This window comes from Aquisalimonas sp. 2447 (genome assembly GCF_012044895.1).
In the GTDB taxonomy this organism is placed as follows: domain Bacteria; phylum Pseudomonadota; class Gammaproteobacteria; order Nitrococcales; family Aquisalimonadaceae; genus Aquisalimonas.
Genome location: NZ_CP050695.1, coordinates 3,804,716 through 3,919,104 on the forward strand (window position 1 = coordinate 3,804,716; position 114,389 = coordinate 3,919,104).

Sequence of the window (114,389 nt, forward strand, 5' to 3'; positions counted from 1 at the left end):
ATCACCTCACCGCCGAGGAGCTCTACCGGCGTCTGTCTGATGAGGGCTCGGATTTCAGCCTCGCCACTGTCTATCGCGTGCTCTCTCACTTCGAGACCGCCGGGCTGGTCAAACGCCACCACTTCGAGGGCGGACAGGCCCGCTTTGAACTGGCGGACGGTGAACACCACGACCACATTGTCTGCATGCAGTGCGGCAAGGTGGAAGAGTTCGTCGACGACCTCATCGAAGAACGCCAGAAGCGCATTGCCCAGCAGCGCGAATTCGATCTGCGCGAGTATAGCCTGGTGCTTTACGCCAATTGCCTGCGGCGCTGCGACAACGAGGAAAAGGAGTCGGGGAGCGCGACAACCGGTCGCTGAGCGCTCTGCACGCGCTGCATTCGGCGTCACGCCACGCCCAGTCCTTGCCTGCTTCACCCCCAAAACCGCAGTAGCCGCCAAACACCTCGGGTACGGGAACGACACACCGTCGTTCCCGTACCCGGTCGGTTTCACGAATCGCTTCCGTTCTCCGGCTTCGCCGATCCCTGATGCCCCAACGGGCTGGCCTGGTCCAGGCGCGGATGGTTGTCCAGGAACTCCCGATGGGGATCAGCCAGGGCATCCAGGGACTGGATGGTGTGGGTCAGCGCGTGGATGGCGGCAAGCACGTCACCGGTGTTCGCCGTCTCCGAAATGGTGTGCATGTTGCGGATGGGGAAACCCACCGAGGTGGCGGCGCAGTCCACCGAGGCCAGCACTCCGGCCATGCCGTCGGTGCCGGTATCCGCACCCACCATGTCACGCTGCATGGGGATGTCGTACTCCTTCGCCGTACTCTCGATGACGCGGTTGAGCTGCTCGCTGGCGATGGACCCCACGGACATGGTGAAGCCCTTACCCATCTCCAGCGGCGCCAGGCGCTTGTCGCCCATGCCCGGGGCTGCCACATAGTCGTGGTTGACGTCCACGCCGATGAGGGCATCGGGCTTGAGTTCGCCGGCCATCACCCGGCTGCCCAGGCGCCCGATCTCTTCGTAGGTGGCCATGGTGAACAACACCCGCACCTTCTCCGTACCACCGGCCTCGGCGATCAGCCGGGCAATCTCGGCGGTGACGAAGCAGCCCAGGCCATTGTCCAGGTAGGCGCCGTAGAAGGTGTCCGGGCTGAAGCCGCGGCGGATGGGGCGGTCGAAGATGATGGAGTCGCCGGGCCGCACGCCCAGGTTCTCCACCTGCTGCTTCTTGTTCTCGCCGTGGATCTGCAGGTCCAGGTAGATCTGCTCCTTGGTCACGCCCTTCTTGCCGGTGCGTACCGCCTCGTCTGCAAAGTGGATGGCACCCAGCGCCTCCACGGTGCCACCCTCGATGACGCGGTAGCTGCCGGGGTTTTCCGGGTCCTCGCTGAACAGCTTCACCTCGTGACCGATGAGCACCGTGGGCAGGAAGGAGTCGGTGTTGATCCAGATCTTGCCGTCGTCGCCGATGGAGCGCACCTGCATGCGGATCTTGTCGGCGTGGCCGATGATCATCACCTTGAACATGTCGTCGCGGCCCGGGTGTGTGTCCAGCACCACGCCGGCGTGGCCCTTGAACTGGTGCAGATGCCAGTCCTTGGGCGTGACGCGATCGAAATAGGGCTTCAGCACGCCATAGGTCATGGCGCCTTCCAGGCCAATGGGGCTGGGTGCGGCGAGAATCTCGCGCATCAGGGTGAACTGCTGCTCCGGCATGGGAGCCGCCCAGGGCTGCTTGTTGTCGCTCATTTGCCTCACTCTTTCACTGGTTGCGGGTCACTTCGTGATGCCAGTCTGACAGATTCCGCACCCACCTGTGGACAGGCTTTACCGAAGCAGGCAGGCTCGTCGCTCGGCAGGCGCGGAGAGGGTCACGCCCATGAGCATACAACGCTTCGCCTCGGTGCTGGCACTGGGCCTGGCCCTGAGTGCGTGTGCACAACACGGCGACCCGGAGGGCCGAGTGGTCAGCAACGACGCCAGCGCCTGGAGCCATCAGTCCGCGCCCCAGTGGCAGCCAGCCGGGCTTGCCGCCCAGCCGCGCCTGCAGGCACTGCGGGATGCGCTGCCGGACGATCCAGTCCACACGCCGGAGGTCACCGACTGGGCGCCGGTAGGCGACGGGCATCCCGCCCGTGCGTTCGTGGCCGACGGGGCAACCGCCGACACACCCGCAGCATTACTGGCGCGGGTGGCCGACGTCCTGCCGGAGAACCGCTTCCTGGGCAAGGATATCTGGGAGCAGACACGGCGACTGCTTCGCGACGACGAGGGCCATGCCGTGGGCGTGGTCCTACACTGGGGCATGAAGGACGATGCCCTGGCGGGACGGGACTACCGGCTGCGCATGGAGCCCGACGGCGAGCAATGGCGGCTCATCGCGGTGGACACGCGGCTGCAGTGCCGGAGAGGAATCAGTGACGAGGGCATCTGCCAGTGACCCCGGATCGGCGGCAGGAATTGCTGGCCGCCGGGGCGCTGAGCGCCGCGGTGCTGTTCTGGGCCGGTAACGCCGTGGTGGGCCGCGGCGTGGTGGGCGAAATTCCACCCGTCGCATTATCCTTCTGGCGCTGGGTGTTCGCCCTGCTCCTGTTGCTGCCCCTGGCCTGGCCGCACTTGGGACGCTCCCTGCCCGCGATCCGCCAGCACGTGGTGGTGCTCACCATACTGGGCGTTCTCAGCGCAGGCCTGTACAACACACTGCTCTATGGCGCCGCAGTCACCACCACGGCGGTAAACATCTCGCTGATCAGCGCCACCATGCCGGTGGTCATCGCCTTTGTCGCCTGGATCAGCGCCACCGAACGCCTCACCCGCCGGCAGGCGCTGGGTCTGGCCATCGCCCTGCCCGGCGTGGTCACCATCATCGCTCAGGGCTCGCTGGAGCGACTGCTGTCCCTCACCCTGGCACCGGGGGATCTGCTGATGCTGGTGGCGATCACCTCCTGGGCCCTCTACTCGGTGGTGTTGCGCCGGAATCCGCTGGGGCTGCACCCGGTGGTCCTGCTCACGTCTCTGGTGGCCCTGGCACTGCCGTTCATCTTCGTCATCTACATGATCGAAATTGCCGCCGGGGTGACTTTCACGCCAAAACTCAGCCACGCCCCGGCGTTCGTCTATGTGGCCATCTTCCCTTCCATCCTCTCGTACCTGGGCTGGAACTACGGGGTGCAGATGATCGGCCCGGGGAAGTCGGGCATGTTCCTGTACCTGATGCCGCTGTTCACCGCCGCGCTGGCACTGCCCCTGCTGGGCGAGCGGCTGCACGGCTACCATGCCGTGGGTGCGACGCTGATCCTGCTGGGCCTGTACCTGGCAACCTGGGGCAGCAGGCCGCGGGCATAGGCCGTTTGCCATGCGCCGCAGGCTTAGTAGACTGAACGTTTAACGGTCACTCCCCACGGAGAACAGCCATGCGCCAGCAACCCACCCTCTTCGTCCTGTTCACTGCGCCCTTTGCCGCCCTGGCGGACGGATCGGAGCTGGTGGACCGCGAGCGCAATCTCCATATCCCGGCGGACGCGGATGCCCGGGACAGTCTTCATGTCGCCGCCACCTTCGACGACGACAAGTTCCGGCTCCACTACCGCTACGAGACCGACAACCCGAGCTGGTACCACCAGTACTGGCGCTACGAGGATGGCGAGTGGGTGCGCTACGGCTCCGGCTCTCCCGGCCCCGACGCACACCGGCTCTACGAGGATCGCATTTCCATGATGCTGGACGATGGCTCCGTGGACGGCTTTGACCGCTACGGTGGCTGGATGCTCATCCATGAGGGTATGCGCACCCTGACCTCGGCAGCGGACGAAGAGCAGGTCACTGACCACCCGAAGCTCGGCGAGGAAATGGGACGCAGCGACGTACGCAAGTACCTCCCGCAGAGCCGGGACGTGGACGACCCCGGCGATCTGTCCTGGGATGCCATTCGCGATGACGACGAACTCGCCGAACTCCAGGACGACGGCGTATTTCTGGATCTGTGGCAGTGGCGGGCGCATCGCAGTCACCCCATGGGCGTCGCCGACAACGGTTATGTGCTGCACTACCGCCTCTCCTCCCAGGGGCGCAGCATGTTCACCGACAACTGGGACGACGAGGCCGGGCAGCCCGCCTACATGTTCGACCCGGACACCACCGGTCGCCGCGCCCTGGACTGGGACGCGCTCGTCAACCGCGAGTACGGGCAGGACGACCCGTACTTCATCGCCGAGCACAACGCCGTCCCCTTCGACCCGGAGCACGACTGGCAGGAAGGCGACGTGATCCCGCAGCGGTTCCTGCGCCAGCCCGACGGCAGCCGCGGCGCCATCCGCGCTGACGGCGGCTACGAGGACGGCAACTGGCGGATCACCCTGACCCGCACCATGGAGGCGCCCAACCGCCTGGACAGCAAAACCCTGGCGCCCGGGGAGACCTACAACGTGGCCTTCGCGGTGCACTCGGGTTCGGTGGGCGCCCGCTGGCACCGGGTGTCACTGCCGCAGACCCTGGGGCTGGATGTCGACGAGGCCGATGTGGTCGCCGTCAGGACCGACGGCGAGCCGGACGAGGACGCCCTGAAGTGGACTGAAATCCCACTGATCTACCCCGGCCAGGTGACCTGGCAGTGGCTCCACGGCGACCACCCTGGCGGCGAGCAAGTCCGCGAGGGCGAGATCGGCGTGCGGGATTTCCACGACCTGGACGAGCTCCAGCAGTTCATTCTCGACCTGGAGCGCCGCCGCGCCGGGCAGGAGTGATGTGCGGCGCCCGCGGACTGCCGCGCTCGACCCGGTAGGCGGCCATGTCGAAGCGCCGCGTCTGGCGCCGGAACCGCCAGGTGAACTCCGGCCACAGCGTGACATTACGGCCACTGGCCGGGTGCAGGTACCAGCTGCGGCAGCCGCCGGTGTTCCACACCGCGCCGCTGAGGCGGCTCTGCACCCGGGCGTTGTAGGCGGACTCGGCTTCGGCAAGCACCTCGACGCTGGTGATCCGCTCCCGGTCCATGCGACGTAGCGCATCCATGACGTAGCGGATCTGCGATTCGATCATGTAGACCACGGAGCTGTGCCCGAGGCCGGTGTTTGGCCCCATGAGAAAGAACAGGTTGGGGAAACCGGCCACGGTGGTGCCCTTGTACGCTGCCGGGCCATCCCGCCACAGTGTGCCGAGATCCTGACCGTCGCGACCGACAATCATGCCCTCGGGCACCGGATCCGCCGCATGGAAGCCGGTGCCGAGGATCAGCGCGTCCACCTCCCGCTCGTTACCGTCACCATCCACCACGCTGTGCTCGCGGATCTCACTGATTCCGGCAGTGATCAGATCCACGTTGGGCCGGGTCACCGCCGGGTAATAGTCGTCGGAGATCAGTACGCGCTTGCAGCCAAAGGTGTAATCGGGGGTCAGCCGACGCCTCAGCTCCGGGTCGGGCACCTGTCGGCGGAGATGCCGCAGTGCCTGGCGTTGCGGCAGGGCCATGAGACGCGGATTGATGGCGAAGGGCAGCACGCGCCCTTCGAGAACGCCGTAGATGGCGCCACGCACGAGCTTCTGCACAGCCGGCCAGCGCCGGTACAGCCGCTGCTTCCAGGCAGCGATGGGGCGATCCGGCTTGGGCACGATCCAGGGCGGCGTGCGCTGGTAGAGGTCCAGCCGCTGGACCAGTGGCTGGATCTGCGGCACGAACTGGATGGCCGATGCGCCGGTGCCGATCACCGCCACCCGCTCGCCGGCTGGATCGTAGTCGTGATCCCACTGCTGGGAGTGGAAAGTACGGCCGCGGAAGTGCTGGATGCCGGGGATGTCCGGAAGGGCAGGCCTCGACAGACCGCCCATGCCCGAGACCACGACATCCGCACTCCAGTGGCCGGCGTCCGTCTCCACCCACCAGCAGCGTCGCGACTCATCCCAGAGCAGCCGCTTCACGGCGGTACGCAGGCGCACGTGCCGGCGGACGTCGTACTTGTCGGCGCAGTGATTGAGGTAGTCACGGATCTCCGGCTGCGTGGCATACAGCCGTGACCACGCCGGGTTGAGTTCGAAGGAGAAGGAATACAGGTGCGACTGCACGTCGCAGGCACAGCCGGGGTAGCGGTTCACCCACCAGGTACCGCCGATGCCGCCTTCCTGCTCGAGCACCAGGAAGTCCTCTTCGCCGTATTCCTTCAGGCGAATGGCGGTGCCCAGGCCGGAGAACCCGGAACCGATGATGATGACGCGGTGATGGCGCGGGGTCGTATCGGCCGTGGCGTGGTCCATCCCTTGTTCCTCCTCCGGGCCCCGGCCCGCCGGGTGTGTCCGCAGCATCCGTAGGGCGGACCTTCAGGTCCGCCGAAAAAAGACACGCAAGCCCAGGCCGCTTCCCGAAGCCCCGCCCTACGCCTTTGCCGCGTGTCTCGAGACTGTCCGTGGAAGCGACATCAACGCCTCGGACAACGTCAGGGCAGGAACTGCTCCTTGACGATGCGCTCCTCCAGGTTATGCTCCGGATCGAACCACAGGGTCAGGGCCCGCTCCGGGTCCTCGCGGATGCTCACGTAGCGCACGTCGCGCACCTCGGTGAAGTCTGCCACGGCACTGACCGGGCGCTTGGGGGTGTCCAGGATCTCGAACTCCACGTGGGCACTGTTGAGCAACACCGCGCCGCGCCAGCGCCGTGGCCGGAAGGCAACGATGGAGGTGAGTGCCAGCACGCCGCCGCGCAGCGGCAGTATGGGACCGTCGGCGGAGAGGTTGTAGGCGGTGCTGCCCGCCGGCGTGGCCACCAGCACACCGTCACAGGTGAGCTCTTCCAGGCGCACCACCTCGTCCACCTTGATGCGAATCTTGGCCGTCTGACGGGTTTCGCGCAGCAATGAGACCTCGTTGATGGCGTATCCCTCACGCCACTCACCACCGGCGGTGTAGGCGCGCATGTGCAACGGCTTGATGGTCACCGGCTGCGCCTGGGCCAGGCGTTCATGCAGGCCTTCAATATCCAGGCGATTCATGAGAAAGCCGACACTGCCGCAGTTGAGACCGAACACCGGCTTGCCCAGGTTCATGTACCGGTGAAGGGTTCGCAGCATGAGGCCGTCCCCGCCCAGGGCGATGAGCACATCCGCCTCGCTGGGCGGCACCGTATCGTACCGCTTCAGGAGCTCTACCTCGGCATCCTGAGCATTCTCCGAGGTGCTGCTGATGATGGCGATACGCGGTTGTTCCATGTGATCCCCTGGGTGATTGCGATGCCCCGCATCACTCTAACCGATGCGGCCACCGTTGGCGGCATACTCGGCGTCCCACTGCCGTGCGGCCCTTTGCGCCCGGGCCTGATTCACGGGCAGGCAGATCATGATGGCGATGATGAACAGCGCCGCGCAGAACAGGATCGAGGCCTGCAGACCCACCTGGGCCTGCAGCAGCCCCAGACCGATGATTCCGAACATCCCGGCCGTCTTGTTCGCCAGACCCCAGAAACCGAAGAACTCCGCGGCCTTGGCCTCGGGCGAGAACAGCCCCACCAGCGTGCGGCTGGCGGATTGGCTGGACCCGAGACTCACCCCGGCCAGGCAACCCACCACCAGGAACAGGTGCTGGGCTTCCCAGTCCGCACCGAAGGTATCGTTCACCCATTCGGTCACCTCGGGCGTGCCCCAGATGGCCAGAATCGCCAGCACCCAGAGCGTCAGCGTGCCGATGTAGGTGGGCTTCGCGCCAAGCCGGTCCTGCAGGGCACCGAAGCCGAGCGCGCCGATGGCGGCGGTGATCTGGACGATGATGAACATGATATTGCGAATGTTCTCGTCCCAGCCGATCACCTGGGCGCCGTAGATGAAGGCGAAGGTGATGATGATATAGATCCCGCCCATGGAGAACAGCACCGACGACAGAAAGATGGCGAGATCGCGGAACCGGGCGATATCACGGATGGTGTCACCGATGCGCTTGAACCCCAGGGAAACGTAGCCGCGGTCAGTGGGCCGGGCCTGGGGCACACCCCGTTCACGCAGGAACAGGAATGTGGGAATGGCCGCCAGCAGGAAGAACCCGGCGGCGAAGGGACCCACCCAGCGGATACGCTCGAAGTTCTCGGCAGTGGCGTCGCCGAGAAAGGCCAGGGTGAACGCGGCGGCAAACAGGCCGCCGATGTAGCCCAGCGCCCAGCCGAAGCCCGAAATCTTTCCCAGGGAACGCGCCGGGCCCAGTTCGGGCAGGAAGGCGGCGATGAAGTTCTCGCCGATGGCGTAGGCAAAGTTGGAGCAGATGATCAGGATCACGCCGAGGATGATGTACCCGGGCTCCACGAAATAGAGCAGCGCCGTGGCGGTGACCGTTGCGATGTAGCTGGCAAAAAGGAAACGCTTCTTGCTGGCGGAGTAGTCCATGATGGCGCCACAAACCGGACCGGACACCACCACCAGGAAGTAGCTTACCGCCAGGGACAGGCTCCACAGCAGGTTGCCCAGGCGGTAGTCATCCCCCCGGTCGCCGACGATCACCGTGGTGAACATATCGCCGAAGACCACGGTGATGATCAAAAGCGTGTACGCCTGGTTGGCGAAATCGAACATGGCCCAGCCGAAGATCTCGCGCTTGGGCGCCAGGGGCCTCTCTGTTGTTCCCGTCGCGCTCTCCGCACTGCTCATTCGTGTTCTCCGGGCATCGTCCTGGCTGGCATCAGATTGCGCTCCTTTCGCCGTTATCCCCCATGCGGTACCGCTCCCAGTCCGAATCCTCGTCGGCACGGCACATGCCGTAGCGGAACGGGTTGCTCATGCCCTCCAGGCGGAAGCGGAGATCCTCGAACACCACGCACTGATCCCCGTTGCGCGTGTCCACCGCGCGCAGGGACGGATAGCTGGCAAACCAGCGGAAGAACGCCATGTCGTCCGTGGCCATGACTTCCCGCGCCAGTTCCTGCTCCTGGTTGTCGGCCCCGTAGCGATGGAAGGTCTCCCAGTCCGCCTGTTCCACCGGCACGTAGGCGCTCCAGAGCCGCAGGAACAGGAAGGCGTCGTCGCCGAAATCGTGCGGAGGTCGGTCCCGGCGCAGGTTGGCCAACGCCATGTGGTAACGGTCGCCGCGATCCACCACCAGTTTCCAGTTGAACGGCGACCAAGGCTGCGGATAGGCCTCCGCCACGTAGTCGGTGATGCCCTGCGACTGCGCCCAGTCCCGCGCTTCCGACACCGCCGTACGGTACTGACTGTACTGGAACAGCACCAGCGCAGTGACCGCTGCCAGTCCCAGTGCCGCACCGGTGCGCGGCCGCCAGTAGAGGCTCGCCAGCAGTCCGGCAAGGAGCACCCCACTGAACCAGGGATCAATGATGAAGGTGGTGTTGAATCCCGGCGCCCAGTTGGTGAACGGCGCCAGAATCTGGGTGCCGTAGCTGGTGATGAGATCACCCAGAATGTGGATGAACAATGCCAGCAGAATGACCCCGTAATACGCGCGCCAGGGGTGGCGCCGCCCCAGGGCCAGCGCGGCCAGCGCAGCCAGCAGCCATGCCCACACCGGCATCAGCAGCAGGGAATGGGTGATGCCGCGGTGGTTCTCCATGTAGGGCACATGCCCGCCCAGGGTAAAGAGGATATCCAGGTCGGGTGCGGCGCCGGCAAGGCCGCCGACCCAGGTGCGCTCACGCAGGGAGAGCTGATCAGGACGGGGTTTGCGCGGGGCGCTGGCTCGCGCGGCCAGCACCCCGCTCAGGGCGTGGGTCAGAGTATCCAGAGGGGGGCTCCTTTACCAACCTTTCCAGGAAGTGTTGTCAGGCACGGGCGTCGGTGGATTCGTCGGCGACGTTCTCGGGCCGCAGCGCACCTTGCGGCGGCGCTGGCAAGGCGCCTCGGGGCCGCGGCGAATGATATCCCGGCACCCATTGCGCCATCCATGCGGCACCGTGGAGCAGACGCGACAGCCGCGCCCGGGTCCTGCGGAAGTCATGGGTATCCTCGTTGAGCCAGCTGACGAAGGTGGTGACGAAAATGCTGGTCAGGACGGTCTCTTCCAGGCCACGCATGGCCCCCGCGGCGTCCCGGTGTGCCGCCTCACGCAGCCACTGCACGGTGCGGCTGATGCGCAGCACCGCGGGAATCTGCACATGCACGTGGCCCGCCTCCAGCTTGCCCTTGATCATCTCCCGCACCACCCGCTGGTGGTCGGCCTGGGCATCCAGCCAGGTCATGATCAGGCAATGCAGCTTTTCCGTCGCCGGCAGTGCCTGCACGGCCGGGTCCGACGCCGCAGCGACCAGGGCATGGTCGGGCCGATCGAACCAGGCGTCGGCGATTTCTTCCTTTTCGCGGAAATGCGCCTGCACCGCCGTCAAGGGGACGTCCAGCCGCTCGGCTATGTCATAGAGCCGGACCTCTTCCCAGCTGGCTTCCTCGGCCAGCTCCACGGCGGCATCCACAATGGCGTTACGCGTTGTGCTCATGCATCGCCTCCTTGTCGTGCTGGCGCTCTTGTCGCGAGCCGCGGGTACCATTCAGTATAACTGGCGCAAACCGGCCACCCCACACCCAAAGCATGCCCATGACCACCACCGTCTGCTTCGCCCACGGCAAGGAAAGCGGCCCCTGGGGCCGCAAGATCACCGCCCTCGCCGAAGTTGCCCGTGCTCGCGGGCTCAACGTAATGAGCCCGGACTACGGTTTCACCATGGACCCGGACGAACGCGTGACCCATCTGCTGCAACAGCCCCTGCCCGACGGACAGGATCTGGTTCTGGTGGGTTCCAGCATGGGCGGGTATGTCTCGGCGGTGGCCAGCGGATCGCTGAAGCCGCGAGGGCTGTTCCTGCTGGCACCGGCGGTGGATATCCCCGGGTACGCCGGGGACACCAGGCCCGTGGCCGGCCTGACAGAGGCGGTGCACGGCTGGCATGACGACATCATCCCGCCGGACATCGTGGTGAGCTGGGCAAAGCGACATCGTGCCCGGCTGCATCTGGTGGACAGCGAGCACACGCTGACGGACCACGTTTCGTGGTTGTGCACGACGTTCGAGGCGTTTCTCGAGGAGATCGGCGTGTAAGGCGGCCGGTCAGGCGGGCCTGAAGGTCCGCCCGCCCCCTGCTGGGACGCGCGGCAACTCGTAGGCCGGACCTTCAGGTCCGCCTTTCCCCGACATGCAAGCCAAGGTGGCCCATCGGAGTCCGCAACGGTGGACGTCGGGTAGGCCGGCCGGTTACCCGGCCGGCCCCCCACAGATCCACTCGTGCGGGTTTCCCGCAAGTGGCTCCTCGTGTGAGTGGCTTCGCTACGTGGCGCAGATCCTGGCCCGGGCGAGCGGGTAACACTCCAGGAACCGGGAGAACTCCGACCACGGGATCGCCGCCTTCTGCGAGCGCCGCGACAGCCATCGGTGCCAGGAGCGCATCGCCTGGGAGCGGACCTGGTCGATCGCTGCAAAGTTACCACGCACGCCGAAGTAGGCGTAGTGGCCCCGGAGTCTGCGGTTCAGGGCTTGCCACTGCTCAACCACGGGGTGATGCCGCATCACACAGCACCAACGATCGATTGCATGCATGGCCCGGCGCAGCCGATCCCGCGCCGTCTTGCGCTTGACCACCCAGCGCCCTCGCCTCGACCGCCCCCAGTAGTGGGTGAAGCCGAGAAAATCGAAGGTCTCCGGGTGCGGTCCTCCGCCCGATCCGGGCCGGTCGAACCGCACAACCCGGGTCTTCTCCGGGTGGAGTTCCAGCCCGTAGCGCGCAAAACGCTTGGGCAGCACCTCCATCACCCGCCGGGCATCGCTCTCGCAGGCGAACACCAGCAGCGCATCGTCGGCAAAACGCACCAGGTGCGCCTCACCGCGCAACCGGGGCCGGACACTGTCCTCGAACCACGTATCCAGCACCTCGTGGAGGAAAATGTTGGCGAGCATCGGCGAGATCACCCCGCCCTGCGGGGTGCCCCGCCCGGGCTGGCGCCACTGCCCTTCCTCCAGCACGCCGGCGTTCAACCATTTGCCGATCAACCGAACCAGCACGCCGTCACGTACCCGCCGACGCAGCACCTCCCGCAACAGACCATGGTCGACCCGGTCAAAGAACTTGCGCACGTCAAGATCAATCACCCAGCCACCGCCCATCGCCATCAACGGCCGCCAGACCGCCTGCAGCGCCTGGTGCGCCGAGCGTCCCAGGCGGAAGCCGTACGAGCCCTCGTGGAACTCCGGCTCGTAGACCGCCTCCAGCACCATCGCCACCGCCCGCTGGAGCACCTTGTCCTCAAACGTCGGAATGCCGAGCGCTCGGCGCTCGCTCCCGTCACCCTTGGGGATCGAGGTGCCCCGCACCGGCGGCGCCCGGTACGCCCCGGACTTCGCCCGCTCCAGCAGCGAGCTCAGGTTCGCCTCAAGCTCCTCGCCGTAGGCGGCACCCGTGCGGCCATCAACGCCCGGCGCCCCGTCCTTGCGCGTGCGTCGATACGCCTCACGCAACCACGCCTCGTCAATGTGATGGGCCAACGTCAAAAGCGGCCTGTCCGGAAGACGCCGCGCCAGATCCGCTATCTGTTGGCATCGCGTTGAGATGAGATCAGAGTCCAATGCCTCCGCCATCGGTCCCTCCAACAGCTCCACTCACACGGTCTCCCCTTCCCCTTCACCGGGTCCGCTGGGGCGCGTTCCCCGGCTGCTCCGGTACTATGGGAGACTCCGACTGCCTGCCGCCCGTCTGGCACCGCTCTGGCTGTCCTCGCAGCACCATACCGCCGCAGCGCCCTCAGCCTTCGCTCCAGCAGCAGGAGGACGCTCCCACCACTGGCCCGGACTGCGGATCAGCGGTCGCCCGCACCGTCTACTTCTTAGGCGGAGACGACAGGCCCTCCCAGGTTCCTGGGGGACCCCAATGTGCCCATGCCCCGCTCTCGGACCCCGGCGGGCACACCACACCAGGCCTCTACAGTGCAGCGTTACTGCCTTCCGGTCTTCAGACACCGTCGGCACCCACAATGTCGCGGATTTCGGGGCTCAATCACGCAGCCTGGACACTCGCTGTCTACGCTTCACCACAGCAGTTACCCACTGCAGCGCAAGACTCACTTCCGGCTGGTGGCCAACCTCTACCGGGCGGGCTCAACGGCCCGCTGGGTCCCTCTCGCAATTTCATGGCCGCCTCCATGCCACCAATCCCAAGCGACCAGGCTTCGCCTGGCGCTCGTCGGTAGGCCGGCCGGTTACCCGGCCGGCCCCCACAGATCCACTCGTGCGGGTTTCCCGCAAGTGGCTCCTCGTGTGAGTGGCTTCGCTACGTGGCGCAGATCCTGGCCCGGGCGAGCGGGTAACACTCCAGGAACCGGGAGAACTCCGACCACGGGATCGCCGCCTTCTGCGAGCGCCGCGACAGCCATCGGTGCCAGGAGCGCATCGCCTGGGAGCGGACCTGGTCGATCGCTGCAAAGTTACCACGCACGCCGAAGTAGGCGTAGTGGCCCCGGAGTCTGCGGTTCAGGGCTTGCCACTGCTCAACCACGGGGTGATGCCGCATCACACAGCACCAACGATCGATTGCATGCATGGCCCGGCGCAGCCGATCCCGCGCCGTCTTGCGCTTGACCACCCAGCGCCCTCGCCTCGACCGCCCCCAGTAGTGGGTGAAGCCGAGAAAATCGAAGGTCTCCGGGTGCGGTCCTCCGCCCGATCCGGGCCGGTCGAACCGCACAACCCGGGTCTTCTCCGGGTGGAGTTCCAGCCCGTAGCGCGCAAAACGCTTGGGCAGCACCTCCATCACCCGCCGGGCATCGCTCTCGCAGGCGAACACCAGCAGCGCATCGTCGGCAAAACGCACCAGGTGCGCCTCACCGCGCAACCGGGGCCGGACACTGTCCTCGAACCACGTATCCAGCACCTCGTGGAGGAAAATGTTGGCGAGCATCGGCGAGATCACCCCGCCCTGCGGGGTGCCCCGCCCGGGCTGGCGCCACTGCCCTTCCTCCAGCACGCCGGCGTTCAACCATTTGCCGATCAACCGAACCAGCACGCCGTCACGTACCCGCCGACGCAGCACCTCCCGCAACAGACCATGGTCGACCCGGTCAAAGAACTTGCGCACGTCAAGATCAATCACCCAGCCACCGCCCATCGCCATCAACGGCCGCCAGACCGCCTGCAGCGCCTGGTGCGCCGAGCGTCCCGGGCGGAAGCCGTACGAGCCCTCGTGGAACTCCGGCTCGTAGACCGCCTCCAGCACCATCGCCACCGCCCGCTGGAGCACCTTGTCCTCAAACGTCGGAATGCCGAGCGCTCGGCGCTCGCTCCCGTCACCCTTGGGGATCGAGGTGCCCCGCACCGGCGGCGCCCGGTACGCCCCGGACTTCGCCCGCTCCAGCAGCGAGCTCAGGTTCGCCTCAAGCTCCTCGCCGTAGGCGGCACCCGTGCGACCATCAACGCCCGGCGCCCCGTCCTTGCGCGTGCGTCGATACGCCTCACGCAACCACGCCTCGTCAATGTGATGGGCCAACGTCAAAAGCGGCCTGTCCGGAAGACGCCGCGCCAGATCCGCTATCTGTTGGCATCGCGTTGAGATGAGATCAGAGTCCAATGCCTCCGCCATCGGTCCCTCCAACAGCTCCACTCACACGGTCTCCCCTTCCCCTTCACCGGGTCCGCTGGGGCGCGTTCCCCGGCTGCTCCGGTACTATGGGAGACTCCGACTGCCTGCCGCCCGTCTGGCACCGCTCTGGCTGTCCTCGCAGCACCATACCGCCGCAGCGCCCTCAGCCTTCGCTCCAGCAGCAGGAGGACGCTCCCACCACTGGCCCGGACTGCGGATCAGCGGTCGCCCGCACCGTCTACTTCTTAGGCGGAGACGACAGGCCCTCCCAGGTTCCTGGGGGACCCCAATGTGCCCATGCCCCGCTCTCGGACCCCGGCGGGCACACCACACCAGGCCTCTACAGTGCAGCGTTACTGCCTTCCGGTCTTCAGACACCGTCGGCACCCACAATGTCGCGGATTTCGGGGCTCAATCACGCAGCCTGGACACTCGCTGTCTACGCTTCACCACAGCAGTTACCCACTGCAGCGCAAGACTCGCTTCCGGCTGGTGGCCAACCTCTACCGGGCGGGCTCAACGGCCCGCTGGGTCCCTCTCGCAATTTCATGGCCGCCTCCATGCCACCAATCCCAAGCGACCAGGCTTCGCCTGGCGCTCCTGAAGGTCCACCCTACGGAGCTACGGGGGCCCGGTCGGTGGAACCACACCTGTTCAACGCTGGGTCAGACGCAGCTCGATGCGCCGGTTGCGCTGGAGGGATTCGGGGTCGGTGCCCTCGGCCACCGGGTGGAACTCGCCGAAGCCTGACGGCGACAGCCGCTGCGGCGGTACGCCGCGGTCAATGAGATAGTCGACGATGGACTGTGCCCGCGCGGTGGACAGGTGCCAGTTGGAGGGGAACTCCTCCGTGGCGATGGGCCGGATATCCGTGTGCCCCTCCACCTGCAGCACCCAGGGGATCTCCTCGGGGATGGCGTCCTGCAGTTCAACAATGGTCTCTGCGAGGCTGTCCAACTGGTCCGTTCCGGCATCCTCGATGTCCGCCGAGGCAGTCTCGAAGAAGAGCTCCGACTGGAATACGAACCGGTCGCCCTCGATACGGATGTCCTCACGATCGCCCAACACTTCCCGCAGCCGGCCAAAGAACTCGGAGCGGTAGCGGCTGAGCTCCCGCACCCGCTCCACCAGGACCAGGTTGAGCCGACGGCCGAGCTCGTCGATCCGCTCCTCCTGCTCGGCGACGGTCTCCTCGGAAAGCTCCAGTGCGGCGCTGACCCGGCGCAGTTGCTCCCGCAAGGCCTCCACCTGACGATTGAGCCGGTCAATGCGGGTCTGCTGCGCGGTGGTCAGCTGTTCTTCGTCCCGCAGCGCGCGCTGCTGCTCCTCCACCAGGCGCTGGAGATCCCGCACCCGGATCTCCCGCTCCTCCAGCTCCCTCTGCGCCAGGTGGGTGCGCTCCTCGGCCTCGGCCAGCTCGGCCTCCAGGGCCCGGGCGCGATCCCGCGCGGCGGCGGCCTCGGCTTCGGTGTCCTCACGGGCGGCGGCGAGTTCGCCGACTTCATCCTCCAGTTCCTCACGCAACTGCCGCAGGGCGTCGATGTCCTGCTGCAGACTGGCCATCTCGGCCGCCTGGCGCTCGATGGTCTCCTCGTCCTCGGCGATGGTGGTCTCGGCCTCGGCGAGGTCATCCTCCAACGTGGAAATCCGGGTGCGGGCATCCGCGAGTTCGTCGCGCAGGGCGCCCCGCTCGGCAATGGAAACCGCCAGATCCTGCTCCAGTTCTCGGCGGGCCTCCCGCTCCATGGCCAGTTCGTCGCCCAGGTCGGAGAGCTCCGCCTCCAGGCGCGCCAGTGCGGCTTCGCGACCGGCCAGGGTGTCGGTGAGATAGTACTGGGCCACCATGAACAGGCTCAGCACAAACACGAACAGCAGCAACAACGTGGCCAGCACGTCCACGTAGCCGGGCCAGATGTTGACACTGTTGCGATTGCGCCGCTCGGGAAACACGTTACCGCTCGCCGGGATCGGTGCCCGTGGCTCGGGCCACGGTGCGGGTCAACAGCCGGATCTCGTCCCGCAGCTCCGCAGCCAGGTCCGTGCGCTCGCTCTGCATTTCGTCCACCAGACGATGCAGAGTGTGATCCAGGGACCGCAGCCGCTCCTCCATGGAATCGGACTCTTCACCCCGCTCACCCAGCGAGTCCGCCAGACGCTGCAGCACCGGCTGCAGCTCCATCTGTCCCCGTGCCTGGCTGAGCATGCGCCGGTGTTCGCTGCGGATCTGCTCCGCCAGCTCGCCCACTTGCTCGGTCACCGTGGAAATGCTCTCCTCGGCACTGCGTCTCTCTTCTTCACGCCTTGCCACCAGGCGCTGCAGCCGATCCAGACTCTCCGCGGTCTGCTCCAGTAGTGCCTGGATATAGGAGGGCACGCTGTGCTCGGTGTCGACGTTGGCCAGAGCACCGGAGCTGAAACGGGTCAGCCCCGTGAGCTGTTCTTCCACATCATTGTAGAAGCGATTCTGGGCATGACCGGCCTGCAGATCGACAAAGCCCAGGACCAGGGCGCCTGCCAGGCCGAAGAGCGACGAACTGAAGGCGGTGCCCATGCCCGCCAGCGGCTCCTGAAGACCGGCACGGAGCTGTTCGAACAATTCGGTGGCGTCTCCACCGCCGACGCTCAGCCCGCTGATCACGCGACCGATGCCACCGAGGGTATCCAGCAGGCCCCAGAAGGTGCCCAACAGCCCCAGGAAGATCAGCAGGCCGATGAAATAACGGGACAGGTCCCGGGCCTCGTCCAGCCGCGAGCGAATGCCGTCCAGCAGGGCACGCATACTCATGGTGGTGAGCTGTAATTTATCACCACGCTCCTGCAGCATGCGCCCGAGCGAACCAAGCAGTCCCCGCTTGGGGGGAGGTGGCAGGGATTCGGCGCCGCGCTGCCAGGCGCGCAGCCAGGCGGCGTCCGGCCCCAGCACCAAGACCTGGCGGAAGTTGATGATGATCCCCACCGCCAGCACGGCGACGATCATGCCGTTGAATACGGGATTGGCGAGGAAGGCCTCGATCAGGCGCTGGTGCAGCAGCGCCGCAACGCCCGCCACGGCCAGGAGAAACAACGCAATCCAGATCAGCACGCGGCCCGGTTGTCGCACCCCTGCCTCCAGTCAAGGTGATTTGGTCCCTACTTTCCCGTAAACAGCGCCGATAGACAAGGCGGTACCGTCACCCGCCGACGACGACACGCCACCGCGTTGGATGCGGTGCAATATGGACTCGGCCTAGGTGTTGCGCCGATCTTCGGGGCAGCCGTCTGCAGCGGGCGGCGCGATAACACCGATACAGTTGCCATCATTCTCGGGGGAGAAACCCATGATAAAAGCCCTTACCAGAGGCTCCACACGCCTCATGGAACGGTACCTGCCGGATCCGTTCGTCATTGTCATGCTGCTCACGCTACTGGTGTTTTTCCTGGGCATGGGCATCGAGCGGGAAAGCCCCGTGGCCATGATCGAACACTGGGGCGACGGCTTCTGGGATCTGCTCCAGTTCGGCATGCAGATGGTGCTGGTGCTGGTCACCGGCTTCGTGCTCGCCAGCACACCGGCGTTCAAGCGCATCCTGGTGGCGCTTGCCAGCCTGGCCAAGACGCCGGGGCAGGCGATCATCCTGGTCACGGTGGTGTCGATCTTCGCCGCCTGGATCAACTGGGGCTTCGGCCTGGTGATCGGGGCGCTGTTCTCCAGGCAACTCGCCCAGGTGGTTCGCGGCGTGGACTACCGGCTTCTCATCGCCAGCGCATACAGCGGCTTCATCGTCTGGCACGGCGGCCTGGCCAGTTCCATCGGCCTGCTCATCGCCACGGACGGGCACTTCACCGAGGACAAGATCGGGGTCATCTCCACCAGCGAGACCATCTTTGCCGGCTTCAACCTGATCCTGGTGCTGCTGATGCTGATCATCATTCCGCTGGTGAACCGGCTGATGATGAACAAGATCGATGAGCCCTACGTCGCGGATCCGCAGAAACTGGCCGAGGAGGAGAATTCTCCGGAACTCAAATGGGAACGCGCGGCCGACCGGGTGGAGAACAGCATTACCCTGTCCCAGGCCATTGGCGTCATGGGCCTGGTGTTCCTGGGCTACTACTTCTTCGTCGAGAGTGGCAGCCTGAATCTGAACATCGTCAACTTCCTGTTCCTGTTCCTGGGGATCATGCTCCACGGCCGCCCGCGGCACTTCCTGAACAGCATGCAGGAGGCCATCAAGGGTGCCGGCGGCATTGTCATCCAGTTCCCGTTCTACGCGGGCATCATGGGGATGATGATCGGCTCCGGGCTGGCAGCGACGTTCTCCGAGTGGTTCGTGGCCATCTCTAACCCCACCACCTACCCGCTGTTCGCCTTTCTCAGCGCCGGACTGGTGAACGTTTTCGTGCCCTCCGGCGGCGGCTAGTGGGCGGTGCAGGCGGACATCATGCTGGACGCCGGCGCAGCGCTGGGTGTGGATGCCGCACGCACGGCCATGGCAGTGGCCTGGGGTGATGCCTGGACCAACCTGATTCAACCCTTCTGGGCCCTGCCGGCGCTGGCCATTGCCGGACTGAAAGCCAAGGACATCATGGGCTTCTGCGTCGTGAACCTGCTGGTCACCGGCGTGGTCATCGGCCTCGGACTGATGTTCCTGCCGTAAGATCCACGGTTACCGGTCCACGACCCGGTCCGGACAAGATCGGGTTTCCGATCAGGATCAAAAAAAGGGGCACCCGATGGGTGCCCCTTTTCTGTTTGCCGGAATCCGGCGGAGGTTACTTCTGACCAGAGGAGACGAACTCCGGATACGCTTCCATGCCGCACTCGCTGAGGTCGAGGCCGTTTTCCTCTTCCTCTTCAGTCGCGCGGATGCCCATGGCCATCTTCAGGATGAACCAGACGATCCCACTGGCGATGAACACGAAGCCGAAGATCGCGACCAGACCGATGATCTGGTTGACGAAGCTCGCTTCGGGCACCGACAGCATCACCGCCAGCACGCCCCAGATACCGCAGGTGCCGTGCACGGAGATGGCGCCCACCGGGTCATCGATCTTGAGCTTGTCCAGGCCGATGATGGAGAACACCACGATCACGCCACCGATGGCCCCGATAACCACGGCCAGCAGCGGGGCCGGAGAGTCCGGCGCGGCGGTGATGGACACCAGACCGGCCAGGGCGCCGTTGAGCACCATGGTGAGATCCGCCTTGCCGAACAGGATCTTCGACAGGATCAAGGCGGCCACGACACCGGCGGCAGCGGCGAAGTTGGTGTTCATGTAGACGGTGGCCACGGCGTTGGCGGAATCCGTGGAGGCCACGGCCAGTTCCGAACCGCCATTGAAGCCGAACCAGCCCATCCACAGGATGAACGTACCCAGCGTGGCCAGGGGCAGGTTGCCACCCGGGATCGCGCGGATCTTGCCGTCCTTGGTGTACTTGCCCTTCCGCGGCCCCAGCAGGATGACGCCGGCCAGCGCAGCGGTGGCGCCCGCCATGTGGACGATGCCGCTACCGGCGTAGTCGATGTAGCCGAGCTGATCGAGCCAGCCACCACCCCAGGTCCACAGACCCTGGATCGGGTAGATGAAGCCGGTCATCACCACGGCAAAGATCAGGAAGGCCGCCAGCTTCATGCGCTCGGCCACCGCCCCCGAGACAATGGACATGGCCGTGGCCACGAACACCACCTGGAAGAAGAAGTCCGAGAAATAGGAGAAGCCATCGGCGGTGGTGTGCGGATCCGAGCTGGGCAGGAAGAAGCTCAGCGACGGAAACAGCCCACCGGCGCTTTCGTACATGAGGTTCCAGCCGATCACCAGATACATGATCACGGCAACGGAATAGAGCGTGATGTTCTTGGTCAGGATCTCCACGGTGTTCTTCGAGCGCACCAGACCGGCCTCGAGCATGGAGAACCCGGCCGCCATCCACATGACAAGCACGCCGGAGAGCAGGAAGTAGAATGTATCCAGCGCGTATACAAGCTCAGCAACTTCGTCCATCGTTATTTTCCTCTATTACCACTGATCTGAAATCCAGGGCGCGTCACTGAAGATCAGAGCGCGTCCTTGTCGGTCTCGCCGGTGCGGATACGCATGGCCTTTTCCAGATCGAAGACGAAAATCTTGCCGTCGCCGATCTTGCCGGTATTGGCGGCCTTGCTGATTGCCTCGGTGGTGCGATCGGTCAGGTCGTCCTGGACGGCGACCTCAATCTTCACCTTGGGGAGAAAGTCGACGACGTACTCTGCACCCCGATAGAGCTCGGTATGGCCCTTCTGGCGGCCGAAGCCCTTGACCTCGGTCACGGTGATGCCCTGAACGCCGATCTCGGAGAGTGCTTCGCGCACATCGTCCAGCTTGAACGGCTTGATGATTGCGGTTACGAGTTTCATTCCCGGATACTCCCTGCTGAACGGCCCGGTTCCACCGGGCCCTGAACTGGAACAGGTATCCCCTGTCGGGGCTGTCGCCGATACCGGATCGTCACGCTCGCCGCCGGCATCGGACTCGACATGGTGCAGAGCATTTCCTGTGCCAGTTGTTGTTTTCACCGTTTTTTCATGTTGTTATTCGCTTCAAGGCAACATTTCGTGGCGATGCACAACCTGAACACGCACCAAAAAGGCGCTTATTGCCTCTTTTTAGTGCATCACAACCCCGGCCACCCGCAGGAGTGCACAATGCTGGACCCGAAATCGCTCGATGAAATGGCACGCAAGTTCGCTTCGAACCTGCCCCCCGGCCTGCGCGAGTTCCAGCAGGAGATGGAGCGCAACTTCCACACCACCATGCAGAGCACCTTCAATCGCCTGGATCTGGTGACGCGGGAGGAATTCGACGCCCAGGCCAAAGTGCTGGCGCGCACCCGTGCGCAGCTCGAGGCCCTGGAGGAGCGTGTTGCCGCGCTGGAAGGCAAGGGACCGGAAGACTCCCCCGAGCCCAGCCCCGCACAGGACTGACCATCACCGCCGCGCCAATGGCGCGGCCTGCCCAGGGACGGGTCCATGACACTTGCAGTGGTCTACGGTCGCGCGGGCGTCGGCGTCGACGCCCCGCTGGTCACCATCGAGGTGCATCTGGCCAACGGCCTGCCGTCGATGTCCATCGTCGGCCTGCCGGAGACGGCGGTGAAGGAAAGCCGCGACAGGGTGCGCAGCGCCATCGTCAACAGCGGCTTCGAGTTCCCCACCCGCCGCATCACCATCAACCTCGCCCCGGCGGACCTGCCCAAGGAGGGTGGCCGCTTCGATCTGCCTATTGCCGTGGGCATCCTCGCCGCCTCCGGCCAGATACCGCGAACAGCGCTGCCCGTGTGGGAGTTCGCCGGGGAGCTGGCCCTGAGCGGCGAGCTGCGGCCGGTCCAGGGCTGCCTGCCGGTGGCCGTCCAGGCACGCCATGCCGGCCGCAACCTCGCGGTCCCCGCGGCGAATGCACCGGAAGCCGCACTCGTCCACCCGGGGCACAGCTACGGCGTCGGCCACCTGCTGGATCTGAGTGGGCACCTCGCCGGCCGCAGTGAGCTCCCTCCCGCACAAGCCACCCCGACGGAGGCCGTCTGCTCACTGCCGGATCTGGCCGACGTGCGCGGGCAGGCCGGCGCCCGCCGCGCCCTGGAGATCGCCGCTGCCGGCGGCCACTCTTTGCTGCTGAGCGGTCCGCCGGGCACCGGCAAGAGCATGCTCGCCGAGCGCCTGCCCGGTATCCTGCCGCCGATGTCCGATACGGAAAGCCTGGAAACAGCGGCGGTCCTTTCGCTGACCCGCACGGGGTTCGATGCCGGTGACTGGGGGCGCCGGCCGTTCCGGGCGCCTCACCATTCAGCCTCCCACGTGGCGCTCACGGGCGGCGGCGGGCGGCCGCGCCCCGGGGAGATCTCCCTTGCCCACAACGGGGTCCTCTTTCTTGATGAACTGCCGGAATTCGGCCGCCAGGCGCTGGAGGTGCTCAGGGAACCCCTGGAGACCGGGCAGGTAAGCATCTCGCGGGCAGCGGCGCAGGTGGTGTTCCCGGCACGATTCCAGCTCGTCACCGCCATGAACCCCTGCCCCTGCGGCTACCACGGCGACCCCGTGCACGCCTGCCGCTGCACGCCGGACCAGATCGACCGCTACCGCGGCCGCATCTCCGGGCCGCTGCTGGACCGCATCGACATGCAGGTGGAAGTAGCTCGGCTGCGCCCGGCAGAGCTGCACGAGGCGCCTCCCGGGGAAGCGTCAGCCACGGTGCGCGCCCGCGTCTGCCAGGCGCGGGACCGGCGGCTCGCTCTGAGCGGGACCTGCTGCGCAGCGCTGGAGTCGGATGCCGTCGAAGCAGGCTGCGGCCTGGGTCGTGACGAGAGCCGCTTCCTGATCCAGGCCATGGAGCGCCTGGGCCTGTCGGCCCGCGCTTACCATCGACTGCTGCGTGTGGCACGCACAATCGCCGACCTGGCGAATGCCGACCGGGTCACCGTTCAGCACCTGGGAGAAGCGCTTGGATACCGGCGACTGACCGGCGGCAGCAGCGCTGACGGTTGTTCGTTGACCAGTTAGACAGACGATGAAGCGCCTCGGCCCAGGCGTAGGGCGGACCTTCAGGTCCGCCCTCTCCGCTCTGATAAGTCAAGGTGACTTGGGCGGGGCTGGAATGGTGGACCTGAAGGTCCACCCTACGGCTATCGACGGCTCACCGGTGGGAACCGCGCAGACGGCTCTGCCCTGACCGGGTAGGGATCCGTAACCCGGAAATACGCCGATTCAGACGGTGAGATGCTCCTGGATAAGATCGTCCCCGAGTTCCGTCATCTCGCCGGAGGCGACATTTCGGCCGTTGTTGAGGATGCTGAAGCAGTCCGCGGTGGCGCGGGCGAAGGGGAGCTTCTGCTCCACCAGCAGGATGGTGAGCCCCTGCTCGCGGTTGAGCAGCCGAATCACCTCGCTGATTTCCTTGACGATGTTGGGCTGGATACCCTCGATGGGCTCGTCCAGCAGAAGGATCTCCGGATCCAGCACCAGGGCGCGGCCGATGGCAAGCTGCTGCTGTTGACCGCCGGAGAGGTCACCGCCCCGCCGCCGTGCCATGTCCTTAAGCACGGGGAACAGCTCGTAGACCCGCTCCGGGATGCCTTTTGACCGCTTGCTTGCCAAGGGCACACGCAGATTCTCTTCCACCGTGAGCTGAGGGAAGATTTCCCGCCCCTGGGGTACGTAGCCGAGGCCCAGCCGCGCCCGGTCGTAGGGGCGCTTGCGGCTGATGTCCTCGCCCTTGAACAGGATCCTGCCGCCGGCGATGGGCTCGAGCCCCATGATGCACTTGAGCAAGGTGGTCTTGCCCATGCCGTTGCGGCCCATGAGGCAGTTGGCGCGACCCTCCTGCACGTCCAGGTCCACGTCCCGGAGGATGTGACTGCCGCCGTAGTACTGGTTGAGGCCTTGGATGCGGAGCATCTCGGTTCTCCTGTCTGGTGTCTTCCCGTGGGAACGTCGCGGCTTGCGCCGCTCCTACAGGCGGTCTGTCTGGTTCCATCGCGGTTTGCGCCGCTCCGACGGGGTCACGGCGCTGTCCGTAGGAGCGGCGCAAGCCGCGACCATGGCAGGCATGTCTGTCTAGTCCTCTTCCCCCAGATACACCTGGCGCACCTGCGGATTGTTCTGCACCTGGTCCATGGTGCCCTCGGCGAGCACGCTGCCCTGGTGCAGCACGGTGACCTGGCGGGCGATGGAGCGCACGAAGTCCATGTCGTGCTCCACCACCACCACGGAGTGCTTGCCGGCGAGGCTGGTGAGCAGTTCCGCCGTGGCCTCGGTCTCCTGGCCGGACATGCCGGCCACCGGCTCGTCCACCAGCAGCAGCCTCGGGTTCTGCATGAGCAGCGAGCCGATCTCAAGCCACTGCTTCTGGCCGTGGGAGAGCAGCCCGGCGAGCATGTCCCGCCGGTCGGTGAGGCCGATGAGTTCCAGCACCTCGTCGATGCGGTCCTGCTGCTCGCCACTGAGGCGCCAGGTGATACTGGTCAGGAGCCCGCGGTCGGCGTGCATGGCCAGCTCCAGGTTCTCGAACACGGTGTGATTCTCGTACACCGTGGGCTTCTGGAACTTGCGACCGATGCCGCGCTGGGCCACCTCGTGCTCCTTGAGCCGCAGCAGGTCGATGCGGCTGCCGAACCAGGCCGAGCCCTCGTCCGGGCGGGTCTTGCCGGTGATCACGTCCATCAGGGTGGTCTTGCCGGCGCCGTTGGGCCCGATGATGCAGCGCAGTTCGCCGTCGCCGATGTAGAGCGTGAGATCGTCCAGGGCCTTGAAGCCGTCGAAAGACTTGGTGATACCTTCGAGATACAGGGCCACGCCGTGGCTCATGTCCACGGTGTCGTCCCTGGGTGGCCGGTTGACCATGTCGAACACCTGGTCCCGACGCATGACTTCGCGGAAATCGTCCAGCGACTTGCTCAGGGCATTCATGATTCACCCTCCCTGCGACGGCGCAGCATGCCCAGGATCCCCACCACGCCCTTGGGCAGAAACAGGGTCACCCCGATGAACATGGCACCGAGGATGTACAGCCAGAGATCCGGGTAGGCGCTGGTGGCCCAGGTCTTGACCACGTTGACGATACCGGCACCGGCGATCGCGCCCACCAGCGTCCCGCGGCCACCCAGCGCCACCCAGATGGCCATCTCGATGGAGGCCGGCGGCGCCATCTCGGAGGGGTTGATCACTCCGGTCTGCGGCACGTACAGCGCCCCGGCCACACCGCAAAGCACCGCCGAGACCACCCACACGAACAGCTTGTAACGCAGCGGGTCGTAGCCGGTGAAGCGCAGCCGGGTCTCGGCATCGCGGATGGCCGTCATCACCCGGCCGAGCTTGGAGGTGACGATCCAGCGACACAGGAGGTAGGCGATGATCAGCGTCGCGGCGCTAGCCCAGAACAGTCCCAGGCGCGCCCCCGGCGTGCCCAGCTCGAAGCCCAGCAGGGTGTCGAAGTTGGTCAGGCCGGTGTCACCGCCAAAGCCTGTCTCCGTGCGGAAGAACAGGTGCATGCCGCCGAAGGTCAGCGCCTGGGTGATGATGGCGAAGTAGACGCCGCGCACCCGGGAACGGAAGGCCAGGAAGCCGAAGATGAACGCCAGCACACCGGGAACCAGCGCGATCATCGCCAGGGTGAACAGGAACGAATCAAAGCCGGCCCAGTACCAGGGCCACTCCGTGTAATCCAGCCACTGCAGGAAGTTGGGCAGGCGGCCGTCATCATAGGCGACACGGGTGAGATGCGCCCCCATGACGTAGCCACCCATGGCGAAGAACACGCCGTGCCCCAGGGACAGAATCCCCGTGTAGCCCCAGATCAGATCCAGGGCCAGGGCCACCAGGGCCAGGCACAGGAAGCGGCCGGCAAGGGTCACCATCCAGCCCGGCATGTACAGGGGATGTTCCGGCGGCACCACCAGGTTCAGCACCGGTACGACGATCAGGGCGAGAACCGCCAGGGCGACCAGGATCATCCAGGCCGTGCGGGTGTGCAGTCGGCCGACGCGGGACAGCGCGGATTGCGGCTGCATGATCGGTCTCCTCAGTCGTCAGCGGACCGCCCCTTGAGGGCAAAGATGCCCTGGGGACGCCACTGGATGAACAGAATGATGGCCGCGAACACGAGGATGGTCGCCAGGACCGCCCCCGTGGCGGGCTCGAGGAACTTGGTGGTGACGCCAATGCCGAGCGCGCTGAACACCGGCCCGAGCAGATTGCCGACGCCGCCGAGCACGACCACCATGAACGAGTCGACGATGTAGTTCTGCCCCATCTCAGGGCCGACATTGACGATCTGCGACAACGCCACGCCGCCCAGACCTGCCACCCCGGCGCCCACGGCGAAGGTCCACATGTCCACGCGTTTGGCGGGCACGCCCAGGGCCGCCGCCATGTCGCGGTTCTGCATCACGGCGCGCACCTCAAGGCCAAGTCGGGTCCGGTTCATGAGGAACCACACCAGAGTCACGACGAAAATGGCGAACAGGATGACGCCCACCCGGCTGGTGGAGAGGGTGACGCCCTGCATGATCTGCACGCTGCCGGAGAACCAGGGCGGGCTCGCCACGGCCACGTTCTGGGCACCGAACATCCAGCGCACGGTCTGGATCAGGATCAGGCTGATGCCCCAGGTGGCGAGCAGCGTCTCCAGCGGGCGGTTGTAGAGAAAGCGGATGACGCCGCGTTCCATGAGAATGCCCACGCCGGCGGTCACCACGAACGCCATGGGCACGGCGGCGATCAGGTAATACTGGAACCACTGGGGCGCAAAGAGCGCAAAGAAGGTCTGGGTCATGAACGTGGTGTAGGCCCCGATCATCAGCAGCTCGCCGTGGGCCATGTTGATCACGCCCATGAGCCCGAAAACGATGGCGAGCCCCATGGCGGCGAGCAGCAGCACGCTGCCCATGGACATGCCGTAGACGAAATCCGAGGCGAAACCGGCGAAGCGGGCACGGCGATCGATGGCGTCCACACCCGCCTGCGCTGCGTGGCGGATCTCGGCCACCGGCTCGACCGGCTCACCGTCGTCGCCGATCTCGGTGAGCGCCGCCAGGTCGGAGCGCAGCCGGTTGGCGCGCACCTCGGCGATGATCTCCACCGCCTCCAGGCGGCGGGCATCGTCGTCGCTGTCGAGATCCAGTTGGGCCAGGGCGATGTTCAGCAGGCGCTCGGTTTCCGCGCTAGTCTCCCGTTCCAGCGCATCGAGGATGGAGTCACGCATCTCCGGGCGCGGGCGCTCTGCCAGCTCGTCGGCGGCGGCGAGGCGGGCCGCCGGATCATCCGAGAAGATCTGCAGCGCGCCGATGGTGGGGCGCAGGGTCCGGCGGACAACGTTGGTCAGCCGCGGCTGGGAGAGATCCCCCGTTTCCAGATCGGTGCGCTCGCGCCCGGTGGTGGCTTCCCGCAGGGAGCCGTCCCGCGCGTCCTGGATGATCAGTGTGCCGTCGTCGGTGTAGTACAGCCGGCGGTCCTGGAGGGCGAAGAGCGTCGGCAGGGCATCAGCGTCCTGTAACCCGGCGATGTCCTCCATGGCCGCCTGCAGCTCGCGTCGATCCGCGGTGGCCAGGCGGCTCAGCACCTCGGCGGTCTCGGCAGCGAGGTCACGTTCCTCCACGGCAGCCAGCTGCTCTTCCACCGCCTCGTCGTCATCCTGATCCAGCTGCTCGACGCGCTCCTCGGCGCGGTCAATGGCCGTGTCGGCCACGGCACCCGCCATGGGGAGTCCTGCCAGGAGAAGCAGGAGCGGCGCCAGCCGGCGCATCCACGGGGTCGTGTACATGACAATATCTCCCTGGGGGCTGTGCGTGCGGACAGCCGACATCGGGGTTCCAGTAAGCGGGGCCCGAACATGAGGCCACGGGGGTGTGAACGGTAGGCCACGCACATCCCTGTGCGCGGTCACCACCGACACGGGGCGCTAGAACTGCAGGCCGTAGTTCGGCTCTTCGCAGTCCCCGCAGACCCAGGGATAACGCCAGTTGGCCTGCCGGTCCTCGTTGCCCTCGACGTACTCGCTCCAGGGCTCGGCGCGGACCACGTCGTCGGTCTCCCAGACGGGGAAGAACTGGCCGTCGGGCTCGATCTCACCGATGATCACCGGCTTGTGCAGATGGTGGTTCTCCTCGTCCATGCACACTTCGAAGCCGGACGGGGAGTCCACGCACTGACCGTAGACGGCCTGGCGAACCGCGTCCACGTCGGTGGTCCCGGCCTGCAGCACCGCCTGGGCCCACATGCGGATGCCCATATGGGTGGCTTCCATGGGGTCGTTGGTCACACGGTCGGAGCCACCGGAGAGATCGTTCTCTTCCACGTACTCGAACCAGCGCTCGGTGAAGCGCTCGTTCTCCGGCGTGTCGATGGACATGAAGTAGTTCCAGGCGGCGAGATGGCCGGCCAGCAGGTCGGTATCCATGCCCCGGAGCTCTTCTTCACCCACGGAGGTGGCAAGTACCGGCACGTCGATGGGGTCGATGCCCTGGTTGGCCAGCTCCTGGTAGAAGGCCACGTTGGCATCACCGTTGACGGTGTTGATCACCGCGGTGGGCCCACCGTCGGCAAAGCTACCGATGTCGTCGACAATGGTCTGGAAGTCGTCGTGACCGAAGGGCGTGTAGACCTCCTCGATGTCCTCGTCACCGATGCCGTGGGCATTCAGGTAGGCCCGCACGATGCGGTTGGTGGTGCGCGGGAAAACGTAGTCGGTGCCGATGAGATAGAAGCGCTCGGCACCGCCACCCTCTTCGCTCATGAGGTACTCCACCGCCGGCAGGGTCTGCTGGTTCGGTGCCGCACCGGTGTAGAAGATGTTGCGGGAGGATTCCTCGCCCTCGTACTGCACCGGGTAGAACATCAGGCCGTTGAGTTCCTCCAGCACCGGCAGCACCGCCTCGCGGGAAACGGAGGTCCAGGAGCCGAAAATGACGTCCACCTCTTCGCGCTCGATCATCTCCCGCGCCTGCTCGGCGTAGGTGGGCCAGTCGGAGCCCGGATCCATGACCACCGGTTCCAGCTCACGACCCAGAAGGCCGCCCTGCTCATTGATGTCCTCGATGGTCATGAGCGCCACGTCACGCAGTGACGTCTCGCTGATGGCCATGGTGCCGGACAGGGAATGCAGAATGCCCACCTTGATGGGGTCGTCCGCCTGGGCGTTGCCCGCGGCCACCAGGCCGAGAGCCATCGCGCCGCCAGCGACGGTGCGATAGAGCGCGTTGTTTGATTGTGTCGAATGCATGGTTGCCTCCGTCGTCCTGTTGGCCGGGCCGGTCTGCACCGGGCCGGGGCAGTGACTTGCTGGTGCCTGACGGTGTTCGCCGGGCACTGACAGGGAGGGAGCAAGCGCCATGCCAGGGGGTTTTGGCTTTACTTATCAATTAGTTACATTGATACCGCCGTGAGAACGCACCAAACAAGGGCGTCTTCATGCACTCGTGGCGGGCAATTGCACCCGCGTGGTGCGGAAACCGGATGAATCAAGTTGGTGCGCGCTGCCCAAAGCGAGAGACCTGCAGGTGTCGCATGTGTAGGGCGGACCTGAAGGTCCGCCGTTTCCGGGTTGCCGACCACGGGGCCCGCCATGGCCCGCAATGGCGGACCTGAAGGTCCGCCCTACGTACAGTACTACGGCTGATTCGGGCGGGATTGTCGTGCAGACGCTAGGCGCTCTCGCGGTTGCGCAGCATGCCTTCGCGGACGATGAAATCCACCACCTCGTCCAGACCCTGACCGGACTTGAGATTGGTGAACAGGAACGGCTTGTCGCCGCGCATGCGGCGGCTGTCGCGGTCCATGACCTCCAGGGAGGCGCCCACGCCCTCGGCCAGATCGATCTTGTTGATCACCAACAGGTCCGAGCGGGTCACGCCCGGGCCGCCCTTGCGTGGGATCTTGTCACCGGCACAGACATCGATGACGTAGATAGTGAGGTCCGACAGCTCGGGACTGAAGGTGGCGGAGAGATTGTCGCCGCCGCTCTCCACGAACACCACGTCCAGCCCCGGGAAACGGGCGTTGAGATCCGCCACGGCGGAGAGGTTCATGGAGGCGTCCTCGCGGATAGCGGTGTGGGGACACCCGCCGGTTTCCACGCCAACGATGCGCTCGGCTTCCAGGGCACCATGACGGGTCAGGAATTCCGCGTCCTCGCGGGTGTAGATGTCATTGGTGACCACGGCGATGTTGTAGTGGTCGCGCATGGAGTGGCACAGGGATTCCAGCAGCGCGGTCTTGCCGGAGCCCACGGGCCCGCCGATGCCGACGCGCAGTGCCTGTTCGGTGGTAGACATGGTGTGTTCCTCCTGATGGTGTCAGTGAACCGCAGCGGCACGATACGAGCCGCGGGAGCTGTAGGGTGGACCTTCAGGTCCACCGAGTTGGCCGCGATGGGCCGCGGCGGCTTGCCTGTCTGAGGAAGGTGGACCTGAAGGTTCACCCTACGCGACCGTCGCGACTCACGTCGCTCCCACAGGAATCCGCAATCAACTGCGGAAAAGCCGGGAATACTGGGTCTCGTGCAGGCTGCTGGCGATGGCGACGCCCGGGGCCGTGCCGCCGATGGCGTCATCGTCCAATTGCAGGCCTGCGGCCGCGGCGGCGCCGATGGGTTCGGCCAGATCCAGCAGTAGCCGCTGCCCGGCGGTCTGCCCCAGGGGCACCAGCTTGATCGCTGCGGCCACCTGATTCTCGCACCAGGCCCACAGGTAGGCCTCAACCCCCTCCTCCAGCGGGATCTCCCAACGCACCAGGGCCAGGGCGTAGACCACCGCCCAGCTGGTCTCCGACGCACGCGTCCAGGGCTCAGCCTCGGGGATGTCCAGCTCGTTCAGTAGTCTTGCCAGGGCGCGCCCCAGGTGCTGGTCTTCGCCCACCAGCTCCGATGTCTCGCGGCTGGCCCGCAGCCATTGACCATAATGCACCACGCCGGTGCAGTCATCCCGACACCAGCAGGCATGCAATCGCGCCAGCAGCGGCACGTCCACACGGCCGAGCGTGTGGACGAGCTGGCCCTGCAGCCAGTCAGCCACGCCATCGGCATCCCGTACCCAGCCGGCCTCAATGGCGTACTCCAGTCCGCCCGAGTAGCTATACGCCCCAACGGGCAGGGTCGGGCTCATGAGCTGCCAGAGCCGGCGTCGTGCCAGGGCGGGATCAGTGGTGGTGGTCGTGGTCATGATCATGCCCGTGGGAATGGCCGCCGCCGTAGGCACCCGCTTCGGGTTCGAAGGGTGCCTGTTCCGGCGTCGTATCGAGGCCGAGGCCACGCACCATTTCGTCCAGTACGTGATCGTGCCGGTAGCGCACGAAACCATCACCGATCTGCAGCGGCACATGCCGGTTGCCCAGATGGTAGGCCACCCGCGCCAGGGTGGTGCCGTCGGCACACCGCACGGTGCTCACCGCCTCGTTGGCCGCCTGCACCCTTATCACCTCACCGCCTTCGGCGCGAAGGCCATCGCCATTCCGCAGAATACGACCACGCTCCAGGAAGACGCCCACCTCGGTGCCATCCTGCAAGGTCGCCCGGAAACGGCTCTTCTGCCGGGTATCGAACGGCAGCACCAGAACGCCGTGCGCATCCTCGGCCGCGGTGGTGTACTCGGTCAATCGCAGCATCGCGGGCCTCAGAACAGGAAGTAGCGCTGCGCCATGGGCAGCTCGGCCATGGGTTCGCAGGTGAGCAGTTCGCCGTCGGCGCGGACCTCGTAGGTCTCCGGGTCCACCTCCATGTGTGGCTGCCAATCGTTCAGGATCAGGTCCTTCTTCTTCACGCTGCGACAGCCCTTCACGGCCACCAGCCGCCGCTGCAGTCCGAGCTGCGCGCCGATGCCGGCATCCACAGCGGCCTGGGAGACGAAACTCACGGAGGTCTCCCGCATGGCGCGGCCATAGCTGCCAAACATGGGCCGGTAGTGCACCGGCTGCGGCGTGGGGATGGAGGCGTTGGGGTCGCCCATGGGCGCCGTGGCAATGAATCCACCCTTGACCACCAGCGCCGGCTTGACGCCGAAGAACGCCGGATCCCAGAGCACCATGTCCGCCAGCTTGCCCGGCTCCAGAGAACCCACCTCGTGGGCAATGCCGTGGGCCAGGGCCGGGTTGATGGTGTACTTGGCGATGTAGCGCCGGGCACGGTAGTTGTCGTCGTCGCCGCTGTCCTGCTTCAACGCGCCCCGCTGGACTTTCATCTTGTGGGCGGTCTGCCAGGTGCGGATGATCACCTCACCCACCCGTCCCATGGCCTGGGAGTCCGAGGCGATCACGGAGAACGCACCAAGATCGTGCAGGATGTCCTCGGCGGCGATGGTCTCCCGCCGGATGCGGCTCTCGGCGAAGGCCACATCCTCGGGAATGCGCGGATCCAGGTGATGGCACACCATGAGCATGTCCAGATGCTCGTCGATGGTGTTGGTGGTGAACGGCCGCGTCGGGTTGGTGCTGGAGGGCAGCACATTGGCGTTGCCACAGACCTTGATGATGTCCGGGGCGTGGCCGCCACCCGCACCCTCGGTGTGGTAGGTGTGGATGGTGCGGTCCTTGAACGCGGCCACCGTATCCTCCACGAAGCCCGACTCGTTCAGGGTGTCCGTGTGGATACATACCTGCACGTCGTACGCATCCGCCACCGACAGCGCGCAGTCGATGGCCGCCGGCGTGGTACCCCAGTCCTCGTGGAGCTTCAGGCCCAGGGCGCCCGCTTCGATCTGCTCGTTCAGGGCCTCCGGCAAGCTGCCGTTGCCTTTACCTAGGAAGCCCAGGTTCATGGGGAACGACTCGGCGGCCTGCAGCATGCGGTGGATGTTCCAGGCGCCCGGCGTGCAGGTGGTGGCGTTGGTGCCGGTGGCCGGCCCGGTGCCGCCGCCGATCATGGTAGTCACCCCGGAGGTCAGCGCCTCCTCGATCTGCTGCGGGCAGACGAAATGGATGTGGGCATCGATGCCTCCGGCGGTCACGATCTTGCCCTCGGCGGCGATGGCCTCGGTGCCCGGGCCGATGATGATGTCCACATCCGGCTGGGTGTCCGGGTTGCCGGCCTTGCCGATGGCCTGGATACGGCCGTCCTTGATGCCGATGTCCGCTTTCACCACACCCCAGTGATCCAGAATCAGGGCGTTGGTGATGACGGTATCCACCACGTCCCTGCCGGTGCGCTGGCTCTGGCCCATGCCATCGCGCACCACCTTGCCACCGCCGAATTTCACCTCGTCGCCGTAGGTGGTGTGATCGCGCTCGACGCGTATCAGCAGCTCGGTATCACCCAGGCGCACCCGATCGCCGGTGGTGGGACCGAACATGTCCGCGTATGCCGTGCGTGAGATGGTATTGCTCATGCCTTGCCCCCCTTGAGCGGCCCCATGACGCGCCCCTTGAAGCCGTAGACGATCTCATCGCCGGCGTATCGCACCAGCTGAACCGTGCGCTCCTGGCCGGGCTCGAAGCGCACCGCGGTGCCGGCGGGAATATCCAGCCGGAAGCCGCGTGCGGCATCACGATCAAACGTCAGCGCGTCGTTGACCTCGAAGAAGTGGTAGTGCGAACCCACCTGCACAGGGCGATCACCAGTATTGGTGACGGTGACCGAAGCGGTCTCGCGCCCCTCGTTCAGGGTGATGTCGCCGTCGGCGGGGAGAATCTCTCCGGGAATCATGGCGCGCCTCCTCAGCGGATGGGTTCGTGGACGGTGACGAGCTTCACGCCGTCCGGGAAGGTGACTTCCACCTGGACGTCCGGAATCATCTCCGGTACTCCGTCCATGACGTCCTCGCGGGTCAGCACCTCGCCGCCCAGGCTCATCAGGTCGGCAACGCTCTTGCCTTCCCGTGCGCCCTCCATGATGGCCGCGGAGATCATGGCCTTGGCCTCGGGGTAATTCAGCTTTAGGCCCTTGGCCTGGCGCCGCTCGGCGAGCAGGGCGGCGGTGAACAGCAGCAGCTTGTCTTTCTCTCGTGGCGTGAGTTCCATACGACTCCTCCGGAGTGATTCAGGTCTTCCAGATGCGGGGGGGCACGGGTGGTCGGCCCATGACTGGTTCGCGCAGGCACGCCCAGGCCTGTTCCAGGACCCGGCGGATCACCTCGGCACCGGGTCCGAGGCAGCGCAGCAGCACGACGTCGCCGATGCGCGTGACGCCGAGAGACAGACCCGGCGGCACGGTGACCGCCTCGCGCAACGAGGCCTCGAGCCCTTTCGGCGCCGGGGTCGCCACCAGGGCACCGAGGGCCGGGTGCCCGCCGAGACCCCAGGGTCGTGTCAGGAGCGGATCGCCGTGAACAAGGTTGAGCCGTTCGTGAAGCACGCAGGTGCCCTCGCGCTCGATCAACAGATCCTGCAGGCAGTCCCCCTGCTCGAAGTGATCGCCACTGCCCGGGCGGCCCAGGCAGAGGATGTCCCAGGTGCAGAGACGGGCATCGGCACCCAGGTGGAAGCGGTTGTACAGCGCCGTCCTGGACTGCCCGTGGAGAATGGTCTCCATGGGCAAGAACTCCAGGCCTGCGCCAGGTGCCACATCGAACGCCTGCGACTGGTAGGCCGAAGGCCCCGCGCTGCGATAGAACTTGGCGGCAGCCGGGGTGGTCAGGAGCGCGCTGGCGCCCTCGTCCACGGTGACGTCCAAGCGCAGGCGGTCACCGCCCACCACGCCTCCCGGCGGGTGGATGATGTAGCTATGGCAGACCTCGCCCTCCGGGTGAAAACTGCGCTGCACCAGCAACGGACCCTGGTGCCTGCGCCGCGCCAGCACGGTGCGATCGGCCCTGAACTGGTACCCCAGTTGCAGATGGCCGAGCCAGCCTGCATCCGTGTCGGATTCAGCCGCTGCCACCGTCTGCGCCGGAACGGCGACCACCGGTCACGCCACCACTAGCAGGTAGGCAGCGGACGCCACCAGCACACCGCCTGCAAGCCGGTCCGCCGGCCGCAGCAGACCGCGGCGGTTGACGGCGATCGCAAGGGTGGCGCCGGCGACAAGGAGCAGCACGGTGGTCAGGGCGAACCCGCTCATGAAGGCAACCGCGGACAGGCTGGCGGCCATTTCCGCACCGTGGGCGTGCCCGTGGAACACCGCAAACAACCCCGCCAGCCCCGCCGACGCCACCAACGACAGGCGACGGGCACCGAACACCAGCACACCGGTAATCGCCAGAGAGGCAAGGATACCGAACTCCACTGCAGAGACTCCGCCCTGCACCAGGCCGATACCGAAACCGGCCAGCACAGCAACGAGAAAGGAGCCTGCAATAATCGCGGCCTGCCCCAGACTGCCGTGCCTTGCCGCCCAAAACCCGATCCCGGTCATGGCAAGGAGGTGATCCAGCCCCAGGAGCGGGTGCAAGAATCCGGCGCCGAAGCCGCCGTGTCCGTGGCCGGGATGAGCGAACGCAGCGGCTGGCAACGCCAGCAGCAGTAGGGCGAGCGTTGATTGACGCATGATCTGAACTCCTGTTGCCGAATCGCGAGAATCAGGTGTGTGAGGCCACCGGGAGAGCCCGAGCAGCGCGAACCTGCCCAGTGATGGTGCAGAAGCTATGCCAGGGATGAACGTACCGGAGAATCAGTCTGTTACAATGCACTCCCCGGCCCGGCGGGACGCGAGCGCGCACACATGCAGTGCACGCGAAACAGTGAGCGCACCACGACGGTGCAACGAAAGCCACTGAGAGTACTCGCAGCATTCGCGCACAAAAAAACCGCCCGAAGGCGGTTCCTTTGCGTGCGCGAAGGAATTCGGGATTCGGTCAGAACTCTTCTTCGACGTCAGCGAGCTCGTCGTCGTCCAGCTCGACGTCGCTTTCCTCGAGGATGTAGACCACCGCCCGACGCACCTCCTCGTCGCTCAGGCTGGAATCCCCGCCGCGCGCGGGCATGCCGCGGATGCCGTTAATGGCGTTATAGACGAGTTCTTCCAGGCCCTTGTCTTCGTACAGGCTCGCCCAGGCGTCGTTGTCACCGGTCACCGGTGAGTCCATCACGCCGCTGGCGTGACAGGCCATACAGGCAGACTCGTTGACTTCGGAACCGGACATGGCCACCTCTTCGGCGTCATCGTCCGCATCGTCAGCCTCTTCTTCCGCCATCGCCATCGGGTCAGCGTCACCGTTCTCGCGAACCACACCATGGGGCTGCAGCCGCTGTGAGATCCGCTCACGTTCGTGCTCTGCCCGAGCCATGTCGCGCGACGTCTCGAAGGTCGCCGCAAACACGGCCAGACCGGCAATGATGAAGGCGGCTACCGTCAGGAGCACCATCACCCCGCCGAAACTCCTCATGAACGCCTTGTCGTCTTGCTCGCTGCTCACGCTGATCCCCCAACGATACGGTCGATGTTCTGTGCGGGCGGGCCAAAGCCCAGGCCTCGAAGTATATCCGAATCCCCCGGGGCGAAAAAGTTGGATCCGTGGCCACCATGGACGACACGCCCCGGAATCGCTATCCTGTGGAACTTGTCATCAAGCGCCCGTAGCTCAGTTGGATAGAGCGTCGGCCTCCGAAGCCGAAGGTCGCAGGTTCGAATCCTGCCGGGCGCGCCATGCTTTCCTTGATGCAGACTCCACGGGCTTAACTGGCGGCAACACCGTTGCAGTTGCCGGGATTCGAACCTGCGACAATAAACAAGTCAGGTTCGACCGGCCGCCGGCAGGCGGCCAGTGCCGCGGAGCGCAGCGACGCGGACCCGACGGGTGAGGCGCCTTGAGGCGCCGAAACAATCCTGCCGGGCGCGCCATCCTTCCCTCTGTCGATCCGGCCCTCCAGGCGCACCAGTGCGCCGAAGCCGCCAACGCTACCGTGGACCCGATCATGGCCACGCCGCGAGAGCGGAATAACCGCCGCAGGTTTGGTACTCAAGCGGGTTACGAGGCAATATCCACACTCGACTCACTTCCAGGATCAGGGCTTCGGCAGGAAGCGCTGATCCCGACCAATCACGAAGCGCTGACATTCTTGTGCGTCGGCGCCAGTCAGGAGCATTGGACGAAGACCCATGAAGACAAAAATCACGGAAATGTTCGGCATCCAGCACCCGATTATTCAGGGTGGCATGCACCATGTGGGCTATGCGGAGCTGGCCGCGGCGGTTTCCAATGCCGGCGGGCTGGGCATCATCACGGCACTGACCCAGCCCAGCCCCGAGGCGCTTGCCGAGGAAATCCGCCGCTGTCACGAAATGACCGACAAGCCCTTCGGTGTGAACGTCACGTTCCTGCCTTCGGTGAACACGCCGGACTACCCCGGTTACATCAAGGCCATCATCGACGGCGGCGTGAAGGTCGTGGAGACGGCGGGCAACAATCCGCAGCAGGTCCTGCCGCCGTTGCAGGAGGCAGGGATCAAGGTGATCCACAAGTGCACCTCCGTGCGGCATGCCCTGAAGGCGGAGTCCATCGGCTGCGATGCCGCCAGCGTCGACGGTTTCGAGTGTGGTGGTCATCCGGGTGAAGACGATGTGCCCAATTTCATCCTGCTCCCCCGGGCCGCGGAAGAGCTGACCATTCCGTTCGTTGCCTCCGGCGGCATGGCGAATGGCCGCTCGCTGACGGCCGCCCTGGCCATGGGCGCCGAAGGCATGAACATGGGAACCCGTTTCATCGCCACCCAGGAAGCACCGGTGCACGAACGGGTGAAACAGGCCATCGTCGCGGCCAGCGAGCTGGATACACGCCTGGTCATGCGCCCGCTGCGCAACACCGAACGGGTGCTGACCAACGAGGCCGTGGAACGGCTGCTGGAGAAGGAAAAGCGCCTGGGTGATGACCTCAAGTTCGAGGACATTATCGACGAGGTGGCCGGGGTTTATCCGCGCATCATGAAGGAGGGTGAGATGGACGCCGGTGCCTGGTCCTGCGGCATGGTGGCCGGTCTGATTCACGACGTGCCCACGGTGAAGGAGCTCATCGACCGCACCATGGCCGAATCCGAGGCGCTGATCCGCGACCGCCTCGCGGGCATGCTGGACAGCTGAGGCCTTCCGTTGCCCGAGAGACCTCGGGGCGTCGCCGCCGGAAAAAGGCGGCGCCCCGGCTTACACGTCACTTCGATCATCAGTGAGACAGGACCATGAGTTTCGACACGCCACTCTCCTTGTGCGGCCCCCTGCGGCAGCCGCAGCAGATGCTGGCCGATCAGGAATACAGCGGACACAGCTCGATCCACGACGACTCCATGGCCGAGGAGCTCGGCTTTCGGGCGGGCCCCATCGAGGGGCCGACGCACTTCAGCCAGTTCGTGCCGTTGCTTGCCCGCATCTGGGGCAACGACTGGTTCGAGCGGGGCTGCTTCTCGTCACACTTCCAGAACATGGTGGTGGAGGGTGAGTCGGTTCGAGCCTTCGTGGAACTCCCGGAACCGGGCGCCACGCGTGCGCGGGCCTGGGCCGAGAAGGCGGATGGCACCCCGGTGCTCGAGGCCAGCGCAAGCATCGGCCCGGAGCACGGGGAAACCCTGCTGGAGCAGCGCATGGCGAAGCTGCGCCCACCGGAGAAACTGGTGATCCTGTCCGATCTCGAAGTGGGCATGACGGGCGCTCAGGACGAGCCGGTGCGCATGGACCCGGACCAGCACATGGGTAATCTCTACCCCTTTTCCCTGAACCAGAAACTGGAAAAGATCACCGAGTACTCGCACTGGTACGCGGATGGTGCGTCGTCCCCGTGGGGTCGCCCGATCATCCCGCTGGAGATGGTGAGCGTGCTGGCCGAGTACACCAGCCCCAAGGCGCAGTTCCCGGTCAAGCACCCCGTCATCGGCCTGTTCGCGGACCAGGAGATCCGCATGGTCGACGGTCCGCTGCTGGTGGGCGAGGATTACCTGATCCGCCGCGAGATCGTGGCGCTATCGGAGAGCAAGCGCACGGAATCCTACTGGGTGCGCACCCGGATCTTCGACGCCGCCGGGCAACAGCTGAAGGCGGAGATGCTGCTCAACCACGCCACGCTGAAGCACTCCTTTCCGGGATACGAAGAGGCGCGCAAAGGAGCGTGATCCGCAGGACCGAGGGGATCGATCATGCCAGCTCATCCCGCAGACTGCGCTTGAGCACCTTGCCGTTGGGATTGCGGGGCAGCGGCTCGCTGCTGAAGGTACACGCCTCGGGGACCTTGTAGTCGGACAGTGCCGCGGCGCAATGCTGCTTCAGCGCCTCGGCACTGAGCCCGGCCGTCGCCGTCACGACGAACGCATGCACGCGTTCGCCCAGCACCGGGCAGGGCCGCCCCACCACCGCCGCTTCCACAACGTCGGGGTGTTCCAGAAGCACGTTTTCCACTTCCGTGGTGTACACCTTGTAGCCGCCGCGGTTGATCATGTCCTTCTTGCGGTCGAAGACGTACAGAAAACCGTCGCCATCCTTGCTGCCGATGTCCCCGGAACGCCAGAAGCCGGCGATGAATTCCCGTGCCGTCGCCGCCTCGTTGTTCCAGTAGCCCGGCACCACCATGGGCCCGCGGATCCAGACTTCTCCGGACTCACCCTGCGGGACTTCACAGCCCGCGTCATCCATGATGACGACCTCGGCACAAGGGAGCTCCGCCCCAACGCTGTCACCACGGCCCGAGGTGTACGCCGGCGGCATCATGCTGGCCGGTGAACTGGTCTCGGTGGCCCCGTAGGCGTTCATGAGCTGCAGGCCCGGCAGCTTCTCTGCCAGGGCGCGAATGGTGACTTCCGGCATGGGTGCCCCGCCGTAGCCGCCGATACGCCACGCGGAGAGGTCATGGCCGTCAAAGTCCGGGTCCAGGAGGCACAGGTTGTACATGGCCGGCACCAGCACGGTGTGGGTCATGCGTTCACGGGCCGCCAGCTCCAGGAAGCGGGCGGCCTTGAACTCGCGCTGGATGATCAGCGCCCCCGCGGCGCGCAGCGACACACCGATCAACGCCACCAGGCCGGTGACATGACTCATGGGAACGGTGATCAGGGACCGATCCCCCGGTCCGAGCTCCATCCCCCACTGGAAGTGCATCAGCGAGTGGACGATGCCGAGGTGCGTGAGCATGGCGCCCTTCGGCCTGCCGGTCGTGCCGGACGTATAGAGAATGGCCGCGGTATCGTCTTCGGCGACGGTGGCCACCTCGGTCCGCTGGCCGTGCTCGAACAGGGCGTCATATCCCGCCTCCCCTGGCCCGGCTTCCACACACAGTCTGTGCTGCAGCTCCGGGAGGTCCGCCGGCGACGGCAACCGGTCCCGCAGCGCCGGCTCGTACACCACCAGCCGGGCACCGGAGTCGGAGAGCATGTGCTGGTACCCGGGCTTCTGGTCCCGGGTGTTCAGCGGCACGATCACGGCGCCCAGCCGCCAGGTGGCCAGCATGAGTTCCACGAACGGCGTGCCATTGTCGAGGATGAGCGCCACCCGGTCGCCCGCCTCAACGCCGTGGGCGGCGAGGCCGGCGGCCACCTGCGCGACCCGGGCGTCGAGTTCCCGGTAGGTGAGTCGCAGCTCGTCATGGATCAGCGCTTCACTGTCGGCGGCACGCGCCAGCGCCTCCGGCAACAGGCAGTTCAGGTCCGTCGGGCGGTCCGCAAAACAGCGTACCACCCGGTCACCATAGTGGGTCTCCCGCCGCATCGCGGGAAAGGCATCGCGTGCCCACATGTCTTTTCTCCTCCGTCCGGAACCTACCGTCATTCGTAAAGCACCAGTGAATAGAGAACGCCGGCAGGGCCGTCAACCATCCACCGCCGCATCCCCAGGCATACTTCACGGGCCACCATAGCGCCTGAAGCTTCGTTCCCAGCAGTCACAGGAGATATACCGGTCGGTATATGCTGCGACGCACCACCCTTGTTATAATGCGCTGCAACACGAACAGTTGAAGCGAGGGTGCCATGAAAAACGACACGACCGAACAACGCTTCGAAGTCTCCCATGATCTGCTGGCCGATCTGGAGCGCCGTGCGCGCCATGAGCGTGACCAGTACATGGCCGAATGCCTGGGCGCCGGCTACCAGCGCATGCGCCGTGGCATCACCTCACTGGTTAACAGCCTGTCGGCGCGCAGCGGCCGCACGCCGCGCCAGGCCTGAGCACCAAGTCGGCACATCACGACCGCCCCGCTTCCCGCACGGACTCCTCGCCCACGGCGAGCTCCCGCGGGAAGCTCCGGATCCAGTAGCTCATGGCCGTGCCCATGAGCAGCCCCACGGTGGAAAACAGGAACGCCGACCGGAAATCGTCGGTGGTATCGATCAGCCAGCCCGCGATGGCCGGCCCCACGAACTGGCCGAAGGCGAAGAACACCGTGGCATAGCTGAAGGCGATGGGGATGTATCGCGGTGCCACCTGGTCTGTGCTGCTGGCCTGGACCAGGGCAAAGGTTCCGTTCACCGCCAAACCCATCATCAGGAAGTGCAGGAAGAACATGAGCAGTGTCTGCTCCAGCAGGGGCAGGACGGTGGCCACCGTGACCAGCACCATGGCGGTGGTCAGCGCATTGCCACGCCCCCAGCGGTCCGACAGCATGCCCCAGGCCGGCCCGGCGGCAATGGAGAGCAGGCCCATCATGGCCACCAGTTGGCCTGCTGTGCGTTCCGAGTAGCCCGTCTCCACCACGAAACTGACCATGAAGATCACCTGGATAATGTAGGTCAGGCCGATCAAGCCGTAGGTGGTCGCCACGATCAGCATGCGGGGATGGCGGTAGATCAGCCACTTGTCCGCCGACGGCGGCGTTTCGCCCGCCGCGGTCCTGCTCCCGGGCGGATCGCGCACGACGCCGAGAACCAGCGCGGACACGGCCAGCCCCGTGACGGCGAAGATGCCCCAGCTCAACCGCCAGCCAGTGTCGCCCAGCTGGGTGTACAGCCAGGGCACCAGAAAGCCGATCAGCAGGCTGCCGGCGCCGATGCCGGCGGACATGCAGCCGATGACAAGGCCCCGTCGCTCCGGAAACCAGGCCGCCAGCAGCGAGACCATGGGCGCGAAACTGAATGCCGTGCCGAAGCCCAGTAGCGCCTTGAGAAACAGCAGCATGGGATAGCTGGACGCCAGGCTGAGCCCGGCGAAGCCCACCGTCACCGTGAGCAGACCGAACACCACGGTGCGCCGCGCGCCCCAGCGCGCCGCAGCAGCGCCACCCGCGAGCACGAACAGCAGGTAACCCAGCGCGGTCACGGTGCCAAGTGTTCCCGCCTGCTGATAGCTGAGCCCCAAATCGGCCCGCATGGGGGGCAACAACACACCGAACGCCAGCCGTGCGAACACGATCACCACCAGGGCGGTGAAGGTGCCGCAGAGGACGGTCAGCACCATGTTCGGGCGTTGACCGGGATCAGTCATGGTCACCTCGGCCGGGCCGCTGACCGACAGGCTGCTGGACAATCACCAAAGCTCCGGGCGCTGACGCGCAGGCGATCGGAACCATCCGGGTACCTCCTGTGAAGTGCCTGGTCTACCCCTAACCATCCGGGACGGCGTTCAGATCAGTTGCACGGCCTCTTCCGCCAACGGTCGCGCCATGGCGCCGTACTCGAACGCCTTGTCGCTGGAGGCATTGCCGTCCAGCGCCCGCTTCTGAATGCCCTGCAGGATAGCCGCCAGCCGGAAGTAGTTGAACACGATGTAGAAGTTCCAGTTCGGGATGGCGTCGATGCCGGTCAGGCGACAGTACTCGGCCACGTACTCTTCCTCGGTGGGAATGCCCAGCGCCTTGCGATCCAGGTCACCCAGGCCCGGGATGGCCGCGTCCTGGGACAGCCGCAACTGCATGCACTGGTAGGACAGATCCCCCCAGGGGTGGCCCAGGGTGGAGAGTTCCCAGTCCAGCACCGCCAGCACCTCCGGGGTGTCCGGGTGGATGATCAGATTGTCGATGCGGTAGTCCCCGTGGATCAGAGACATGCGGCCGTCGTCTTCGGGCATGTTGGCTTCCAGCCACTGGATGAGCCGGTCCATGGCCGGGTTCTTCTCCGTCTCCGAGGCGTAGTACTGCTTGCTCCAGCGATTGAGCTGGCGGGCGAAGTAGTTGCCCGGCTTGCCGAAATCGCCCAACCCCACCTGGTGGACGTCAACGCTGTGGATCGCGGCGAGCACCGCCACCATGTTGCCGTAGATGGCCGTGCGCTCGCCGGGGCTGGAATCGGGCAGCGCCGCGTTCCAGTGGATGCGTCCTTCCACGTAATCCATGACGTAGAACACCGAGCCGATTACCGACTCGTCCTCGCACAGCAGGAACATCCGCGGCACGGGCACCGGGGTCTCCTGCAGCGCCCGCATCACCCGGTATTCCCGGTCCACGGCATGGGCCGACTTCAGCAGTTCCCCCGGCGGCTTGCGACGCAGCACGTAGCGCCGGCGGTCGGTGGTGAGCAGGAAAGTGGGGTTGGACTGCCCACCGGAAAACTTGCGGCACTCCCGGATGGTGCCGAAGTCCTCGATCTGGCCGGCCAGATACGCCTCCAGCCGGGGAAGGTCGAGCTGATCCACAGGTTGGTTCATGATTTTCCCCTCAGGCGTTGTACTGGCCGATGACCTGTTTCCCCAGTGCCATCATGTGCACCTGGTCCGGGCCGTCCGCCATGCGGCACCAGCGTGCATAGTTGAACGCCTCGGCCATGAAATAGTCCGCGGTGAAGCCGCCGGCGCCATGCATCTGGATGGCCATGTCCAGCACTTCGGAGGTGAGCTGCGGCACCATGATCTTGGCCATGGCGATGAGATCCCGGGCCTCCTTGGTGCCGTCGGTGTCCATCTTGGCCGCCGCTCGCAGGGTCAGCAGACGGGACATTTCCACCTTCGAGGCCATCACAGCGATGGACTCGCGCACGGAACCCTGCTGACTGAGGCGACGGCCGAAGACTTCACGGTCCTCCACCCGCCGGCAGGCGAATTCCAGTGCCCGCTGCGCTGCGCCGATAAGGCGCATGCAGTGGTGGATGCGCCCCGGGCCCAGACGGCCCTGGGCTACCTCGAAGCCGCGCCCTTCGCCCAACAGCAGGTTCTCCTTCGGCACGCGCACGTTGTCGAACACCACCTCCGCATGCCCGCCCGGCTCTTCGTAGTAACCGAAGGTGCTCAGCGGCCGCACCACTTCCAGGCCCTTGGCATCCCGGGGCACCAGAATCTGTGTCTGCTGCAGGTGCCGGTTGGGGTTGTCCGGGTCCGACTTGCCCATGACGATGAAGATGGCGCAGCGCTCGTGCATGGCGTTGGTGATGAACCACTTGCGCCCGTTGATCACGTAGTCGTCGCCATCCCGGGTGATGGACGTCTCGACATTGGTGGCATCACTGGAGGCCACCGCCGGCTCCGTCATGGCGAAGGCAGAGCGAATCTCCCCGTCCAGCAAAGGCTGCAGCCACTGCTGCTGTTGCGCGGGAGTGCCGTATTTCACGAACACTTCCATGTTGCCCGTATCCGGCGCATTACAGTTGAAGACCTCGGCGGCCCAGAATACCCGGCCCATGATCTCGGCCAGGGGCGCGTATTCCAGATTGCTCAGACCCGGGCCAAAACGCTCGTCCGGCATGAACAGGTTCCACAGGCCCTCGGCCCGCGCCCTGGCCTTGAGATCCTCCAGGACCGGCGGCGACTTCCAACGCTCCTTCTGGACCTGCGCGCTGAACTCGTGCTCCGCGGGATAGACGTGTTCCTCCATGAACGCGGTCAGGCGTTGCTGAAGCTCACGCACATGGGATGGATGCTGGAAATCCATGGAAGTCTCCTCCGGACGTCTCGTTGTTGTATTCGGTTTGCCAATGGTGTGCGACCAGGAACCGCGAGCCCGACAAATCTGTTGACACGCTCTCCCCAGCCGGTAGCTTGGTAACAGCGTTCTACCAGACACCATAAGACAAAACGAGCGCAAGAACAGCTTGTCCCTGCCGGGGCCGACCATCGTCGGAGGAGAATATGTTCCTGCTGTCCTGGGTGGACCGCATCAATTCCACTCTCGGGAAGATCGTGAGCTTCCTGATCTGGATCGGGATGGCCATCATCGTCTACGAGGTGATCGCACGGTACGTGTTCAACGCACCGTCGGTGTGGGCGCCGGGCTACACCCAGCGCATCTTTGCTGCGTACTTCGTGCTGATCGGGGCGTTCACGCTGATTCAGGGCGGACACGTGCGGGTGGACCTGCTCCTGAACACCCGCTCGCCGCGATGGAATGCCCTGGCGGATTTCCTCAATTACTCCGTGCTGGTGATCTGGGGGCTCGCGCTCTGCTACGAGGGCTGGCCCTACTTCTACGAGACCTGGGAATGGGGCGACACCGACGACAGCGCCCTGGGCCACCCCATGTGGCCGGTGATGCTGTCCCTGTTCATCGGTGCCGTGATGATCACCGTGCAGGGCTGCGTGGAGATCCTTCGCTCACTGATCCTCCTGGTCCGTCCTGATCTGGACGTCAAACGAAGGGGCGTTGTTGTATGAGCCCGGAACTTCTCACGGTGGGCATGTTCGGGTCGCTGCTGATCCTGATCATGCTGGGCGTATCGCTGTCCTTTGCTTTGGGAGGGGTCGCAGTCGTCTTCACCCTGCTTCTCAGCGGCACAGCGGGGCTGTTCCCGATGATCTCCGCTGTCTTCGGCACCATGTGGTCGGTGCTGCTGGCCGCCATCCCACTGTTCGTTTTCATGGGCGTGGCCCTGGGCCGCTCCCAGATTTCGGCGGACCTATATCGCGCATTCTACCTCTGGTCCGGCCGCGTCAATGGCGGCCTGTTGCTGGGAACCACCGGTTTCGCCTCGGTGCTCTCCGCCATGACCGGAAGTTGCGCCGCCTCCACCCTGACCACCGGTATGGTGGGCATGCCGGCCATGGAGCGCCATGGCTACGACCGCTCCTTCGTGCTCGGCACCATTGGCGCAGCAGGCACTCTGGGCATTCTGATCCCGCCGTCCATCACGCTGATCGTTATCGGCCTGGTCACCGGGTTGTCGGTGGGACGGCTGTTCATGGGCGGCCTGATCGCCGGGCTGATCGTGATCACCGTGTTCCTCGTGTTCGTCACCATCAAGGCGCGCATGCGGCCGGAGCTGGCCCCGGCCACGAATGAGGCCGTCCCCATGCGGGACAAGATTAGATCGCTGCGGTCGGTGATTGCCCCGTTGCTGATCATCGTGGTGGTGCTGTCGTCGATTTTCATGGGCCTCGCCACACCCACGGAAGCCGCCGGCGTCGGTGCTGCCGCCGTGGTGGTCGCCGTCGCCCTGCGCGGCGAACTGACCTTGAAGTTCATCCGCGAGGTGAGCTACTCCACCGCCTCCACCACGGGCATGGTGATCTGGATCGTGTTCGGGGCAGCGTCCTTCGTGACCGTCTACTCCGGGGCGGGAGGCATCCAGTTCCTGCAGCGCGTTCTCCTCGGCATCGAAGTGGAACCGTGGATGCTGATCGTGATCATGCAGCTCATCGGGCTGGTCCTGGGCATGTTCCTGGACCCCATCGGCATCATCCTGCTGGTGTTGCCGATCTTCTTCCCGGTGGTGCAGATGCTGGGCTTTGATCCACTCTGGTTTGCGGTGATCTTCCAGCTCAACCTGTGCATCGGCTACATCACACCCCCGTTCGGCTACAACATCTTCTACCTGAAGAGTCTGAGTCCGAACACGCCCATTCTCGATCTGTACAAGGCGGTGTTCCCGTACGTGCTGCTGATGCTGGCGTGTGGCGTGGTTTTCCTGCTTTTCCCCAGCATCCTGGTGGATGGCATCGAGCTGCTGTATCGCGGCTGATGAAGACCACCGGGCCGCTGGGGCACAGCCCGTGAGGTATCGCCCATGACCGTGGGACCGGAACGACTGGAACGACTGGTGGACTTCCGCCGGGAACTGCACCGTCACCCGGAACTCGGCTTCCAGGAACAGGAGACGGCCCGGCGCGTCCAGGAGCAACTGGACGCCCTGGGCGTTGCCTATGAAGCAGGCATTGGCGGCACCGGCATCGTTGCCTGGCTGCAGGGGCGCGGAGGCCCTGCAGCCGCGGCGGTGGGCCTGCGCGCCGACATGGATGCGCTGCCACTGGAGGAGCACAGCGGCGTGCCCTACGCCTCCGTGAATCCCGGTCGCATGCACGCCTGCGGCCATGACGGTCACACCACCATGCTGCTGGGGGCCATCGAGGAACTCCAGGCCCGTGACGACTTTGCCGGCACGGTGTACTTCGTGTTCCAGCCGGCGGAGGAAGGTGTCGGTGGCGGCAAGGCCATGGTTGGCGAGGGCCTGTTCCAGCGCTTCCCCATGGACGAGATCTATGCGCTGCACAACTGGCCGGGGCTACCGGTGGGCCGCTTCGGTCTCATACCCGGGCCCATCATGGCCAGTGGCGATCGGGTGGACATCACCATTCGCGGGCGCGGCGGGCACGGCGGCATGAACCCTCACGGCTGCATCGACCCGGTGCGCATCGCCGCCGACCTGATCCAGCGCGCCCACACCATCGTGTCCCGCGAAGTGGACCCGCTGCAGCCGGCGGTGTTGAGCATCTGCGCCGTGCAGAGCGGCGACCTGGCCGGCTTCAATGTGATTCCGGACACCGCGGTGCTGTCCGGCACCCTGCGTGCGCTGGACCCGGCCGTCGGCGAACGGCTGCGGCAGTCCCTGCGCGGACTGTGCGAGAGCCTGGCGCAATACCACGGCGCGACCATCGATGTGCGTATTGACGACACCTTCCTGGTCACCATGAACGACCCCGATGCCACGGAACTGGGCCGCGACGTCATCCGGCGCCGTTACGGTGAGGACACCCTGCAGGCGGGCCACCAGCCGAGCATGGGCAGCGAGGATTTCTCCTTCATGCTCAACGAGTGCCGTGGTGCCTACGTGCACGTCGGCTCCCGGGATGATGAGCATCGTCAGCCCCTGCACAGCCAGGAGTACGACTTCAACGACCGGATCATCCCCACCGGCATCGAACTGCTGTCCGGCCTGGCGATGGAATCACTGGCGCGGCGGCGATCATGACCATGGCGGCATCCACCGAATACGAATACAACCCGCACGTCCACGTGCCGGACGTGGCCCGGTACGTGGAAGACGCAGCGGAAGCCAGCCGCATGGTTCGGAAGCGGGTAACGGGGGTCTATGATGTCGCCTATGGTGAGCGACCGTTAATGACCTGCGACATCTTTCCCGCCGGCCCTGACGCCCCCGTGCATGCGTTCTTCCACGGCGGCTACTGGCGGGGGCGGGACAAGGCGGATTACAGCTTCATGGCGCCGGTGTTCCAGGACGCCGGGGTCACCCTGGTGCTTCCCAACTACAGTCTCTGCCCAGAGGTCGATCTGGAAACCATCGTCGCGGACACCGCGTCCTTCTTTCACTGGCTGGCGAAGAACATCCGGGGGCACGGCGGGAACCCGGATCGCATCACTGCCTCCGGGCATTCCGCCGGGGCCCATCTGGTGGCCATGGCCCATGCGGCGGACCGGGCGGATGCCCCACCACCGGGACTGGTACGCAAGGCCGTTCTGATCAGCGGCCTGTACGATCTGCGTCCGGTGGTGGACACCACCGTCAACGCCGACATCGGGCTGACGGACACCACGGCGCGCCGGTTAAGTCCCATCCGCCACCTGCCCCACCGATCCCTGGAATTGTCCCTGTATGTCGGAGGCGGAGAAACGCAGTCGTGGATTGCCCAGTCCCGGGGTTTCCTGGCAGTGCTTCAGCGCGCCGGTTACGCCGCGTCGCTGGACGTGCTGGGCAACCACAATCACTACTCCATCGCGGCCGAGCTTGGAAACGGGCAAAGCCCGCTGGCGCGTGCCTGCGTGGATGCGGCGCGGTCCGTATGATGCCGTCGCAACGAACGAAGCCGGCCCACGGGCCGGCTTCGTGACGGGCTCCTTCCGGCCGTCTAGATCTTGCCGGTCATCTCCATGAACTCGTGGAGGATGGCACCCACCTTGCCGGAGTACTCGGGATCGTTTTCCGAGACCTCGTCCACCACCTCCATGGTGTACTGGCGCATGGCTTCCATGACCTCGTCCTCCATCTGGATGATTTCGCCATCGTAGTCGTTGACGAATTCTTCCATGTGCTGGTAATCGCGCCTCCGGATCAGTGAACTACAGTCGATGCTGGTGGCACGCAGGGCAGCGTCCAGAACCACCTTGTGGTCCTCGCCCAGTGCGTTCCAATTGTCCATGTTGATGATGACCTCGCCGTTGGTATGTGCCACCAGATTCGGCTGCAGAATGTAGTCGTTGACCTCCTGCAGATTCATGCCCCAACCCGTGGCAACACCGCCCCAGTGCACGCCGTCGGCGACACCGGTCTGAAGGGCCTGATACAGCTCGCCGCCGTCAATGGCAACGGGCGCCGCGCCCATTTTCTCGAACACCCGCGCCGCGGTCCCGGTGGAACGGATGTTGAACCCCTCGAAATCACTCAGGGTCCGTATTGGCTCGTTGGACCAGACTGCAATACCCGCCGAGGAGTACGGACCCAGCTGGTATACGCCGCGTTCCGCGTACGCTTCGCGGATAATATCCAGCGCACCCATGTGGTAGAAGAACATGTGCATTTCTTCGTGGCTATCCCACGTGGCCAGGTTGCCGTTCAGGTGCCCCGCCACAGGGATCTGGCCGATCCAGTAGGACGGCCAGGTGAACGCGCTGTCCAGCGTGCCGCGGGCGACGGCCCGCAGGGTATCCCCGGTGGAGACCACCGATCCCGGGGGATGGATCTCGATTTCCAGTTCGCCGTCGGTCCCTTCAGTGACCCGCTTGGCGAATTCCCTGAAAATCTCGTCGTAGTACCAGACCCCCTCCGGCCAGTGGGTCTGCATCCGCCACTTGATGGGTTCATTGCGGGATGCGATGACCGCAGGCGCACCCACGGCCGCAGCGGCACCCGCGGAGGCAGTTGCCCCGACCTTCAGGAAGTTCCGGCGTGACATGGATCGATCATCGTTCATGGTTCTCTCCTCCAGGCGACGACGCCTTGTAGTGATCATTGTCCGCCGGGGGGTGCTGGTATCTGATTCCCCCGGAGAACAGTGTTATTACGCTACTGTACGGACGACGTTTGTCAACTTGATTCGGTGCTGCGGCGAAACAAAATCGGAAAGGAGTACCGATGATCACTTCATGGCGGCCGACTATTTCATCTCGAATCCGCGCTGGCGCAGGAAATCGCGCATGTGGGGGCGCGTCTTGTCGGTAAACAGCACGCTGATCTGATCACTCCACGTCGCGGTCTTCTGATTGCTGCTGCGACGCTGGTAATAGGCATTCATGGTCTTGTCGAAGGCGTCCACGGCGGCTGCTTCACCGTCATCGTGGTAACGGTCCTCCTTGAGAATGGCGTCCGGGGGCAGCCGCGGCTTGATCTCCGGCGCCTGATCCGGATAGCCGAGGCACAGCCCGAACACCGGGTAGACGTCATCGGGCAGCTCCAGCAGCGCACTGATCTGCTCGGGGTTGTTGCGAATGCCGCCGATGTAGCAGATGCCGAGATCCGCGGATTCAGCGGCCACCACCACGTTCTGGGCGAACAGGGCCGCATCCACCGTGGCGATGATGAACTGCTCGGTCATGCCACGCTGCGGCTCGCGCCCGGTCCGCTCGGTGGCCTCGAATACCCGCTTCATGTCCGCGCAGAACACCAGGAACTCCGAACAGCTGGCCACGTACGGTTGCCCACCGGCCAACTCGGCGATGCGCTCCCGCTTCTCCGCGGCACGGACGCGGATCACGGTGGTCGCCTGGACATGACTGGAGGTGGCAGCGCTCTGGCCGGCCTCAAGCAGGGAGCGGAAAAGCGGCTCCGGGATCGCTCGATCCTCGAACTTGCGAATGGAGCGGTGCGACTGAAGCTGCTCGATCACTGAATTCATCGGTGGAAGGGTCCTGTTGTCGGCAACTGAAAGAACCCGGCAGCAGGCCGGGGCGGTTAAAGCAGCCTGTGTAATCATCCAGCGCGGCGATCTGGAAAAGCCTGGAAACAGACACCGGCGGACCCGTAACACTGTCATGCGCCAGGCCTGACTGAGGCAAGACGCTGGTCACTGCTTCCGTAGATAATGCCACATACCAATCTTCAGCGTGCCGCCAGGGCACTGAAGTCATCGCGATATCCCTGTAGTCGCCCACGAATGCTGCTGCGCTGGCGGTCGCTCAGCCCGGCCAGGAGACCGTGGGTGCAATCCAGCGAGACCTCGCGGCTGTCCGTGCGCGCCCGCCGCAGCGGCTCGGGGCGCGACTCGGCGTCGAGCCACCATTCCCGCAGGAACGTCTCCAGCTCCGCCGGCGACGGATCGCCACCCAGGAGGCTCACGAACTGCTGATCACGGCGTGCACGCCACTCGAGCCATTGGTCGGTGACATCGGGAAGCCGCCCGTGGCATGCCGCAAACCGCTCCCGCTGCCCGGCAGAGAGATCCCCCGTCCACGACTCCACCCGCTCAATGACACGACTGGCCCCCGTGGGCGCAATCTCCTCGGCATACTCCGTTCTGCCGTCGGCGAGCTGTTGCTCCAGGTGCGCGATCTGCGCCGATGACAAACGACGCAGGGTGGCCGCGGCGAACGGGATCAGATCCTCCACCGTCGCTCGGAGCAGCGCTTCGCCGGCGTCGAAACCTGCTTCCAGCTCGTCTCGTGAGGTGGCGGGGTTATCCAGCAGGGCTTCGGCATCGTCCATCAACGCCACCAGTTCCGGCAGACGCTCCGCACGGTGAAAATCCCGATACGCCTGGAGGTCCATACGGACATCACGGCGCTGGTCACGATCCAGGTCCAGGTAGCTGGCAACGCGCCGGGCCGCGAACCAGTCTCCGTACTCATAGGCGAATTCCAGCCGGCTGCACGCCGAAAGTGTGAGGATCAGCGTGATCAGGAGCACGACGGGACGCAGGCAGGACATGACGACACCTCACCCCGCGAGGGGACTCAGGCACAGGTCGAGACAGCCTCCCAGGTGCCCGCGTTGACGATAGCGACGGAAGGACGGACCACCCCGTAGACCGCCAGCAGGAGAACAGGTTCAGCGGCCCACGCTGCTGCTCATTGGAGTGGACACCGCGTGACCACGACCGGCTGCCCCTCAAGGCGCCAGATCGTCAGGCACTCTGACCTCAGCCAGGAGTTCCCGCAGGGTATCGACGAGATCGTCCATGGCGTCCTGGGCGACCATGGCGTTCACTCCGCACTCGTACATGTAGGCCCGCAGACGCTCCTGTCCGTCAACGCACCAGGGATGCTCGGTGTCCAGCACCACACCACTCCCCTTGCTGGCAAAGCACAGCGCACCGGCAGAACGGCCGTCACTCACTTCGAGATCCACCAGCAGGCCCACGAATTCATCGCTGGCCCACCAGCGGGTTCCGGCCACCATGATGAACGCCGGCCCGAACGGCAGCACGCCGGGGACGTCAGGGCCTGGTCTGCTCATTAAATCTCCCACCCGACCGTTTGTAAGGTATTTGTAAGGTGCCGTCCGGCACCCTCGCAAACAGGCTCCATATCACTCTGCCGGCAGCGTACGCCTGCCCTCTGAGCCGCCTCCACCGAAGCGGTGACGAAACCCACGGCCGGGGTTGTATGTAAGGCCCATGTAAGGTGCGCGCCCGTAGGGTTGTGTGCAGAACAAACGAACAAGAAGGATACCGCCATGGCCCATTCCACTGGAAACAACCCGACCCTCACCGGGGCCCGATACCCGCTTGCCATTCTGGGATCCGTAAGCGCGCTGGCACTTGCAGGCTGTTTCGGCGGAAGCGGCTCGTCCGGGAACGGGAACGATGACAACGGCGGGGGCGAATCCGATGTCTTCGTGACCTTGGACCGGCTCAGCGGGCTCGGCGTCGATGACACCCGGGACGAGCTGCTTTTCTACAGGCTCGGTGGCCCACTCGGGTCGAGCGAGGATTTTGAGTCCGGACTCCGTGCGATTGACCCCAATCACCCGCATGAGGCCCTGGAGTTCGACGTACAGATCAGTTCCCTGCCGCGAGAGACCATGACACCGGTCATTGAGGGCGAGTGGAGTCAGGAGAACTTCGACCTGACCGGCATCGAGCGAAATCTGGTCGCCGCAATGGTCAGTGGCCTGGACGAGGACAACTTCCTGGACGGAGACAGTGTTGCGACGATCAACACCGAATCCAGCGTCGCCAACGACCCGCCTGCGGCGGTTGATCTTCATGGCGAACAGCGGTCTCTCAGCGCAGCCCTCATTGGCTTCGCGGGCATTACGCAGGCCCCGGAGAACATCGATACTGCGCAGCTTTGGGTGGGAGTCAGTGACGAAAACCTCTTTTACAACCCGGGGTTGAGTGAGGGTGACTCGGCACCCGCTGTCTCCTCGGAGAGTGCCCTCGGCAGAAGCCTGGTTCCGATTCGTGACATTGCGGACCTGGAGCCCATTGGATGGGTGGCCGTGCAACCCGATGGCAACGAAGGCACAACCCTGCAGTTCCTCGATACCGATGGACAGCCTGTTGGCGAAATCCCTCAGGAGGGGGCGGGCACAGGGGACTTCAATGTTGCTGGTGTCTCCAGGTTCGGCGAAATCCTCCCTGATGGGTCGTACTACCTCATGGTTGAGGATCCGGATAACGACGTCGCTGAACTACAACTCAGGCGATTCACACCTGACTCATCCGGTGGTCCGGGGAGTGTCGAGGTCGTGACCGACGAGTCAGGAGAGGTCGTCGACATGGCGGAGGTCCTCGGTGGCGGGTTTCTTGGCGGTGCCGGGCTCCAAAGCAACCGCATCGCTTACGGCAATGACGGCTCGCTTTTCTTCTCGGCCGAGCCGGGCTTTTTCTCCGGACTAGAGGGGAACTCGCTATACCGTGTTGAAGGCACAACCGTTGAAGTCGTGACAACGTCAGGTGATGACATCCTGGGCAGCCCGGACTCCGACGTTCTTTTCCGGGCACCGGACTCCATCATCTGGATTACCAGGGAAGGTGAAGAGGTCTGGAACGTGTCCCTCGATGGGACTGATGCCGAATTAATCGCGGACGCGGAAAGCTACCAAGAGGACATCTATGTCGCCTACGGCAGGTCGCTTGGTGGCCTTCGTGACTTCAGCACGCCCGTGCGCGCTGCTCACGCAGACGGCTGGGTCTTCTACACGGCCGAGAGCACCTTCGACGAGGTTGCCGCCGTGATGCACAACATCGACAGCGGCGAAGTATACGCCGTTGAGGACGCCGAGTGGGTTGGTTCCTCCAGCGACGGCTCGCTGGGCCACGCCGGCTTTCTGGGCCAGGGGCGGCTCAGTGAAGTCTTTCTCATGAAATCCGACGGGGCCGGTGCCCCAATCCTCGGTGCGGTAGACGCGGCCGATCCCCTTGCCGGTATGGTGGAACTCGGTACGTTGCCCTCGGGTACTGAAACGGTCCTGCAAGGTCACATCACCAGCCTGGGCGACAACTTCTTTGCTCAGGAAGCATTCGCCTCTGGTCCTCACCGGCTGTTCCGCGCCAACCTCGATGATGATCAAAACGGGCAAATCATCTACGTCGACGTCAACGACGAAGGATCACTGGAGTCCATCGTCAATTCGGCCTCACCGAACAGCTACCCCGTGAGCGGGTACTGAGGCAAACACCCCCATGGCGGTAAGCGGCCCTTGCCGGATCCACCTCTCCGGCGAGAGGCCGCGCGTCCTTCCAGGCCAAGGAGTAAGTCATGTTCATCAACAACAAGAACACAACCGTCGTTTCATTTCTGGGTGCCCTGGCGCTTGGCTTGGGCGGCTGTATCAGCTCGGGCGGATCGGGCTCCACCAATGGCGGCGGGGATGACTCCGAAGAAGGCCTGGATCTATCTGAGGTAAGCCTCGCGGACACCGACGGTCTGGTGCCGTTTCGTGGCGTTGAGATCGAAGGCCTGCCGGATGGCGCTTCTGCCGAGAACCTCCACGTCCACTACCGGATCAAGGGAGAGTCCATCTCCCTGCGGGCCGACAGCGATGAGGCCGTCCTGGCGCCGGTCGCCAGTTTCCGTGATGGGCCGATGGAACTTCTGGTGCCCTTGGCGAAGGCTGATGGCGCAACCATCGAAATGCGCATCACCGACGGCATCAATGATAGCGAGGTTATCACCGCCTCGATCGGAGCACTTGCATCCCGCCAGAATGGCGCCTGGGACGACTACGTCTCCGGACTCAGGGACCTAGTAGAGACAACTGCGGAGGCATACGGCCTCGATTACCCCAGTGACATTGAGACCTGGTGGAACAACCCAGGTCACACCGAGGTGCCCTACGTCTCCCTGGTGCTGGCGTACAACCTCCTGGAAGTTGACGGCGAGGAGCCGGCACTCAAGGACGTGACATTCGATGAGCAGGAACTGGAACTGATCGAGCGCATCATCCCGCACATGGGGCTTGTCTCGGAGATGGATCGTTTCGAGAACTTTGCTGGCGAGGATCCGGAATCTCTGATTGCCGACTCGCTCAGCGAACTGGGAACGCAGACACTGCCGACGGTCGCTGAACTTGCTAGTGCGTCCAGCCAAGCGCAGATGGCGGCGCAGATACAGCAGCAGGGGGCTGTGCCGCAGTCCCTGAATGACAATGTCAGCTTCGAGGATGGGTCAGCCTACATCGATGGGCTCTTCGATATCGACGGACCGGATGAGGTTCAGGACTGGATGAACCGCTACAACGCGGCCTGGCACACGCAGCAGGCCGCGGACGCTGCATTCAAGGCGGCGGACTATACCCTCACGGCCGCGACCGTCGCCGCAGTTGTCGCCTCGGGCGGGTCAGGCACCGGCGCGGCCATTGCCGGCCGCACGGCGACCCGGGCTGCGATGAAGAAAATGATCTCGGCCGGCCAGGCCACCGCGGGTGTCACACGCCTGGGGCTCGGACTCATCCCTTGCTGCATGCACGATGTGGATGCCGAGCTTCTGCCCGAGGACGGTACCGCAGAGATCGAAGACGGAACGAGTTCCATCGTTCGCGTTGAACGGCTCACAGCCCGCATGCAGAACGACGGTACCGACTTTGCCAAGGAGTTCCTGGAGCGCTTCCCGCTCAACAAGGTCGGCGGCGACATCTCGGGCGAAATTGCCAAGCAGGGTACGTCCTCATTCGCCAACGAAGTCGTCGTCGACGCCGGTTTCCGGGAAGTGTTCGGCCAGTTCGATGTCGACCTGTTCGATGTCAACTTCGTGTGGGAAGGCGTCGATATCTCCGGGACCCAGGCATCGGTCCCCCCGGGAGTCGACGGTGAGGCGGCAATCGACTGGGAGCTCGATGGGTTCGCTGGCGAGCCACCGACGTTCGAGCATTTCCATCCGGATAACTTCAGCTTCCCTTACGGCGATGTCCTGTTCCGATATGACCCCGAGACCTTCTTTGATCGCGAAGGCGACCTCAATCTTCTCTACACGCGACCGAGCGAGGAGTTCTACACGTTCGGTGTGTGGCATCCCCCCATCCCGGAAGATCGCAGTGAGCTGAGAGGCGTGCCCATCCGGGTCGTCTTTGATCCCGCGCGCCTTCGTGTCGACGACCCCGGAGAGGAAATAGAGTTCTCCGTCGAGGTGCGTAACGCGGAGGATGCAACCCTGGTGGATGACGGGGAGCTGGAAACAACGCCCGATCTGTCGGAGCCAGAAAACCAGGAGGACCTTGGATGGATCGAAGGCCCTCTGGATGGTCCGGACCCAGAGCAGGGCCGGTACGACTACCGTTACCACGCACCAGAGGACGATCTCAACGACTTCGAAACCATCCTGGTGGAGACCGAGGCTGACTCCAATCAGGGTGTGCGCGAAGAGATCAATGATCCGGCGCCCAGAGAGGGCAGCATGTTCATCCGTACAGACGCAGTGGAGGTTGCCGTCAGCCCGCAGCAGGTGTGTCTCGATGAGGGCGAAACCGAAACATTCGAGGCAACGGATGCGCTGACCGGCGACGAGGTCGACGTCACATGGGAGGCTGAACATGGATCGATCAGCTCGAACGGCACGTTCACTTCCCCCGGTGCAAGCGTCGCAATCGGACTGACATCCGAGGTAACGGCCACCCTTGAGTCCGACCCCGATGTGACGGGTACGGCGAGCGTGACCATGGAATGCAGCTGCTGGTATGACGCCGAGGTTAGCGGGGACATCGGTCAGTCTTACGGCGCGGCCAGCATGTGGGTCGACTTTGACGAGGACTCCGAAGCCATCGAGAGCATTCAACTCAGTAATGACCTGGAAGACAGCGGCCCGGCCGGGCTTGAGCTCGTGTTCGACCCACCTGTTCCCGCCGGGGCCACTGGGGACTTCGATGCCCGAACCCCACAGGGTACGTTCCGCACCACCCTGGATTTCGGGAGCGTGGATCCCACGAACCCCTTCTCAGTACCAGGTATCTGGCAGAACGTGCCGTACGGAGACGATCCGTGGGATCCAATCGGCCTGTTGTCTCTCCAGGAGAACAACATATACCCGCTCAGTGATCAGAGCGTTCCTCCGATGACGGTCACTTTCGATCGGCACGATATGTGGGATGACACTCCGGACGGGTCAGAGCTGCTCGGCGGGGAGCGCTCCCTCGCTCTCCGGGTGACGGGCAACGTGCGTCGGCTTGGCCTGGAGTCGATCAACGACGACGAGGCGCAGGTCGTGATCATGGAATCCGGACCGATCGAGATCGATGTCGAGGGCGAATTCTGGCCGGGTGCAGTCGGTGTTACCTGGCCGAGTGACAGACAATACTGTTCACCGGTTCTCTGAGGTTCCGTGATTCACCAACCATGTGCCCGGTGGACCCACCACCGGGCACATGGGCCCGGCCCGAAGTTCTTGGCACCACTAAAAGCAATACAACCAAAAATTGATTCCGATATCCGCGAGGGCGCACTCATGCTCCAACGACTCCCCCCAACTTTCTTGCTAGCGCTGTCTACCTCGTTTGCCCTGACCGGCTGTTTCGGAGGCTCGTCCAGCGGCAACGGCGACAACGGCTCCGGGAGTGGGCTCACCGCGGTTGCCGGTGAGGACATGACAGCCGAGGTGGGCGATACGATCCAACTCGACGGCAGCGACAGCATCTCGGCCAGCAATGATGAAATCGTCGAATGGCAGTGGTTCTCTTTTCCGTCCGGTTCGGCGGCCTCCATCGCGGACGAGGGTGCACCGGAAACCACGCTGACCATCGGAGCCTCCGCGGAAGGCCGGACCATTGAGGTCTTCCTGAGTGTAACCAATGCCGAGGGTGTAAATGCTCAGGATGATTTTGCAATCGAGGTCGGCGGCGATGCCCCCGGGGATGCTGATCTGACTGACGCGGAGAAACCGCTGCTATTCTTCTCACAAGACGCGGGGCAGGAGGGTGACTATGCCCGCAAGGCGATCCACGCGGTGGATCCGGCAGATGCTCGCTCACACAGAACGGCGCAGGTGGATGCCCTCGCAACCGATAACGCCCGCACCCGGACGGACGGCAACAGCAATGCGGACCGCCGGGGTGGTAACGAGTTCGCCCCGGACCGCAACACATTGCCGCTCGGAGTGCTGGCGGTCGAGCTGACGAACGACGGCAATCTCGAGGTTGGGGAGCGCCATGCAGTGGTTTTCAACACCCCCGAAGGTGAGCTGCGCCGCGTCGACGGATTTGATGGCCTGGACGCGAGCGTGCGCCTTTCATCGGAGTCGGAGGCCCGAGTCGTCTGCGCCGCGAGGGTCATGACCGACTATACCGATGTCACCCAGTCGGTATTGGCATACCAGCTTCCGACCTTGGATGACCGCCGCTGCACGACCGACACACAGTGGTTCGCCGTGCGCCTCGACGCGTATGAGGACACCGCTCCCATCGAGCTCACGGAACCGGACACCACTCAGAGGTACATAGACGGTTTCGAAAGCGGCTTATCTCCCGAATGGGTATTCCCGCTGCGCGATGAACAGGGTGGTATCAACGAGTTGGTAGTTTATCAGGGAAACAACAACCTCTCCTGTTTCGATAGTGGCAATGGCACGGGCAGACTCTGGCGGGTTTCAGTGAGCAGCGGCGACCGCGAAACGCTGGAGCCTGCCAGCGCGTTCCCATCAACTCCACAGTTCGAAAACGATGCCATTTGCTCATTCAGAAAGCTGATTTCGCTGGATCATCAACGCCATATCGTGCAGGCATCGTTTCGGGCGGTAGGAGCACCTCGCTATGTGTTCCTTTACGATGCTGCGGACGACCGGTTCTCCCTGATCGAGCCCAGAGGCGGCGCACCCGGCGGCCCACTTGACGTCGCAGCAACCCCGACGGGACCTGATGAGACCCTGATCGTGGACGACCGCGTGTACGTTCTCGACATTGAAGACAGCGACGCCGCTTCCGGGCGTCTGGTCGAAATCGACCCGGATCCGGCGGACGTGGACGTCCCGGACTACCAGGTGGTTGATGATGACTGGGGATCGGGCCTTGAACCCGAGAGTTTCGTCACCGACGGCCAGAACCTGGGCTGGACCTACGCGGCCGTCCAACGCACCGGAGACCCAGAGGGAACGTGGGCCGTTCGTGGATTTAACACGGACACGGGTGACGTCACCGAGTATCAGGCGAACTTGGACATCGTTCGCCCAGGCGGCCTCGACAGGACGGTATACTCGCCATCCGCACCGGTTGGCCGGATCTACTACAACCGGAACTCACCGGGTGCGGCCAGAGCACAGTCGATCACCGACAGCACGGACAGTGAGGAGATCGCAGGCAGCATCTTCCTGAGTCAGAGTTGGGACCGGACCATCTCCGGAACCGGCGAACAGGCCGAACACATCTTCTATCTGACCAGCGGAGATCTGCTTGCGGTGGCGAATGCCACGGACTTTGCGGACGCCGAAGAGCTCGCCTCAACGCAGGTCATAACCCGCAACGCGGGCTCTGCATCGGCAGAAGGCTATGGAACGGATCTCCTGATGGGGCTGCAGCAGGGGACATCCACGCAGGTGTACTACGTCAATCCGGAAACTGCTGAATTCAGCGGGCTTTCCGCGCTTGGCGCGATAACGGCTCCCATATCGTTTCATCACTGATTCAGCCGTGCTAACGGCACATCAGTCAGCAATGACGGCATGCGACTCTGAACCGAACCAAGGTCGGCCCCAGCCAACCGACACCCCCGGACGGGCCCTCAGCCCGCCCGGGTCAGTGCCGCAGCATGCCACCGCAGGTGGTCTTCGATGAAGGTGGCGATGAAGAAGTAGGAGTGGTCGTAACCCGGCTGATGGCGCAGCTCAAGGTCCACGCCGGCGGCGCTGCAGGCCTGCTGCAGTCCCTCCGGGCGGAGCTGGCCGTCGTGCAGGAAGTTGTCGGCATCGCCCTGGTCCACCAGCAGAGGGAGATCACAGCCATGGGCGCGGATCAGCTCGCTGGCATCCCACTGAGTCCAGGCGCTCCGGTCCTCGCCCAGGTAGCCACCAAAGGCCTTCTCGCCCCAGGGGCAGGCCACCGGGTTGGCAATGGGCGCGAAGGCGGACACGGCGGCGTAGCGCCCCGGGTTATGCAGCGCGCAGACCAGCGCGCCGTGGCCGCCCATGGAGTGCCCGCAGATAGACTCCCGGCCGTTCACCGGGAACGTCTCCCGCACCAGCGCCGGTAGCTCCTCGGTCACGTAGTCGTACATGTGATAGTGCCGGTTCCAGGGCGCGCGGGTGGCATTGATGTAGAAGCCGGCACCGGAGCCGAAGTCATAGCTGTCGTCCTCGCCGGGTAGGCCGGTATCCCGCGGGCTGGTATCCGGGCAGACGATGGCCACGCCCAGCTCGGCGGCCACCCGCTGGGCGCCCGCTTTCTGCATGAAATTCTCATCGGTGCAGGTGAGCCCGGACAACCACCAGAAGACGGGCACATCCTGCTGCTCTGCCTGCGGCGGCAGGTAGATGGCGAAGATCATGTCGCAGCCCAGCACCCCTGATGGGTGCCGGTAGCGTTTTAGCCAGCCACCGAAGCTCTTGGTGGCGGAGACGAGTTCCACGGATGCAGCCATGGCGGGAGCTCCTCAGTAGTGCAGAACGGTACGGATGCTCTTGCCCGCGTGCAGCAGGTCAAAGGCCTCGTTGATCCGCTCGAAGGGCATGTCGTGGGTAATGAATTCGTCGATCCTGAGACGGCCGTTCATGTAGTCATCCACATAACCCGGCAGCTCGCTGCGGCCTTTCACGCCGCCGAACGCCGACCCCTTCCACACCCGCCCGGTCACCAGCTGGAACGGCCGGGTGGAGATCTCCTCGCCGGCACCGGCCACGCCGATGATCACGGACTCGCCCCAGCCCTTGTGGCAGCACTCCAGGGCCGAGCGCATGACGTTGACGTTGCCGATGCACTCGAAGGAGTAATCCACCCCGCCGTCGGTCATGTCGACGATGACCTGCTGGATGGGATCGTCGTAATCGTTGGGGTTGACGAACTCCGTGGCGCCGAACTGGCCGGCCAGGGTGAACTTCTCCGGGTTGACGTCGATGGCGATGATGCGCTCGGCGCCCACCATCTGCGCTCCCTGGATCACCGCCAGGCCGATGGCGCCGAGGCCGAACACGGCCACCGTGGCATCCGGCTCCACCTTCGCGGTGTTGCGGACGGCACCGATGCCGGTGGTCACGCCACAGCCGAGCAGGCAGATCTTGTCCATGGGCGCCTCTTTCGAGACCTTGGCCAGAGAGACTTCCGGCAGCACCGTGTACTCGCTGAAGGTGGAGCAGCCCATGTAGTGGTGCAGGGGCTTGCCGTTCACGGAGAAGCGGGAGGTGCCGTCGGGCATCACGCCCTTGCCCTGGGTGGCGCGCACGGCGCCGCAGAGATTGGTCTTGCCCGAGCGGCAGAACTTGCACTCGCCGCACTCGGCCGTATACAGCGGAATGACGTGATCCCCGGGCTGCAGGCCGGTGACGCCCTCGCCGACTTCCTGCACCACACCGGCGCCCTCGTGGCCCAGCACTGACGGGAACAGGCCCTCCGGGTCGGCACCGGAGAGGGTGTAGGCATCCGTATGGCAGACGCTGGTCGCGGCCATGCGCACCAGCACTTCTCCGCGCCTGGGGCCGGCAACATCGATTTCCTCCAGCACCAGGGGCTGGCCCGCCTCGAAGGCCAGGGCAGCGCGTGATTTCATGACTCACCTCCTCGTCGGCATCGCGGCAACGCACCGCTATGGTTGCAATCGCCTAGTGTAGAAGGCGTAACGGCCCGGGATTAGGCATCATGGCGCAATAGATTATTGCTGGAGAGCAACAATGCAGCATTGGGATCGTATCGAGGCGTTCGTCGAGGTCGTCCGGCAGGAATCCTTTGCCGGCGCGGCGCGGCGGTTGGGGGTGTCGAGTTCCCACGTCAGCCGGCTGGTGGCACGCCTGGAGACGCAGCTCGGCACGCAGCTGCTCTACCGCACCACCCGCCAGCTCAACCTCACCGACGCGGGATCGGTGTACTTCGACCACTGCGCCCAGCTTTTCGACGGTTTCCGTGAGGCCCTGCAGTCCATCAGCGATTACCAGCGCCAGCCCACGGGGGTGCTCAAGGCCACCTGCGCCACCACCTTCGGCGAACGCTTCATCGCTCCGCTGGTAAACGACTTCCTGCTGCGCCACCCGCAGCTGCAGGTGCACCTGGAGTTCACCAACCGCCGGGTGGACATCATCAATGAAGGCTTCGACGTGGCCATCCGCACCGGCGCCCTGCCGGACTCATCCCTGATCGCCCGGCGCCTGTGCGCCCGGCGGGAGTACGTGGTGGGCTCGCCGGCCTACTTCCAGCGTCACGCCCGGCCGCACACCCTGGAGGAGCTGTCCGCGCACAACTGCCTGCGGGGCTCTGCCGACGAGTGGACCTTCGACACCCGGGGACAGCACCGCCACCTGCGGGTGCACGGCAACTGGCGGGGCAACTCAGGGCACGCCGTCCTGGACGCTGCCCGCAAGGGACTGGGGCTGGCGCAACTGCCCGACTACTACGTGCAGGCGGATCTGGACGCGGGCCGGCTCGTTCCGGTACTGGACGGTTTCGCCTGCACCCACACCGCTGTCTGGGTGCTCTATCCCCGCCACCGCCATTTGTCGCCGAAGGTGCGGCAGTTTGTCGATTTCCTGGTGGCCGCCATGCAGGCTGAAACGCCCGGGACTGACCGCCGGATTCCGGGGGATGCGCCATGACCGACACGCGCCAACAGGGTCGCGCCGCGGCCCGGAACCGCCACCGGTCCGCCTCCGGCGCCCAAACGGCGGGTTTCGTCCAGTGGAATCAGTGCTAGGCTCAGAGACGAAGCACACGCGCTTGTTGACCGCCTGGTTCTGCAGTCTCTCGCTGCGTTCCTGAGCAGCCATTGAGCAACCCCCAAGAAAAAGAAGGACGCGCTCTGATGGATATGCCCTTACCCACACTGCTGACGTTTGCCGCCTACCTGGTGCTCATGCTGGCACTGGGCTACTACGCCTACCGCATCACCAACGACCTGTCGGACTACGTGCTCGGCGGCCGCAGCCTCGGCCCGGGGGTCACGGCCCTCAGCGCCGGGGCGTCGGACATGAGCGGCTGGCTGCTGCTGGGCCTGCCCGGGGCGGTCTACGCTTCGGGGCTCGGCGAGTTGTGGATCGGTGTCGGCCTGGTGGCCGGCGCATTCCTGAACTGGCTGTTCGTGGCCGGTCGGCTGCGGCGGTTCACGGAGGTCGCCAAGGATTCCCTCACCATTCCGGACTTCCTGGAGAACCGTTTCCACGACAAGACCCGCATGCTGCGGGTGATTTCGGCCATCGTCATCCTGATCTTCTTCACCCTGTACATCTCCGCCGGGCTGGTGGGCGGCGGGCTGCTGTTCCAGAGCACCTTCGGCATGGAGTACAGCACGGCGCTGATCGTGGGCGCGGTGGTGATCATCTCCTACACCTTCCTGGGCGGCTTTCTGGCGGTGAGCTGGACCGACTTCTTCCAGGGCATCCTGATGTTCCTCACGCTGCTGGTGGTCCCCATGTTCGTGGTGGTGCTGGTGGGCGGCTGGGGTCAGGCGGAACGGGAGATCGTCTCCATCGACCCCAGCTACTCGACGGTGCTCGAGGGCATGACCTTCCTCGGCATGATCTCGCTGCTCGCATGGGGCCTGGGCTACTTCGGCCAGCCGCACATCCTGGCCCGCTTCATGGCCATCCGCTCCGTGGAAGAAATGCCCAGGGCCATGACCATCGGCATGGGCTGGATGATCCTGGCGCTCATCGGCGCGGTGGCCACCGGGTACATGGGCATCGCCTTCTTCGCCGATGCGCCCATCGAGGAGAGCGAGACCATCCTCATCGAGCTCATCCGGGCGCTGTTCAACCCGTGGGTGGCGGGCATCCTGATGGCGGCGATCCTGGCGGCCATCATGAGCACCATCGATTCGCAGCTGCTGGTCTCCGCAAGCGCCCTGACCAATGACTTCTACAAGGGCTTCTTCCGGCCTTCGGCCACGGACCAGGAGATGGTCTGGGTGGGTCGTGGTGCGGTCATCGTGGTGTCCATCGTGGCTCTGCTACTGGCCATGGACCCCGAGGCAGGCGTGCTGGACCTGGTGGCCTACGCCTGGGGCGGCTTCGGTGCAGCCTTCGGCCCGGTGATCATCCTGTCGCTCTACTGGCAGCGCATGACCGGCGTCTCGGCCATGGCGGGCATGGTGGTGGGCGCGGTGACGGTCATCGTCTGGGAGCAGCTCTCCGGCGGGCTGTTCGACGTCTACGAGATCGTGCCCGGCTTCCTGTTCTGCACCCTGACCATCGTCGTGGTCAGCCTGCTGGGCAAGGAGCCCTCCCGGGAAGTGCAGCAGCAGTTCCGCGATGCCGGCATGTAACGGCATGACCGGCGATGCATGACTGACCGTTACTGCTTGCGGCGCCGGGCCCTGGCCCGGGCCGCAAGCAGGTCTTCCAGCGGCTCGGGGCGATGCAGCCCGTAACCCTGCGCGTAGTCCACCCCCAGAACACGCAACTGGGCGATGGTGGCCTCATCCTCGGCGAATTCGGCGATGGTCTGCTTCTCCAGCAGATGGCCGACGGCATTGATACTGCTCACCAGCGCCTGGTTGACCTGGTCATGCGCGATATTGCGGACGAAACTGCCGTCGATCTTCAGGTAGTCCACGGGCAGCGTCCGGAGATAGGCGAAGGAGGAGAGGCCGGAGCCAAAGTCGTCCAGGGCGAAGCGACAGCCCATGGCGCGGAGATCACGGATGAACCGGAGTGCACTCTGGAAGTTCGAGATGGTCGCGGTCTCCGTGACCTCGAAGCACACGATCTCCGGCGGGAGGTGATGCAGGCTTAACTGGTTCTTGATGAACGGCAGTAGGCTGTCGTCACTCAGAGTGCTCCCGGACAGATTCACCGCGCAGTGCGCGATGCTGCCTTCGCCATGATCCCGCAGGGATTCCGCGACCAGGGAGAACGCGCGGGTGATGATCCAGCGGTCCACCATGGCGATCAGGTCGAAGCGCTCGGCCGCCGGCAGGAACGCACCCGGAGGGATCAACTCGCCGTCAGCGCCACGCAGGCGCACCAGCACCTCGAAGGACAGCCCGTCATCCACCGCGGTCTCGCGAGCGAGGGGCAGAATTGCCTGGGCGAACAGTTCCAGGCGCCCTTCGTCGACGGCATCGGTGATCTGGGTCGCCCAGTCCATCTCCCGGCGTTCTCTCAGCAACGCCTGATCATCCGCACGAAACACATGGGATCTGTGACGCCCGGAATTCTTGGCAGCATACACGGCGATATCGGCATCCGAGAGCAGGTCGGTGAGCGTCCGCTTGCCCGGATGGAACTCGAGGATGCCGATGGAAGCACTGGCGCGGAAAGTGCGGCTCTCCCAGGCGAAGCGGTAGTCGTCCAGGGCACGGTGGAGTGCATCCGCGACCCGCTGCGCGTGCTCGATGTCGCAATGGGTGAGGATCACGCCGAACTCGTCACCGCCCAGGCGGGCCAGCAGATCGGTATCACGGACCTGCTCCTGCATCAGGCCGGCCACCTGCCGCAGCATCTGATCACCGGCGACATGCCCGGCAACGTCGTTAATCACCTTGAACTGGTCCAGGTCGATGTAGAGCAGCGTGTGCTGTTCGCTACCGCGGGTGCTCTCCGGGTATTGGGCGAGGTGATCCAGTCGCTGTTCAAAGGCATGACGGTTGTGCAGGCCGGTGAGGGCATCGTGGCTGGCCTGCCAGCTCAACTCGTTGGCGAGCTCCCGGGCATGGGTGACGTCGTGGAACACCAGCACTACACCAATCACGTTGCCATCCCGATCCCGGATCGGCGCGGCGGAATCCTCGATGGCGAACTCCTGGCCATCATCACGCAATAACAGGGTGTGGTTGGCCAGGCCCACGATCCGCCCTTCACGCAGACACTGCTCCACCGGGTTGGTGGCCGCTTTCCGGGTCACCTCGTTGACGATGTTAAACACCTCGGTCACAAAGCGCCCGCGGGCACCGTGACTACTCCAGCCGGTGAGGTATTCCGCCACGGGGTTCAGGAAGGCCACACGCCCTTCGATGTCCGTGGTCACCACACCGTCACCAATGGACGCCAGAGTCACCTGGGCGTATTCCTTCTCCCTGACCAGACTGTCGGCCATGGCGTTGAACGCACCGCCCAGACGACCGATTTCGTCCTCGCCCGCGACCCGCGCCCGCTCGCGGCTGTCTCCCGCCGCAATCAGTTCGGCGGTTCGGGTGAGTCGGGCGAGACGGCGTCCGAGCACAAGATAGAGCAGCCACCACAGCCCGCCGAAGGCGGCCACCAGGACGGGGCTCATGACAGCGGCGGAATCCAGGGCCGCTTCGCGTGCCTGCTGGAACGGATAAGTCAGATCCCATGCGAGGATCACGCCGCCGGCGGGGCTGGGCCCGAGCTGGATGGACGGCCCCATGATCTCCAGCGGTGCAGCCGCCACCAGGATGTTGTCCGCCTCCAGGTAGCGCACCTGCGCGGCACGCCGCTCCCGGGCGAGGTTCAGCAACTCCACCCCGGCTTCATCCAGGGCAGCGGATTCCTCGGCGGCCGCGAGCTCAAGAAGGCTCTGGCCGCGCTCGCTGCGGTTCAGGGCCGCCAGGATGTGGTTCTCATCGTCCACCACGCGGGCCTGACGCACCCGGATGTCGGGGTTCAGGGCGACCATCTCTTCCTGGATGCGGGCGTGTTCCTGCCGGCCAGCGAGATGCTGGACCAGCCGCTGCATGCGACTGATCTCGTTGGTCAGCTCCCGCTCGGAGTTCTCGAGAATAGACTGCTGCTGGTCCTGGACCAGATTCACTGTATAGAGACTCACCAGACCAAGCCCGGCCAGGAGCAGCAGCACCGGCAGTGTCAGGTTGATCGGGAAGCGGTAGAGCCACCGCGTCATGAGCCACCACCGGAATCACTATCCGGGCAGCCCAGGGCCTGCACGAACCGGTCGTCGAACAGCGCCTCCAGGTCGACGTCCTGCGGCAGCAGGCCGTGGGCGTCCATCAGCCCGGCCAGCCGCCGCGTCGTCTCCTGGAGTACGTCACCGTCATCCGCCAGCAGGTCGCAGTTCTCGGCAATGGAAGGAAACTCGACGCCGCCGAGGGCGCGTTCCAGCTCCGCCGCGGTCAGCTCACCATGCTCGGCCATCAGGTCGCGGGCATGCCCGGGTTCCGCCTCCAGCACATCCAGCGCCGCAAACCAGTTCTCCAGGAGCTGCTGCAGGTGCCCCGAGTGGATATCCATGTCGTTTCGGCGCACGACCAGCACGTCCACGATCTCGCCGGGTATCCGCGTGCTGTCGAACAGCTCCCGCGCCCCAGCCTCAAGCAACCGGGAGCGGATCGGCTCGAACGTGGCGAGCGCATCCACTTCCTGCGCGCGGAACGCCTGCTCATGCCGCCCGGCGTTGACCCGGACCACTTCCACCGCACTGGTATCCAGGCCGGCGTGCTCGAGACCGCGAGCGAGTAGGTAGGCGGTGGCGGCGGAATTCTCCACACCGACCCGCCGGCCTTCGAGATCGTTCAGGGACTCGATCTCCGGTTGCGCGACAATGGTGTCGGCACCGTGGGAGTAATCCATGACCAGGATGACGCGGATATCATGACCATCCGCACGGAGCAGTAACGCCTCGTCCAGAGTGAGGGCGGCCACCTCGACGTTGCCGTTGCGAAAGGCACGCAGGGACTCGGTGTTGGACGCGAACTCCGCCACGCGCATTTCGCCGTCCGGCCACCCGCCCTGAGTACGCGCCAGGTGCACGGGCTGGTAACCGATCCATTGAATGGTGGCGATCCGCAATGGCGGTTCGCTCCCACCGTCGCAGGCATACAGCCCGGCAACAAGAACCAGGGCCAGGGCGCCAGCGATCAACCCTGGACGGCGCGGGGTCGACCCTTTGCCTGCAATGCGCCGGGGCAGTCCGCACCCTCCCCGGGCGCGCCGAACGTTGAATCCGAGCATTGAGTATCCCTGTGTCCACGCCGGCGTCGCGCTGTGAAGCCGGCTCCCCGGCCATATAATTGTTTATCGCGACGCTCAAGGCGATCCCGAGCCTTGACGCAATAAGCGTTGCATCAAATCCTCGATCCCACAACCGTGGGTCGCCCATCATGCGACGGCACCATTAAGTCCGAGGAGCGAACCAATGCCCGATGCCCGCCTGTACAGCCCCGCCACGGCCCGTAACCGCCAACCCATCCTGGAGGTACTGCAGGTCACCCTGCCGGAACGCGCCCGGGTGCTGGAAATCGCCAGTGGCAGTGGCGAGCATGCCGTGCACTTCGCGCAGGCCATGCCCGGCTGGGACTGGCAGCCCAGCGACACCTCCGGCGACGCCCTGGACTCCATCCAGGCGTGGTGCCGGCACACCGGGCTCGACAACGTGCGCCCACCCATCCGGCTCGACATCACCCGGGACCCCTGGCCGGAAGGCCCCTTCGATGCCGTAGTCGCCATCAACCTGATCCACATCGCGCCGTGGAACGTCACCGACGCACTGATGGCGGGGGCGGCGCAGCAGCTCAGCCCGGCAGGTGCGCTGGCCCTCTACGGCCCCTACATGCGTGACGGCGAGCACACGGCCCCCAGCAACGCCACCTTCGATGCCGACCTGAAAAAGCGCGACCCCCGGTGGGGAATCCGGGACCTGACAGACGTCAGCACGGCCGCCAGGCAATGGGGGTTCGCGGCAGAGCGGGTGGAGGAAATGCCCGCCAATAACCTCACGGTCGTCTTCCACCGCCAGGGATAGGCCACCCCGGAAATCCTGACTTGCGTGACAGTCAGTGGACTTTACACTGGAAGCGCATAACGACGATATGAGGAGGAGAAGGTCATGAGTCATCCTGCCCGCACTCGCCGCAATCAGTGCTGCGCCGCCGTGCTGGGGCTCTGTCTGCCCCTGGCGGCAACACAGACCGCGTTCGCCGACGACTTCGACTGGCCCGGCAGCATCGGCATTGGCACCCCCGGAACGGACAGCGGCAGCTTCGCCTCGGCCAATGGCTGGGCGCCCCTGCTGGAGGAACACACCGACTCAACCGTGCGCGTTATCCCGGAGGACAGCGAGCCCACACGTTACCGCCGCCTGACCGAGCGCGAGGAGTTCGCCCTGGTCTCCACCTCCATGGCCGAAGCGCGCTTCCAGATCGAGGGCGTGAATCAGTACGCATCCACGCCCCTGGAGCCCCAGGAGATCGTCTGGCACCACAACGACACCCCCTGGGGCTTCGTCGTGCGCGGTGACTCCGACCTCGAGTCCATCGACGATCTCAAGGAAGAGGGGGTCCGCGTGTCCGTCTCCAGCCAGTCGCCACCCATGATTCAGGCCGTGGAAGAGGCACTGCCGGCATTCCTGGGCATGACCCCGGAGGAAGCCGAGGAGAAATGGGAGTTCGTTCCCGCGGGCAGTTACGCCGAGAACTGCCGCTCGGTGACCGACGGTCGCGCCGACGTGGCCTGGTGTGCGCCCATCAGCGGCGTGCTGTCGGAGATGCAGGGCCACCCGGAGGGGATTCGCTTCCTTGACCAGCCGCTGGATGACGACGCGGCATGGGAGCGCTGGCTGGAAGTCCGGCCCACCCACGTACCCACGGAAATCGACATGGGCGTCTCCGAAGCGGTGGGCGCGGAAGGCCTTGTCTCCAACTTCTACTACTGGACTCGCGCGGACGCCGACGCGGACTTCATCTACAACCTCGCCCGCTGGTTCCATGAACAGCACGACGAGTACAAGGACACCCACCCGCTGTCCGCCCGTATGTCCCTGGACCTGTTCATGGAATACGTCCGCAACAGTCCGATGCCGGTCCACGAAGGCACAGTGCGTTACCTGGAGGAGATCGGTGAATGGACCGATGAGGACCAGGCCCGCAACCAGGAGGCCCGGGCCAACATGGAAGACTGGCTGGAGGCGCGTGAGGAAGCGCTGATGGCCGCCATGGAACGCGGCATCGAGCCGGACCATGAGAACGAGGAGTTCGTGGAACTGGTCGAGGAGCACACGGACGGGCTACCCACGTTCCGCACGCAGCTCTGAGACCGCGAGCACTGGCGGGTCGTCTCCGGATGACCCGCCAGTCCGCCACGCAGACAACGCAGCGATCCGCTCCCCGCGCGACGGCGCAATGGCCACCACCCGGGAGGCAGCATGTCCCAGACCGCTCCCGCCGAAGGCGTTCAGGCGGAGGCCGACGTTACCCGCCTCGGCGACCTGTTTACCTGGCAAAGCCTGCTGTTCGTGGTGCTCTCCCTGGCCGGCGTGGGTGCCGGGATCTTCTACATCTTCGGCTTCACCTTTGATGGGCAACGGCTGATCGAGGCCGAGTATTACTGGATCTTCATCGGCATCTTCTCGGCAGCCGGGTTCATCGCCCTGCCCGCCCACCGTCGCAGCACCCGCGTGCCCATCTACGACATGATCGCCGCCATCGCGGCCCTGGGCATCTGTCTGTACTTTTTCCTGCATGCCAGGGAGATGGTCATCACCGGATGGACACACGTCCCGCTGGGTATAGTCGTGTGGGGGCTCATGCTGGAGCTGGCCCGCCGCAGCGCAGGTGCACCGTTTTTCTTCGTGGTGCTGCTGCTCGGGATGTATCCGCTGGTGGCACATCACATGCCCGGCCTCCTCGCCGGGCTCAGCTACGACTTCAGTGGCACCATCGAGGCCCACGTCTTCCGCTCCGAGGGCATGCTTGGCATCACCACCAAGATCGCCGCCGAGATCATCCTCGGCTTCCTGGTGTTCGCCGGCGTACTCATTGCCACCGGCGCCGGGGATTTCTTCATCAATCTGGCCAACGCCACCTTCGGGCGATTCCGGGGCGGCCCCGCCAAGGTGGCCATCGTCGCCAGCGGCTTCTTCGGCAGCCTCAGCGGCAGCATCTTCTCCAATATCGCCGGCACGGGAACCATCACCATCCGCACCATGAAACGGGTAGGCTATCCGCCGCACTACGCCGGCGCCATCGAGGCGTGCGCATCCACCGGCGGCGTGCTGATGCCGCCGGTGATGGGCGCCATCGCCTTCGTCATGGCCATCACCATCGGCGTGGAATACCGCACCGTCATGCTGGCGGCGATCCTGCCGTCGTTCCTGTTCTACCTCGGACTCATCCTGCAGGTGGATGCCTACGCGGCGAAGACCGGCATGAAGGGGCTGGAGCCCGAGGAGATTCCCTCCCTGCGCTCAGTGCTCGCGCAGGGATGGCCATACCTGTCGGTGCTGGCATTCCTGGTGTGGGGACTCCTGGTCATGCGGTGGGAGTACTACGCCCCGTGGTACGCCTGCCTGCTGATGATCGGCCTGTCGTTCTTCCGGCGGGATACGTGGCCCACACCGAGGCGTATCGTCGAGACGCTACGCCGGATCGGCACCCTGATTACCCAGACGGCCGCGATCATCCTGCCCATCGCGTTCGTTGTCAGCGGACTCACCATCACCGGCGTCACCGGCTCCGTCACGTCCGGCCTGGTGGGCCTGGGCGGCGGCAATCTCTACCTGGTCCTGCTGTTCGGCGTGCTCGCCTGTTTCATCATGGGCATGGCGGGCCTGGCCATCGTCGCCTACATCTTCCTGGCCGTGACCCTGGCGCCGGCGATCATCGAGCTCGGCGACATGAACACGGTGGCCGTGCACTTCTTCATCATCTACTACGCCATGCTCTCGGTCATCACACCGCCGGTGGGCACGGCCGCTTTCCTCGCCGCCACCATCGCCGGCGCCCGGCCGATGAAGACCTGCCTGACGGCCATGCGGCTTGGCGTGGTGATCTACTTCGTGCCGCTGTTCTTCATTTTCCAGCCGGCCCTGGTGCTGCAGGAGGAGCTGCTTCACCTGGCGTACCTGCTGCCGTCCATTATCGTCGGCATCGTGCTCATCGCCGGCGGCCTGGAGGGCTATCTGCTCAAGCTGGGGCACGTCAACAACTGGCTGCGGCCGTTCATGGTGGTCAGCGGCTTTACCCTCGGGTTTCCGGCGGTGCTGACCACCACCATAGGAGCCGGACTGGCGGCAATCATCTGCGCCCTGGTGTGGATGGATAACCGTCGGCTGCAGACCGCTTAGCGCAGCCCTCGGTCGGCCGCTTACTCAGCGCCGTACGCTACCCGAATAGTGCGGCGTACGGCGCCGAAGTGGGCTTCCAGCCTGCTCCAGCCGGAGAACTGGGTGATCGGCGAGCCGAAATGCCACAAGGGGACGATCAGGAGCACGATATCGCTGACGGGGGCATCATTGCGCAACTCACCGGTGGCCGCGGCGTGTTCAACGGCGCGGGTGACGCTGTGCTCGAACTCCCGCGACATGGCACGAATGCCCTCGATGACATCGTCGCTGATGGAATCACTGCGGGAGCGGGCCCGACTGGAAAGGCTCCAGGGCTGGTGCTCCCTGCCGGTAGGGTTGAACTCCGCGTGGCGCTGCCGGCAATCCTCCAGGGTCAGCGCCAGGCGCTCGTCCAGCGTCAGGCCCGGGCGGCGCCAGAGTTCGCCAAGCGTGGCCCCGACATGCTCGAACGTTTCGCGGAAAACCTCGCTGACCAGCGCGCTCTTGTTGCCGAAATGGTAGTGCACGTTCGCCCGCGTGGTACCGACCGTGGCAGCGATATCCCCGTAGGTGACCGGGTCGGTGCCATGGAGGATGAACAACCGACGCGCCACCGCCTTGATCTGTTCGCGCGTGGACGCAGGGTCCGTCGGCTTGTGGTGGCTCGACTGGGAACTCACTGGTGTCCTTCCTGTTGCCTGAGCGGGTCGCACCCGATTCGGTGGAGAACGCGGACGGTCAACATTGACTGCCGCCGGGCAGGAATACACCATAAACACTGACTTACACGCAAGTCAGTTACTAAAAATCGTCGAAAAACACTGGAGCCGACCCATGCCCATCAGCCGGATGCTGATCGCCAACCGGGGCGAGATCGCCGTACGTCTCGCCCATGCGGCAGCGGAACTCGGAATCGCCACTGTTGGAGTCTACGCAGAAGATGACGCCCACGCGCTCCACACCAGGGTAACCGACCAATCCCGGCCGCTGGGTAGTAGCGGGCCTGCTGCCTACCTGGATCAGGACGCCCTGATCGCGGCGGCGCACGCCGAGGGTTGCGATGCCGTGCATCCCGGCTATGGCTTCCTCAGCGAAAACGCCGCTTTTGCCCGCCGCTGCGCCGAGGCCCACCTACGCTTCATCGGACCAACACCCGAACAGCTTGCCGCCCTGGGCGACAAGGCCCGTGCCCGGGAGCTGGCGCGGCAGTGCGACGTCCCGGTCCTGGAGGGGACGACCGGCCCCGCATCCCAGGAAGCGGTCCACGACTTCCGTGCAGGCCTCGCTCCTGACGCCACCATGGTACTCAAGGCGGTGGCCGGCGGTGGCGGGCGCGGCATGCGCATCGTCCGCCCCGGCGACGACCTCGCCGACGCCTTCCGCCTCTGCAGCGACGAGGCCCGGGCGGCCTTCGGTGACCCGGGTCTGTACGCCGAGCAGTTCATGGCGCAGGCCCGCCATGTGGAAGTCCAGGTGCTGGGTGACCACCACGGCAACACCGTGCACCTGCATGAGCGCGAGTGCAGCCTGCAGCGACGCTACCAGAAACTGGTGGAGATCGCCCCCAGCCCCTCGATCGCAGACGCAACGCGCCAGCGCCTGACGCGGGCGGCCCTGGCCATGGCGGACGCCGTAGACTACCGCGGTCTCGGCACGTTCGAGTTCCTGGTGGACTCCGCCACCGAGGCCTTCGCCTTCATCGAGGCCAATCCGCGGCTACAGGTGGAGCACACGGTGACCGAAGCAGTCACCGGCATCGACCTGGTACAGGCGCAGATCCGCTGCGCCGGCGGCGCTTCGCTGGCGGAACTGGGGCTCAACCAGGAGCAGATCCCGGCACCGATGGGCCACGCCGTGCAGGTGCGGGTGAACATGGAGACGCTGGATGCCACCGGCACTCCGCACCCGGCCGGCGGCACCCTCACCGCCTTCGAGCTTCCTGCCGGCCCGGGCGTCCGCGTGGATACCTTCGGCTACGGCGGTTACACCACCAGTCCTCGTTACGACGCCCTGCTCGCCAAGGTGATCGCCCACAGCCGCGCCCCGGAATTTCGCGGCGCCATGGACAAGGCGTACCGCGCACTGTGCGCCTTCCGCGTCGAGGGTGTGCCCACCAATATCGGCTTTCTGCAGAACCTGCTTCGGCTGGATGGAGTGCGCAGCAACACGGTCCACACGCGCTTCGTCGACGAGCATATGGCAACCCTGGCGGTGGCGTCACAGGACCACCCGAAGCTCTGCCACACCGGCACGGCCGGCGAAGCCGCTGCGCCGGGCGGCACTCAATCTGCCGTTCCCCCTGGAACCACGCCGCTGGAGGCCCCCATGCAGGGGCTTCTGGTGAGCATCGCGGTGGAAGTCGGCGATAGCGTGCATGCCGGCCAGGAAGTCGCCCTGGTGGAGGCAATGAAAATGCAGCACCCGGTCACGACGCCGGCATCCGGGATCGTCCACCAACTGACGGCCACCGCTGGCGACACCGTCGAGGCGGGTCAGCCATTGCTGTTTCTGGAACCCGGCGATCACGCAGCAGGCGCTGAGCAGGAGCAGGCGGAGGTGGACCTGGAGGCCATTCGCCCGGACCTGGCCGAGCTGCAGCAGCGACAATCCCTGCTCCAGGATGCCGCGCGGCCGGAGGCAGTGGCCAAACGCCACAGGCAAGGCAACCGCACCGCGCGGGAGAACGTCGAGACGCTCTGCGACCCGGGCTCGTTCATCGAGTACGGCGCCCTCAGTTTCGCCGCCCAGCGTCGCCGACGCAGCCTGGACGACCTGATCCGCAACACACCGGCGGACGGCCTGATCACCGGCATCGGCGCCGTCAATGGCGAGCTGTTCGACGCCGCCACGGCCCGTTGCGCGGTCCTGGCCTACGATTACACGGTGCTGGCCGGCACCCAGGGCACCATCAACCACCGCAAGACCGACCGCATCCTCACTGTGGCCGAAGAGCAACAGTTGCCGGTGATCTTCTTCACCGAGGGCGGCGGCGGCCGCCCGGGGGATACCGACAACGCGACCAAGATGGCCGGCCTGGATACGCCCAGCTTCGTCAAGTACGCGCGACTCAGCGGCCTGGCCCCACGCATCGCCGTGGTCAATGGTCGCTGCTTCGCCGGCAACGCCGTGCTGGCCGGCTGCAGTGATCTCATCATCGCCACCCGCAACGCCAGCCTGGGCATGGCAGGGCCGGCCATGATCGAGGGCGGCGGCCTGGGCACCTTTACCCCCGAGCAGGTGGGGCCCATGGCGGACCAGGTGCCCAACGGCGTGGTGGACTGCCTGGTGGCCGACGAGACCGAGGCCGTGGCCACCGCTCAGCGCCTGTTCGCCTACTTCCAGGGCGCGTTGCCCGGCTGGGACGCCGCCGACCAGCGCTGGCTGCGCCACGGTGTCCCGGAGGACCGCAAGCGCTCCTACGATGTGCGTGCCGTGATCGCCACCATGGCGGACACCGACAGCGTGCTGGAGCTGCGACCGACATTCGCGCCGGGCATGATCACCGCTTTCATCCGCATCCAGGGTCAGCCGTTCGGGCTACTGGCCAATGAACCGCGCCACCTGGGCGGGGCCATCGACGCCGCCGGTGCCGACAAGGCAGCACGGTTCATGCAACTGTGCGACGCCTTCGACCTGCCCCTGGTGAGCCTGTGCGACACCCCGGGCTTCATGGTGGGACCGGAGGCGGAGAAGAGTGGACTGGTGCGCCACACAAGCCGCATGTTCGTCACCGCTGCCAGCCTGCAGATCCCGGTGTTCACGGTGGTGCTACGCAAGGGCTACGGCCTGGGTGCGCAGGGCATGGCCGCGGGCTCCTTCCACACGCCGGTGTTCAACGTTGCCTGGCCCACCGGCGAGTTCGGTGGCATGGGCCTCGAGGGTGCGGTGCAGCTCGGTTATCGCAAGGAACTCGACGCCGAACCCACGGAAGAGGCGCGCCAGGACCTCTACGAGCGCCTGGTGGCGGAGGCCTACGAGCGCGGCAAGGCCGTGAGCATGGCGGCCTCGCTGGAGATCGACGCGGTCATCGATCCCGCCGACACCCGCCACTGGATCCTGCGGGGCCTGGAGTCGACGCGACCGCCCGAGCCGCGTCGGGGCAAGCGACGGCCCATGATCGATACCTGGTAGACCACGGGGTAGACAACTCTGGTTACCTCTGCGCTACAGTAAGACGTTCGCCGGTCGCACCGGTTATCGTGGACGCGGCCGGGTGACGCCATCGGTACAGGACCAGCGCATGGCTTCGGCCCAGGGACTCCGCTCCAGGTTTCTCAACTCCACCACACTGGTGTTCGTCGCCATCGTCGTGCTGCTCACCGTGTGGATCGGCAGCGGCATGCTGACCCGCGATCATGCCCCGGTCGCCGAGCGTGAAACTCCACCACCCCCCTCGGTGGCGGTGAGCACCAGCCAGGCGGAACCGGTGACCCGGGAAGTGGTTCTGTACGGCGACGTGGAGCCCAACCAGGTGGCCGTCCTGCGGGCGCGCACCGACGGCATTGTCGAGGAGATGACCAGCACCGGCACCCGGGTCGAGCGTGGCGAGGCGGTGGGCCGGCTCTCCACGGACGACCGCCAGGCTCGCCTGGCGCGGGCCCGGGCCCAGCTCGCCTCCGCCCAGCGCAACTACGACAGCGCCATGGACATGGTCGAGGACGGGTTTGTCTCCCGCACCGAGGCGCAGACACGGCTGGCGGAACTGGAAGCCGCACGCGCCGAGCTGCGAACGATTGAGCTGGAGATCGACAACACCACCCTGCGCGCGCCCATCAGCGGGGTGGTCAACCGCATCGACGCCGATCTGGGGGCGTATGTCTCCATGGGCGGCGAAGTCCTGCAAATCGTCGACAACGACCCCCTGATCGCGGTGATCCATGTGCACCAGGCAGCGGCGCCGCGGCTGCGCACGGGCATGCCGGCGCGGGTGGACTTCATCGGTGGCGGCCATCGCGAGGGCAGCATCCGCTACATCGCCCCGGTGGCCGACGCCTCCACCAGGACCTTCCGGGTGGAAATCGAGGTGGACAACAGCGACCTGGCCCTGCCTTCAGGGCTCAGCGCCGAGGTGGTCGTCCCCACGGACACGGTGGACGCCCACCGTATATCGCCGGCATTGATTCGGCTGGACGCCCGGGGCCGCATCGGCCTGCAGACCGTTGACGAGGACGACCGCATTGCCTTTACCCCGGTGGAGGTGATCCGTGCCCGGGCGGACGGCGTGTGGGTCACCGGCCTGCCGGAGCAGGCCCGGGTTGTCACCATCAGCCGCGGCCTGCTCAGCCCCGGCCAGCAGGTGGAGGTGAACGAGACACCGGGCGACTACGCCCGCCCCGGCGAGGAGCGCCGCTAGTGCACGCGATGCTGGCGGCGATCTTCAGCCGGGTACGCACCGTCATGCTGTTGCTGGTGTTGATCGTCCTCGCCGGCGGCTACTCCTACGTCACGGTGCCCAAGGAGGCGGCCCCGGAGATCGACATCCCGTTCTTCGTGGTGAATGTCTCGTATCCCGGCATTTCCGCGGAGGACAGCGCCCGGCTGCTGGTGCAACCCCTGGAGCGCCGGCTGCAGTCCATATCGGGGCTGCGGCGCATGGATGCCCAGGCCGGCGAGGGATTCGCCACCATCACCCTGGAGTTCGATCCGGGCTTCGACCACCAGGCGGCCCTGCAGAGCGTCCGCGACGAGACCGACAGCGCCACGCCGGATCTGCCCGCGGGCGCCGATGTCCCGTCAGTGCGCGAGATCGATCTGTCGCTGTTTCCCATCCTCACCGTCGCCCTCTCCGGCGATGTGCCCGAACGGGAGCTGATCCGCATTGGTCGGGAGCTGGAGGAGCGCCTGGAGTCCATTTCCGGCGTTCTGGAAGCGGAGATCTCCGGGGCGCGGGAAGACCTGATGGAGGTCATCATCGACCCCCTGGCGCTGCAGTCCCACGGCATCTCGCCGCAGGAAGTGAGCCAGGCCGTCCGCGACAACAACCAGCTGGTCACCGCCGGCGCCTTCGACACGGGCTCCGGCCGCATCGGAGTCTCCATCCCCGGGACCATCCAGTCGGTGGCGGACGTGCTGGTGATGCCGGTGCAGGTGACGGAGACCGCCGTGGTGCGAGTCCACGACGTGGCCGAGGTCCGGCAGACCTTCCAGGATCCCGTCAGCTTCGCCCGCATCGAGGGCCAGCCCACCATCGGGCTGGATATCAGCAAGGCCTCCGGCGCCAACATTATCGACACCGTCGCCGAGGTTCAGGCCACGGTGCAGGAGATGCAGCGGGAGTGGCCGGACGCCGTGCGCGTGGACTACCTGCAGAACCAGGCCGACGATATCCAGACGCTGCTGGGCGATCTGGAGAACAACGTCATCACCGCCATCGTGCTGGTGATGCTCACCGTCATCCTGGCCCTGGGGCTGCGCGCCTCACTGCTGGTGGCCATTGCCATTCCCAGCTCCTTCCTGGCCGGGATTCTGGCCATCAACCTGCTGGGTTTCACCCTGAACATCGTGGTGCTGTTCGCGCTGATCCTGGTGATCGGGATGCTGGTGGACGGCGCCATCGTCGTCGTGGAGCTTGCCGAGCGCTACCGGGAGGAAGGCCGCCAGCGGCGGCAGGCATTTCTTGCCGCCGCACAGCGCATGTCCTGGCCGCTGATCGCCTCGGTGGCAACCACCCTGGCGGTGTTCATCCCGCTGCTGTTCTGGCCTGGCACCGCCGGACAGTTCATGCGCTATCTGCCGGCCACGGTGATCGTCACCCTGACCGCCTCGCTGCTCATGGCCCTGGTATTCGTGCCGGTGGTGGGCTCGCTGTTCCCGGGCGGCAGATCACCGCTGGCACCGGCGCAGACCACCGCCGGCTCCGGACTGTACCACCGGGCACTGCGCTATATGGTTGTACGCCCGGGCTTTGCCGTCGGACTCAGCCTGCTGGTATTGCTCGGCGCGTTTGCCGTCTATGGTGCACTGGGCAAGGGCGTAAACTTCTTCCCGGCGGTGGAGCCGGAGCGCGCACAGATCCAGATCCAGGCTGACGGCAATCTGTCGGTCCAGGAGTCGGACCGCCTGGTGCGGCTGGTGGAAGATCGGGTTATCGGCCAGGAGGGCGTGGATCGCGTCTACGCCCGGACCATCGGCTCGGTCGAGGCGCGCCTTGGGGCCAACCTGGCGCCGGATATCATCGGCACCATTCAGATCGACTTCGACAACTGGCGGGCCCGGGAGCCTGCCGCCGCGATTCTCGACCGCATCCGCGACGCCACCGACGACATACCGGGTCTCGGCATCCAGGTCGAGGAACAGCAATCCGGGCCCGGGGCGGCGCGCCCGGTGCAGATCGAGCTCTCGGCGCGGGACCGCGAGCGGCTGCCGGAGGCGTCACGGCAACTGCAGGCACTGATGGCGGAACAGGGCACCTTCGTGGATGTCGCCAGTGACGTGCCGACGCCGCAACCAGAGATCCGCATGCGGGTGGACCGGGAGCAGGCCGCCCGCTACGGCGTGGACATCACCACCCTGGGCAACACCGTGCAGCTGCTCACCAACGGCCTGCTGCTCGGCTCCTACCTGCCGGATTTCGCCCCGGACGAGGTGGACATCCGGCTGCGCTACCCGGTGGAAGACCGGACTTTCGCCCAGTTGGCGGAGCTGCGCATTGCCACCCAGCGCGGCATGATGCCCGTGACCAACTTCGTCAGCCTGGAGGCGGCACCGGCACCCTCGGTGATCAACCGGGTGGACGGCCGCAACGTCCAGACGGTCTCCGCCGGCATCGCTCCGGGAACCACGGTGACCGCGGAACTCGCGACGCTGTAGGAGGCCATCGACGCCTCCGGGCTGGAGGACCAGGTGGACGTGCGCTTCGCCGGCGAAATGGAAGACCAGCAGGAGGCGCTGGAATTCCTGATCGTCGCGTTCGTGGTGGCGATCTTCCTGATGTTCCTGGTGCTACTCACTCAGCTCAACAGCATCTTTCAGGGCCTGCTGGTGCTCTCCGCCATTGTGTTCTCCTTCGCCGGCGTGCTCCTGGGGCTGCTGATTCGTCAGGAACCCTTCTCCATCGTCATGAGCGGGATTGGCATCATGGCACTGGCCGGCATCGTGGTGAACAACAACATCGTGCTCATCGACGCCTATAACGAACACCGGCGCAACGGCCTCGGCCCCACTGAGGCCGCGGTGCGCGCCGGCACCGAGCGCCTGCGCCCGGTCCTGCTCACCGCCATCACCACCATCGTCGGTCTGCTGCCCATGGTGTTCGGCATGACCGTGGATTTCCTCACCCGGGATCTGTTCTTCGGCGCCCCCTCGGGGCAGTTCTGGATGCAGCTGGCCACGGCCATCGTCGGCGGCCTGGCCGTGTCCACGTTCATTACCGTCCTACTGACACCCGCCCTGCTGGCCTGGGACGGCAACCGCAGGCAGGGCAAGCTGGAACGGGCAGCGTGACCGGTTCGGTACAGTGGCACCGGCGGCGAGCGATTGCCCGGCCCTTCAAGGCAACGGCTTGACCCAGAACTGAAGGGGCTTGTCCGTTTCCTCCGTCTCACCCACATCGGGCCAGGGGAAATAGGCCACCAGGTCGGCACGCGGCTGGAAGCCGAAATGCCGCCAGACGGGGTCGAGCGGCTGGTAATCAGCCGGCCGCAAAGGGTGGTCAACCGAGCGCTGGACGGCGCAGAATGTAACCAGCGCGTAGTCGCCGGAGGAACGGGCGTGGCTCTCGCGTTCCTCGAAGAAGCGGCGATACAGCCCCTGGCCGCGATAGCCGGGCAACAGCACGGATTCGGCAAAGTAGAACACCTGCCCCGGATCGATTCCGGCATCCACGAACGGCTTGCGGATTTCCGGCTCCTCGTCGTTCAGGGGCATGGCCGTGGTCACCCCGACCGGCCGGTCGCCGTCCAGCACGACCAGCGCGAAGGAACGCGACGACTGGACGTAGATATCCAGAAACTTGCGTTCGTACGCCTCGTCTCCTTCGTAGAGATAGGGCCATTCCCGGAAGACGGTCATGCGCAGCCGGGCGATGGCATCCAGGCGCTGCTCCAGTTCCTTCCCGTAGTACCTTTCCAACTGCAGATCGGCCAAGATGCACCTCGAGGGCCGGACGCGGGCACGATGCGCCGCGGGTTGGGTTCCACCCGGCGCCGGCCGGCATGATTGCCGCCGGCTTTGCGACCGGGCATGGTGCTGCCAAGATGCATCACAACCGATGGAATAACCAAGAGTGGCCATGACACCTGCACTGTTTCTGCGCGACGGCGAGCTGTTCCTGCCCACGGACGCGGCCCGCGGCCCCTGGAATCCGGACTATCTCCACGGCGGCCCGGTCACCGGGCTTGCTGCCCACGCTCTGACGCAAGCAGCTGCCGGCGCCGGCCTGCGGCTGGCACGCCTGACGGTGGATCTACTCCGGCCCGTCCCGCAGGCACCGTTGCGTGCGGAAACCCGCCTGGTACGTCCGGGAAAGCGGCTCCAGGTGCTGGAGGTGAGCCTGTTCACCGGCGACACGGAGGTCACCCGCGCCAGCGGCCTGTTCCTGGAACAGTCGTCAATCCCGGTGCCGGAACATGGCCGTTTCCCGGCATCGGAGGACGTCCCGCCCGCCGCCAGTGAGGCGGCGAGCCTGTCGGATGCCGCGGGCTGGGGCCGACGCTACAGCCCCCACGGTTTCCACACCACGGCTGAAGCCGTGGTGCTTGCCGGTGCGCAGGGCGGCGGGCACGGCAGGGTGTGGATGCGACTGCCGCTGCCCCTGGTGGCCGAACAGAGCACGGACTCCCTGGTGGCCGCCGCTACCCTGTGCGATTTCGGCAATGGCGTGGGGCAGCTGCAACTGGGTGAGCGCCTTGGCAGCATCAATACCGACGTCACCCTCTACCTGCACCGGCCTCCCGAGGGCCAATGGGTCGGCCTGGATTCCCGCAGCCACATGCAGGAGACGGGGATGGGGCTGGTGGAGACAGCGCTGTTCGACGGGCGAGGCCCGTTCGGGCGAGTGCTCCAGGCAACCATTGCCATGGCGATCCCCGGGGAGGGTTGAGCATGCCGTCCGTGCACCCCGACAAGCTGGAACAGAGCAAGTGGACGGCGCTGATCCCGGAAGGCCGGGAAAAGCACTTCCTGGTGGTCCAGGTCTTCCGGGATCGCTACGGGCATGTCCTGGACGTACTGCTGGAGGCCGTGCTTACCCGCAAGCGGCAACGACTGCCCTGGCGGGAACTGCGCGACGGCGGCAAGTGGGCGCCGGGCTGGAATTGAGTGGGCGGCGGCGGATTTTCCCGACCGCCCGGCAGGTCTTATCCTGAGTGCACGCGATGAGGACCAACAGAGGAGGAACCCCATGGGATTCGCACTATCCAACATGCAGCTGATCAGCCCGGCGTTCGATCACGGCGAGGCGATTCCGAAGAAACACACGGGTGAAGGTGAGGATGTCTCCCCGGCCCTGTCCTGGAGCGGGGCACCGAGCGGCACGCAGTCCTTCGCCATCATCTGCCATGACCCGGATGCGCCGCTGGTCACCGACCGGGGCACCTACGGCTTCGTGCACTGGGTCAGTTACAACATCCCCGCCTCGGTGCACAACCTGGCTGAAGGCACCGAGGATTACGCCTCCGGTCCCAACGACTTCGGCAACCAGGGCTACGGCGGCCCCATGCCGCCGGAGGGCCACGACGTGCACCAGTACTACTTCTGGGTGCTGGCCCTCAGCGAGCCGCCGGAGCTCGAGTCGGGGCTGAACATGTGGCAGCTGCTCGAGCGCGTCGAACCCAGCATTCTCGGCATGAACCGGCTGGTGGGCACCTACGAGCGGGGCTGAACCTGCCCCCGATGCTCCCGTGCGGTGCCGGGCCACCCCCGGCACCGCCGGTCTACCCGCCGCCATACCCCACCATGAACCACAACCCCACGGCGATCAGGATCACTGCGGTGAGCACCGCCAGATGCGGCATGTAACGCTCCACCACGGCCTTGTGCCGCTGGTAGCCGACAATCAACAGCAGCGTCGGGACCAGCAGCGCCACGATCACCGCCAGCGAGTAGATCACCATCAGGCTCAGGCAGTGGGTCGTGCCCGCGCAGATGGCCAGGATCTGGATCGGCTCCTCGTGGGCGATGCCCAGCAGGATCGCCACCACCGCCAGTTGGCCCAGCCCCCTGTCCTGCGGACGCCCGAGCCGGGCCGCCGCCCAGGCATGCAGGCGCGCCAACGGGCCGGTGCCATGGTGATGATGCCCGTGACCGTGCCCCCGCCGGGCCTGAGCCAGCTCCCAGAGACCCAGCGCCACCAGCAGCGCCCCGGCCACCACGGGCAGCCAGCCCGCCTCGTGGAGAGCGTACGCGTCGGCCACGAGCAGGAAGACCAGCACCAGGGCAATGCTGCTCAACAGGTGGCCAACCCCGATCACCAGCGCCGCAATGACACCGGCCAGGTACCGGCGTCGCTGCCGCAGGGCATAGGTGGCGGCAATGGGCCAACCGTGGTCCGGAAGGATGCCGTGCAACAGACCGATGCCGATAACCGCGGCCACGAGGCCGGGGGTCACGGACAACCTCCGATGACCCGCGCACGGAGGTCTCGGTCGGCCGCGGCAATGGCGCTGTCGTGGCTGCAGGGGTGCATGCCTGCAGTCTAAATTGTGCGGGGCAAAGATAAAATGTTATACTATAACAATACTGGAGATCCGCATGACTGACCGAAACCCGTTACGCGTCACCAACCTCGGCTTGCCGGCCATCGCCAGGCTGGCCTGTATCCTGCCACTGCTGGGGATGCTCTGGGTCGGCGTACGCTGGGCCATGGGATAAGTGCATCGTGACAGCCGCAGTACAGCTTCGGGACCTGACCGTCTGCTACCACCGTCATCCGGCGGTTCACCACGTGGACGGCGCGTTCGCGCCCGGTTCGCTGACGGCGCTGGTGGGCCCGAACGGCGCCGGCAAGACCACGCTGCTCAAGACCATCGCTGGTCTGCTCCGCCCGGAGGCGGGCCAGGTGGATTGCCGGCTCGACGGCGGACAGATTGCCTACCTGCCCCAGCAGGCGGCGATTGACCGCAGCTTTCCGGTCCGCGTCCAGGACCTGGTGGAACTTGGTTTCTGGCAACGGCTGGGCGCCTTCGGCGGGGTGTCGCGCCAACAGCGCCGACGGGCGGCGGACGCCCTCGCCGCCGTGGGGCTTGCCGGTTTCGCTAGGCGCCCGATCGCGTCGCTGTCGGCGGGCCAGTTCCAGCGCGTGCTGTTCGCGCGGGTGCTCGTCCAGGAGGCCGATGTGATCCTCCTGGACGAGCCCTTCAACGCCATTGATGCACGCACCACGGCCGATCTGCTGGACGTCGTCGCGCGCTGGCACGGGGAGGGCCGCACGGTGATCGCCGTGCTGCACGATCTCGAGCAGGTGCGGGCCCACTTCCCACGGACACTGCTGATGGCGCGGACGGTGGTGGACTGGGGGCCCACGGACCGGGTTCTGCGCGCCGAGCACCTGTTCCGCGCCCGGCAGATGTCCGAGGCGTGGGACGACAGCGCCGGCGTCTGCCACGTGGAGCCGGCGGCGTGATGGGGGAGCTGCTGGCCCAGCCGTTCACCGAGTTCGGGTTCATGGCCCGGGCGCTGGTCGCCTGCCTGGCCGTCGGGCTGGGCGCCGCCCCCATGGGGGTGCTGCTGGTCCTGCGCCGCATGAGCCTGGTGGGCGACGCCATGGCCCACGCCGTGCTGCCGGGGGTCGCCATCGGCTTTCTGGTTGCCGGGTTCTCGGTACTGGCCATGACCGCCGGCGGGCTGCTCGCCGGCCTGCTGGTGGCCCTGCTGGCCGGCAGCGTTCACCGCCTCACGGGCCAGCGCGAGGATGCCAGCTTCGCCGCCTTCTACCTGATCGCCATGGCCGTCGGTGTGCTGATCATCTCCGTGCGGGGCTCCAGCACCGATCTGATGCATGTGCTGTTCGGCAACCTGCTGGCGGTGGACGATCCCGCGCTGCTGCTGGTGGCGTGCGTGGCCAGCGGCACCGTCGTGCTGCTGGCGCTGTTCTTTCGCGCCCTGGTGACGGAATGCCTGGACCCGGAGTACCTGCGCGCCTGTGGCAGCCCCGGGGGGCTCTACCACGGGCTGTTCCTGGGGCTGGTGGTGATCAACCTGGTCGCGGGCTTTCATGCCCTGGGCACGCTCATGGCCGTGGGGCTGATGATGCTGCCGGCGGCGGCCGCGCGGTACTGGGCCAGCACCGTGGGCGGGCTGATGGCCGTGGCCGTTGCCCTGGCGCTGGCCAGTGCCTGGATCGGGCTGCTGCTCTCCTACCACCTGGGCGCGGCATCGGGACCCGCCGTGGTGCTGGTCGCCGGCTGCGGTTACGCCGCCTCGGTGATGCTGGGCACCCATGGCGGACTGATCACGCGGCTACACCTGCGCCGCCATCTGGAGGCCTGATCCCCATGCGACGTGCGATTATCCTGCTTCTGCTCTCGGCTCAGACCACACCGCTTTCCGCCGGCGAGGTCAGAGTGGTGGCCAGTTTCACCATCGTCGCGGACATGACCCGCGAAGTCGCCGGCGATCGCGCCACCGTGACCACCCTGGTGGGACCGGATGGTGATGCCCACGCCTTCGAACCGGCGCCCCAGCATGCGCGGCGCATTGCGGCGGCGGACCTGGTGGTGCGCAACGGGCTCGGCTTCGAGGGCTGGATGAACCGCCTACTGGAGGCAGCCGACGGCAACGCCCACGTGGTGACGGCCACGGATGGCGTCCCCGCCATCGAGGCGTCGGACCATGCCCATGCGGGGGAGCATGACCATGGTCACAGCCATGACCACGGCCATGGGGAAGGTCACGGCGATACCGATCCGCACGCCTGGCTGGATGCGGCCCGTGCCAGGATCTATGTCAACAACATCCGCGACGGCCTGCAACGCGTCGATCCGGACCATGCCGAGGTCTACGCCGAGCGGGCGGAGGCGTACCTGCAGGCGCTGGAGGCACTGGATGGCCGCATCCGCCGGACGCTGACAGACATTCCCGGGGATCGCCGCCGCATCCTGACCAGCCATGCGGCGTTCGGCTATTTCGAGGACGCCTACGGCGTGGAATTCCTGTCACTACGGGGACTCAGCACGGATGCCGACCCGTCCGCGGCAGACGTGGCGGAACTGGTGCGGGCAGTGCGGGCGGAGCGGGTGGCGGCGCTGTTGCCGGACAATCTCACCGACGCCCGACTGCTGCATCGCATCGCCGAGGAAGGCGGCATGACCGTGGGGCCGAACCTCTACTCCGATGCGCTTTCTCCGGCGGACGGCCCCGCACCCACCTACGTGGCCATGATGGAGCACAACGCCCGGGTCATTGCGGAGGCGCTGGAGGCGGCGTCCGACTGACCGCGTAACGCCACAGATCCTCCAGGGCATCCCGGCGGAGGTTTTCGCCGATACAGACCAGCGTGGTGCCGGTGACACCTTCGGGCCAGGCCGCCAGCCGCTCGGGCGGGTACTGCATGCCTTGCACCGCGTGCACCACCACCGGGGTCGTCTCCAGGCCGCGGATGGCCACCATGCCCTTGAGCCGCAGCAGGCGCTGCCCGTGGGACTCACAGACGGAGTCCAGGAAGGCTTCCAGATCCTCCGGCGCCATGGGCGCGTCCGTGGTCAGGGACACCGTCGCAATGCCGTCATGCCGGTGCGCTTCCGGGGGACCGGCCGCGGATGCATACACCGGGGGCGTCACGCTCGGGACGACGCTCGCGGATTCCAGCCCCTTTATCTGCAACCAGTCGCGTGCGCCGGCGGAGGCGCCGGTGGCCAGGATATCCGCCGCAGGCGCGGTTCCCCCGTGGCGGTGGGTGATCGGGGCGTGCAGCTCCCGCGCCCGCAGGGCGGTCGCCAGCGCGGCCAGCGCGTCGGCGGTCACACGGTCCGCCTTGGTCAGCAGGATGCGGTCCGCCATGGCGACCTGTCGCCGGGCTTCCTCGTGCGCCGCGAGGGTCGCTTCGCCGTGTTCGGCGTCGATGAGCGTGACGATGCCGTCGAGATGCGTCTCCACGGCCAGCAGCGGATCACGCCGCAGGACCTGGACCACCGGCCCGGGGTCCGCCAGCCCGGAGGTCTCCACCAGGATCCTGCGGAAGGCGGGAATCTCGCCCCGGGCGGCGCGGCGCAACAACCCCCGGAGACTGCCGGCAAGGTCGCCCTGCAGGGTACAGCAGATGCACCCCTGGCCCAGGGTGATGATCTCGTCGTCGCCCCCCTCCACAAGCCAGTGGTCCAGTTCCACGTCGCCGAACTCGTTGATGACCACGGCGGTGTCCGCCAGGGACGGATCACGCAGCAACTGGTTGAGCAGGGTGGTCTTCCCCGCCCCCAGGAATCCTGTCAGGAGCGTGACCGGGACGGAGCGGCTCATGCCGCCACGCCCCCGGGACAGGCCGCCAGGTGCCCGTCGGCGAAGGCAAACACGACCCGACTGGCATCCGGCCGCCACGCCAGACCGGTCACCTCGCTGTCCCGCAACAGGGTGGCCGCCGGTGTCGTGGCGGTGGGATCCAGCACCACCACCGAACCGTCGCGGCTGCCGCTGGCAATGGCCTGCCCCCGGGGTGCAAAGGCAAGCGCCCAGATCGGCTTGACGTGCAGGTCCAGCACCATGGGCTCGGTGCCGGCTGGGCCGTCGCCGCCACAATCCCAGATGACGAGGGACGCGCCCCCGCCCGTGGCCAGGTAGCGCCCGTCCGGATCCCAGCTCAACTCCCGGACCTTGGTGGCATATCCGCGCATGTACAGCTCATCGCCGCTGTCCAGATGCCAGTAGTGCACCCCGGCCTCCTGCAGCCCGGCCGCGAGCCGGGTGCCGTCTCGGTTCGGTGCCAGGGCGAGCAGCGCCCCCTCCCAGAGGTACCGGGCCACGGGTGCCGGATGCCCCGGCCGCCAGCGTCAGCACATGTTCACCGACGGGCATGCTGTAGACCCCCCCACTCGAAGGGGTACTCCGGATCCAGGAAGTCCGGTTTCCAGGTCAGCACCCGGTCCAGTTCGAAGCCGCCCACGTCCAGGATCGCGTCCATGGGCACGTCGGCCTGGCTTGCCCGGTGGATGCGGGCAACCGCGTTCATGGCACGCAGCCGCTGCTCCAGCGAATCCAGCTCCGCGGCGGTGACCAGGTCGGTCTTGTTCAGCACGATGACGTCGGCGAAGGCGATCTGCTCGCAGGCTTCGCCCCCGTCATCCAGGTGCGGTCCCGCATGCCGGGCGTCCACCAGGGTGACCACGGCGTCCAGGCGGAACTGCTCGGCCATGTCATCGTCCATGAAGAAGGTCTGGGATACCGGCCCGGGATCGGCGAGCCCCGTGGTCTCGATCAGGATGGCGTCGAAGCGGTCCCGGCGGCGCATCAGGGTGGTCAGGGTACGGATGAGATCCCCGCGCACGGTGCAGCAGATGCAGCCGTTGTTCATCTCGAAGACTTCCTCGTCGGCGTTGACAACCAGAGCGTCGTCGATGCCCACCTCGCCGAACTCGTTCTCGATCACGGCAATGCGCTTGCCGTGATTCTCGCCGAGAATACGATTCAGCAGGGTCGTCTTGCCTGCGCCGAGAAAGCCGGTGAGAACCGTCACAGGAATGCGGTCAGCCATGGCAGCACCTTTGGCGATAGGCAATGTTATACCATCCTATTCCTGGTGCCGCCGCCATGCCAGGGGGTCGTTCCTTCATCAAGGCAACAGCGGCGTCAGTCGGTCGTCCGGAAACTCGCGCGGCGGGCCGTGTAGGCGTCGATGAAGGCGCTCATCTGCTCCTCGTCCCAAGGCTGCAGGCCGCTGATCACCACCTTCTTCCAGCCGGCGCCGATGGCCTCGCCCCCATCGGTGATGCGGAACCGGAGCCATTCCTCGCCACGCTTGCCGTCCACATTCAGGGTGGAGTCGTCCAGGTCCATGTCCAGGCCCGGCGTCGGGGTGGCCTCCAGGGTGAAGGCCATGCTGTCGTAGAGCACCAGCGGGCGCTGCGGGTTGAACATCATCCCCGCGTTACGCATCAGCGGCTCCAGGAACTCCGGGAAGTTGCGACCGGAGAACGCCGTGTAGCGACGCACGAACGCCTCCGCCGTCGCGGCCTCCCGCAGCCCGGCACCGGCCCGCTCCACCTCCAGGTACGCCCGGCCCTGGTCATCCGTGACCGTAAACGCATCCGCATCCGTGTCGGGAAAATGCAGCGGCACATCCCGCCCCACCATGCCGCGGAACCGGAAGGTCATGCGCTCGGACAGCCCGTAGTAACCCACCACCAGCGCAAACAGCAGATCCCCGGGCACGCAGAAGCGCCGCGCCTCAGCATCGTGAATCGGATTGAAATCCCCTGCCACCTCCTTGGCGAACCGGCTGGCCTGCTCCGCGGAGATCCGGACCACCGAGCCATCAAAGGAATGGTAGGCATTGAGGAACATCGGCAAGGGGGCTCCCTGGCAGTGAAGACAAAGACTGGCCGAAACGCGGCGGAAACCCGGAAGGTAATCCCTGCAGCGGTCAGAGGCAACGTCCGGGCAGCACCATTGGGAGCGCCACCGACTGCCTCCTCTGCGGGGCATAACGACTGACACACCTGGAAAAGAACCATTTATTCTTTTACGTTTCAAAAAGGAGTCGTTATTATTATTCGTCTCCTTAGCGAGGGCGAGCCGGCCGTTTCTTCACTCAACCTGCTGGACTGGTTCCCCGATCAGGCTTTCCAGACCGGTGTGGACGTCTACATGCCGGCGACCACACCGCCGGACGGGACCATATCCCTGGTCAGTCAGCCTCGCGGGGATGCGGACAACCCCCAGGAAATCAATGTGCCGAACTGGGCGTCCAGCGAGCACAGGGTCTCGGTTATCTTCAATGACTACCTTACCGAGTAGACGGCTCGCACAGTTCCCATAAAACAATATCAGGGGGTGGTCCGGTTGGACCGCCCCCTGATGATCACCCTCCAACACCCAGGGTCTACCGGCAGGGTGTACTCAACGTCTTCGATTTCCGGCGACACCCAACGGTGGCGTCGCGGAGCATGACCGACCGCGCATGCAGGCGGCTCAGTCCGTCAGGCCCGCCAGGGAACGGACGACGCCGTCGTTGGCCTCGGCGTAGGCTTCAGCATCGGGCTGACGCATGAACGCCGCGATCTCGCCGACGCCGTTTTCGGCTGCTTCCTGCTCCTCGTAGTGGACACCAAGCGTCGCGTCAGCGGTACGCACGTACTGAGAATCGGCAGCCCTCCCTCAGTGCATCGTCGGAGAAGGACCTTAATACAAGTGAGACGGGGTTTTAGCGCGTGCCCACCGGAAAAAGGGGATATAGTAAGGAGCAGGCACACGGGCCCCAAAGGCAGGTTTCCCATGGCGCAAGGGCGTTTTCTCAACGAACTGCTGACAACACTGACCAGGCGCTACGCCACCCGGATCCGGCCCGGCGAAGCCACGCCGGGACTCCAGGCGGCATCACTCCTGGAGCAGTGCCAGGCACTTCTGGCCAGTGACAGCGAGGTTGCCAACCTCGCCCAGGCCCGGAACGCGCTCACCACCTACGACCTGCTGACGGAACCCGACCGGCGCGCGTTCTTTCAGGGCCTGGCGGAACGCTTCGCTCCGGACGCCAACGCCATCGCCGAGGCCTATCAGCGCTACGCGGAGAACCCGGACGGCAGCAACGCCCAGGCGCTGAACCGCGCCAGCCGTTCCCCACGGCAGGAACTGCTCCGGCGGCTCAACACCCCGCCGGGCCACACCTATGCGCTGGTACGGATGCGTGCGGACCTGCAGCGCTTTGCCCGTGATGCACCGGAGCTGGAAGCGGTTGATGCCGATTTCATCGATCTCTTCCGTTCCTGGTTCAACCGCGGCTTCCTGGTCATGCAGCGCATTGACTGGAACACACCAGCCAGCGTGCTCGAGAAGATCATCGCCTACGAAGCCGTGCACACCATCCAGAGCTGGGATGATCTGCGCCGTCGGATCGCGCCTGCGGATCGCCGCTGTTTCGGCTTCTTCCACCCTGCCACCGGTGACGAACCGCTGATCTTCGTGCAGGTTGCACTGACCAGGGGACTACCGCAGCAGATCCAGCCCATCCTGGGGGCCGACAACCCCGACGCCAGCGCGCTGGAGAACGCCGAGACCGCCGATACCGCCACCTTCTTCAGTATCAGCAACTGTCAGAGCGGTCTCCGCGGCATCTCTTTCGGCAACTTCCTGATCAAGCAGGTGGTCGAGGAACTCCGTCAGGAGCTTCCCAACCTCAAGCACTTCGTCACCCTGTCACCCATCCCCGGATTCGCCCAGTGGGTCCAAGAGCGGGCGGTGGAGGAAAACCCGCCGCTGGATGAACACGAACAGCGCGCTGCGGAGCTGCTGCGGGAGGAAGACCTGCCCGGCGTTCTGTCCGAGCACGAGAAGGAACTGCACAAGCCACTACTGCGGCTGGTTGCCCGCTACCTAGTCAAGGAAAAGAACGGAGCCGGTCTGCCGGTGAACCCGGTCAGCCGCTTCCACCTGGGCAATGGCGCCGAGGTCCACCGCATCAACTGGATGGCCGACACCTCTGATAACGGGCTGCGCCAGAGCCACGGGCTCATGGTCAACTACCTCTACCGCCTCGAGGACATCGAACGGAACCACGAAGGATTCGCCACCACGGGCAAGGTGGCCTGCTCCCGGGAGATCCAGAAGCTCCTGCGGCAATCGAAGACGGTCACGCCGGCCTGAACTGACGTTGCGGTTACCGATGACCTCCAGGCGTTCACCGTGGCACCGCCTCGCAGCAACCAGGTGCGCCGGTCGAACTCGCAGATGGGCTCCATCCAGCCGGTGCGGATCGGATGCGGCCTGCCTAGGCGGTCATCAACCGCCCACGTGGGACATCTCCACCTTCCACTGCAGCGGCTTGCCCTCGATGGGCGCGGTGTTGTTGGTGCGCAGCTCGGAGTAGCGGTCCTCGCGGTTGCGCCAGATCCGCTGGATGATGGCGGCGAGCTGGGCATCGTCCACGTTCTCGTCGCGCAGCGGGGTGCGCAGATCGTGGCCCTGGCCGGCGAACAGGCAGGTGAAGAGCTGCCCCTGGGAGGCCAGCCGCGCCCGGGTGCAGGTGCTGCAGAAGGGCTCGCTCACCGAGGAGATAATGCCGATCTCGCCACCGCCGTCGCGGTAGCGGTAGCGGCTGGCCACCTCGCCGGTGTAGTTGGGGTCCAGCGGCTCGATGGGCCACACGGCGTCGAGCTCGTCGCGGATCTGCTCGGCGGTGACCACGTCGTCCAGGCGCCAGCCGTTGGTGTTGCCCACGTCCATGAACTCGATATAGCGCAGGATATGCGACGTGTGGCGGAAGTACTCCGCCATGGGCACGATCTGGCCCTCGTTCATGCCGCGTTTGACCACCATGTTCACCTTCACCGGATTCAGCCCGACCCGCGAGGCCGCCTCGATGCCGTCGAGCACCGGCTGCACCGGGTAGTTGACGTCGTTCACCGCCTTGAAGACGTCATCGTCGATGGCGTCCAGGCTGACGGTGACACGGTTAAGGCCGGCGTCGGCCAGCGCCTGGGCATGCTGGGGCAGCAGCGAGGCGTTGGTGGTGAGGGTGATGTCCTCGATGCCGTCGATGTTCGCCAGCATCTCGATCAGGTGCGGCAGGTCCTTGCGCACCAGGGGCTCACCGCCGGTGATGCGCAGCTTGCGCACGCCCAGATCGGCGAACACCCGCGTCAGCCGGGTAATCTCCTCGAATGACAGCAGCTCCCGGCGCGCCAGAAAGGGGTAATCCGACCCGAAAAGCTCCTTGGGCATGCAGTACACGCAGCGGAAGTTGCAGCGATCCGTCACCGAGATCCGCAGGTCCTGTAGCGGACGTTGGAATACGTCTTCGGTGCTCAAGGCGCCGCTCCTCCTGATTCTGTGCCAATCCGGCCATGATAACAGGCCGGTGAGATACATGATTTGTCAGATTAGCAGAACTCCCGTACCAGACCCTAACAGTAGCCGTAGGGTGCATCTTGATGCACCTTCCCGACGCCAGCCAACCAGGGTGATTCGATCCAGGGCCGTCGCGGTGCATCAGCACCCTACGGTCCCTCGTCCAGCCCGCGGTACCGGCGGACGTGCTTCGGGTCATACAAGGCACTCTCGCGGAAGCCGGTGGCCCCCAGGGCCGGTCCCACCAGGATCAGGGCACTGCGCCGCATGGTGAGCGACGCCGTCGCCTCCACCAACTCGCTCAGCGGCGCACGGATCACGGTCTCGTCCGGCCAGCTCGCCCGCAGGACCACCGCCGCCGGGCAGTCGGCGCCGTACCAGGGCGTTAGCCGCGTCGCCACGTCCTCCAGGACGTGCAGGGACAGGTGTAGGGCCAAGGTGGTCCCGGTCGCGGCGAACGCCTCCAGCGTCTCCTTCGGCGGCATGGACGACGCCCGCCCCTGGGTGCGCGTGAGCACCAGGGATTGGGCCACTTCCGGGACCGTGAGTTCACAGCCCAGTGTCGCCGCCGCCGCGGAGAAGGCGGGCACCCCCGGCGTCAACGTGTAGTCGATGCCGGCGGCGTCCAGCCGGCGCAACTGCTCGGCCACGGCGCTGTAGACGGAGAGGTCCCCCGAGTGCAGCCGCGCCACGTCCAGGCCCCGGGCGTGGGCGGCGGTGATCTCGTCCATGATCGCGTCCAGGGTCATGGGCGCCGTGTTCACCAGGCGCGCTTCCGCCGGCGCGTGGGCCAGGATTTCCTCGGGCACCAGGGAGCCCGCGTACAGACAGACCGCGCAGGCGGCAATGCGATCGCGACCACGCAGGGTAAGCAGATCGGGGGCACCAGGACCGGCACCGACGAAATGGACGGTCATGAACACCTCCTTGCTGATCCGATGGCGGCGGCGCAGGTGGCGAGGGCCCCGCGCCGCTTCGGGACGATCAGGCGGCGATCACCGCCCAGGACGGCCATGGCCGCCGCCTCGGCCACGGAACCAAGACCCACCGCCCGCCGGGCCCTGGCGGAATGGCCGGGCACGGCGTACTGCAACGCCTCCAGGGCCTGCTCGTCCGCGTACACGGGCGTCAGGGACAGGCGCTCGGCGACGGGCTCCAACAGACCGCTCCGGGACTTGCGGGCGGCGGTGGCGAGCAGGCCGCCTTGCGGGGAGACGTCGTGCTCGGCCGCCAGCTCGGCGAGGACGGCCGCGACGAGTTCCGCCAGCGCATCCTCGTCACAGCGGCTACCGAACCCGACCCCCAGCGCGATCACGCCACCTCCAGCGCCCAGATGGTCACCGGCCGCAGGGGCTGCCAGCCGGTGAATCCGCCCAAGGGTTCCGCACGGCTGACAGCAAGCCGCGAGAGCTCACCGCCCCACTGCGCCGCCGCCCGCGCCAGCACCGCCTCGCCCTCCACGGTGACGCTGTTGGCCACCAGTCGCCCGCCGGGCGGCAGGGCCTCACGGCAGCGCTCCAGCAGGCCCGGCGTGGTCAGCCCGCCGCCGATGAAGACCGCGTGCGGCTGCGGGAGATCGGCCAACGCATCCGGTGCGGCGCCGGTGACGCACTGGAGATCCGGCACGCCGCAGGTCCGGGCGTTGTCGGAAACGAGGGCGCTACGGGCATGGTCGCGCTCCACCGCCACGGCACGATTGGCGGGGTCCGCCAGCATCCACTCGATGGCGATGGCACCGGAGCCGGCGCCCACGTCCCAGAGTACTTCACCGCGCCCCGGCGCCAGTGCGGCCAGGGTGGCGGCACGGACCTCGCGCTTGGTGATCTGGCCGTCGTGGGCGAACAGGTCATCCCGCCGGCCGGCGGTCGCCGCGATCACCCGCGCACCGGCGCCAGCGCGACAATCCACGGCAATGGTGTTCAGGTCAGCGGTCTGCTCGTCCGCCCACTGCTGGGCGGTGGTCTGACGGTGTTGCTCGTTCGGGCCACCCATGTGCGACAGCACGGTGAGCCCCGACGCCCCGAAGCCCACCTCCCGCAACAGACCGGCCAGCGCCGCCGCGGTGCTGCCGTCCCAGCTCAGGAGCAGCAACCGCGCGCCGTCGTGGAGCCACGGGCGCACCCGGTCCAGCGCGCGGCCGTGCACGGACAGACAGCGCACCTGCTGCAGCGGCCAGCCCATGCGGGCGGCGGCCAGGGTAAATGCCGACGGCGCGGGGTGGACGCTGATTTCCTGCGGCTCGACGTGGTGGGCCAGGGTCGCGCCGATGCCGTACCAGAAGGGATCGCCGCTGGCGAGCACACAGGTGGGCCGACCGCGGCGGGCAGTGACCCATGGCAGGGCCCGGTCCAGTGGCGACGGCCAGGCGATGCGCTCCTGGCCGGGATGTGCCGGGATTAGTCCCAGATGGCGCTCGCCGCCGAAGACGGTATCGGCGGCAGCGAGGGCGTCCCGCGCCGCCCGCGGGAGGCCGTCGACGCCGTCCTCGCCGATGCCGATAATGGTGAGCCAGGGGGTCACGTCAGACATGATGCCTCCCGAAGCGCGAACCCCCCAATGTGGGAGCGACGAGTCTGTCTCGATGCACGAATGTCGCGACTGACGTCGCTCCCACAGGGGCGGGGAGTTGTCTGCGCGGCAGACGCTGTTGCCGCGACCGACCGCCACGCGGGGAGCCCGCCCCGGACAACGGAGCACGACCATGCAGGTCCTCATCCTCGCCGGCACCAGTGAGGCCACCAGCCTGGCTCGGCAACTGGACGACCACCCGACCATCCAGGCCCAGGTGTCCCTGGCCGGCCGCACCAGGGCGCCGGAGGTTCCGGACCTGCCGCACCGCATCGGCGGCTTCGGCGGGGTCGACGGGCTGGCGCAGTATCTGCGGGAGGCGCGCATCGACGCCCTGGTGGACGCCACCCACCCCTTCGCCGCCACGATGACGGCCAACGCCGTGGCCGCCGCCCGGGCGACGGAGATTCCCCTGGCCATCCTGCGGCGCCCGGAGTGGCAGCCCAGGCCGGACGACCACTGGCTGCCCGTGCCCGACCTGGAGGCCGCCGCCGATACGCTGCGCGAGCTCGGCCACCGGGTGCTGGTCACCACCGGCCGCCAGGGGCTCGCCGCCTTCCAGCGTACACCGGACAAGCATTACGTGATCCGGACCATCGACCCGCCGGAGCCGCCGCCGGCGCTGCCCGATGCGGTCTACCTGCAGGCGCGCGGGCCGTTCCGACTGGACGAGGAGACCGCCCTGCTGGACGCCCACGGCATCGACGTGATGGTCTCCAAGGCCAGCGGCGGTGACGCCACCTGCGCCAAGCTGGGCGCGGCTCGGGCGCGGGGCATTCCAGTGGTCATGGTGCAGCGTCCACCGGAGCCGCAGGGGGTGCCGGCATTCAGCGAGGCGGCCGACGTGGTGCGGTGGCTGGAGGGGCATGGTTAGGCTCGTCGGGGCGGTACTGATACCCCGATGGTGCGTTGTTCGAGGCCGATGGCGGTGCACCGATGCCGAATCGGTGGACCTGAAGGTCCACCCTACGAGGGGTTGGCGGTGCATCAAGATGCACCCTACGGGGGGCGTCGGCCTGGCGGGGGTGCTTGGGGTGGCGGCGATGGCCGCCCGGGTGCGCGGTGACGGCGCCGGTGCACGTCGCCGGGTGGGGGCCGGCGTATCCATGATGCCGGCGGCGAGGACGTACCCCCCGTAGGGTGCATCTTGATGCACCGATGGGGCCTTGTTCGATGCCGAGAAAAGCGTCGACGCAGGGTGGACCTTCAGGTCCACCGATTCGGCGTCGATGCGCCACCGTGGCTTGCATGTCTGTGGAAGGTGGACCTGAAGGTCCACCCTACGCGGGGTTCGCGGTGCATCAAGATGCACCCTACGTAGGGCTGCGCGGTGTGTGCCCTCTGTCCGTCGGCGCGCAGATACCTTCATGATCCCGCCACCTCCGGATAGGAGCGCGGCGTGTACACCCGGGTGACGCCGCCGTGCCGGAACGCGCGCGTGGTGGACGCGCCCACCAGCACCAGGGTGCGCATGTCGGCGTCCCGGGGGTCGGCGTCCGCCAGGGTGGTGATGCGGACGGACTCGTCCCCGCCGCGCCCCACGGCCTTGGCCAGGATCACCGGCGTCGCCGGTGCGTGCACCGTGCGCAGCACGTCCAGGGCGGCGCCGAGCTGCCAGGGACGAGCCCTGGAGATGGGGTTGTAGAGGGCGATGGCGAAGTCCCCCTCCGCGGCCAGGCGCAGGCGCCGTTCCACCAGCGCCCATGGCTTGAGGTTGTCGGACAGGGACATGACACAGAAATCGTTGCCCAGCGGTGCGCCCAGGCGTGCGGCGGCGGCCTGCATGGCGGAGACACCCGGCTCCACCGTCACGTCCACGGTGGCCCAGCGTCCTTCATCATCGGCGTCCAGCGCCTCCATCACCGCCGCGGCCATGGCGAACACCCCGGGGTCGCCGCCGGAGACCACGACAACCCGACCGCCGTCCCGCGCCATGTCCAGGGCATGCTGCGCCCGCGCCAGCTCCTCGCGGTTGTCCGAGGCGTGGTGCCGCGCCCCGGGGTTATCCACCCGCGTCAGATAGGGACCGTAGCCCACCAGATCCGTGGCCTGCGCCAGGGTGGCCGTCGTCTCCGGCGTCACCCAGTCGGGCCCGGCGGGCCCGTTGCCGACCACGCGCAGCCAGCCCGCGCTCATCGTCGCTCCCCGGTGCCGGGCACCACGATCATGGAAAAGTACGGCGCCTTGTCCACGGCCGCCTCGCTCAGGGGGCAGAACCGCTCGGCGTCCATGCTGGAGCGCTCCACGTACCAGGCACGCTCGCTCATGCCGAGGGTCTCCAGCACCCCGACGATGCGCTCCAGGTTGCTCCCCACCTTCATGATCACCGCCGCGTCGGCGCCGTCCAGGCGCGCCCGCAGGGCCGTATCAGGCAGCGTGCCGGGGATCACCGAGAGCACGTCATCGCGCATGGTCAGCGGTGTCGGCAACAGGGCCGCGCTGCTCATCACCGAGGCCACGCCGGGGATCACCGTGGACGGGAACTGGTCCTTGAGCCGCAGGTAGACGTGCATGAACGAGCCGTAGAAGAAGGGATCACCCTCGTTCAGCACCACCACCGACCGGCCCGCCTGCAGGTGGCCGGCCAGCATCTCGGCGGCAGCGTCGAAAAAGCCTTCGATCCGGTCCCGGTACTCCTGGGAGGTGTGCGGCAGCTCCGTGGTCACCGGATAGACCATGGGCTCCTCGCGCTGCGCCGCGCCGATGTGGGCGTCGGCGATCTCGCGGGCGTTGCCGCGCTTGCCCCGTTTGCAGAAGTACGCCACCACGTCGGCGGCGGCGATCAGTCGCGCCGCCTTGAGGGTGATGAGTTCCGGGTCGCCCGGGCCGGTGCCGATGCCGTAGAGCCGGCCGCCCTCGATTGCTGTCTCTGTCGCCATGGCGTCACCACCGCTCCGTTGCCAGGGCGTTCACCGCCGCGGCGGCCATGGCGCTGCCGCCGCGACGGCCGAACACCGTCAGGTAGTCGAGATCCGCCGCGTACGCCGCCAGGGACTCCTTGCTCTCCACCGCGCCGACGAAGCCAACGGGCATGCCCAGCACCGCGGCCGGGCGCGGCGCACCGGCATCCAGCATCTCCAGCAGACGAAACAGCGACGTCGGCGCGTTGCCGATGGCCACCACCGCGCCCGCCAGATCCTCGCGCCACAGCTCCATGGCCGCCGCGGAACGGGTGTTGCCCAGTTGCTCCGCCAGGGCCGGCACGCCCTCGTCGCGCAGGGTGCAGACCACCCGGTTGTCCACCGGCAGCCGCGCGCGGGTGATGCCGTGGGCCACCATCTGGCTGTCGCAGAGGATCGGCGCGCCGGCGGCAAGGGCCCGCCTTGCGGCATCACCCACGCCCGTGGAGAAGCCCACGTCGGCGGCCAGGTCGGTCATGCCGCAGGCATGGATCATGCGCACCACCGCCGGCAGCAGGGTTGCGGGAAACCGCGCCAGGTCCGCCTCCGCCTGGATGATGGCGAAGGACTGGCGATAGATCGCCTGGCCGTCGCGGATGTAATCGAGTTCAGACACGCGTTGTTTCCTCCTCCACGCGCCGGACCACGCTCTCGCGGCCCAGGCGACTGATGAATGCGTCCAGGGACTCCCGGGGCGCATGCCGTTCCCGGGCAAACAGGGTGTCCAGCGCCGCCACCCGCCGGCGGACCGTGGCCGGCGGCGCGGGCGGCCAATCCGGGGCGTGCGCCACGCCCCCGGTCAGGGTCATGGCGTAGTAACCGGCATCCGCCACCAGGGTCACTCCCGCGTGTGCCGGCGCCCCGCAGCCCTTGCCGCAGCCGGAGACATGCACCCGCTCCCCGGCCGCCAGCAGGGTCGGCGCCACGGCCTCGAGCGCCAGGGCGTCGTCGCGGGTAGCGGTGGTGGCCGAGGCGCAGCCGGGTGCGCCAACGCAGGCGCCCAGCCCGCGGCGGGGGTCGGCGGCATCGGTGATCGCGCCCAGCTCGCCCAAGGCGGTGACGGCGGCCGGCTCCATCCCGGTGATGAGCACACTGCGCCAGGGGGTCAGGCGGAGCGTCGGTGGCGTCTCCGGCGCCAGGCGTCGCTCACGAGCCAGCACCGCCAGTCCCCGGAGCTGCCAGGCCTCCAGGGCGCCGAACGGGAATTCCGCCTGCAGCCAGCCATCCGCGGCCCGCGGCGCCTGGCGGTCGCCCGGTTCCGGGGCAACGACATCGCCGGACCATGGCGCCAGCGCGCGGCGGAACGGCGCCTCGCCCCGCTCCAGCAGTGCCGTAGCCATGCGCGGCGGTTGCCCTTCCCCGGCCAGGTCGACAAGCGCCTCCAGCAGCGCAACGACAGCTGCAGCCGTATCCTGCGGGCCGATCGTGCCCACCGGTCGGGCATCCGCCGCACGCCCTGCCAGGCCAACGCGCCAGGCAACCCCCTGCGCCACCGGCACGGCGTCCAGGCGCACGTCGGCGTAGACATCCGGGACACCCAGGGTGCCGCCGCCATCGACCACGATTCCGGTCTTGGGCGGCAGACCGCGCAGTCGCGGATGGTCGGCCACTGCATCCGCCACGGCCCGGGCCACGGGGGCGCCATCGGCCACCGCCGTTGGGTCCAGATCGGTGACCGGGGCGGCGAGGACATTGCGCACCGCCTCGCGCTCCGGGTCCGCATCCGCCACGCCGGCACGGATCAAGGCGGTCTGGGCGTCGGTCAGGGTTGTCCGGGTGACGCCCCGAAGCTGCAGGTTGCCGCGGGAGGTCAGTTCCAGCCGGCCATTGCCGTGGCGCTCTGCCGCCGCGGCAAGGGCTTCGGCCTGTTCGAGGGTCAGCCCGCCGACGGGATGGCGCACCCGCAGCAGCAACCCGTCGCCGCTGGTCATGGGTGCCGCCACGCCGGGGCAGGCACCCCGCACCTGCGGCTGTTGCGGCGTGTCATGACTCCGTGTCCGCGTCATGGCTTCACCCGTGTCCCGCGCGCCACCAGCGCCCAGGCCACGGCCCCGGTGATCACCGTGGCCAGGCCCAGCATGGTGAACGTGGTCGTCCAGGGCAGTGCCCCGCTACCCAGCAGCCCATGGCGGAAACCGTCGATGAGGTAGTACATGGGGTTGGCCAGGGACAGGCTCTGCCACGGCTCGGCCAGGCGCTCCACCGGGTAGAACAGACCGCCCAGGTAGATCAGCGGCGTGAGCACGAAGGTGGCCACCACCGAGGTGTGATCGAAGGTGCGGGCGAAGATGCCGTTGATCAGCCCGGCGAACGCGAACAGCAGGGCGGCCAGCAACGCCAGGCCCAGCGTGGCACCCGGGTGATGCAGCTGCAGCCCGGTGAGCGGCAGGGCCAGGGCGGCCACCAGCAGCCCCACCAGCAGCCCACGCAGCACACCGCCGGTGACGAAGCCGGCAACGATGAGCCAGGCGGGCATGGGCGCCACCAGCAGCTCCTCGATATGGCGCTGCAGCTTGGCGCCGAAGAAGGACAGGGTGACATTGTTGTAGGCGTTGGTGACCACCGCCAGCATGACCAGCCCGGGCATGAGGAACTCGGTGTAGCCGACACCGCCCATGGTGCCGATCTCCCGGCCCACCAGCTCCCCCAGCACCACCAGGAACAGCATCGCCGTCACCACCGAGGGCAGCAGGGTCTGCACCCAGGTGCGCAGGAAACGCCGCAGCTGCTTGACCACCATGCCCCGGTAGCCGAACCAGTACCCGGCCGCACTCATGACGCCCCCTGCGTGCCGCCGCGGACCCGCTCCAGGAAGAGCTGCTCCAGGCGATTGGTCTTGTTGCGAAGGCTCGCCACCGCCAGTCCCTGGGCGCTGAGCTCGGCGAAGAGACCGTTGAGGGGTTGGCCCCGGGGCACGTCCACCTCCAGGGTGCGCGGGTCCACCTGCCGCACCGTGATACCGCCAAGATCCGGCGGGCGCGGGTGATCGGCGGCGAGGTCCAGCACCAGGGTGTCGTGATCCAGGCCCTGGAGCAGTTCCGCGGGCGTGCCGCGCGCGGCGATGCGCCCGCCGTCGATGAACGCCAGGTCATCGCAGAGCTGCTCCGCTTCTTCCAGGTAGTGGGTGGTAAGCAGCACGGTGGTGCCGGCGGCGTTGAGCCCGCGCAGCAGCTCCCACAGGGTGTGGCGCGCCTCCACGTCGACGCCGGCGGTGGGCTCGTCCAGCAGCAGCAGACGGGGTTCGTGGACCAGCGCCCGGGCGATCATCAGCCGCCGCTTGAAGCCGCCAGAGAGCCCCCAGGCGGTCTGCCGCGCCCGGTCCGCCAGCCCCAGGAGCTCCAGCACCGCCTGGGTGCGCTGCCGGGCGCGGCGGGGGGAGAGGCCGTAGTAGGCCGCCTGGCTGGCGACGATCTCGCCCACGGGCTCGAAACTATTGAAGTTCACCTCCTGGGGCACCAGCCCGATTCGTCGCCGGGCGGCGACCGGCTCCCGCGCCAGGTCGTGGCCGAACACCCGGATGCGACCCCGCTCCAGGCGCACCAGCGAACTCAGCAGCCCGATCAGCGTGGTCTTGCCGGCGCCGTTGGGGCCCAGCAGGCCGAAGAACGCGCCCGCCCGCACTTGGAGATCCACGCCATCGAGCCCGACGCGGCCGCTGGCGTAGCGCTTGGCGAGCCCTTCCATGTGCAGTGCCGGTGTGCTCATGTGACTCCCTGTTCCGCCGTGCCCACCAGGCGCCCACCGCGGTCCACGGCGCACACGTCCAGGGCGATGTCGTCGGGCAGACGGCGGCGTGCCTGATCGAAGGCGCGGGCGCAGATGCGGTCCCCCAGCGGGATGCCCGTCTCCCGGCACAGCGCCAGGGCCTCGATGCTGGTATTGCAGGCGCGCATGCGTGCCTGCAGCTCGGCGGCTGCCCCCAGGGCCCCGGCCTCGTCGGCGAGGCCGTCCAGGTCGATACTGCACTTGCGGCTGTGGGTGTCCGCGTGGCCGGCGGCGAATTTGCTCAACTTGCCGAAACCGCCGGCCAGGGTGACCCGGGACAGGGGGTGGTGGCGGATGTACTTGAGCACGCCGCCGATGAGATCGCCCATCTCGATCAGGGCCATGTCGTCCAGGCCGTAGCGCTCCCGCGCCAGCGCTTCACTGGAGCCGCCGGTGCAGCACGCCACGTGTTCAATGCCGTTGGCGCGGGCCACGTCCACGGACTGGTGGATGGAGGCGATGTAGGCGGCGCAGGAGAACGGCCGGACGATGCCGGTGGTGCCCAGGATCGACAGCCCGCCCTGGATACCGAGCCGGCCGTTCATGGTGCGCTGGGCAATCCTTTCACCGTCGTCCACGCCCACTGTTACGTCGAAACCGCCGGCGTAGTCGGCACCGGTTGCGCACTCCAGCAGGTGATCGGTGATCATCCGGCGCGGCACCGGATTGATGGCCGGCTCGCCCACGGGCACCGGCAGACCGGAGCGGGTGACCGTGCCCACGCCGTCGCCGGCGTGAAAGACCACGCCCACCGCGGCGCGCAGGCGCACATGCGCCCAGACCCGGGCGCCGTGGGTGGCATCGGGATCGTCGCCGCCGTCCTTGATCACACCGGCCAGGGCGCCATCGGCAATGGCGGTGGCATCGTTGAGCGTGAGCTCCACCGTCTGGCCGCGCGGCAGCACCACTCCCGTGGCCGCTCCGGCGGCTTGACCCAGCGCCAGGCGCGCCGCGGCCACCGCGGCGGCGGTGGCGCACACGCCGGTACTCAGACCGGTGCGCAGGGCACCGGCCGACTCCCGGCTCTCCGGGCGCATGGTGGCGCTGGTCGTGGTTGCGTGATGATTGTCCGTCACCGGCACGTTCCTGGTCAGGGGAACCGGGGCAGGCAAGGGGGAATCAGGTGTCAACGGCTTCGGCAGGTCCGGCGCGCTTGACCCGGTTCCACCGCACCCCGCGGTTCCAGGCTCCTGCAGGCCGGTCTCCGGGCTCGTGGATGGGGGCGCGTTGCACTCCCGGCGGACTGCCTTCCCGGCGCGCCGTGGGGCGCAGCCAGTGGCGTCGATCATCCGCCCTGTCCACCTACCGTTGCGGGGGCAGCGCCGGACTTGCGATGGAGATCGCGCACCGGCTTCCCGATTCTCCTCGCAACCGGTCTGGCTGCGAGACACCTGCGGAACACGGCACCTTAGGTGAGGGGGGCGGGAGGGTCAAGTTGGCGACCTGCAGGGAATTATTTCTTATTTGTACAATCCATATACAATAATGCTGACGCCGATGACAGAGCGATACGACCATGACAGCCAACGCTGACGCCGACCGATTCGATGCCACCGTCGATCCCGCCGAGGTGGAACGCTACCGCGCGCTGGCGGACATGTGGTGGCAGCGTGACGGCAAGCTGTGGCCGCTACACGTACTGAACGAGCTGCGGACCGGTTACATCCGCGACCAGCTGGCAGCACTGCACGGCCGGGACCCCGCGGACCCGGAGCCCCTGCGCGGCCTGCGCATGCTGGATATCGGTTGCGGCGGCGGTCTGCTGAGCGAGGCCATGGCACGGCTGGGCGCCGACGTCCACGGCGTGGACGTGGTGGACAGCAACACCCAGGTGGCGCGACTGCATGCCGCCGAACAGGGGCTCGCCATCGACTACGAAACCACCACCGCGGAAGCACTCACCGAGCGCGGCGCCCGCTACGACGTCGTGCTGAACATGGAGGTGGTGGAACACGTGGCCGATCTTCCGGCCTTCATGGCGGCGGTGAACCGACTGGTGGCTCCCGGCGGCCACACGTTCGTGGCCACCATCAACCGCAACCCGGTGTCGTACGTGGTGGCCATCCTGGGGGCGGAGTACATCTTCCGGCTACTGCCCAAGGGCACGCACCAGTGGTCGCGCTTTCCCACCCCGGAGGAAATCGACACGCTGCTGCAGCGGGACGGCATCCGCGTCATTCGCCGTACTGGCGTGAAGGTCAATCCGCTCACCCGCCGCATGTGGCTGTCACCCTCGCTGAGCGTGAACTACATGCTGCTGGCGGAGCGGGGGAGACACGCCCGCGCCTGAAGAAACACCAAGCCAGGCGCGTCAGTGCATAGAGGGCGATGACAACGATCCGTTGCCTAGTGGGCGGACTCGCCGGGCTCCAGGGCGGGCTCGACCTCGATGATGCGCGCGGAACGGCTTTCCACGTCCACGTCGATGCGGTACTCGCCGGGTTGCAGCACATCCGTGGACAGCGCTTCTTCCACCACCTCGCGCTCCTCATCGGTGAGCGCGCCGCCATGCTCGTTTACAAGCTCCACTGCGTTATCCTCGGCGCCAGCAACAGCGAAGGTCAGCAGCGTGAAGCCGGCCGTGAATACTGCGCGCAACAGGAATCTCGTCATGCAAGTTCTCCACATCGGACGCCGCCCATCCCATGGCTGATAGCGACGTCATCATCGTTGGCGCCGGCGCGGCGGGCATTGCCGCGGCCCGACATCTGCAACGTCAGGGTCTCCACTGCCGGATCATCGAGGCCGGCGACCGCATCGGCGGGCGAGCGTGGAGTGATGGTACCAGCCTCGGTGTGCCCTTCGACCGGGGGTGTGCCTGGTTTCACTGCGGCGGCCGCAACCCCCTGGTGCCCCTGGCCGACATCCACGAAATCACCTACGGCGGCAATCCCTGGAACGCCTATCATCTCCAGAGCGGGCTCCTGGACGCCATGGAGTCCAGGCGACTGCGGGAGAGGGTTGCGGCGGACGTGGAATCACTCTGCGCTGCCGGGCGCGCTGGGCGGGATCCGTCCGCCGCCGACATGCTCGACCCCGAAGCCCCGCACCGCGCGGTGCGGGATTACCTGATCTCCGCCATCAACGGCGTCGCCCTCGAAGACTATGCCTGTGCCGAAGCCGCCGCCGATGATGACACTGGCGAGAACTGGATCGTCCATCAGGGGATCGGCACCCTCATGACACGCCTCGCCAACGGCCTTGACGTGGTGACCGGCTGCCCGGTGCGGTGGGTGGACACCACGGAGCCGGAGGTCCGCGTGGGAACCGATGACGGCACCTTCAGCGCCGGCGCTGTCCTGGTCACCGTGTCCACCGGCGTGCTCGCCGCAGGGGCCATCGAATTCCGGCCGTTGCTGCCCGAACGCAAGCGCCAGGCGGTGGCCGCCCTGCCCATGGGCATCGCCGAGAAGATCGCCCTGCGCTTTGTCAGCAACCCGTTCCCGTACCCGCCGAACACCTATCTGATCGTCCATGCCCCGGGCGACGAGCACGCGTTCGGGCTGCACCTTTGCCCCGCCGGCCATCCCGTCGCCGTGGGCTACGCAGGCGGACCACTGGCCGAGTGGCTGAACAGGCAGACCGACGCAGCGGCGATGGAGTTCGCCCTGGAACGGCTCGCGCGCGCGTTTGGCAACGACCTGCGGGACAAGGTCATCGCCCACACCCGAACCCGCTGGGCCGATAACCCACTGACCCGGGGCAGTTACTCCGCCGCCCGCCCCGGCGGCGGCCACGCCAGCCGCCGTGTGCTGGCCGAGCCGGTGGGAGAGCGTCTGTTCTTCGCCGGCGAAGCCACCGATCCCACGGACTTCGCCACCGTTCACGGCGCCTGGCAGTCGGGGATACGGGCAGCCCGGGAAGTGGTCCGGCAATGGGGGAAGGAAGCGGAAGATGGAAGGCTGGCGCAGGGCGACTGACTCGCAGAGTCCATCTTGATGCACCGGCGAGGATATGCCGGCCCAGCCGTAGCCAGCCCAACCGTAGGGCGGACTTTCAGGTCCGCCGATGGCGTTCGGGTAAACCACCATGGCGTGTATGCCCGGTAACGGCGGACCTGAAGGTCCGCCCTACGTTGCTTCCGGGCCGGGCCACTGGCTCGTAGGGTGCATCTTGATGCACCGCAATCACCCCGCATCCAGCCACCTTGGTTGGCCGGTCTCCAGAAGGTTCATCAAGATGCACCCTTCGTTTCCGGATCGCACGGGAAAGGTCAGTCGATCAGCGCGGTCACCATCGCCGCCACCGCCGCCACCGCCGAGACGCCCAGCAACGCCGGGCGCAACCAGTCGCGATCCAGCCAGGCCGCCAGCCGGCCGGAAAGCCAGAAACCGACAGCGACACCCGGCAGCAGGCTCAGGCCCATGAGCAGCTCCGGCACGCCGAACCGCCCGAACGCCGCCAGCGTGCCGATAATGATCACGCCCCCTGGCACGAATACCGCAGACAGGGTCCCGCGCAGCCGGGCACCGTGATAGTGCTGGAAGGCCAGCGCCAGCGGGGGGCCGCCGATGGACGTGGTGGTCGCCATGAGCCCGGCCAGACCGCTGGCCATGAATACATGATGCTGCCGCGGGCGACCGATCCGGCCCACGGCGCTAAGGGCGACGCCCAGCAACACCAGGGCGCCGAAGACCAGACCGAGCAGATCCTGGGCAATCACGGCCAGCACGGCGATACCGGCCAATGCGCCCGGCACCTGCCCGACCACCGCCCAGCCGGCATCGGGAAAATGCACGGCGCGCCAGTCACGCAGCAGGATCATCATGGGCAGGCACATCCCCGCCAACAGCATGGGCCCGGGGATCAGTGCGGGCTGGATGAGGTAGAGCAACGGCGCCCCCACCAGCGCCACGCCAAAACCGATGGCCCCCTGGATCAATGAACCACCCAGGATCACCAGCGTGGCCAGGACCCATTCGGTGAGGCTGAGAGGAATATCCATGGAACTCCGGCGACAACGGCACGACCCGCCGTCGGCTCACTCCCGAGGCGACGAAACGGGGAGTCTACCGGCACCGCCGGAGCGAATCGAGTCGGGGCGCCAGGCACCTGCCGCGCCTCAGCCGATAAAATCTCTCAGCAGGCGGACAACGGCCTGCGGTTGCTCCACCGGCGGCAGATGCGCGGCATCGGAAACGATTTCCAGCCGGGCGCCATCGATGCGCCCGGCAATGGCCTCGGCGGCGGACACCGGCGTGCCGGGATCCTCGGCGCCGACGACCACCATCGTCGGCCGGTCGATGACGTCCACCATGGGCTCCAGGTCCATGGTGCCAATGGCCTCGCAGCAGCCCGCATAGCCTTCTGGAGGAGTGCGGAGGAACATGTTGCGGATGCCGGCCACCGTGGTTCCGGTGCGGAACGCCGGCGTGAACCAGCGCTCCATGGCGCCGTCCACCAGGCCACCCAATCCCTCGGCGCGGACCTGGGCGGCACGCTCTGTCCACATGGCCGGCTCCGGCATGCGCATGGTGGTGTCGCAAAGGATCACGCTTTGCAGCCGCTCACCGTGGGCTCCGGCCAGCTGCTGCCCGACCATGCCGCCGATGGACAGGCCGCAGAAGTGCACCCGGTCCAGTCCCAGACCATCCATGAGCGCCACGCAGTCCTCCGCCAGGCCCGCGATGGTGTAAGGGCCGGACGGAACCGAGGTAAGACCGTGGCCACGCATGTCGTAGCGCAGCAGGCGGTAGTGGTCACGTAACCGCTCTGCCACCAAATCCCACATGCGGAAGTCGGTACCCAGGGAGTTGGCGAACATCAGCACCGGGGCGTCGGCAGGGCCTTCGAGGGTGTAATGGATGACGCCGCTGCCGTGTTGGAGGAACTGCATTGTGTCTCCTGCTCTTTCCGCGCATTCGAGGTCGGGTTGGTCGCGGCTTGCGCCGCTCCTACAGCCGAACCGGGCGATGCCGTGCCCGCAGGAGCGGCGCAAGCCGCGAGCCAGTGTCCGGGCTGCCGTGTAGGGTGGACCTTCAGGTCCACCGTCAAGCCCGGAACCTACTCCGGGCCCTCCAGAGGCGGTCGCACCGGCGGCAGATCAGCGAACTCGCCGGGGCGCTTCTCCGCATTGGCCTGCATGGCCTCGCGGATCTCCGCGTGCTGGAGCATGCTGGCATTCCACACGCCCACGTAATCCAGGGTATCCGCCACCGAGTGATCGCGGGCGTAGTTCGCCATGCGCTTGGTGCCGTGGATGGCCAGGGGCGCCTTGGCGGCGATCTCGCGGGCGATGCCCATGACCTCGGCCAGCATGGTGTCCTGGTCCGGGTAGACGCGGTTGACCAGCCCTACCGACTGCGCCTCCGCCGCCGGCATGCGCCGGCCGGTGTAGGCCAGCTCCCGGGCCACGCCTTCCGGGATCAGCTTGAAGATGCGCGGGAACGTGCCCACGTCGGCGGTCATGCCGATATTGATCTCGTGGATGGTGATGAAAGCGTCGTCGGTGGCATAGCGCATGTCGCAGGCGGTCACCAGATCCACCCCGCCGCCGATGCAGCCGCCCTGGATGGCCGCCAGCACCGGCACCCGGCAGCGCTCCAGGCAGGTGAAGGTCTCCTGCATGGCGCGCACGGTATTCTGGAACCGCAGCCCCGCCTGACGCTCGGCCATGGGCTCATCCGGCGCCGCGGCGATGGACTGGAACGCCTTGATGTCCAGCCCGGCGGTGAAGTGCGGCCCGGTGGAGGAGATCACGATCACCCGCGCGCGGGCGTTGTCATCAATGTCACGCACGATGTCAGGCAACTCCCGCCAGAACGACGGGATCATGCTGTTGCGCTTTTCCGGGCGCTTGAGCACCAGGTGCGCAATCCCGTTATCGATGGTGACGTCAAAGCATTCGTGGCTCACGTGATCTCCTCCCGGTCCGGGTTCCCCTGGTTTTCAGTAGCCGCGCAGCCGGGCGAAGCGCGCTGCGTGGTAGCGCTGGTCGCCGAAGGTCTGCTGTGCGGCGCGGGCACGCTTGAGGAACAGGCCGATGTCGAACTCATCGGTCATGCCCATGCCGCCGTGCAACTGCACCCCCTCATTGGTGGCCAGCTCGGCGACACTGCAGGCCCGGGCCTTGGCCAGGCTACACAGCTGCTCCACATCGTCGGCACCTTCGTCCAGGGCCGACAGGGCCGCGATCACTGCGGACTTCACCAGTTCGATCTCGCTGAACAGGTGGGCGGCCCGATGCTGCAGCGCCTGGAAAGAACCAATGGTGACCCCGAACTGCTTGCGCTCCTGCATGTAGCGGACGGTGCGCTCGAAGGACTCCAGGGTCAGGCCCAGCAACTCGGCGGCGAGGTGCGCGTTGGCCGCACAGAGCACCGGCTCCAGCACGTTGAACCCTCGGTCCACCTCGCCCAGCACGGCCTCCTGGGGCACTTCCACCTCGTTGAGGCGCACCTCCGCCACCCGGCGGCTGTCCACGGTAACGATGGGATCCACCTCGACGCCGTCGGTGGACGGGTCCACCAGGAACAGAGTGATTCCCTCCCGGTGGTTACTGTCACCGGATGTGCGTGCCACCACGATCAGGTGATCGGCCACGTGACCGTCCACCACGAAGCCCTTGCAACCATTCAGGGTATACCCGCTGCCGTTGTGCTCGGCGCGGGTGCGGACGAGCTGCGGGTTGTGCCGGGCGGACTCGTCCACTGCCAGCGCCACTAACGCCTCACCCTGGGAGAGAGCGGCCAACAGCGCCTGCTGCTGCTCGTTTCCGGCACGCTCCAGCAGCAGCGCGCCCACCACGGCGGTGGACAGTAGCGGCGAGGCGGTCAGGGTGCGTCCCGTCTCCTCAAAGATTTGCCCCATGCCCACATGCCCGAAGGCGAATCCGCCGTGTTCCTCGGGGATCAAGGTGCCGGCGAAGCCCTGCTCTACCATGGCTGCCCAGACATCCCGGGAGAAGCCCTCCGGGTTGCCCTCATCCCGCAGCCGGCGCATCTCGGTCACCGGTGCGCGTTCCTGCAGGAAGCCCCGGGCGGAGTCCTTGAGCATCTGCTGTTCTTCGTTCAGTACCAATGTCGTCATGACCGTTAACCTTTCCGTCGTTACCCGAGCCCGAGGATGTTCCTGGCGATGATGTTGAGCTGCACCTCGGAGGTGCCGCCCTCGATGGAGTTGCCCTTGGAGCGCAGCCAGTGGCGCGGCAGCTGGCCGGCCTTCTCGCTCTTGCCTTCCCAGACCAGGGCGTTGCCGCCATTCATGGCCATGAGAAGCTCCTGGCGACGCTTGTTGAGCTCGGTGCCGTAGTACTTGAGCATGGCCGACGCCGCGCCCACACCCTGACCGGCCTTGGCCTCCTCGCTCACCCGCTCGGCGGTGAGCTCGAAGGCGCGAGCGTCCAGATCCCACTGGGCAACCTCGCTGCGCAGCATGTCGTCGGCCAGGCGGCCGTCCTCCAGGCCAATGGCGTCCACCGCCTGCTCGGCCAGAGTCTTGCTACCAGCCGCCGTGCGGCCGAAGCCGCCGATCATCTCGCGCTCGTGGGTCAGCAGGTACTTGGCAATGGTCCAGCCCTGGTCCACTTCACCCACCACCTGATCCTTCTCCACGCGGACGTTGTCGAGGAACGTCTCGCAGAAGGGCGAGCTACCGGAGATCAGGGTGATGGGACGCGTGGAAACGCCCGGCGTTTCCATGTCGAACAGCACCAGGCTGATGCCCTGCTGCTTCTTCACGTCCGGGTTGGTGCGCACCAGGCAGAACATCCAGTCGGCCTTGTCGGCGTAGGAGGTCCAGATCTTCTGGCCATTGACGATGAAGTGATCGCCCTTGTCCTCGGCCTTGGTCTGTAGCCCGGCCAGGTCGGAACCGGCCCCGGGTTCGCTGTAACCCTGGCACCACCGGATCTCGCCCCGGACGATGGGCGGCAGATGCTGCCGCTTGAGGTCCTCCGAGCCAAACTTGAGGATGGCCGGGCCGATCATCCACACACCGAAACTGTTCAGCGGCGGCCGCGCACTGATGCGCGCCATCTCCTCGCGCAGGACCTTTACCTGCGCCTTGTTCAGACCGCCACCACCGTACTCGGTGGGCCAGTCCGGCGCAGTCCAGCCGCGCTCGGCCATGCGCTCCAGCCACAGGCGCTGGTCCTCACTCTTGAACACCCACTTGCGCCCGCCCCAGCAGGCGTCATCGTCACTGGTAATGGGCGTCCGCATGCTGTCAGGACAGTTGGCTTCCAACCATTCCCGGGTGTCACGCCGGAATGTGTCCAGATCCGTCATGAGTCACTTCTCCTCTTTTGATCAACGCGGAGAATGCCACGGCTCGCCGTCCCACGCTAACCCCCGGGAGGCACCGCGGGCACGCTGCGCCGCGGAACCCATACGGCGGTGTTTGGTCACACTGTTACTGCCGGTTGTGTCGACGCCGCGGGGGCGCGACACTGCACTCAAGGAGACGCTGAGCAATTGGCGCGGAGTGCGCGTGAATTGCTCAGCGTCTCCCGACAACCACACACCAAGAAGCAGGAGGAGACGATGCGCGGAATGATGATGGACCGGCCGCTACTGATCTCGCAGATCATCGAGTACGCCGCCAGCAATTTCCCGGACCAGGAGGTGGTCTCGCGGACGGTGGAGGGCGACCTGCACCGCTACACCTACCGGGACGCGGCGCGGCGCAGCCGGCAGCTGGCCCATGCCCTGCAGAAGCTGGGGGTGCACAGCACCGACCGGGTTGCCACCGTTGCCTGGAACACCTACCGGCACCTGGAGGTGTACTACGCCACCTCCGGCATCGGCGCCATCTGCCACACCATCAATCCGCGCCTGCCGGCGGACCAGTTCACCTACATCGTCAACCACGCCGAAGACAAATACGTCTTTGTGGATCTGACCTTCGTGCCGTTGCTGGACAAGCTCAAGGACCACCTGCCCAGGGTCGCCGGCTACGTGATCATGACCGATCGCGCGCACATGCCGGAGACGGGGCTGCCCAATGTGCACTGCTACGAGGATCTCATTGCCGATCAACCCACGGAGTTCGACTGGCCGGAGTTTGACGAGAACACCGCCTCGTCGCTGTGCTACACCTCGGGCACCACGGGCAATCCCAAGGGGGTGCTGTACTCCCATCGCTCCACGGTGTTGCACTCGTTCTTCGTGCTCACCGTGCCGGGTCTGACCATGGACGAAGAGAGCGCCATGCTGCCGGTGGTCCCCATGTTCCACGTCAACGCCTGGGGAGTGCCGTACTTTGGCCCCATGGTGGGCGCCAAGCTGGTCCTCCCGGGGCCGCGCCTGGACGGCGAGAGCCTGGAGGAGCTGATGAACGGCGAGGGCGTCACCGACGCCTGGGGTGTGCCCACGGTCTGGCTGGGGCTGCTCAAGCACATGCGCGAGGCCGGCAAGCGGTTCCAGAGCCTCAAGCATGTGCTCATCGGAGGTTCTGCAGCGCCCCGCGCCATGCTCAACGAGTTCAAGGAAACCTACGGCGTCGAAGGCCTGCAGGGCTGGGGCATGACCGAGATGAGCCCCATCGGCACCGTGTCCCTGGTGCGCCCGCGGGACAAGCACCTCTCGCCCAAGGAACAGCTGGACATCAAGTGCACGCAGGGCCGCGCGGTATTCGGCGTGGAGATGAAGATCGTCGATGACGACGGCAAGAGTCTGCCCCACGACGGCGAGGCGTTCGGCGAGCTGCTGGTCCGCGGCGCGGCGATTCTCTCGGGCTATTACGAGAACCCGGAAGCCAACGCCAAGGCCTTCGACGACGAGGGCTGGTTCCGCACCGGGGACGTGGCCAAGATCGATCGGGAAGGCTACATGGAGATCGTTGACCGCACCAAGGACGTGATCAAGTCCGGCGGCGAGTGGATCAGCTCCATCGATCTGGAGAACGCTGCGGTGGGCCACCCGGAGATCGCCGAGGCGGCGGTCATCGCCGCCAGGCACCCGAAGTGGGACGAGCGCCCGCTGCTGGTGTGCGTACGGGAGCAGGGCTCCAGCGTGGACAAGGACGGCGTGCTGGAGTACCTGGGCCACCACGTGGCCAAGTGGTGGCTGCCGGATGATGTGGTGTTCGTCGAGGAACTGCCGCACAGCGCCACCGGCAAGCTGCAGAAGGCAAAGCTGCGGGAAGACTTCAAGGACTACTCCCTGCCCACGGCATAAGCCCTGAGCATGCGGGGGCAGATCGCCCCCGCATGCTCCGCCGCCGCACCCCGGGCGTGCAGACGCCCGCACATCTGCATCATCACGGTGCACCCCGGCATCGTTCTCCATCCGGGTCGGCGAAACCCCGCCATTGGCTGTTGGCGCACCCCTCCCCCTCCGGTACGCTCAAGCGAGTTCCCGCACCAGAGGGTGGAGCCCGGACATGACCGTCGACTGGCAGGCGTACAAGACCAAGGACTTCTACGATGAACTGATCGATTCCAGCGGCAAGATCCGCAAACCTGCCCGGGAACTCATGACCTACCTGGATTCCCTGTCCACCGACGAGATCCGGGAACGGCAGAAGGCGGCGGAACTGGCCATCCTGGAGATGGGCATCACCTTCACGGTGTACTCCGAGGGCGAGAACATTGATCGCGCCTGGCCCTACGACATCATTCCGCGGATCATCGACGCCGCCACCTGGCGGGACGTGGACGCCGGCCTGCGCCAGCGGGTGCGGGCCCTGAACATGTTCATCGCCGACATCTACGACGAACAGGCAGTGATCAACGACGGCGTCTTCCCCAGGGAGCTGCTGAAGAACTCCGTCAACTTCCGCCCGGAATGCATTGGCGTGAAGCCGCCCCAGGGCGCCTGGGCACACATCTGCGGCTCGGACCTGATCCGCGATCACAAGGGCGACTTCATGGTGCTGGAGGACAA

General features: G+C 66.2%; 100 protein-coding genes, 1 tRNA gene, 2 pseudogenes and 1 riboswitch (2 of these 104 running past the window's edge). Of the genes and pseudogenes, 40 read left to right on the top strand and 63 right to left on the bottom strand.

Translation table 11 applies throughout. From position 1 onward, the window contains the following. Positions 1 to 362, top strand: the 3' portion of a protein-coding gene (gene fur, locus KU884_RS18065; RefSeq protein ID WP_167783920.1) for a ferric iron uptake transcriptional regulator. 100 nt of this gene lie to the left of the window's left edge; 362 of the gene's 462 nt are visible here — the last part of the coding sequence; its start codon lies beyond the left edge, outside the window; its stop codon occupies positions 360 to 362. Positions 363 to 493: 131 nt separating this feature from the next. Here the strand turns inward: fur and KU884_RS18070 are convergent, their stop codons facing one another. Beyond that, on the bottom strand, positions 494 to 1,747 hold the full coding sequence (locus KU884_RS18070; protein WP_167783921.1) for a M20/M25/M40 family metallo-hydrolase: 1,254 nt from the start codon (positions 1,745 to 1,747) through the stop codon (positions 494 to 496). A gap of 130 nt (positions 1,748 to 1,877) precedes the next feature. Between KU884_RS18070 and KU884_RS18075 the strand changes: the two genes are divergently transcribed. The 3 genes from KU884_RS18075 to KU884_RS18085 all read left to right on the top strand — a co-directional run bounded on the left by KU884_RS18075 (position 1,878) and on the right by KU884_RS18085 (position 4,740). Continuing rightward, complete coding sequence (locus tag KU884_RS18075; RefSeq protein ID WP_167783922.1) at positions 1,878 to 2,438, top strand: hypothetical protein; 561 nt, start codon at positions 1,878 to 1,880, stop codon at positions 2,436 to 2,438. Continuing rightward, positions 2,435 to 3,343 (top strand): DMT family transporter, encoded by a 909-nt coding sequence (locus tag KU884_RS18080; RefSeq protein ID WP_167783923.1) that lies wholly within the window; start codon positions 2,435 to 2,437, stop codon positions 3,341 to 3,343. The genes KU884_RS18075 and KU884_RS18080 overlap by 4 nt, the downstream gene beginning before the upstream one ends. Positions 3,344 to 3,411: 68 nt before the next feature. Continuing rightward, the gene (locus KU884_RS18085) at positions 3,412 to 4,740 is read left to right on the top strand and encodes an ethylbenzene dehydrogenase-related protein (protein WP_167783924.1); all 1,329 of its coding nucleotides are present in this window, start codon (positions 3,412 to 3,414) and stop codon (positions 4,738 to 4,740) included. Here KU884_RS18085 and KU884_RS18090 read toward each other — a convergent pair. The 5 genes from KU884_RS18090 to KU884_RS18110 form a co-directional block, all read right to left on the bottom strand. Beyond that, positions 4,700 to 6,244: an NAD(P)/FAD-dependent oxidoreductase gene (locus KU884_RS18090; protein WP_167783925.1), complete on the bottom strand. Its 1,545-nt coding sequence runs from the start codon at positions 6,242 to 6,244 to the stop codon at positions 4,700 to 4,702. The two genes, KU884_RS18085 and KU884_RS18090, sit on opposite strands and share 41 nt — an antisense overlap. Positions 6,245 to 6,423: 179 nt before the next feature. After that, positions 6,424 to 7,191, bottom strand: coding sequence for an NAD kinase (locus KU884_RS18095; RefSeq protein ID WP_167783926.1), 768 nt, complete (start codon positions 7,189 to 7,191; stop codon positions 6,424 to 6,426). 36 nt (positions 7,192 to 7,227) lie between these two features. Further along, positions 7,228 to 8,613 (bottom strand): MFS transporter, encoded by a 1,386-nt coding sequence (locus tag KU884_RS18100; protein WP_167783927.1) that lies wholly within the window; start codon positions 8,611 to 8,613, stop codon positions 7,228 to 7,230. Positions 8,614 to 8,644: 31 nt separating this feature from the next. Next, on the bottom strand, positions 8,645 to 9,670 hold the full coding sequence (locus tag KU884_RS18105; protein WP_167783928.1) for a metal-dependent hydrolase: 1,026 nt from the start codon (positions 9,668 to 9,670) through the stop codon (positions 8,645 to 8,647). Between the two features lie 67 nt (positions 9,671 to 9,737). Next, the gene (locus tag KU884_RS18110) at positions 9,738 to 10,406 is read right to left on the bottom strand and encodes a TetR/AcrR family transcriptional regulator (protein WP_167783929.1); all 669 of its coding nucleotides are present in this window, start codon (positions 10,404 to 10,406) and stop codon (positions 9,738 to 9,740) included. 98 nt (positions 10,407 to 10,504) lie between these two features. Between KU884_RS18110 and KU884_RS18115 the strand changes: the two genes are divergently transcribed. Beyond that, complete coding sequence (locus KU884_RS18115; protein WP_167783930.1) at positions 10,505 to 11,005, top strand: alpha/beta hydrolase; 501 nt, start codon at positions 10,505 to 10,507, stop codon at positions 11,003 to 11,005. Positions 11,006 to 11,230: 225 nt separating this feature from the next. Here KU884_RS18115 and ltrA (KU884_RS18120) read toward each other — a convergent pair whose 3' ends face one another. From ltrA (KU884_RS18120) to KU884_RS18135, 4 genes are all read right to left on the bottom strand, one after another. Beyond that, entirely contained in the window at positions 11,231 to 12,442 is a 1,212-nt protein-coding gene (gene ltrA / locus KU884_RS18120; protein ID WP_254432116.1) for a group II intron reverse transcriptase/maturase, read from the bottom strand. 781 nt (positions 12,443 to 13,223) lie between these two features. Next, complete coding sequence (gene ltrA / locus KU884_RS18125; protein WP_254432052.1) at positions 13,224 to 14,435, bottom strand: group II intron reverse transcriptase/maturase; 1,212 nt, start codon at positions 14,433 to 14,435, stop codon at positions 13,224 to 13,226. Positions 14,436 to 15,182: 747 nt separating this feature from the next. Next, a complete protein-coding gene (locus KU884_RS18130) occupies positions 15,183 to 16,478 on the bottom strand; it encodes a peptidoglycan-binding protein (protein ID WP_254432117.1) in 1,296 nt (431 codons plus the stop codon). A gap of 1 nt (position 16,479) precedes the next feature. Beyond that, positions 16,480 to 17,628, bottom strand: a complete 1,149-nt coding sequence (locus KU884_RS18135) for a flagellar motor protein MotA (RefSeq protein ID WP_167783932.1) — start codon at positions 17,626 to 17,628, stop codon at positions 16,480 to 16,482. Positions 17,629 to 17,881: 253 nt separating this feature from the next. Between KU884_RS18135 and KU884_RS18140 the strand changes: the two are divergent. After that, positions 17,882 to 19,165, top strand: a pseudogene (locus tag KU884_RS18140) (short-chain fatty acid transporter). Between the two features lie 115 nt (positions 19,166 to 19,280). Here the strand turns inward: KU884_RS18140 and KU884_RS18145 are convergent. Together KU884_RS18145 and glnK are read right to left on the bottom strand one after the other, a co-directional pair. Further along, positions 19,281 to 20,510: an ammonium transporter gene (locus KU884_RS18145; RefSeq protein WP_167783933.1), complete on the bottom strand. Its 1,230-nt coding sequence runs from the start codon at positions 20,508 to 20,510 to the stop codon at positions 19,281 to 19,283. A gap of 53 nt (positions 20,511 to 20,563) precedes the next feature. Continuing rightward, positions 20,564 to 20,902: a P-II family nitrogen regulator gene (gene glnK / locus KU884_RS18150; RefSeq protein WP_167783934.1), complete on the bottom strand. Its 339-nt coding sequence runs from the start codon at positions 20,900 to 20,902 to the stop codon at positions 20,564 to 20,566. 120 nt (positions 20,903 to 21,022) lie between these two features. On the opposite strand from glnK, the gene KU884_RS19320 reads away from it, so the two are divergent. Beyond that, positions 21,023 to 21,469: an accessory factor UbiK family protein gene (locus KU884_RS19320; protein ID WP_371807944.1), complete on the top strand. Its 447-nt coding sequence runs from the start codon at positions 21,023 to 21,025 to the stop codon at positions 21,467 to 21,469. Positions 21,470 to 21,514: 45 nt separating this feature from the next. Beyond that, positions 21,515 to 23,041 (top strand): YifB family Mg chelatase-like AAA ATPase, encoded by a 1,527-nt coding sequence (locus KU884_RS18160; protein ID WP_167783935.1) that lies wholly within the window; start codon positions 21,515 to 21,517, stop codon positions 23,039 to 23,041. 204 nt (positions 23,042 to 23,245) lie between these two features. Here the strand turns inward: KU884_RS18160 and urtE are convergent, their stop codons facing one another. From urtE to KU884_RS18230, 14 genes are all read right to left on the bottom strand, one after another. Beyond that, positions 23,246 to 23,935: an urea ABC transporter ATP-binding subunit UrtE gene (urtE, locus tag KU884_RS18165; RefSeq protein ID WP_167783936.1), complete on the bottom strand. Its 690-nt coding sequence runs from the start codon at positions 23,933 to 23,935 to the stop codon at positions 23,246 to 23,248. Between the two features lie 159 nt (positions 23,936 to 24,094). Next, positions 24,095 to 24,946, bottom strand: a complete 852-nt coding sequence (gene urtD, locus KU884_RS18170) for an urea ABC transporter ATP-binding protein UrtD (RefSeq protein ID WP_167783937.1) — start codon at positions 24,944 to 24,946, stop codon at positions 24,095 to 24,097. Beyond that, a complete protein-coding gene (gene urtC / locus KU884_RS18175; protein WP_371807965.1) occupies positions 24,943 to 26,061 on the bottom strand; it encodes an urea ABC transporter permease subunit UrtC in 1,119 nt (372 codons plus the stop codon). Before urtC ends, urtD begins: the two co-directional genes overlap by 4 nt. Beyond that, positions 26,058 to 27,797 carry an urea ABC transporter permease subunit UrtB gene (gene urtB, locus KU884_RS18180; RefSeq protein WP_254432118.1) on the bottom strand — a complete coding sequence of 580 codons (1,740 nt, stop codon included), beginning with the start codon at positions 27,795 to 27,797 and terminating at the stop codon, positions 26,058 to 26,060. The genes urtC and urtB overlap by 4 nt, the downstream gene beginning before the upstream one ends. Positions 27,798 to 27,935: 138 nt before the next feature. Beyond that, on the bottom strand, positions 27,936 to 29,255 hold the full coding sequence (gene urtA / locus KU884_RS18185) for an urea ABC transporter substrate-binding protein (protein ID WP_167783939.1): 1,320 nt from the start codon (positions 29,253 to 29,255) through the stop codon (positions 27,936 to 27,938). Positions 29,256 to 29,676: 421 nt separating this feature from the next. Continuing rightward, positions 29,677 to 30,306 carry an urease accessory protein UreG gene (ureG, locus tag KU884_RS18190; protein WP_167783940.1) on the bottom strand — a complete coding sequence of 210 codons (630 nt, stop codon included), beginning with the start codon at positions 30,304 to 30,306 and terminating at the stop codon, positions 29,677 to 29,679. A gap of 192 nt (positions 30,307 to 30,498) precedes the next feature. Continuing rightward, on the bottom strand, positions 30,499 to 31,197 hold the full coding sequence (locus KU884_RS18195; RefSeq protein ID WP_167783941.1) for an urease accessory protein UreF: 699 nt from the start codon (positions 31,195 to 31,197) through the stop codon (positions 30,499 to 30,501). Beyond that, a complete protein-coding gene (gene ureE / locus KU884_RS18200) occupies positions 31,169 to 31,633 on the bottom strand; it encodes an urease accessory protein UreE (RefSeq protein ID WP_167783942.1) in 465 nt (154 codons plus the stop codon). The genes KU884_RS18195 and ureE overlap by 29 nt, the downstream gene beginning before the upstream one ends. Positions 31,634 to 31,641: 8 nt before the next feature. Further along, positions 31,642 to 33,348 (bottom strand): urease subunit alpha, encoded by a 1,707-nt coding sequence (gene ureC, locus KU884_RS18205; protein ID WP_167783943.1) that lies wholly within the window; start codon positions 33,346 to 33,348, stop codon positions 31,642 to 31,644. Next, entirely contained in the window at positions 33,345 to 33,665 is a 321-nt protein-coding gene (locus tag KU884_RS18210) for an urease subunit beta (RefSeq protein WP_167783944.1), read from the bottom strand. The genes ureC and KU884_RS18210 overlap by 4 nt, the downstream gene beginning before the upstream one ends. Before the next feature lie 11 nt (positions 33,666 to 33,676). Further along, positions 33,677 to 33,979 (bottom strand): urease subunit gamma, encoded by a 303-nt coding sequence (locus KU884_RS18215; protein WP_167783945.1) that lies wholly within the window; start codon positions 33,977 to 33,979, stop codon positions 33,677 to 33,679. Positions 33,980 to 33,998: 19 nt separating this feature from the next. Beyond that, positions 33,999 to 34,862: an urease accessory protein UreD gene (locus KU884_RS18220; RefSeq protein WP_167783946.1), complete on the bottom strand. Its 864-nt coding sequence runs from the start codon at positions 34,860 to 34,862 to the stop codon at positions 33,999 to 34,001. A 3-nt stretch (positions 34,863 to 34,865) separates the two neighbouring features. Beyond that, positions 34,866 to 35,444, bottom strand: a complete 579-nt coding sequence (locus KU884_RS18225; protein WP_167783947.1) for a HupE/UreJ family protein — start codon at positions 35,442 to 35,444, stop codon at positions 34,866 to 34,868. A 307-nt stretch (positions 35,445 to 35,751) separates the two neighbouring features. Then, positions 35,752 to 36,312: a cytochrome c5 family protein gene (locus KU884_RS18230; RefSeq protein WP_167783948.1), complete on the bottom strand. Its 561-nt coding sequence runs from the start codon at positions 36,310 to 36,312 to the stop codon at positions 35,752 to 35,754. A 154-nt stretch (positions 36,313 to 36,466) separates the two neighbouring features. Here KU884_RS18230 and KU884_RS18235 point away from each other — a divergent pair. The 3 genes from KU884_RS18235 (at position 36,467) to KU884_RS18245 (ending at position 38,992) form a co-directional block, all read left to right on the top strand. Next, a tRNA-Arg gene (locus KU884_RS18235) sits at positions 36,467 to 36,543 on the top strand. A 452-nt stretch (positions 36,544 to 36,995) separates the two neighbouring features. After that, positions 36,996 to 37,973 (top strand): nitronate monooxygenase family protein, encoded by a 978-nt coding sequence (locus KU884_RS18240; RefSeq protein WP_167783949.1) that lies wholly within the window; start codon positions 36,996 to 36,998, stop codon positions 37,971 to 37,973. A gap of 95 nt (positions 37,974 to 38,068) precedes the next feature. After that, positions 38,069 to 38,992 carry a hypothetical protein gene (locus KU884_RS18245; protein ID WP_167783950.1) on the top strand — a complete coding sequence of 308 codons (924 nt, stop codon included), beginning with the start codon at positions 38,069 to 38,071 and terminating at the stop codon, positions 38,990 to 38,992. A 22-nt stretch (positions 38,993 to 39,014) separates the two neighbouring features. Here KU884_RS18245 and KU884_RS18250 read toward each other — a convergent pair whose 3' ends face one another. Next, positions 39,015 to 40,604, bottom strand: coding sequence for a class I adenylate-forming enzyme family protein (locus tag KU884_RS18250; RefSeq protein ID WP_167783951.1), 1,590 nt, complete (start codon positions 40,602 to 40,604; stop codon positions 39,015 to 39,017). Between the two features lie 233 nt (positions 40,605 to 40,837). On the opposite strand from KU884_RS18250, the gene KU884_RS18255 reads away from it, so the two are divergent. Beyond that, on the top strand, positions 40,838 to 41,035 hold the full coding sequence (locus tag KU884_RS18255; protein WP_167783952.1) for a hypothetical protein: 198 nt from the start codon (positions 40,838 to 40,840) through the stop codon (positions 41,033 to 41,035). 16 nt (positions 41,036 to 41,051) lie between these two features. On the opposite strand, the gene KU884_RS18260 is transcribed toward KU884_RS18255, so the two are convergent. The 3 genes from KU884_RS18260 to KU884_RS18270 form a co-directional block, all read right to left on the bottom strand. After that, the gene (locus KU884_RS18260; protein WP_167783953.1) at positions 41,052 to 42,287 is read right to left on the bottom strand and encodes an MFS transporter; all 1,236 of its coding nucleotides are present in this window, start codon (positions 42,285 to 42,287) and stop codon (positions 41,052 to 41,054) included. 138 nt (positions 42,288 to 42,425) lie between these two features. After that, the gene (locus KU884_RS18265) at positions 42,426 to 43,445 is read right to left on the bottom strand and encodes a phosphotransferase (protein WP_167783954.1); all 1,020 of its coding nucleotides are present in this window, start codon (positions 43,443 to 43,445) and stop codon (positions 42,426 to 42,428) included. A 10-nt stretch (positions 43,446 to 43,455) separates the two neighbouring features. After that, the gene (locus KU884_RS18270; RefSeq protein WP_167783955.1) at positions 43,456 to 44,661 is read right to left on the bottom strand and encodes an acyl-CoA dehydrogenase family protein; all 1,206 of its coding nucleotides are present in this window, start codon (positions 44,659 to 44,661) and stop codon (positions 43,456 to 43,458) included. A 197-nt stretch (positions 44,662 to 44,858) separates the two neighbouring features. On the opposite strand from KU884_RS18270, the gene KU884_RS18275 reads away from it, so the two are divergent. The 4 genes from KU884_RS18275 to KU884_RS18290 are packed head-to-tail and all read left to right on the top strand — an operon-like array spanning position 44,859 to position 48,744. After that, a complete protein-coding gene (locus KU884_RS18275) occupies positions 44,859 to 45,380 on the top strand; it encodes a TRAP transporter small permease subunit (protein WP_167783956.1) in 522 nt (173 codons plus the stop codon). Continuing rightward, the gene (locus KU884_RS18280; protein ID WP_167783957.1) at positions 45,377 to 46,684 is read left to right on the top strand and encodes a TRAP transporter large permease subunit; all 1,308 of its coding nucleotides are present in this window, start codon (positions 45,377 to 45,379) and stop codon (positions 46,682 to 46,684) included. The genes KU884_RS18275 and KU884_RS18280 overlap by 4 nt, the downstream gene beginning before the upstream one ends. Positions 46,685 to 46,729: 45 nt before the next feature. Then, positions 46,730 to 47,911 carry a M20 aminoacylase family protein gene (locus KU884_RS18285; RefSeq protein WP_167783958.1) on the top strand — a complete coding sequence of 394 codons (1,182 nt, stop codon included), beginning with the start codon at positions 46,730 to 46,732 and terminating at the stop codon, positions 47,909 to 47,911. Further along, entirely contained in the window at positions 47,908 to 48,744 is an 837-nt protein-coding gene (locus KU884_RS18290) for an alpha/beta hydrolase (RefSeq protein WP_167783959.1), read from the top strand. Before KU884_RS18285 ends, KU884_RS18290 begins: the two co-directional genes overlap by 4 nt. 62 nt (positions 48,745 to 48,806) lie before the next feature. Here KU884_RS18290 and KU884_RS18295 read toward each other — a convergent pair whose 3' ends face one another. The 4 genes from KU884_RS18295 to KU884_RS18310 form a co-directional block, all read right to left on the bottom strand. Then, complete coding sequence (locus tag KU884_RS18295) at positions 48,807 to 49,868, bottom strand: TRAP transporter substrate-binding protein (RefSeq protein WP_167784342.1); 1,062 nt, start codon at positions 49,866 to 49,868, stop codon at positions 48,807 to 48,809. 183 nt (positions 49,869 to 50,051) lie between these two features. Then, positions 50,052 to 50,789: an oxygen-insensitive NADPH nitroreductase gene (gene nfsA, locus KU884_RS18300; RefSeq protein ID WP_167783960.1), complete on the bottom strand. Its 738-nt coding sequence runs from the start codon at positions 50,787 to 50,789 to the stop codon at positions 50,052 to 50,054. A 203-nt stretch (positions 50,790 to 50,992) separates the two neighbouring features. Next, entirely contained in the window at positions 50,993 to 51,817 is an 825-nt protein-coding gene (locus KU884_RS18305; protein ID WP_167783961.1) for a DUF6279 family lipoprotein, read from the bottom strand. A 180-nt stretch (positions 51,818 to 51,997) separates the two neighbouring features. Then, positions 51,998 to 52,345, bottom strand: coding sequence for a hypothetical protein (locus KU884_RS18310; RefSeq protein ID WP_167783962.1), 348 nt, complete (start codon positions 52,343 to 52,345; stop codon positions 51,998 to 52,000). Between the two features lie 219 nt (positions 52,346 to 52,564). Between KU884_RS18310 and KU884_RS18315 the strand changes: the two genes are divergently transcribed. From KU884_RS18315 to KU884_RS18325, 3 genes are all read left to right on the top strand, one after another. Further along, a complete protein-coding gene (locus KU884_RS18315; protein ID WP_167783963.1) occupies positions 52,565 to 54,505 on the top strand; it encodes a hypothetical protein in 1,941 nt (646 codons plus the stop codon). Positions 54,506 to 54,594: 89 nt separating this feature from the next. Then, the gene (locus tag KU884_RS18320; RefSeq protein WP_167783964.1) at positions 54,595 to 57,642 is read left to right on the top strand and encodes an Ig-like domain-containing protein; all 3,048 of its coding nucleotides are present in this window, start codon (positions 54,595 to 54,597) and stop codon (positions 57,640 to 57,642) included. A 267-nt stretch (positions 57,643 to 57,909) separates the two neighbouring features. Further along, complete coding sequence (locus tag KU884_RS18325; protein WP_167783965.1) at positions 57,910 to 59,937, top strand: hypothetical protein; 2,028 nt, start codon at positions 57,910 to 57,912, stop codon at positions 59,935 to 59,937. 98 nt (positions 59,938 to 60,035) lie between these two features. Here KU884_RS18325 and fghA read toward each other — a convergent pair whose 3' ends face one another. Together fghA and KU884_RS18335 are read right to left on the bottom strand one after the other, a co-directional pair. Continuing rightward, positions 60,036 to 60,890: an S-formylglutathione hydrolase gene (gene fghA / locus KU884_RS18330; RefSeq protein WP_305793266.1), complete on the bottom strand. Its 855-nt coding sequence runs from the start codon at positions 60,888 to 60,890 to the stop codon at positions 60,036 to 60,038. Positions 60,891 to 60,902: 12 nt separating this feature from the next. Further along, positions 60,903 to 62,012 (bottom strand): S-(hydroxymethyl)glutathione dehydrogenase/class III alcohol dehydrogenase, encoded by a 1,110-nt coding sequence (locus KU884_RS18335; RefSeq protein WP_167783966.1) that lies wholly within the window; start codon positions 62,010 to 62,012, stop codon positions 60,903 to 60,905. 121 nt (positions 62,013 to 62,133) lie between these two features. Between KU884_RS18335 and KU884_RS18340 the strand changes: the two genes are divergently transcribed. After that, positions 62,134 to 63,048: a LysR family transcriptional regulator gene (locus KU884_RS18340; protein ID WP_167783967.1), complete on the top strand. Its 915-nt coding sequence runs from the start codon at positions 62,134 to 62,136 to the stop codon at positions 63,046 to 63,048. A gap of 206 nt (positions 63,049 to 63,254) precedes the next feature. Next, complete coding sequence (putP, locus tag KU884_RS18345) at positions 63,255 to 64,712, top strand: sodium/proline symporter PutP (protein ID WP_167783968.1); 1,458 nt, start codon at positions 63,255 to 63,257, stop codon at positions 64,710 to 64,712. A gap of 29 nt (positions 64,713 to 64,741) precedes the next feature. Here putP and KU884_RS18350 read toward each other — a convergent pair whose 3' ends face one another. Together KU884_RS18350 and KU884_RS18355 are read right to left on the bottom strand one after the other, a co-directional pair. Then, positions 64,742 to 67,252: an EAL domain-containing protein gene (locus tag KU884_RS18350; protein WP_167783969.1), complete on the bottom strand. Its 2,511-nt coding sequence runs from the start codon at positions 67,250 to 67,252 to the stop codon at positions 64,742 to 64,744. Beyond that, positions 67,249 to 68,319, bottom strand: coding sequence for an ABC transporter substrate-binding protein (locus tag KU884_RS18355; protein ID WP_167783970.1), 1,071 nt, complete (start codon positions 68,317 to 68,319; stop codon positions 67,249 to 67,251). Before KU884_RS18355 ends, KU884_RS18350 begins: the two co-directional genes overlap by 4 nt. A gap of 184 nt (positions 68,320 to 68,503) precedes the next feature. On the opposite strand from KU884_RS18355, the gene KU884_RS18360 reads away from it, so the two are divergent. The 3 genes from KU884_RS18360 to KU884_RS18370 all read left to right on the top strand — a co-directional run bounded on the left by KU884_RS18360 (position 68,504) and on the right by KU884_RS18370 (position 72,427). Next, a complete protein-coding gene (locus KU884_RS18360) occupies positions 68,504 to 69,109 on the top strand; it encodes a DUF938 domain-containing protein (protein ID WP_167783971.1) in 606 nt (201 codons plus the stop codon). 84 nt (positions 69,110 to 69,193) lie between these two features. Next, positions 69,194 to 70,396, top strand: a complete 1,203-nt coding sequence (locus KU884_RS18365; RefSeq protein ID WP_167783972.1) for a TAXI family TRAP transporter solute-binding subunit — start codon at positions 69,194 to 69,196, stop codon at positions 70,394 to 70,396. Between the two features lie 111 nt (positions 70,397 to 70,507). Further along, positions 70,508 to 72,427, top strand: a complete 1,920-nt coding sequence (locus tag KU884_RS18370; protein WP_167783973.1) for a TRAP transporter fused permease subunit — start codon at positions 70,508 to 70,510, stop codon at positions 72,425 to 72,427. 20 nt (positions 72,428 to 72,447) lie between these two features. Here KU884_RS18370 and KU884_RS18375 read toward each other — a convergent pair whose 3' ends face one another. Further along, positions 72,448 to 73,086, bottom strand: coding sequence for a TetR/AcrR family transcriptional regulator (locus KU884_RS18375; RefSeq protein WP_167783974.1), 639 nt, complete (start codon positions 73,084 to 73,086; stop codon positions 72,448 to 72,450). A gap of 154 nt (positions 73,087 to 73,240) precedes the next feature. On the opposite strand from KU884_RS18375, the gene KU884_RS18380 reads away from it, so the two are divergent. The 3 genes and pseudogenes from KU884_RS18380 to KU884_RS18390 all read left to right on the top strand — a co-directional run bounded on the left by KU884_RS18380 (position 73,241) and on the right by KU884_RS18390 (position 80,848). Further along, positions 73,241 to 76,537 (top strand): carboxyl transferase domain-containing protein, encoded by a 3,297-nt coding sequence (locus tag KU884_RS18380; RefSeq protein ID WP_167783975.1) that lies wholly within the window; start codon positions 73,241 to 73,243, stop codon positions 76,535 to 76,537. A gap of 109 nt (positions 76,538 to 76,646) precedes the next feature. After that, the gene (locus KU884_RS18385; protein WP_167783976.1) at positions 76,647 to 77,759 is read left to right on the top strand and encodes an efflux RND transporter periplasmic adaptor subunit; all 1,113 of its coding nucleotides are present in this window, start codon (positions 76,647 to 76,649) and stop codon (positions 77,757 to 77,759) included. Positions 77,760 to 77,803: 44 nt separating this feature from the next. Further along, positions 77,804 to 80,848, top strand: a pseudogene (locus tag KU884_RS18390) (efflux RND transporter permease subunit). Between the two features lie 45 nt (positions 80,849 to 80,893). On the opposite strand, the gene KU884_RS18395 reads toward KU884_RS18390, so the two are convergent. Further along, a complete protein-coding gene (locus KU884_RS18395; protein WP_254432280.1) occupies positions 80,894 to 81,415 on the bottom strand; it encodes a GNAT family N-acetyltransferase in 522 nt (173 codons plus the stop codon). Between the two features lie 220 nt (positions 81,416 to 81,635). Between KU884_RS18395 and KU884_RS18400 the strand changes: the two genes are divergently transcribed. The 3 genes from KU884_RS18400 (at position 81,636) to KU884_RS18410 (ending at position 83,225) form a co-directional block, all read left to right on the top strand. Further along, positions 81,636 to 82,445, top strand: coding sequence for a thioesterase family protein (locus KU884_RS18400; protein ID WP_167783978.1), 810 nt, complete (start codon positions 81,636 to 81,638; stop codon positions 82,443 to 82,445). Between the two features lie 2 nt (positions 82,446 to 82,447). Then, positions 82,448 to 82,663, top strand: coding sequence for a TIGR02450 family Trp-rich protein (locus tag KU884_RS18405; protein ID WP_167783979.1), 216 nt, complete (start codon positions 82,448 to 82,450; stop codon positions 82,661 to 82,663). Between the two features lie 82 nt (positions 82,664 to 82,745). Next, on the top strand, positions 82,746 to 83,225 hold the full coding sequence (locus KU884_RS18410) for a YbhB/YbcL family Raf kinase inhibitor-like protein (RefSeq protein ID WP_167783980.1): 480 nt from the start codon (positions 82,746 to 82,748) through the stop codon (positions 83,223 to 83,225). 52 nt (positions 83,226 to 83,277) lie between these two features. Here the strand turns inward: KU884_RS18410 and KU884_RS18415 are convergent, their stop codons facing one another. Continuing rightward, positions 83,278 to 83,952, bottom strand: coding sequence for an ABC transporter permease (locus KU884_RS18415; protein WP_167783981.1), 675 nt, complete (start codon positions 83,950 to 83,952; stop codon positions 83,278 to 83,280). 269 nt (positions 83,953 to 84,221) lie between these two features. On the opposite strand from KU884_RS18415, the gene aztA reads away from it, so the two are divergent. Genes aztA through KU884_RS18430 form a run of 3 tightly spaced genes read left to right on the top strand, consistent with a single transcriptional unit; the run spans position 84,222 to position 86,775 of the window. Then, entirely contained in the window at positions 84,222 to 84,965 is a 744-nt protein-coding gene (aztA, locus tag KU884_RS18420; protein ID WP_167783982.1) for a zinc ABC transporter ATP-binding protein AztA, read from the top strand. After that, positions 84,965 to 85,831: a metal ABC transporter permease gene (locus tag KU884_RS18425; protein ID WP_167784344.1), complete on the top strand. Its 867-nt coding sequence runs from the start codon at positions 84,965 to 84,967 to the stop codon at positions 85,829 to 85,831. Before aztA ends, KU884_RS18425 begins: the two co-directional genes overlap by 1 nt. Positions 85,832 to 85,836: 5 nt before the next feature. Then, entirely contained in the window at positions 85,837 to 86,775 is a 939-nt protein-coding gene (locus KU884_RS18430) for a metal ABC transporter solute-binding protein, Zn/Mn family (protein ID WP_167783983.1), read from the top strand. On the opposite strand, the gene KU884_RS18435 is transcribed toward KU884_RS18430, so the two are convergent. The 4 genes from KU884_RS18435 to KU884_RS18450 form a co-directional block, all read right to left on the bottom strand. After that, positions 86,741 to 87,796, bottom strand: coding sequence for a GTP-binding protein (locus KU884_RS18435; protein ID WP_167783984.1), 1,056 nt, complete (start codon positions 87,794 to 87,796; stop codon positions 86,741 to 86,743). The two genes, KU884_RS18430 and KU884_RS18435, sit on opposite strands and share 35 nt — an antisense overlap. Beyond that, complete coding sequence (locus KU884_RS18440) at positions 87,793 to 88,296, bottom strand: WD40 repeat domain-containing protein (protein WP_167783985.1); 504 nt, start codon at positions 88,294 to 88,296, stop codon at positions 87,793 to 87,795. The genes KU884_RS18435 and KU884_RS18440 overlap by 4 nt, the downstream gene beginning before the upstream one ends. A 38-nt stretch (positions 88,297 to 88,334) precedes the next feature. Further along, positions 88,335 to 89,024, bottom strand: coding sequence for a GTP-binding protein (locus tag KU884_RS18445; RefSeq protein ID WP_167783986.1), 690 nt, complete (start codon positions 89,022 to 89,024; stop codon positions 88,335 to 88,337). Positions 89,025 to 89,119: 95 nt separating this feature from the next. Then, positions 89,120 to 89,833, bottom strand: coding sequence for a DUF3581 family protein (locus KU884_RS18450; protein WP_167784345.1), 714 nt, complete (start codon positions 89,831 to 89,833; stop codon positions 89,120 to 89,122). A 303-nt stretch (positions 89,834 to 90,136) separates the two neighbouring features. On the opposite strand from KU884_RS18450, the gene KU884_RS18455 reads away from it, so the two are divergent. After that, a complete protein-coding gene (locus KU884_RS18455; protein WP_167783987.1) occupies positions 90,137 to 90,286 on the top strand; it encodes a hypothetical protein in 150 nt (49 codons plus the stop codon). Positions 90,287 to 90,460: 174 nt separating this feature from the next. Here KU884_RS18455 and KU884_RS18460 read toward each other — a convergent pair whose 3' ends face one another. Then, complete coding sequence (locus tag KU884_RS18460) at positions 90,461 to 90,622, bottom strand: hypothetical protein (RefSeq protein WP_167783988.1); 162 nt, start codon at positions 90,620 to 90,622, stop codon at positions 90,461 to 90,463. A 141-nt stretch (positions 90,623 to 90,763) separates the two neighbouring features. Between KU884_RS18460 and KU884_RS18465 the strand changes: the two genes are divergently transcribed. Then, positions 90,764 to 92,128, top strand: coding sequence for a malonyl-CoA decarboxylase (locus KU884_RS18465; protein WP_167783989.1), 1,365 nt, complete (start codon positions 90,764 to 90,766; stop codon positions 92,126 to 92,128). Between the two features lie 135 nt (positions 92,129 to 92,263). On the opposite strand, the gene moaA is transcribed toward KU884_RS18465, so the two are convergent. The 4 genes from moaA to cbiE all read right to left on the bottom strand — a co-directional run bounded on the left by moaA (position 92,264) and on the right by cbiE (position 95,860). Further along, a complete protein-coding gene (gene moaA / locus KU884_RS18470; RefSeq protein WP_254432119.1) occupies positions 92,264 to 93,292 on the bottom strand; it encodes a GTP 3',8-cyclase MoaA in 1,029 nt (342 codons plus the stop codon). Between the two features lie 188 nt (positions 93,293 to 93,480). Continuing rightward, complete coding sequence (gene cobM / locus KU884_RS18475; RefSeq protein WP_167783991.1) at positions 93,481 to 94,248, bottom strand: precorrin-4 C(11)-methyltransferase; 768 nt, start codon at positions 94,246 to 94,248, stop codon at positions 93,481 to 93,483. After that, positions 94,245 to 94,646 carry a cobalamin biosynthesis protein gene (locus KU884_RS18480; protein ID WP_167783992.1) on the bottom strand — a complete coding sequence of 134 codons (402 nt, stop codon included), beginning with the start codon at positions 94,644 to 94,646 and terminating at the stop codon, positions 94,245 to 94,247. Before KU884_RS18480 ends, cobM begins: the two co-directional genes overlap by 4 nt. Next, positions 94,643 to 95,860, bottom strand: coding sequence for a precorrin-6y C5,15-methyltransferase (decarboxylating) subunit CbiE (gene cbiE / locus KU884_RS18485; protein WP_167783993.1), 1,218 nt, complete (start codon positions 95,858 to 95,860; stop codon positions 94,643 to 94,645). The genes KU884_RS18480 and cbiE overlap by 4 nt, the downstream gene beginning before the upstream one ends. A 172-nt stretch (positions 95,861 to 96,032) precedes the next feature. On the opposite strand from cbiE, the gene KU884_RS18490 reads away from it, so the two are divergent. Further along, complete coding sequence (locus tag KU884_RS18490; protein ID WP_167783994.1) at positions 96,033 to 96,773, top strand: cobalt-precorrin-6A reductase; 741 nt, start codon at positions 96,033 to 96,035, stop codon at positions 96,771 to 96,773. Positions 96,774 to 97,264: 491 nt separating this feature from the next. On the opposite strand, the gene cobJ is transcribed toward KU884_RS18490, so the two are convergent. From cobJ to KU884_RS18525, 7 genes are read right to left on the bottom strand one after another with little or no spacing between them, the layout of a single operon-like run. Continuing rightward, complete coding sequence (gene cobJ / locus KU884_RS18495; RefSeq protein ID WP_167783995.1) at positions 97,265 to 98,035, bottom strand: precorrin-3B C(17)-methyltransferase; 771 nt, start codon at positions 98,033 to 98,035, stop codon at positions 97,265 to 97,267. Further along, entirely contained in the window at positions 98,032 to 98,778 is a 747-nt protein-coding gene (locus KU884_RS18500) for a precorrin-2 C(20)-methyltransferase (RefSeq protein ID WP_167783996.1), read from the bottom strand. Before KU884_RS18500 ends, cobJ begins: the two co-directional genes overlap by 4 nt. Positions 98,779 to 98,782: 4 nt before the next feature. Further along, on the bottom strand, positions 98,783 to 99,415 hold the full coding sequence (locus tag KU884_RS18505) for a precorrin-8X methylmutase (RefSeq protein WP_254432120.1): 633 nt from the start codon (positions 99,413 to 99,415) through the stop codon (positions 98,783 to 98,785). After that, entirely contained in the window at positions 99,408 to 100,805 is a 1,398-nt protein-coding gene (gene cobG, locus KU884_RS18510) for a precorrin-3B synthase (RefSeq protein ID WP_167783998.1), read from the bottom strand. Before cobG ends, KU884_RS18505 begins: the two co-directional genes overlap by 8 nt. Next, positions 100,802 to 101,539 (bottom strand): ABC transporter permease, encoded by a 738-nt coding sequence (locus KU884_RS18515; RefSeq protein WP_254432281.1) that lies wholly within the window; start codon positions 101,537 to 101,539, stop codon positions 100,802 to 100,804. Before KU884_RS18515 ends, cobG begins: the two co-directional genes overlap by 4 nt. 32 nt (positions 101,540 to 101,571) lie before the next feature. Beyond that, on the bottom strand, positions 101,572 to 102,504 hold the full coding sequence (locus KU884_RS18520; RefSeq protein WP_167784000.1) for an ABC transporter ATP-binding protein: 933 nt from the start codon (positions 102,502 to 102,504) through the stop codon (positions 101,572 to 101,574). Next, positions 102,501 to 103,601, bottom strand: a complete 1,101-nt coding sequence (locus tag KU884_RS18525) for a cobalt-precorrin-5B (C(1))-methyltransferase (protein WP_167784346.1) — start codon at positions 103,599 to 103,601, stop codon at positions 102,501 to 102,503. Before KU884_RS18525 ends, KU884_RS18520 begins: the two co-directional genes overlap by 4 nt. Before the next feature lie 140 nt (positions 103,602 to 103,741). Next, positions 103,742 to 103,974: riboswitch (cobalamin riboswitch) on the bottom strand. A gap of 106 nt (positions 103,975 to 104,080) precedes the next feature. Between KU884_RS18525 and ubiG the strand changes: the two genes are divergently transcribed. Continuing rightward, positions 104,081 to 104,854 (top strand): bifunctional 2-polyprenyl-6-hydroxyphenol methylase/3-demethylubiquinol 3-O-methyltransferase UbiG, encoded by a 774-nt coding sequence (gene ubiG / locus KU884_RS18530; protein ID WP_167784001.1) that lies wholly within the window; start codon positions 104,081 to 104,083, stop codon positions 104,852 to 104,854. Between the two features lie 56 nt (positions 104,855 to 104,910). On the opposite strand, the gene KU884_RS18535 is transcribed toward ubiG, so the two are convergent. Further along, on the bottom strand, positions 104,911 to 105,177 hold the full coding sequence (locus tag KU884_RS18535) for a hypothetical protein (RefSeq protein WP_167784002.1): 267 nt from the start codon (positions 105,175 to 105,177) through the stop codon (positions 104,911 to 104,913). 32 nt (positions 105,178 to 105,209) lie between these two features. Here KU884_RS18535 and KU884_RS18540 point away from each other — a divergent pair, with 32 nt between their 5' ends. Continuing rightward, entirely contained in the window at positions 105,210 to 106,484 is a 1,275-nt protein-coding gene (locus KU884_RS18540) for an NAD(P)/FAD-dependent oxidoreductase (RefSeq protein ID WP_167784003.1), read from the top strand. A 293-nt stretch (positions 106,485 to 106,777) separates the two neighbouring features. Here KU884_RS18540 and KU884_RS18545 read toward each other — a convergent pair whose 3' ends face one another. The 5 genes from KU884_RS18545 to KU884_RS18565 all read right to left on the bottom strand — a co-directional run bounded on the left by KU884_RS18545 (position 106,778) and on the right by KU884_RS18565 (position 111,791). Then, positions 106,778 to 107,509, bottom strand: coding sequence for a sulfite exporter TauE/SafE family protein (locus KU884_RS18545; protein ID WP_167784004.1), 732 nt, complete (start codon positions 107,507 to 107,509; stop codon positions 106,778 to 106,780). A gap of 117 nt (positions 107,510 to 107,626) precedes the next feature. Then, positions 107,627 to 108,400: a 3-oxoadipate enol-lactonase gene (gene pcaD, locus KU884_RS18550; RefSeq protein ID WP_167784005.1), complete on the bottom strand. Its 774-nt coding sequence runs from the start codon at positions 108,398 to 108,400 to the stop codon at positions 107,627 to 107,629. 167 nt (positions 108,401 to 108,567) lie between these two features. Continuing rightward, complete coding sequence (locus tag KU884_RS18555; RefSeq protein ID WP_167784006.1) at positions 108,568 to 109,419, bottom strand: crotonase/enoyl-CoA hydratase family protein; 852 nt, start codon at positions 109,417 to 109,419, stop codon at positions 108,568 to 108,570. Between the two features lie 33 nt (positions 109,420 to 109,452). Then, positions 109,453 to 110,592, bottom strand: a complete 1,140-nt coding sequence (locus tag KU884_RS18560; protein ID WP_167784007.1) for an acyl-CoA dehydrogenase family protein — start codon at positions 110,590 to 110,592, stop codon at positions 109,453 to 109,455. A gap of 20 nt (positions 110,593 to 110,612) precedes the next feature. Beyond that, positions 110,613 to 111,791, bottom strand: coding sequence for an acyl-CoA dehydrogenase family protein (locus KU884_RS18565; protein ID WP_167784008.1), 1,179 nt, complete (start codon positions 111,789 to 111,791; stop codon positions 110,613 to 110,615). Positions 111,792 to 112,046: 255 nt separating this feature from the next. Between KU884_RS18565 and KU884_RS18570 the strand changes: the two genes are divergently transcribed. Both KU884_RS18570 and KU884_RS18575 read left to right on the top strand, forming a co-directional pair. Beyond that, complete coding sequence (locus KU884_RS18570; protein WP_167784009.1) at positions 112,047 to 113,681, top strand: 3-(methylthio)propionyl-CoA ligase; 1,635 nt, start codon at positions 112,047 to 112,049, stop codon at positions 113,679 to 113,681. A 205-nt stretch (positions 113,682 to 113,886) separates the two neighbouring features. Beyond that, positions 113,887 to 114,389, top strand: the beginning of a protein-coding gene (locus KU884_RS18575; RefSeq protein ID WP_167784010.1) for a circularly permuted type 2 ATP-grasp protein. 952 nt of this gene lie beyond the right edge of the window; the window shows 503 of its 1,455 coding nt (coding positions 1-503); it begins with the start codon at positions 113,887 to 113,889; its stop codon lies beyond the right edge, outside the window.

What these genes read in the sequence shown, in the direction of transcription:
- urtB (WP_254432118.1), bottom strand. Translation starts at nt 27,797, where the DNA reads ATGTACACGACCCCGTGGATGCGCCGGCTGGCGCCGCTCCTGCTTCTC.
- KU884_RS18195 (WP_167783941.1), bottom strand. Translation starts at nt 31,197, where the DNA reads ATGATCATGACCACGACCACCACCACTGATCCCGCCCTGGCACGACGC.
- ureG (WP_167783940.1), bottom strand. Translation starts at nt 30,306, where the DNA reads ATGTCTACCACCGAACAGGCACTGCGCGTCGGCATCGGCGGGCCCGTG.
- KU884_RS18325 (WP_167783965.1), top strand. Translation starts at nt 57,910, where the DNA reads ATGACAGCCGAGGTGGGCGATACGATCCAACTCGACGGCAGCGACAGC.
- KU884_RS18110 (WP_167783929.1), bottom strand. Translation starts at nt 10,406, where the DNA reads ATGAGCACAACGCGTAACGCCATTGTGGATGCCGCCGTGGAGCTGGCC.
- ureE (WP_167783942.1), bottom strand. Translation starts at nt 31,633, where the DNA reads ATGCTGCGATTGACCGAGTACACCACCGCGGCCGAGGATGCGCACGGC.
- KU884_RS18255 (WP_167783952.1), top strand. Translation starts at nt 40,838, where the DNA reads ATGAAAAACGACACGACCGAACAACGCTTCGAAGTCTCCCATGATCTG.
- KU884_RS18350 (WP_167783969.1), bottom strand. Translation starts at nt 67,252, where the DNA reads ATGACGCGGTGGCTCTACCGCTTCCCGATCAACCTGACACTGCCGGTG.
- KU884_RS18095 (WP_167783926.1), bottom strand. Translation starts at nt 7,191, where the DNA reads ATGGAACAACCGCGTATCGCCATCATCAGCAGCACCTCGGAGAATGCT.
- KU884_RS18525 (WP_167784346.1), bottom strand. Translation starts at nt 103,601, where the DNA reads ATGCGCCCGGAGAGCCGGGAGTCGGCCGGTGCCCTGCGCACCGGTCTG.
- KU884_RS18545 (WP_167784004.1), bottom strand. Translation starts at nt 107,509, where the DNA reads ATGGATATTCCTCTCAGCCTCACCGAATGGGTCCTGGCCACGCTGGTG.
- KU884_RS18275 (WP_167783956.1), top strand. Translation starts at nt 44,859, where the DNA reads ATGTTCCTGCTGTCCTGGGTGGACCGCATCAATTCCACTCTCGGGAAG.
- KU884_RS18100 (WP_167783927.1), bottom strand. Translation starts at nt 8,613, where the DNA reads ATGAGCAGTGCGGAGAGCGCGACGGGAACAACAGAGAGGCCCCTGGCG.
- KU884_RS18245 (WP_167783950.1), top strand. Translation starts at nt 38,069, where the DNA reads ATGAGTTTCGACACGCCACTCTCCTTGTGCGGCCCCCTGCGGCAGCCG.
- KU884_RS18240 (WP_167783949.1), top strand. Translation starts at nt 36,996, where the DNA reads ATGAAGACAAAAATCACGGAAATGTTCGGCATCCAGCACCCGATTATT.
- KU884_RS18520 (WP_167784000.1), bottom strand. Translation starts at nt 102,504, where the DNA reads ATGAGCACACCGGCACTGCACATGGAAGGGCTCGCCAAGCGCTACGCC.
- putP (WP_167783968.1), top strand. Translation starts at nt 63,255, where the DNA reads ATGGATATGCCCTTACCCACACTGCTGACGTTTGCCGCCTACCTGGTG.
- KU884_RS18435 (WP_167783984.1), bottom strand. Translation starts at nt 87,796, where the DNA reads ATGAGCCGCTCCGTCCCGGTCACGCTCCTGACAGGATTCCTGGGGGCG.
- pcaD (WP_167784005.1), bottom strand. Translation starts at nt 108,400, where the DNA reads ATGCAGTTCCTCCAACACGGCAGCGGCGTCATCCATTACACCCTCGAA.
- KU884_RS18560 (WP_167784007.1), bottom strand. Translation starts at nt 110,592, where the DNA reads ATGACGACATTGGTACTGAACGAAGAACAGCAGATGCTCAAGGACTCC.
- KU884_RS19320 (WP_371807944.1), top strand. Translation starts at nt 21,023, where the DNA reads ATGGTGCAGAGCATTTCCTGTGCCAGTTGTTGTTTTCACCGTTTTTTC.
- cbiE (WP_167783993.1), bottom strand. Translation starts at nt 95,860, where the DNA reads ATGTCTGACGTGACCCCCTGGCTCACCATTATCGGCATCGGCGAGGAC.
- cobM (WP_167783991.1), bottom strand. Translation starts at nt 94,248, where the DNA reads ATGACCGTCCATTTCGTCGGTGCCGGTCCTGGTGCCCCCGATCTGCTT.
- urtD (WP_167783937.1), bottom strand. Translation starts at nt 24,946, where the DNA reads ATGAATGCCCTGAGCAAGTCGCTGGACGATTTCCGCGAAGTCATGCGT.
- KU884_RS18270 (WP_167783955.1), bottom strand. Translation starts at nt 44,661, where the DNA reads ATGGATTTCCAGCATCCATCCCATGTGCGTGAGCTTCAGCAACGCCTG.
- KU884_RS18070 (WP_167783921.1), bottom strand. Translation starts at nt 1,747, where the DNA reads ATGAGCGACAACAAGCAGCCCTGGGCGGCTCCCATGCCGGAGCAGCAG.
- nfsA (WP_167783960.1), bottom strand. Translation starts at nt 50,789, where the DNA reads ATGAATTCAGTGATCGAGCAGCTTCAGTCGCACCGCTCCATTCGCAAG.
- KU884_RS18365 (WP_167783972.1), top strand. Translation starts at nt 69,194, where the DNA reads ATGAGTCATCCTGCCCGCACTCGCCGCAATCAGTGCTGCGCCGCCGTG.
- KU884_RS18265 (WP_167783954.1), bottom strand. Translation starts at nt 43,445, where the DNA reads ATGAACCAACCTGTGGATCAGCTCGACCTTCCCCGGCTGGAGGCGTAT.
- KU884_RS18075 (WP_167783922.1), top strand. Translation starts at nt 1,878, where the DNA reads ATGAGCATACAACGCTTCGCCTCGGTGCTGGCACTGGGCCTGGCCCTG.
- KU884_RS18370 (WP_167783973.1), top strand. Translation starts at nt 70,508, where the DNA reads ATGTCCCAGACCGCTCCCGCCGAAGGCGTTCAGGCGGAGGCCGACGTT.
- KU884_RS18295 (WP_167784342.1), bottom strand. Translation starts at nt 49,868, where the DNA reads ATGAACGATGATCGATCCATGTCACGCCGGAACTTCCTGAAGGTCGGG.
- cobJ (WP_167783995.1), bottom strand. Translation starts at nt 98,035, where the DNA reads ATGAGCGCGGGCTGGCTGCGCGTGGTCGGCAACGGGCCCGCCGGGCCC.
- KU884_RS18340 (WP_167783967.1), top strand. Translation starts at nt 62,134, where the DNA reads ATGCAGCATTGGGATCGTATCGAGGCGTTCGTCGAGGTCGTCCGGCAG.
- KU884_RS18335 (WP_167783966.1), bottom strand. Translation starts at nt 62,012, where the DNA reads ATGAAATCACGCGCTGCCCTGGCCTTCGAGGCGGGCCAGCCCCTGGTG.
- KU884_RS18290 (WP_167783959.1), top strand. Translation starts at nt 47,908, where the DNA reads ATGACCATGGCGGCATCCACCGAATACGAATACAACCCGCACGTCCAC.
- KU884_RS18310 (WP_167783962.1), bottom strand. Translation starts at nt 52,345, where the DNA reads ATGAGCAGACCAGGCCCTGACGTCCCCGGCGTGCTGCCGTTCGGGCCG.
- KU884_RS18425 (WP_167784344.1), top strand. Translation starts at nt 84,965, where the DNA reads ATGGGGGAGCTGCTGGCCCAGCCGTTCACCGAGTTCGGGTTCATGGCC.
- KU884_RS18500 (WP_167783996.1), bottom strand. Translation starts at nt 98,778, where the DNA reads ATGGCGACAGAGACAGCAATCGAGGGCGGCCGGCTCTACGGCATCGGC.
- ubiG (WP_167784001.1), top strand. Translation starts at nt 104,081, where the DNA reads ATGACAGCCAACGCTGACGCCGACCGATTCGATGCCACCGTCGATCCC.
- KU884_RS18355 (WP_167783970.1), bottom strand. Translation starts at nt 68,319, where the DNA reads ATGCTCGGATTCAACGTTCGGCGCGCCCGGGGAGGGTGCGGACTGCCC.
- KU884_RS18380 (WP_167783975.1), top strand. Translation starts at nt 73,241, where the DNA reads ATGCCCATCAGCCGGATGCTGATCGCCAACCGGGGCGAGATCGCCGTA.
- KU884_RS18280 (WP_167783957.1), top strand. Translation starts at nt 45,377, where the DNA reads ATGAGCCCGGAACTTCTCACGGTGGGCATGTTCGGGTCGCTGCTGATC.
- glnK (WP_167783934.1), bottom strand. Translation starts at nt 20,902, where the DNA reads ATGAAACTCGTAACCGCAATCATCAAGCCGTTCAAGCTGGACGATGTG.
- KU884_RS18445 (WP_167783986.1), bottom strand. Translation starts at nt 89,024, where the DNA reads ATGGCTGACCGCATTCCTGTGACGGTTCTCACCGGCTTTCTCGGCGCA.
- KU884_RS18490 (WP_167783994.1), top strand. Translation starts at nt 96,033, where the DNA reads ATGCAGGTCCTCATCCTCGCCGGCACCAGTGAGGCCACCAGCCTGGCT.
- KU884_RS18400 (WP_167783978.1), top strand. Translation starts at nt 81,636, where the DNA reads ATGACACCTGCACTGTTTCTGCGCGACGGCGAGCTGTTCCTGCCCACG.
- KU884_RS18115 (WP_167783930.1), top strand. Translation starts at nt 10,505, where the DNA reads ATGACCACCACCGTCTGCTTCGCCCACGGCAAGGAAAGCGGCCCCTGG.
- KU884_RS18455 (WP_167783987.1), top strand. Translation starts at nt 90,137, where the DNA reads ATGCCGGCGACCACACCGCCGGACGGGACCATATCCCTGGTCAGTCAG.
- KU884_RS18535 (WP_167784002.1), bottom strand. Translation starts at nt 105,177, where the DNA reads ATGACGAGATTCCTGTTGCGCGCAGTATTCACGGCCGGCTTCACGCTG.
- fghA (WP_305793266.1), bottom strand. Translation starts at nt 60,890, where the DNA reads ATGGCTGCATCCGTGGAACTCGTCTCCGCCACCAAGAGCTTCGGTGGC.
- KU884_RS18570 (WP_167784009.1), top strand. Translation starts at nt 112,047, where the DNA reads ATGCGCGGAATGATGATGGACCGGCCGCTACTGATCTCGCAGATCATC.
- KU884_RS18405 (WP_167783979.1), top strand. Translation starts at nt 82,448, where the DNA reads ATGCCGTCCGTGCACCCCGACAAGCTGGAACAGAGCAAGTGGACGGCG.
- KU884_RS18145 (WP_167783933.1), bottom strand. Translation starts at nt 20,510, where the DNA reads ATGGACGAAGTTGCTGAGCTTGTATACGCGCTGGATACATTCTACTTC.
- KU884_RS18285 (WP_167783958.1), top strand. Translation starts at nt 46,730, where the DNA reads ATGACCGTGGGACCGGAACGACTGGAACGACTGGTGGACTTCCGCCGG.
- KU884_RS18360 (WP_167783971.1), top strand. Translation starts at nt 68,504, where the DNA reads ATGCCCGATGCCCGCCTGTACAGCCCCGCCACGGCCCGTAACCGCCAA.
- KU884_RS18250 (WP_167783951.1), bottom strand. Translation starts at nt 40,604, where the DNA reads ATGTGGGCACGCGATGCCTTTCCCGCGATGCGGCGGGAGACCCACTAT.
- KU884_RS18565 (WP_167784008.1), bottom strand. Translation starts at nt 111,791, where the DNA reads ATGACGGATCTGGACACATTCCGGCGTGACACCCGGGAATGGTTGGAA.
- KU884_RS18225 (WP_167783947.1), bottom strand. Translation starts at nt 35,444, where the DNA reads ATGCGTCAATCAACGCTCGCCCTACTGCTGCTGGCGTTGCCAGCCGCT.
- urtE (WP_167783936.1), bottom strand. Translation starts at nt 23,935, where the DNA reads ATGCTCCGCATCCAAGGCCTCAACCAGTACTACGGCGGCAGTCACATC.
- KU884_RS18315 (WP_167783963.1), top strand. Translation starts at nt 52,565, where the DNA reads ATGGCCCATTCCACTGGAAACAACCCGACCCTCACCGGGGCCCGATAC.
- KU884_RS18450 (WP_167784345.1), bottom strand. Translation starts at nt 89,833, where the DNA reads ATGTTCCTCAATGCCTACCATTCCTTTGATGGCTCGGTGGTCCGGATC.
- KU884_RS18410 (WP_167783980.1), top strand. Translation starts at nt 82,746, where the DNA reads ATGGGATTCGCACTATCCAACATGCAGCTGATCAGCCCGGCGTTCGAT.
- KU884_RS18215 (WP_167783945.1), bottom strand. Translation starts at nt 33,979, where the DNA reads ATGGAACTCACGCCACGAGAGAAAGACAAGCTGCTGCTGTTCACCGCC.
- KU884_RS18465 (WP_167783989.1), top strand. Translation starts at nt 90,764, where the DNA reads ATGGCGCAAGGGCGTTTTCTCAACGAACTGCTGACAACACTGACCAGG.
- KU884_RS18385 (WP_167783976.1), top strand. Translation starts at nt 76,647, where the DNA reads ATGGCTTCGGCCCAGGGACTCCGCTCCAGGTTTCTCAACTCCACCACA.
- KU884_RS18090 (WP_167783925.1), bottom strand. Translation starts at nt 6,244, where the DNA reads ATGGACCACGCCACGGCCGATACGACCCCGCGCCATCACCGCGTCATC.
- KU884_RS18160 (WP_167783935.1), top strand. Translation starts at nt 21,515, where the DNA reads ATGACACTTGCAGTGGTCTACGGTCGCGCGGGCGTCGGCGTCGACGCC.
- KU884_RS18305 (WP_167783961.1), bottom strand. Translation starts at nt 51,817, where the DNA reads ATGTCCTGCCTGCGTCCCGTCGTGCTCCTGATCACGCTGATCCTCACA.
- KU884_RS18395 (WP_254432280.1), bottom strand. Translation starts at nt 81,415, where the DNA reads ATGACCGTCTTCCGGGAATGGCCCTATCTCTACGAAGGAGACGAGGCG.
- KU884_RS18540 (WP_167784003.1), top strand. Translation starts at nt 105,210, where the DNA reads ATGGCTGATAGCGACGTCATCATCGTTGGCGCCGGCGCGGCGGGCATT.
- KU884_RS18320 (WP_167783964.1), top strand. Translation starts at nt 54,595, where the DNA reads ATGTTCATCAACAACAAGAACACAACCGTCGTTTCATTTCTGGGTGCC.
- KU884_RS18515 (WP_254432281.1), bottom strand. Translation starts at nt 101,539, where the DNA reads ATGGTGGTCAAGCAGCTGCGGCGTTTCCTGCGCACCTGGGTGCAGACC.
- KU884_RS18430 (WP_167783983.1), top strand. Translation starts at nt 85,837, where the DNA reads ATGCGACGTGCGATTATCCTGCTTCTGCTCTCGGCTCAGACCACACCG.
- cobG (WP_167783998.1), bottom strand. Translation starts at nt 100,805, where the DNA reads ATGACGCGGACACGGAGTCATGACACGCCGCAACAGCCGCAGGTGCGG.
- KU884_RS18210 (WP_167783944.1), bottom strand. Translation starts at nt 33,665, where the DNA reads ATGATTCCCGGAGAGATTCTCCCCGCCGACGGCGACATCACCCTGAAC.
- ureC (WP_167783943.1), bottom strand. Translation starts at nt 33,348, where the DNA reads ATGAGCAATACCATCTCACGCACGGCATACGCGGACATGTTCGGTCCC.
- KU884_RS18260 (WP_167783953.1), bottom strand. Translation starts at nt 42,287, where the DNA reads ATGACTGATCCCGGTCAACGCCCGAACATGGTGCTGACCGTCCTCTGC.
- KU884_RS18085 (WP_167783924.1), top strand. Translation starts at nt 3,412, where the DNA reads ATGCGCCAGCAACCCACCCTCTTCGTCCTGTTCACTGCGCCCTTTGCC.
- urtA (WP_167783939.1), bottom strand. Translation starts at nt 29,255, where the DNA reads ATGCATTCGACACAATCAAACAACGCGCTCTATCGCACCGTCGCTGGC.